At 69.6% G+C, this 112,238-nt stretch carries 97 protein-coding genes, 2 tRNA genes and 2 riboswitches (2 of these 101 running past the window's edge); of the genes, 45 read left to right on the top strand and 54 right to left on the bottom strand.

What is annotated here, in order from left to right:
- Window positions 1-251 carry the end of a class I SAM-dependent methyltransferase gene (locus ACYQ7X_RS02045; protein WP_459695151.1) on the top strand. Its footprint begins 508 nt before the window's first position, so the window shows 251 of its 759 coding nt (coding positions 509-759); its start codon lies off the left edge, out of view; it ends in the stop codon at window positions 249-251.
- A 43-nt stretch (window positions 252-294) separates the two neighbouring features.
- Here the strand turns inward: ACYQ7X_RS02045 and ACYQ7X_RS02040 are convergent, their stop codons facing one another.
- Complete coding sequence (locus tag ACYQ7X_RS02040; RefSeq protein ID WP_459695150.1) at window positions 295-1,032, bottom strand: metallophosphoesterase family protein; 738 nt, start codon at window positions 1,030-1,032, stop codon at window positions 295-297.
- A 135-nt stretch (window positions 1,033-1,167) separates the two neighbouring features.
- On the opposite strand from ACYQ7X_RS02040, the gene ACYQ7X_RS02035 reads away from it, so the two are divergent.
- From ACYQ7X_RS02035 to ACYQ7X_RS02020, 4 genes are all read left to right on the top strand, one after another.
- Window positions 1,168-1,917: an ABC transporter ATP-binding protein gene (locus ACYQ7X_RS02035; protein WP_459695149.1), complete on the top strand. Its 750-nt coding sequence runs from the start codon at window positions 1,168-1,170 to the stop codon at window positions 1,915-1,917.
- The gene (locus ACYQ7X_RS02030; protein WP_459695148.1) at window positions 1,917-2,756 is read left to right on the top strand and encodes an ABC transporter permease; all 840 of its coding nucleotides are present in this window, start codon (window positions 1,917-1,919) and stop codon (window positions 2,754-2,756) included. Before ACYQ7X_RS02035 ends, ACYQ7X_RS02030 begins: the two co-directional genes overlap by 1 nt.
- A 28-nt stretch (window positions 2,757-2,784) precedes the next feature.
- Window positions 2,785-3,420 (top strand): histidine phosphatase family protein, encoded by a 636-nt coding sequence (locus tag ACYQ7X_RS02025; RefSeq protein ID WP_459695147.1) that lies wholly within the window; start codon window positions 2,785-2,787, stop codon window positions 3,418-3,420.
- Window positions 3,421-3,612: 192 nt separating this feature from the next.
- Entirely contained in the window at window positions 3,613-4,302 is a 690-nt protein-coding gene (locus tag ACYQ7X_RS02020; RefSeq protein WP_459695146.1) for a lipid-binding SYLF domain-containing protein, read from the top strand.
- Here the strand turns inward: ACYQ7X_RS02020 and ACYQ7X_RS02015 are convergent.
- The 5 genes from ACYQ7X_RS02015 to ACYQ7X_RS01995 all read right to left on the bottom strand — a co-directional run bounded on the left by ACYQ7X_RS02015 (window position 4,283) and on the right by ACYQ7X_RS01995 (window position 9,551).
- On the bottom strand, window positions 4,283-5,761 hold the full coding sequence (locus tag ACYQ7X_RS02015) for a sodium:solute symporter family protein (protein WP_459695145.1): 1,479 nt from the start codon (window positions 5,759-5,761) through the stop codon (window positions 4,283-4,285). The two genes, ACYQ7X_RS02020 and ACYQ7X_RS02015, sit on opposite strands and share 20 nt — an antisense overlap.
- A complete protein-coding gene (locus ACYQ7X_RS02010; RefSeq protein WP_459695144.1) occupies window positions 5,758-5,949 on the bottom strand; it encodes a DUF3311 domain-containing protein in 192 nt (63 codons plus the stop codon). The genes ACYQ7X_RS02015 and ACYQ7X_RS02010 overlap by 4 nt, the downstream gene beginning before the upstream one ends.
- Before the next feature lie 134 nt (window positions 5,950-6,083).
- Entirely contained in the window at window positions 6,084-6,866 is a 783-nt protein-coding gene (locus tag ACYQ7X_RS02005; protein WP_459695143.1) for a glycosyltransferase family 32 protein, read from the bottom strand.
- 58 nt (window positions 6,867-6,924) lie between these two features.
- The gene (locus ACYQ7X_RS02000; protein ID WP_459695142.1) at window positions 6,925-8,214 is read right to left on the bottom strand and encodes an NAD(P)/FAD-dependent oxidoreductase; all 1,290 of its coding nucleotides are present in this window, start codon (window positions 8,212-8,214) and stop codon (window positions 6,925-6,927) included.
- On the bottom strand, window positions 8,211-9,551 hold the full coding sequence (locus ACYQ7X_RS01995) for a glutamine synthetase family protein (protein WP_459695141.1): 1,341 nt from the start codon (window positions 9,549-9,551) through the stop codon (window positions 8,211-8,213). Before ACYQ7X_RS01995 ends, ACYQ7X_RS02000 begins: the two co-directional genes overlap by 4 nt.
- Before the next feature lie 326 nt (window positions 9,552-9,877).
- On the opposite strand from ACYQ7X_RS01995, the gene ACYQ7X_RS01990 reads away from it, so the two are divergent.
- Entirely contained in the window at window positions 9,878-10,780 is a 903-nt protein-coding gene (locus ACYQ7X_RS01990) for an aldose 1-epimerase family protein (RefSeq protein ID WP_459695140.1), read from the top strand.
- Window positions 10,781-10,904: 124 nt separating this feature from the next.
- Window positions 10,905-11,342 carry a DoxX family protein gene (locus tag ACYQ7X_RS01985; protein ID WP_459695139.1) on the top strand — a complete coding sequence of 146 codons (438 nt, stop codon included), beginning with the start codon at window positions 10,905-10,907 and terminating at the stop codon, window positions 11,340-11,342.
- A gap of 87 nt (window positions 11,343-11,429) precedes the next feature.
- Here ACYQ7X_RS01985 and ACYQ7X_RS01980 read toward each other — a convergent pair whose 3' ends face one another.
- Window positions 11,430-12,332, bottom strand: a complete 903-nt coding sequence (locus ACYQ7X_RS01980; RefSeq protein ID WP_459695138.1) for an EcsC family protein — start codon at window positions 12,330-12,332, stop codon at window positions 11,430-11,432.
- Window positions 12,333-12,472: 140 nt separating this feature from the next.
- Between ACYQ7X_RS01980 and ACYQ7X_RS01975 the strand changes: the two genes are divergently transcribed.
- On the top strand, window positions 12,473-13,876 hold the full coding sequence (locus ACYQ7X_RS01975; RefSeq protein ID WP_459695137.1) for an aspartate aminotransferase family protein: 1,404 nt from the start codon (window positions 12,473-12,475) through the stop codon (window positions 13,874-13,876).
- Window positions 13,877-14,021: 145 nt separating this feature from the next.
- Window positions 14,022-15,035: an aldo/keto reductase gene (locus ACYQ7X_RS01970; protein WP_459695136.1), complete on the top strand. Its 1,014-nt coding sequence runs from the start codon at window positions 14,022-14,024 to the stop codon at window positions 15,033-15,035.
- 84 nt (window positions 15,036-15,119) lie between these two features.
- On the opposite strand, the gene ACYQ7X_RS01965 is transcribed toward ACYQ7X_RS01970, so the two are convergent.
- Window positions 15,120-15,551 carry a GNAT family N-acetyltransferase gene (locus ACYQ7X_RS01965; protein ID WP_459695135.1) on the bottom strand — a complete coding sequence of 144 codons (432 nt, stop codon included), beginning with the start codon at window positions 15,549-15,551 and terminating at the stop codon, window positions 15,120-15,122.
- A gap of 188 nt (window positions 15,552-15,739) precedes the next feature.
- On the opposite strand from ACYQ7X_RS01965, the gene ACYQ7X_RS01960 reads away from it, so the two are divergent.
- Window positions 15,740-16,729: a lysozyme inhibitor LprI family protein gene (locus tag ACYQ7X_RS01960; RefSeq protein WP_459695134.1), complete on the top strand. Its 990-nt coding sequence runs from the start codon at window positions 15,740-15,742 to the stop codon at window positions 16,727-16,729.
- A 27-nt stretch (window positions 16,730-16,756) separates the two neighbouring features.
- On the opposite strand, the gene ACYQ7X_RS01955 is transcribed toward ACYQ7X_RS01960, so the two are convergent.
- From ACYQ7X_RS01955 to ACYQ7X_RS01945, 3 genes are all read right to left on the bottom strand, one after another.
- Window positions 16,757-18,073: an LLM class flavin-dependent oxidoreductase gene (locus ACYQ7X_RS01955; protein ID WP_459695133.1), complete on the bottom strand. Its 1,317-nt coding sequence runs from the start codon at window positions 18,071-18,073 to the stop codon at window positions 16,757-16,759.
- Between the two features lie 76 nt (window positions 18,074-18,149).
- On the bottom strand, window positions 18,150-20,429 hold the full coding sequence (locus tag ACYQ7X_RS01950) for an NADP-dependent malic enzyme (RefSeq protein ID WP_459695132.1): 2,280 nt from the start codon (window positions 20,427-20,429) through the stop codon (window positions 18,150-18,152).
- Between the two features lie 115 nt (window positions 20,430-20,544).
- Window positions 20,545-21,777, bottom strand: coding sequence for a YbfB/YjiJ family MFS transporter (locus ACYQ7X_RS01945; RefSeq protein WP_459695131.1), 1,233 nt, complete (start codon window positions 21,775-21,777; stop codon window positions 20,545-20,547).
- A 105-nt stretch (window positions 21,778-21,882) separates the two neighbouring features.
- Between ACYQ7X_RS01945 and ACYQ7X_RS01940 the strand changes: the two genes are divergently transcribed.
- The gene (locus ACYQ7X_RS01940) at window positions 21,883-22,773 is read left to right on the top strand and encodes a LysR family transcriptional regulator (RefSeq protein WP_459695130.1); all 891 of its coding nucleotides are present in this window, start codon (window positions 21,883-21,885) and stop codon (window positions 22,771-22,773) included.
- Here the strand turns inward: ACYQ7X_RS01940 and ACYQ7X_RS01935 are convergent.
- From ACYQ7X_RS01935 to ACYQ7X_RS01920, 4 genes are all read right to left on the bottom strand, one after another.
- Window positions 22,753-23,229, bottom strand: coding sequence for a nuclear transport factor 2 family protein (locus ACYQ7X_RS01935; protein WP_459695129.1), 477 nt, complete (start codon window positions 23,227-23,229; stop codon window positions 22,753-22,755). The genes ACYQ7X_RS01940 and ACYQ7X_RS01935 overlap by 21 nt on opposite strands.
- 2 nt (window positions 23,230-23,231) lie before the next feature.
- Window positions 23,232-23,453, bottom strand: coding sequence for a tautomerase family protein (locus tag ACYQ7X_RS01930; protein WP_459695128.1), 222 nt, complete (start codon window positions 23,451-23,453; stop codon window positions 23,232-23,234).
- Window positions 23,454-23,517: 64 nt separating this feature from the next.
- Window positions 23,518-23,913, bottom strand: coding sequence for a (R)-mandelonitrile lyase (locus ACYQ7X_RS01925; RefSeq protein WP_459695127.1), 396 nt, complete (start codon window positions 23,911-23,913; stop codon window positions 23,518-23,520).
- Between the two features lie 88 nt (window positions 23,914-24,001).
- Entirely contained in the window at window positions 24,002-24,460 is a 459-nt protein-coding gene (locus tag ACYQ7X_RS01920) for a surface-adhesin E family protein (RefSeq protein WP_459695126.1), read from the bottom strand.
- Window positions 24,461-24,691: 231 nt separating this feature from the next.
- Here ACYQ7X_RS01920 and ACYQ7X_RS01915 point away from each other — a divergent pair, with 231 nt between their 5' ends.
- The 3 genes from ACYQ7X_RS01915 to ACYQ7X_RS01905 all read left to right on the top strand — a co-directional run bounded on the left by ACYQ7X_RS01915 (window position 24,692) and on the right by ACYQ7X_RS01905 (window position 28,780).
- Window positions 24,692-25,441, top strand: coding sequence for a hypothetical protein (locus ACYQ7X_RS01915; protein ID WP_459695125.1), 750 nt, complete (start codon window positions 24,692-24,694; stop codon window positions 25,439-25,441).
- Between the two features lie 161 nt (window positions 25,442-25,602).
- The gene (gene murJ, locus ACYQ7X_RS01910) at window positions 25,603-27,153 is read left to right on the top strand and encodes a murein biosynthesis integral membrane protein MurJ (RefSeq protein WP_459695124.1); all 1,551 of its coding nucleotides are present in this window, start codon (window positions 25,603-25,605) and stop codon (window positions 27,151-27,153) included.
- Between the two features lie 211 nt (window positions 27,154-27,364).
- Window positions 27,365-28,780: an extracellular catalytic domain type 1 short-chain-length polyhydroxyalkanoate depolymerase gene (locus ACYQ7X_RS01905; protein ID WP_459695123.1), complete on the top strand. Its 1,416-nt coding sequence runs from the start codon at window positions 27,365-27,367 to the stop codon at window positions 28,778-28,780.
- On the opposite strand, the gene ACYQ7X_RS01900 is transcribed toward ACYQ7X_RS01905, so the two are convergent.
- Both ACYQ7X_RS01900 and ACYQ7X_RS01895 read right to left on the bottom strand, forming a co-directional pair.
- Window positions 28,681-30,249, bottom strand: a complete 1,569-nt coding sequence (locus tag ACYQ7X_RS01900; protein WP_459695122.1) for a sensor domain-containing diguanylate cyclase — start codon at window positions 30,247-30,249, stop codon at window positions 28,681-28,683. The genes ACYQ7X_RS01905 and ACYQ7X_RS01900 overlap by 100 nt on opposite strands.
- A complete protein-coding gene (locus ACYQ7X_RS01895) occupies window positions 30,249-30,752 on the bottom strand; it encodes a hypothetical protein (protein ID WP_459695121.1) in 504 nt (167 codons plus the stop codon). The genes ACYQ7X_RS01900 and ACYQ7X_RS01895 overlap by 1 nt, the downstream gene beginning before the upstream one ends.
- Window positions 30,753-31,066: 314 nt before the next feature.
- Here ACYQ7X_RS01895 and ACYQ7X_RS01890 point away from each other — a divergent pair, with 314 nt between their 5' ends.
- Both ACYQ7X_RS01890 and ACYQ7X_RS01885 read left to right on the top strand, forming a co-directional pair.
- Window positions 31,067-31,897, top strand: coding sequence for a hypothetical protein (locus ACYQ7X_RS01890; protein WP_459695120.1), 831 nt, complete (start codon window positions 31,067-31,069; stop codon window positions 31,895-31,897).
- Between the two features lie 24 nt (window positions 31,898-31,921).
- Window positions 31,922-33,649: an HAD family hydrolase gene (locus ACYQ7X_RS01885; RefSeq protein ID WP_459695119.1), complete on the top strand. Its 1,728-nt coding sequence runs from the start codon at window positions 31,922-31,924 to the stop codon at window positions 33,647-33,649.
- 15 nt (window positions 33,650-33,664) lie between these two features.
- Here ACYQ7X_RS01885 and ACYQ7X_RS01880 read toward each other — a convergent pair whose 3' ends face one another.
- From ACYQ7X_RS01880 to scpB, 7 genes are all read right to left on the bottom strand, one after another.
- Complete coding sequence (locus ACYQ7X_RS01880; RefSeq protein ID WP_459695118.1) at window positions 33,665-34,129, bottom strand: CBS domain-containing protein; 465 nt, start codon at window positions 34,127-34,129, stop codon at window positions 33,665-33,667.
- Between the two features lie 71 nt (window positions 34,130-34,200).
- On the bottom strand, window positions 34,201-35,796 hold the full coding sequence (locus ACYQ7X_RS01875) for a bifunctional aminoglycoside phosphotransferase/ATP-binding protein (protein ID WP_459695117.1): 1,596 nt from the start codon (window positions 35,794-35,796) through the stop codon (window positions 34,201-34,203).
- 69 nt (window positions 35,797-35,865) lie between these two features.
- A complete protein-coding gene (locus ACYQ7X_RS01870; RefSeq protein WP_459695116.1) occupies window positions 35,866-36,864 on the bottom strand; it encodes an SDR family oxidoreductase in 999 nt (332 codons plus the stop codon).
- Window positions 36,865-37,009: 145 nt separating this feature from the next.
- A complete protein-coding gene (gene serS / locus ACYQ7X_RS01865; RefSeq protein WP_459695115.1) occupies window positions 37,010-38,284 on the bottom strand; it encodes a serine--tRNA ligase in 1,275 nt (424 codons plus the stop codon).
- Window positions 38,285-38,344: 60 nt separating this feature from the next.
- Complete coding sequence (gene tatC / locus ACYQ7X_RS01860) at window positions 38,345-39,094, bottom strand: twin-arginine translocase subunit TatC (protein WP_459695209.1); 750 nt, start codon at window positions 39,092-39,094, stop codon at window positions 38,345-38,347.
- An 86-nt stretch (window positions 39,095-39,180) separates the two neighbouring features.
- Entirely contained in the window at window positions 39,181-39,693 is a 513-nt protein-coding gene (locus ACYQ7X_RS01855; protein ID WP_459695114.1) for a Sec-independent protein translocase family protein, read from the bottom strand.
- 59 nt (window positions 39,694-39,752) lie between these two features.
- Window positions 39,753-40,430, bottom strand: a complete 678-nt coding sequence (scpB, locus tag ACYQ7X_RS01850; RefSeq protein WP_459695113.1) for an SMC-Scp complex subunit ScpB — start codon at window positions 40,428-40,430, stop codon at window positions 39,753-39,755.
- Window positions 40,431-40,643: 213 nt separating this feature from the next.
- Between scpB and ACYQ7X_RS01845 the strand changes: the two genes are divergently transcribed.
- The 6 genes from ACYQ7X_RS01845 (at window position 40,644) to ACYQ7X_RS01820 (ending at window position 47,150) form a co-directional block, all read left to right on the top strand.
- A complete protein-coding gene (locus tag ACYQ7X_RS01845; protein ID WP_459695112.1) occupies window positions 40,644-41,687 on the top strand; it encodes a rod shape-determining protein in 1,044 nt (347 codons plus the stop codon).
- Between the two features lie 200 nt (window positions 41,688-41,887).
- Entirely contained in the window at window positions 41,888-42,781 is an 894-nt protein-coding gene (mreC, locus tag ACYQ7X_RS01840; protein ID WP_459695111.1) for a rod shape-determining protein MreC, read from the top strand.
- A 3-nt stretch (window positions 42,782-42,784) separates the two neighbouring features.
- Window positions 42,785-43,330, top strand: coding sequence for a rod shape-determining protein MreD (locus ACYQ7X_RS01835; protein ID WP_459695110.1), 546 nt, complete (start codon window positions 42,785-42,787; stop codon window positions 43,328-43,330).
- 77 nt (window positions 43,331-43,407) lie between these two features.
- A complete protein-coding gene (gene mrdA, locus ACYQ7X_RS01830) occupies window positions 43,408-45,282 on the top strand; it encodes a penicillin-binding protein 2 (RefSeq protein WP_459695109.1) in 1,875 nt (624 codons plus the stop codon).
- Window positions 45,283-45,292: 10 nt separating this feature from the next.
- Window positions 45,293-46,432, top strand: a complete 1,140-nt coding sequence (rodA, locus tag ACYQ7X_RS01825; protein WP_459695108.1) for a rod shape-determining protein RodA — start codon at window positions 45,293-45,295, stop codon at window positions 46,430-46,432.
- A gap of 58 nt (window positions 46,433-46,490) precedes the next feature.
- Window positions 46,491-47,150, top strand: a complete 660-nt coding sequence (locus ACYQ7X_RS01820; protein WP_459695107.1) for an HD domain-containing protein — start codon at window positions 46,491-46,493, stop codon at window positions 47,148-47,150.
- Window positions 47,151-47,218: 68 nt separating this feature from the next.
- On the opposite strand, the gene hrpB is transcribed toward ACYQ7X_RS01820, so the two are convergent.
- Window positions 47,219-49,663, bottom strand: coding sequence for an ATP-dependent helicase HrpB (gene hrpB, locus ACYQ7X_RS01815; RefSeq protein ID WP_459695106.1), 2,445 nt, complete (start codon window positions 49,661-49,663; stop codon window positions 47,219-47,221).
- Window positions 49,664-49,742: 79 nt separating this feature from the next.
- On the opposite strand from hrpB, the gene ACYQ7X_RS01810 reads away from it, so the two are divergent.
- Window positions 49,743-51,908, top strand: a complete 2,166-nt coding sequence (locus tag ACYQ7X_RS01810; protein ID WP_459695105.1) for a protein-disulfide reductase DsbD family protein — start codon at window positions 49,743-49,745, stop codon at window positions 51,906-51,908.
- 30 nt (window positions 51,909-51,938) lie between these two features.
- On the opposite strand, the gene ACYQ7X_RS01805 is transcribed toward ACYQ7X_RS01810, so the two are convergent.
- The gene (locus ACYQ7X_RS01805) at window positions 51,939-53,012 is read right to left on the bottom strand and encodes a LacI family DNA-binding transcriptional regulator (protein ID WP_459695104.1); all 1,074 of its coding nucleotides are present in this window, start codon (window positions 53,010-53,012) and stop codon (window positions 51,939-51,941) included.
- 144 nt (window positions 53,013-53,156) lie between these two features.
- Here ACYQ7X_RS01805 and ACYQ7X_RS01800 point away from each other — a divergent pair, with 144 nt between their 5' ends.
- The 5 genes from ACYQ7X_RS01800 to ACYQ7X_RS01780 all read left to right on the top strand — a co-directional run bounded on the left by ACYQ7X_RS01800 (window position 53,157) and on the right by ACYQ7X_RS01780 (window position 58,127).
- Entirely contained in the window at window positions 53,157-54,179 is a 1,023-nt protein-coding gene (locus ACYQ7X_RS01800) for a Gfo/Idh/MocA family protein (RefSeq protein ID WP_459695103.1), read from the top strand.
- An 11-nt stretch (window positions 54,180-54,190) separates the two neighbouring features.
- Window positions 54,191-55,084, top strand: coding sequence for a sugar phosphate isomerase/epimerase family protein (locus ACYQ7X_RS01795; protein ID WP_459695102.1), 894 nt, complete (start codon window positions 54,191-54,193; stop codon window positions 55,082-55,084).
- 84 nt (window positions 55,085-55,168) lie between these two features.
- A complete protein-coding gene (locus ACYQ7X_RS01790; RefSeq protein ID WP_459695101.1) occupies window positions 55,169-56,377 on the top strand; it encodes an ABC transporter substrate-binding protein in 1,209 nt (402 codons plus the stop codon).
- Window positions 56,378-56,406: 29 nt separating this feature from the next.
- Window positions 56,407-57,309 (top strand): carbohydrate ABC transporter permease, encoded by a 903-nt coding sequence (locus ACYQ7X_RS01785; RefSeq protein ID WP_459695100.1) that lies wholly within the window; start codon window positions 56,407-56,409, stop codon window positions 57,307-57,309.
- Complete coding sequence (locus ACYQ7X_RS01780) at window positions 57,309-58,127, top strand: carbohydrate ABC transporter permease (protein WP_459695099.1); 819 nt, start codon at window positions 57,309-57,311, stop codon at window positions 58,125-58,127. Before ACYQ7X_RS01785 ends, ACYQ7X_RS01780 begins: the two co-directional genes overlap by 1 nt.
- 16 nt (window positions 58,128-58,143) lie before the next feature.
- Here ACYQ7X_RS01780 and ACYQ7X_RS01775 read toward each other — a convergent pair whose 3' ends face one another.
- Window positions 58,144-58,629: a DUF2147 domain-containing protein gene (locus tag ACYQ7X_RS01775; protein ID WP_459695098.1), complete on the bottom strand. Its 486-nt coding sequence runs from the start codon at window positions 58,627-58,629 to the stop codon at window positions 58,144-58,146.
- A 52-nt stretch (window positions 58,630-58,681) separates the two neighbouring features.
- On the bottom strand, window positions 58,682-59,518 hold the full coding sequence (locus ACYQ7X_RS01770) for a hypothetical protein (protein WP_459695097.1): 837 nt from the start codon (window positions 59,516-59,518) through the stop codon (window positions 58,682-58,684).
- A gap of 311 nt (window positions 59,519-59,829) precedes the next feature.
- Between ACYQ7X_RS01770 and ACYQ7X_RS01765 the strand changes: the two genes are divergently transcribed.
- A complete protein-coding gene (locus ACYQ7X_RS01765; RefSeq protein ID WP_459695096.1) occupies window positions 59,830-61,491 on the top strand; it encodes a hypothetical protein in 1,662 nt (553 codons plus the stop codon).
- Between the two features lie 28 nt (window positions 61,492-61,519).
- Here ACYQ7X_RS01765 and ACYQ7X_RS01760 read toward each other — a convergent pair.
- Window positions 61,520-61,593, bottom strand: a tRNA-Gly gene (locus tag ACYQ7X_RS01760).
- A gap of 163 nt (window positions 61,594-61,756) precedes the next feature.
- Window positions 61,757-61,836, top strand: a riboswitch (SAM riboswitch).
- Window positions 61,837-61,895: 59 nt separating this feature from the next.
- Between ACYQ7X_RS01760 and metZ the strand changes: the two genes are divergently transcribed.
- Together metZ and ACYQ7X_RS01750 are read left to right on the top strand one after the other, a co-directional pair.
- On the top strand, window positions 61,896-63,086 hold the full coding sequence (metZ, locus tag ACYQ7X_RS01755) for an O-succinylhomoserine sulfhydrylase (protein ID WP_459695095.1): 1,191 nt from the start codon (window positions 61,896-61,898) through the stop codon (window positions 63,084-63,086).
- The gene (locus tag ACYQ7X_RS01750; protein ID WP_459695094.1) at window positions 63,086-63,580 is read left to right on the top strand and encodes an N-acetyltransferase family protein; all 495 of its coding nucleotides are present in this window, start codon (window positions 63,086-63,088) and stop codon (window positions 63,578-63,580) included. Before metZ ends, ACYQ7X_RS01750 begins: the two co-directional genes overlap by 1 nt.
- Before the next feature lie 27 nt (window positions 63,581-63,607).
- On the opposite strand, the gene ACYQ7X_RS01745 is transcribed toward ACYQ7X_RS01750, so the two are convergent.
- Window positions 63,608-64,507: an AraC family transcriptional regulator gene (locus ACYQ7X_RS01745; protein ID WP_459695093.1), complete on the bottom strand. Its 900-nt coding sequence runs from the start codon at window positions 64,505-64,507 to the stop codon at window positions 63,608-63,610.
- Between the two features lie 171 nt (window positions 64,508-64,678).
- Between ACYQ7X_RS01745 and ACYQ7X_RS01740 the strand changes: the two genes are divergently transcribed.
- Window positions 64,679-65,638 (top strand): aldo/keto reductase, encoded by a 960-nt coding sequence (locus tag ACYQ7X_RS01740; protein ID WP_459695092.1) that lies wholly within the window; start codon window positions 64,679-64,681, stop codon window positions 65,636-65,638.
- An 84-nt stretch (window positions 65,639-65,722) separates the two neighbouring features.
- Here ACYQ7X_RS01740 and ACYQ7X_RS01735 read toward each other — a convergent pair whose 3' ends face one another.
- Entirely contained in the window at window positions 65,723-66,421 is a 699-nt protein-coding gene (locus ACYQ7X_RS01735; protein WP_459695091.1) for an RlmE family RNA methyltransferase, read from the bottom strand.
- A gap of 15 nt (window positions 66,422-66,436) precedes the next feature.
- Entirely contained in the window at window positions 66,437-67,522 is a 1,086-nt protein-coding gene (locus tag ACYQ7X_RS01730) for a Ppx/GppA phosphatase family protein (protein ID WP_459695090.1), read from the bottom strand.
- Between the two features lie 72 nt (window positions 67,523-67,594).
- Here ACYQ7X_RS01730 and ACYQ7X_RS01725 point away from each other — a divergent pair, with 72 nt between their 5' ends.
- Both ACYQ7X_RS01725 and ACYQ7X_RS01720 read left to right on the top strand, forming a co-directional pair.
- Window positions 67,595-68,536, top strand: coding sequence for a glycosyltransferase family 9 protein (locus tag ACYQ7X_RS01725; RefSeq protein ID WP_459695089.1), 942 nt, complete (start codon window positions 67,595-67,597; stop codon window positions 68,534-68,536).
- A complete protein-coding gene (locus ACYQ7X_RS01720) occupies window positions 68,533-69,858 on the top strand; it encodes a dihydroorotase (RefSeq protein ID WP_459695088.1) in 1,326 nt (441 codons plus the stop codon). Before ACYQ7X_RS01725 ends, ACYQ7X_RS01720 begins: the two co-directional genes overlap by 4 nt.
- A gap of 73 nt (window positions 69,859-69,931) precedes the next feature.
- Here the strand turns inward: ACYQ7X_RS01720 and ACYQ7X_RS01715 are convergent, their stop codons facing one another.
- On the bottom strand, window positions 69,932-71,326 hold the full coding sequence (locus ACYQ7X_RS01715; RefSeq protein WP_459695087.1) for a PQQ-binding-like beta-propeller repeat protein: 1,395 nt from the start codon (window positions 71,324-71,326) through the stop codon (window positions 69,932-69,934).
- A gap of 57 nt (window positions 71,327-71,383) precedes the next feature.
- Window positions 71,384-72,067: a tetratricopeptide repeat protein gene (locus ACYQ7X_RS01710; protein WP_459695086.1), complete on the bottom strand. Its 684-nt coding sequence runs from the start codon at window positions 72,065-72,067 to the stop codon at window positions 71,384-71,386.
- 150 nt (window positions 72,068-72,217) lie between these two features.
- Here ACYQ7X_RS01710 and ACYQ7X_RS01705 point away from each other — a divergent pair, with 150 nt between their 5' ends.
- The gene (locus tag ACYQ7X_RS01705; RefSeq protein ID WP_459695085.1) at window positions 72,218-72,721 is read left to right on the top strand and encodes a glutathione peroxidase; all 504 of its coding nucleotides are present in this window, start codon (window positions 72,218-72,220) and stop codon (window positions 72,719-72,721) included.
- Here ACYQ7X_RS01705 and rpe read toward each other — a convergent pair.
- Complete coding sequence (gene rpe, locus ACYQ7X_RS01700; protein WP_459695084.1) at window positions 72,698-73,387, bottom strand: ribulose-phosphate 3-epimerase; 690 nt, start codon at window positions 73,385-73,387, stop codon at window positions 72,698-72,700. The two genes, ACYQ7X_RS01705 and rpe, sit on opposite strands and share 24 nt — an antisense overlap.
- Before the next feature lie 203 nt (window positions 73,388-73,590).
- On the opposite strand from rpe, the gene ACYQ7X_RS01695 reads away from it, so the two are divergent.
- From ACYQ7X_RS01695 to ACYQ7X_RS01675, 5 genes are read left to right on the top strand one after another with little or no spacing between them, the layout of a single operon-like run.
- The gene (locus ACYQ7X_RS01695; RefSeq protein ID WP_459695083.1) at window positions 73,591-74,391 is read left to right on the top strand and encodes an ABC transporter ATP-binding protein; all 801 of its coding nucleotides are present in this window, start codon (window positions 73,591-73,593) and stop codon (window positions 74,389-74,391) included.
- Window positions 74,388-75,236 carry an ABC transporter permease gene (locus ACYQ7X_RS01690; RefSeq protein ID WP_459695082.1) on the top strand — a complete coding sequence of 283 codons (849 nt, stop codon included), beginning with the start codon at window positions 74,388-74,390 and terminating at the stop codon, window positions 75,234-75,236. Before ACYQ7X_RS01695 ends, ACYQ7X_RS01690 begins: the two co-directional genes overlap by 4 nt.
- 1 nt (window position 75,237) lies before the next feature.
- On the top strand, window positions 75,238-76,239 hold the full coding sequence (locus ACYQ7X_RS01685; RefSeq protein ID WP_459695081.1) for an ABC transporter substrate-binding protein: 1,002 nt from the start codon (window positions 75,238-75,240) through the stop codon (window positions 76,237-76,239).
- Between the two features lie 39 nt (window positions 76,240-76,278).
- The gene (locus ACYQ7X_RS01680) at window positions 76,279-77,199 is read left to right on the top strand and encodes a nucleoside hydrolase (RefSeq protein WP_459695080.1); all 921 of its coding nucleotides are present in this window, start codon (window positions 76,279-76,281) and stop codon (window positions 77,197-77,199) included.
- A gap of 53 nt (window positions 77,200-77,252) precedes the next feature.
- Window positions 77,253-77,543, top strand: coding sequence for a hypothetical protein (locus tag ACYQ7X_RS01675; protein ID WP_459695079.1), 291 nt, complete (start codon window positions 77,253-77,255; stop codon window positions 77,541-77,543).
- 150 nt (window positions 77,544-77,693) lie between these two features.
- Here ACYQ7X_RS01675 and ACYQ7X_RS01670 read toward each other — a convergent pair whose 3' ends face one another.
- From ACYQ7X_RS01670 to katG, 4 genes are all read right to left on the bottom strand, one after another.
- Window positions 77,694-78,437 carry a hypothetical protein gene (locus ACYQ7X_RS01670; protein WP_459695078.1) on the bottom strand — a complete coding sequence of 248 codons (744 nt, stop codon included), beginning with the start codon at window positions 78,435-78,437 and terminating at the stop codon, window positions 77,694-77,696.
- Window positions 78,438-78,575: 138 nt separating this feature from the next.
- Window positions 78,576-79,256 carry a hypothetical protein gene (locus ACYQ7X_RS01665; RefSeq protein WP_459695076.1) on the bottom strand — a complete coding sequence of 227 codons (681 nt, stop codon included), beginning with the start codon at window positions 79,254-79,256 and terminating at the stop codon, window positions 78,576-78,578.
- Window positions 79,257-79,363: 107 nt separating this feature from the next.
- Window positions 79,364-81,676 (bottom strand): AsmA family protein, encoded by a 2,313-nt coding sequence (locus tag ACYQ7X_RS01660; protein WP_459695075.1) that lies wholly within the window; start codon window positions 81,674-81,676, stop codon window positions 79,364-79,366.
- Between the two features lie 266 nt (window positions 81,677-81,942).
- Window positions 81,943-84,153 carry a catalase/peroxidase HPI gene (katG, locus tag ACYQ7X_RS01655; RefSeq protein WP_459695074.1) on the bottom strand — a complete coding sequence of 737 codons (2,211 nt, stop codon included), beginning with the start codon at window positions 84,151-84,153 and terminating at the stop codon, window positions 81,943-81,945.
- A 502-nt stretch (window positions 84,154-84,655) separates the two neighbouring features.
- On the opposite strand from katG, the gene ACYQ7X_RS01650 reads away from it, so the two are divergent.
- The gene (locus ACYQ7X_RS01650) at window positions 84,656-85,561 is read left to right on the top strand and encodes a hydrogen peroxide-inducible genes activator (protein ID WP_459695073.1); all 906 of its coding nucleotides are present in this window, start codon (window positions 84,656-84,658) and stop codon (window positions 85,559-85,561) included.
- A 21-nt stretch (window positions 85,562-85,582) separates the two neighbouring features.
- Here the strand turns inward: ACYQ7X_RS01650 and ACYQ7X_RS01645 are convergent, their stop codons facing one another.
- The 8 genes from ACYQ7X_RS01645 to ACYQ7X_RS01610 all read right to left on the bottom strand — a co-directional run bounded on the left by ACYQ7X_RS01645 (window position 85,583) and on the right by ACYQ7X_RS01610 (window position 95,008).
- The gene (locus ACYQ7X_RS01645) at window positions 85,583-86,314 is read right to left on the bottom strand and encodes an anti-sigma factor (protein WP_459695072.1); all 732 of its coding nucleotides are present in this window, start codon (window positions 86,312-86,314) and stop codon (window positions 85,583-85,585) included.
- Entirely contained in the window at window positions 86,311-86,847 is a 537-nt protein-coding gene (locus ACYQ7X_RS01640) for a sigma-70 family RNA polymerase sigma factor (protein WP_459695071.1), read from the bottom strand. Before ACYQ7X_RS01640 ends, ACYQ7X_RS01645 begins: the two co-directional genes overlap by 4 nt.
- A gap of 198 nt (window positions 86,848-87,045) precedes the next feature.
- Window positions 87,046-88,524 (bottom strand): cobyric acid synthase, encoded by a 1,479-nt coding sequence (locus ACYQ7X_RS01635; protein ID WP_459695070.1) that lies wholly within the window; start codon window positions 88,522-88,524, stop codon window positions 87,046-87,048.
- A gap of 47 nt (window positions 88,525-88,571) precedes the next feature.
- Window positions 88,572-90,797: a DNA topoisomerase IV subunit A gene (gene parC, locus ACYQ7X_RS01630; protein WP_459695069.1), complete on the bottom strand. Its 2,226-nt coding sequence runs from the start codon at window positions 90,795-90,797 to the stop codon at window positions 88,572-88,574.
- The gene (gene recO / locus ACYQ7X_RS01625) at window positions 90,790-91,578 is read right to left on the bottom strand and encodes a DNA repair protein RecO (protein WP_459695068.1); all 789 of its coding nucleotides are present in this window, start codon (window positions 91,576-91,578) and stop codon (window positions 90,790-90,792) included. The genes parC and recO overlap by 8 nt, the downstream gene beginning before the upstream one ends.
- 6 nt (window positions 91,579-91,584) lie before the next feature.
- Complete coding sequence (gene moaB / locus ACYQ7X_RS01620) at window positions 91,585-92,109, bottom strand: molybdenum cofactor biosynthesis protein B (protein ID WP_459695067.1); 525 nt, start codon at window positions 92,107-92,109, stop codon at window positions 91,585-91,587.
- Window positions 92,110-92,119: 10 nt separating this feature from the next.
- A complete protein-coding gene (locus ACYQ7X_RS01615; RefSeq protein WP_459695066.1) occupies window positions 92,120-93,973 on the bottom strand; it encodes a lytic transglycosylase domain-containing protein in 1,854 nt (617 codons plus the stop codon).
- Window positions 93,974-94,102: 129 nt separating this feature from the next.
- On the bottom strand, window positions 94,103-95,008 hold the full coding sequence (locus ACYQ7X_RS01610; RefSeq protein WP_459695065.1) for a uracil-DNA glycosylase: 906 nt from the start codon (window positions 95,006-95,008) through the stop codon (window positions 94,103-94,105).
- 154 nt (window positions 95,009-95,162) lie between these two features.
- Here ACYQ7X_RS01610 and ACYQ7X_RS01605 point away from each other — a divergent pair, with 154 nt between their 5' ends.
- From ACYQ7X_RS01605 to ACYQ7X_RS01595, 3 genes are all read left to right on the top strand, one after another.
- On the top strand, window positions 95,163-96,884 hold the full coding sequence (locus tag ACYQ7X_RS01605; protein ID WP_459695064.1) for a tetratricopeptide repeat protein: 1,722 nt from the start codon (window positions 95,163-95,165) through the stop codon (window positions 96,882-96,884).
- Between the two features lie 17 nt (window positions 96,885-96,901).
- Complete coding sequence (locus tag ACYQ7X_RS01600; RefSeq protein WP_459695063.1) at window positions 96,902-97,843, top strand: 4-(cytidine 5'-diphospho)-2-C-methyl-D-erythritol kinase; 942 nt, start codon at window positions 96,902-96,904, stop codon at window positions 97,841-97,843.
- Window positions 97,834-97,908, top strand: a tRNA-Gln gene (locus tag ACYQ7X_RS01595). Before ACYQ7X_RS01600 ends, ACYQ7X_RS01595 begins: the two co-directional genes overlap by 10 nt.
- Window positions 97,909-97,954: 46 nt before the next feature.
- Here the strand turns inward: ACYQ7X_RS01595 and ACYQ7X_RS01590 are convergent.
- Window positions 97,955-99,232 (bottom strand): DUF1501 domain-containing protein, encoded by a 1,278-nt coding sequence (locus ACYQ7X_RS01590; protein WP_459695062.1) that lies wholly within the window; start codon window positions 99,230-99,232, stop codon window positions 97,955-97,957.
- On the bottom strand, window positions 99,229-100,632 hold the full coding sequence (locus ACYQ7X_RS01585) for a DUF1800 domain-containing protein (protein WP_459695208.1): 1,404 nt from the start codon (window positions 100,630-100,632) through the stop codon (window positions 99,229-99,231). The genes ACYQ7X_RS01590 and ACYQ7X_RS01585 overlap by 4 nt, the downstream gene beginning before the upstream one ends.
- Window positions 100,633-100,820: 188 nt before the next feature.
- On the opposite strand from ACYQ7X_RS01585, the gene ACYQ7X_RS01580 reads away from it, so the two are divergent.
- Window positions 100,821-103,220: a DUF6600 domain-containing protein gene (locus ACYQ7X_RS01580; RefSeq protein WP_459695061.1), complete on the top strand. Its 2,400-nt coding sequence runs from the start codon at window positions 100,821-100,823 to the stop codon at window positions 103,218-103,220.
- A gap of 101 nt (window positions 103,221-103,321) precedes the next feature.
- Here the strand turns inward: ACYQ7X_RS01580 and thiC are convergent, their stop codons facing one another.
- The 5 genes from thiC to ACYQ7X_RS01555 all read right to left on the bottom strand — a co-directional run.
- Complete coding sequence (gene thiC / locus ACYQ7X_RS01575; RefSeq protein WP_459695060.1) at window positions 103,322-105,208, bottom strand: phosphomethylpyrimidine synthase ThiC; 1,887 nt, start codon at window positions 105,206-105,208, stop codon at window positions 103,322-103,324.
- A gap of 46 nt (window positions 105,209-105,254) precedes the next feature.
- A riboswitch (TPP riboswitch) is annotated at window positions 105,255-105,378 on the bottom strand.
- Between the two features lie 158 nt (window positions 105,379-105,536).
- Window positions 105,537-107,234 (bottom strand): urocanate hydratase, encoded by a 1,698-nt coding sequence (gene hutU, locus ACYQ7X_RS01570; protein ID WP_459695059.1) that lies wholly within the window; start codon window positions 107,232-107,234, stop codon window positions 105,537-105,539.
- Window positions 107,231-108,781: a histidine ammonia-lyase gene (gene hutH, locus ACYQ7X_RS01565; RefSeq protein ID WP_459695058.1), complete on the bottom strand. Its 1,551-nt coding sequence runs from the start codon at window positions 108,779-108,781 to the stop codon at window positions 107,231-107,233. The genes hutU and hutH overlap by 4 nt, the downstream gene beginning before the upstream one ends.
- Window positions 108,771-109,967 (bottom strand): imidazolonepropionase, encoded by a 1,197-nt coding sequence (gene hutI / locus ACYQ7X_RS01560; protein WP_459695057.1) that lies wholly within the window; start codon window positions 109,965-109,967, stop codon window positions 108,771-108,773. Before hutI ends, hutH begins: the two co-directional genes overlap by 11 nt.
- 126 nt (window positions 109,968-110,093) lie before the next feature.
- Window positions 110,094-112,238, bottom strand: the 3' portion of a protein-coding gene (locus ACYQ7X_RS01555) for a PAS domain-containing protein (protein WP_459695056.1). The gene runs 321 nt beyond the window's last position; the window shows 2,145 of its 2,466 coding nt (coding positions 322-2,466); the start codon falls outside the window, past its right edge; it ends in the stop codon at window positions 110,094-110,096.

The following is a 112,238-nucleotide window of genomic DNA, read 5'->3' as shown; positions in this document are numbered from 1 at the left end:
GCCGTTACGGGGCGCTGATCGGCGAGCCGGAATGGGCGGCGATCGAGGCCGGCTGCGCCGCGACCGGCTGGGGCTATGCGAGCTATGGCGGGCCGGAAGATTACGGCGTCTCGCTCTGCACCGCCTCCGCCGTGCTCGCCATGGCCGGGCGCATCCCCGGCGTGCGGGTGATCGGTTATGGCGAGCGCGCCTGGGCCGGCAATCATGACGTGCTGACGCTCTCAGCCTATGACCGTATGGAAGCCTGGTAGCCCAGGCCTCGCAGCCGGGCCCGACCGGCGCCGCGCGCGCCGCCTATTTGCGCGCGCGCTTCAGCCCCGCCACCTGGATCAGCGCCATCCGGTCCTCCTCCAGCACCAGCGCGGTGAGCTTGCCGCCATAGACCGCGCCGGTATCGATGCCGATGCGGTTCTTGCGGAGCGCGGGCTTCACCTTCGGCGTATGGCCATGCACCACCACGGCTTCGTGCATCTTCGAGGATGAGAGGAAGGGCTCGCGGATCCAGACGAGATCATGCGGATCCTGCTCCATCAGCGGCACGCCGGGGCGGATGCCGGCATGGGCGAAGAAATAGCCGCCCCGGCGGTAGCAGACGCGCTGGTGGCGGAGCACGGCGAGCTGTTCGGGCGGGATATAGAGTTCCCATTCGCGCGGCGGCGTCTTTTTCGGCACGCCCCAGTTTTCCAGGCAGGCATCGCCGCCGTTCCGCTTCCAGAGCGCCGCGGTATCCTTCCCTTCATCGAACGCGGTGAGGAACAAATCCTCGTGATTGCCGCGCAGATTGATCATCTCCCCGGCGATCGGGGAGCCGCGGGCGATGCGCGCCAGCACCCCCGCGCTGCTCGGCCCCCGGTCAATCAGATCGCCGAGATGGATCACCACCGCCTCGGCCACCGGCCGCGCCGCATGGTCCTCGGCGATGCGTGCGAGAATCGTCGCATGTGCCTGGTCGCAGCCATGCACATCGCCGATCGCATAGATCCGCAGATCCGGGGGAAGGAGGCCGGGCGCCGGCTTGAAGGTCAGCTTCATGGATGGATCAAGCAGGCTCTCTCGGTCAGGCGTGCGAAACGATGGGCTCGGTCGTGCGGCCCGCCGGCAGGGCGGCACCCGCCTCGCCCGCTCCGGGGCTCGACAGGGCGGCGCGCCCAGGGCAGAGGAAGCCGCATGCAGTCTGTCAGCGTCGAAGCGCTTAGCAAGCGTTACGCCACTACCCTGGCGGTGGACAATATCAGCTTTGCCGTGGCGCCGGGCCAGACGGTCGGGCTGCTCGGCGGCAATGGCGCCGGCAAGACCACGACGATCGCCATGCTCCTCGGCATCCTTCTGCCGACCAGCGGGCGGATCGAGATCCTTGGGCATGACATGGCAAAGGACCGGTTCCGCGCCCTCGCCCGGATGAATTTTTCATCGCCCTATATCGCGCTCCCCGGGCGCGTCACGGTGCGGGAAAACCTCACCGTCTATGGCCATCTCTATAACGTCAGGAACACGGCGCGGCGAATCGGCGAGCTTTCGGCGGAACTCGATCTCGGCGGTTTTCTCGACCGCCGGGCGGGGGAGCTTTCGGCGGGGCAGAAAACCCGGGTCGCCCTCGCCAAAGCCCTGATCAACCGGCCGGATGTGCTGCTGCTGGACGAGCCGACGGCGAGCCTCGACCCCGATACGGGTGATCTGGTGCGCTCCTGGCTCGAAGCCTATCGGCGGCAGAGCGGCTGTTCCATGCTGCTCGCCTCCCACAACATGGCCGAGGTCGAGCGGCTCTGCGATCATGTGCTGATGCTGCAGCGCGGACGCATCGTGGACGAGGGCAGCCCCGCAGCGCTGCTTGCGCGCTATGGGCGGGCATCGCTGGAAGACGTCTTTCTCGACATCGCCCGCAACCGCCGCCCGGGCGGCATGACGGAGACCCCCTGATGCTCGCCGCGCTCCGCCGGATCTGGGGGCTCATGTTCCGCCACCTCTGCCTCTATCGCCGGTCTTGGCCGCGGCTGCTCGAACTCGCCTATTGGCCGATCCTGCAAATGTGCATCTGGGGCTTCACGGCGCGCTTCATCACGAGCGGCGGCTTCGGCGGCATGACGGGCGGCATGGGTAGCGGCCTTGCCGGGCACGGGCTGGTCCTCGCCGGCTCCACGCTGCTCGCCGGCGTGCTCCTCTGGGAAGTCACCATCCGGAGCCAGATGGGGGTCGCCATCAGCTTTCTGGAGGAGATCTGGTCGCGCAATCTCGGCCACGTCTTCATCAGCCCGCTGCGCCCGGTGGAGCTGGTGCTCGCGCTCATCGGGGTCGCGATCGCCCGGGTGATCGCGGGGCTGCTGCCGGCCATCCTCATCGCCTGGGCGCTCTATGCCTTCAATCTCTTCACGCTCGGCCCGGTGCTCATCCTCTTCTTCGCCAATCTCATGCTGATGGGCTGGGCCTTCGCCCTTGGCATCATCGCGCTGATCCTGCGCCACGGGGCGGGCGCCGAGGCGCTCGCCTGGTCCTTCCTCTTCGGCCTCACCCCGCTCGCCGCGGTCTATTACCCGGTCTCCGTGCTGCCAGCCTGGCTGCAGCCGGTGGCGCTCGCCATCCCGGCGAGCCATGTCTTCGAAGGCATGCGCGCGGCCTTGCTGCATGGCGATGTCGCGGGCGGCGAGATGCTGGCCGCGATCGGCCTCAACCTGCTCTGGCTGGCGGCCGGGGCGGCGCTCTTCGCGAGCCAGTTCCAGGCGGCGCGGCGGCGGGGCGCGCTTGTCAGTATCGGCGAATGACCCGCGCCCCGAGGTTCAGGAGACCCGCATGCCCCTCACCCGCTTCTGGCTGATCCGCCACGCCCTGGTGGTGGAGGAGGCGCGCCGCACGCTCTATGGCGACCAGGATGTGGCGCTCTGCGCCCGGACGATGCAGGAGCAGGCGGAAGCCTACCAGGCCTTGGCGGGCCGCCTGCCGCGCCCGGCGCGCTGGTTCGTCACCCCGCTTTCCCGCACGCGGCTGACGGCGGAGGCGATCTTCGCCGCCGGCTACCCGGCCGAGCGGGCCGGCGTGCTGCCCGGCATGATCGAGCAGTCCTTCGGCGGCCTGCAAGGCTTGGCCAATACCGCGCTGGCCGAGCGGCTCGCTTTGCCGAAGCATGATTTCTGGCCGACGGCGGCGGATGAGCGGCCGGAGGGCGGCGAAAGCTTCGTCGATGTCCTCGGCCGCGTGGCCGACGAGATGGAGCGGCTGGCCACGGCGCATGGGGGCGAGGATCTGGTGATCGTCTGCCATGGCGGCGTCATTCGCGCCGCCATCGCCCATGCCATGGGCGGCATCGGCGGGGATGCCGCGCTTCGCATCTCGATCGGCAATATTTCACTGACCCGACTCGAAAAGCGGGACCATGCTTGGCGGCTGGTCTCGGCGAACGAGACGATGGCGGGCGTGCCGGCCTATTGACGGTCACGAGTTTGACACGCTTGTCCTCTAGAGCGGATGCCGGTCAGATCAGCGCATCCGACCGCTGAAGATACGTGCCGAACAATGGGTTAGAGCGGCGATCGCACGTAGTCTGCGAGCCGGCGGCCCTCTGGGCGGCGCGGGGCGGCAGACCGCGAAAGGCTGCGAGAGAAGAGAAGAGGAGACCGCTTGATGCGCGTGAGACACCTGGCCTTCGGCGCCCTGCTGGCAGCGATGGCACCGCTCATGAGCGCCTGCGCCACGGGCTCCGGGCCGCAGGCGCAGCAGGAGATCGTCGATCGCTCGACGCTCGCGCTGCAAGACATCATCAACAGCACGCAATCGAGCAGCGTGATCGACAGCCTGCGCAGCGCGCGCGCCGTGGTCATCTGCCCGCAGGTGTTCAAGGCCGGCTTCATCCTGGGCGGTTCCGGCGGCTCCTGCGTGCTGGTGGCGCGCGCGGCCGGCGGCTCCTGGTCCGACCCGGCCTTCTATTCCATCGGCAGCGGCAGCCTCGGCGCCCAGATCGGCATCCAGGACGCCGAACTCGTCATCATGATCATGAACGAGCGCGCGCTCAACGCGGTCATGCGCAACCACTTCAAGTTCGGCGGCGATGCCTCCCTCGCCTTCGCTACCGTGGGCGCCGGCATCGGCGGCGGCACGACGACGGCGCTGCGCGCCGATTTCGTAACCTTCGCGCGCACGCGCGGGCTCTTCGCGGGCGTCTCGCTCGAAGGCTCGCTGCTGTCGAGCGATTCGACCTCGGATCTCTCCTATTACGGCCAGGCCTTCAACACGCCGCAGATCGTGGTGCAGATGATGGCCAACAATCCGGCGGCCGATCCGCTCCGCGCCACCCTCAGCCGCTACGGCGGCTGAGGGCAAGGCGCCGTTCGCCCGGCGCCGTCACCGCGCTGACGCAGAGCGCGGCGGCGACGTTGAGGATGAGCGAGACCGCGCCGATATTGAGATCGCGCAGCACCTCCGGCCCCTCGGGCCAGAGCTTGCCGAGCGTCATCCCCGTCATCGTGAAATAGATCACCGCGACGACGCCAGCCAGGATGCCGGCGATCGCCCCCTGGCGGGTGAGCGGATTGCGCGGCGAGAGGCTGAGGATCATGGCCGGGAAAAGCTGCGTCACGAAGGCATAGCCCATGAGCAGCAGCGAGACGATGGTGGCGCTGCCGGAAATCGCGAAATAGGCGCCGACGAGGGCCACCACCGGCACCAGCACCTTGGCGATCAGCGCCACGCGCTCGGGCTCGGCGGCGGCCGGCACCAGCGCACCCGCGATATTGCGCGCGAGCAGCGTCGCTGCCGTGACCAGAATGAGCGAGCCCGGCACCAGCGCGGTCAGCACGCCGGTCGCGCCGACGATACCGACGAACCAGGGCGGGAAGCTCGCGATCACCATCTTGAGCAGCGCCATATTGGTCGCCGCGCCGCGGAGCCCGGGAACCACCAGGGCGGCCGAGAAGCCGACGAAGAAGATGAAGAGCAGCACGAGCTGGTAGAGCGGCAGGACGATCGCGTTCTTGCGAAACACGTTCTCGTCCCGCGCGGCGAAACAGGCGCCGAAGCTGTGCGGCCACATGAAGAAGCCGAGCGCGGTGAGGAGCACGGTGGAGACGAACCAGGCGACGCTCTGGCCGCTCGCGGCGAAGGAGAGGAAACCCGGCTTGGCATGCTCGATCGCGGTGAACATGGCGCCGAGCCCGCCCTGGTAGTGATAGGGCAGGTAGAGGCCGAGGAAGATGGCGACGAGGATGATCAGGCCGTCCTTGACGAAGGAGGTCCAGGCCGAGCCGCGGATGCCCGAGGCGATGACGTAGATCGAGACGACGGCGGCGCCGATCAGCACGGAGACGCTCTTCGGCACCGCCCCGAAGCTCGCCGCCTGCACGATCACCGCCAGGCCGGTGAACTGCAGCACCAGATAGGGGATGAGCGCCACGATGCCGACGAGCGCGACCAGCACGCCAAGCGCCGGGCTCGCATATTTGGCGGCGAAGAAATCGGGCTGGGAGACCAGCCGATGCGCCCGGGCGAAGCGCCAGACCGGCGGGAGCATGAAATAGGACATGGCATAGGCGATCGAGCCATAGGCCAGGATGTAATAGGCCGGCGCGCCGAAGCCGTAGGCCCAGCCGGCGGCGCCGAGGAAGGTGAAGGTGGTGTAGATCTCGCCTGCCAGCAGGATGAAGACGAGCACGGCGCCGAAGCCGCGATTGCCCACCGTCCAGCCTTCCAGCCGCATGTCATGCCCGAAGCGGGCGGCGAGGCCGAGGCCGAGGGCGAGCAGCGCGCCGAGCGCGATGATGAGGAGGGCGATGTTCATGGCCGGCCTCGCGCCGGGTCGAGGCGATAGATCACCGCCATGCAGACCGAGATGAGCACCACCCAGACCACGATCCAGCCGAGGATGAAGGGCATGCCGAGGATGAAGGGCCGCGCGCTGTTATGCAGGATCGGGCCGAGCAGCATGCCGATCACCGGGAGGCAGGCGAGATAACCGATATGCTTCATCCTTGCCTCATCATGCTCTGGCTCCTGGCTATGGGCGGAGAGCCGGGCGACGCACCGCACCGCGCCTGTCTCTGCGGCCGGAAGACTGGAAGCGGCGCAAGCACGATGCAAGGGAATAATGCGAGGCAGACCTGTCAAAGCACCAGGGGTGTGGACTGCCGCAGATAGCTTTCTGCCCCGAAAACACGCAGGTGATTACGCCTCGGGCAATAGCGCAGCCCCGCTGCCTCGGCATCGAAGAAACGATGATCATGCACGGTGAGCAACGGATGGATCGCCAGCGTATAGGCGATCGGCCCGGTGGTGCGGAGCACGGCCATGCGGCCGACGCCGTCACGCGGTTCGTCATACCCCGCGAGATTGCCGAGCACCCGCTCGATCACCCGTTCGAGGAACGGATGGCCGGCGGCGGCGATGATGAACCATTGCTGGAACTCGCCCCCTGCCACGCCGGCAAGCTCCGGGTGCTGCCCCCAGCCGGGATAGCGCCCGCCCGCCGCGTTCCGCCATTGCGACAGCAGATAGGTATCCTCGGCTTGGATGATCCGGTCGAGATCCGCGCTGCCGCCGGATTTGATGTCGAGATAGACGCCGCCGCAGTGATAGAGGCAGAGGTAGCGGAAGAGATCGGCCCGCGCCGCGCCGTAGCGGGGATTGATCCGCAGATAGAGGCGCAGGATCTCCCAGCCATAGGCGCCGTAGATGAAGTCGTGCACCTCCTTGTCGGACCAGTAGCGGTAGCGCCAGCCGCTATTGATCGCCCGCAATTGGGCGACAGCAGGGGCGAAGGCCTGGGGCACCGCGTCCGTGCTGTAGGTCTGGTGGATGATGCGGGCAATCCGCAGGCGGCGCGGCGCGCGCGCCACGGCCGGCGGCGGCGGCATGACTTTGGGCTTCGTGAGGCTGAACAGCCGCATCCTTCGCCATCCGCTGCGCAGTTCATTCCGAATTCGGAATTAGCACAGTGCGGGCCGGTCAGAGAAGGTCGCGCAGGCGAAAATAGGTGGTGGCCAGCAGCAGGCCCGGCACGCGCAAGGCCCGCCCGCCGGGGAAGCGCGCCTGGGGGATGCGGGCGAAAACATCGAACCGCCCCGCCTGGCCCGCCGCGGCCTCCGCCATCACCCGCCCGGCGAGCCCCGCGAGCGCCACGCCATGGCCGGAAAACCCGTGCGCGATGAGGATATTGGGCGCGATGCGGGCGAAATGCGGGGCGCGGTGGCGGGTGATGTCAACCAGCCCGCCCCAGGTGAATTCGGCCCGCGCATCGGCAAGCTGCGGGAAGACCCGCCGCAAGCGCGCGAGCAGGCTTTGCGCGAGCCGCGGCGGCGGCACCGCGGAATAGGAGACCCGGCCGCCGAAGAGCAGGCGGTCATCAGCCGAGCGGCGAAAATAGTCGAGCACGAAGTTGAGATCGGCGACCGCCTCGTTCCGCGGCAGAAGGGCCGCGAGATCGCCTCGCTGCTCGGTCGCGATGACATAGGTGCCGGCGGGCATGGTGTAGCCCGCCATCTCGGGCCGCAGCCGGCCGAGATAGGCGCCGCCTGCGAGCAGCAGGAGGCTGGTCGTCACCGTCGCCTTGGGCGTGCGAAGGCGGATGAGCTTGCCCTCCCGCACCGCGCGCACCGGCGTGCGGGGATGGATGCGCGCCCCTGCCTGCTGCGCCGCCTGGGCGAGGCCGAGGGTATAGTTCAAGGGGTGCAGATGGGCGGCGAGCGGGTCCGTCATCACCGCCCGGTAGCGGGGGCTTGCGATATGCTCGGCCATCGCCGCGCCCCGCAGCACCTGCACTCCGGCATGGCCGAGGCGGGCAAGCGCGGCCGCCTCCTCTTCCAGCTCCCGCTCCTGCCGCGGCTTCACGGCAGCATGCAGGTAGCCGCGCCGGTAATCCGCCGGGATGGCGTGCGCCGCGACCCGCGCGGCCACCATGCCCGTTGCCTCGACCGACATTTCCCAGAGCCGCCGGGCATCCTCGGCCCCCACCAGCTTTTCGAGCGCCGCCTGGCCGCAGGCATAGCCCGGCAGCACCTGGCCGCCATTCCGCCCCGAGGCGCCCCAGCCGATGTCGCGGGCTTCGAGCAGCGCGACCCGCACCCCCCGCTCGGCGAGTTCGAGCGCCGCCATGCAGCCGGTGATGCCACCACCGATGATCGCGACCTCGACGGCGAGATCCTGCACCAGCGGCATCGCATGGAAGGCGAGCGCGCGCGTCGCCTCGTAATAGCTCGGTGCCGGCGCCTCCGCCCGGCTCGCGACCTCCGCGCTCATACGTTGAGCAGGAGATGCTCCCGTTCCCAGGAGCTGATGACGTGCAGATAGGTATCGTATTCCAGCCGCTTCACGGCGGCCAGAACCTCGATCATCTTGGCCCCGAGCACGTCGCGGATGGGCTCGCACTGCTCCATGATGTCGAGCGCGTGGCTCAATTCGCGCGGCAGCGCATAGGGCCGGGAATAGGCCGAGCCCTCATAGGGGGCGGTCGGCTCCAACTCCTCCACCATGCCGAGATAGCCGCAGGCGAGGGTGGCGGCGAAGGCGAGATAGGGGTTGGCATCGGCGCCGGGCACGCGGTTTTCAACCCGCATCGCGGCCGGCGAGCCGAAGGGCACGCGCAGGCCGCAGGTGCGGTTGTCGTACCCCCATTCGAGGTTGATCGGGGCGGCCGAGAAGCGCGAGAGGCGGCGGTAGGAGTTCACGTTCGGCGCCAGGATAGGCATCACCGCCGGGGTATATTTCTGCAAGCCGCCGACATAGTGGCGAAAGAGCTGGCTCGCCTTGCCATCATCGCCCGCGAAGAGGTTCTGCTTCGTCTCCGGGTCCACAATGCTCTGATGCACATGCATCGCGCTTCCCGGCTCGTGGCTCATCGGCTTGGCCATGAAGGTGGCGTAGATATCGTGCCGCAGCGCCACCTCCCGCACCGTGCGCTTGAAGAGGAACACCTGGTCGGCGCGGGTCAGCGGCTCGCCATGCAGGAAGTTGATCTCCACCTGCCCTGCCCCTTCCTCATGGATGAGGGTGTCGAGGTCGAGTTCCTGCGCCTCGCAGAAATCGTACATCTCCTCGAAGAGCGGATCGAATTCATTGACCGCATCGATCGAATAGGATTGCCGCCCGGTCTCCTTCCGGCCGGAGCGGCCAACGGGCGGCGTCAGCGGATAATCGGGGTCCGAATTGCGGGCGACGAGGTAGAATTCCAGCTCCGGCGCCAGCACGGGCTCCCACCCCTTATCGGCGTAGAGCTTCAGCACCCGCTGCAGCACCTGGCGAGGGGCCATCGGCACCGGCTCGCCGTTCTTGTAATGGCAGTCGTGGATGATCTGCGCCGTCGGCTCCCGCGCCCAGGGCACCAGGCGCACCGTGCTCGCATCGGCGCGCAGCGTGATATCGATGATCGCCGGGTCGGTCAGCCGGTCTTCCTCGTCGGGCGGATATTCGCCGGTGACGGACTGGATGAAGATCGCCTCCGGCAGGCGAAGCGCGCCGCCATCGAGGAATTTCTGCGCCGGGGTGATCTTGCCGCGCGGAATGCCGGTGAGATCGGGCACCAGGCACTCCACCTCCGTCACGTGGTGTTCGGCGAACCATTCGCGCAGATCGATCATCTCGGCCTCTCTTCTCGCCTCGCCGCAGGGCGGCATTGGCCCCGCCGCGCGTGGCGGCAGGGCGCCTCATCCTCATCGCCGGTCGTCAGAAATCGGGCGGCGGAGCCTCCGACAGGCGCAGCACCGGGGCGCCAGAACGGCCGCGGGGCGCGGAGGACAGGAAGGGGCTGTCTGGGCGAGCCAAGGGGAAACTCTCCTGTGCGGCCAGACAATCGCATGTGGCCCCCGGGGCGCGTCAAGCGCGTTCGTGAGGCGGCAGATGCTTCCCCGCCGCTTGCGCCGCCTCTATTCTCCCCCGCAATCAGCCGAGGGGAGAGCCTGCCGCCATGACCGAGGATGCCGCCGACGCCCATGTGCTCAGCCGCAACGGGATGAGCGCGACCATCCTGGCGCAGGGGGCGGAACTCTGCTCGCTCAAAGGCTCTGATGGCGCCGAATATATGTGGCAGGCCGGCCCCGCCTGGCCGCGCCATTCGCCGGTGCTCTTCCCGATCGTCGGCCGCCTCGCCGGGGATCGCTATAGCCATGCGGGGCAGAGCTACCACCTCGGCCAGCACGGCTTCGCGCGCGATCGGCGCTTCACCTGGCATGCCCGTGGCGCGGCAGACTGCACCTTGGTGCTGGAGGATGATGCCGAGAGCCGCGCGCTCTACCCCTTCGCCTTCCGCCTCGAACTCGCCTATGCGCTGAGCGGCACCACCCTCACCCTGCGCTATACGCTCGCCAATCGCGGCGCCGAGGTGATGCCGGCGGCTCTCGGCGGCCATCCGGCCTTCGCCTGGCCCATCCGCCCCGGGGTCGCCAAGGAAGCGCACGAACTGCGCTTCGCGCGGGATGAGCCGGCACCGATCCAGGGCGTCGCCGGGGGGCTCCTCACGCAAGCGACCCATCCCTCCCCGGTGCATGACCGGGTGCTCGCCCTCCGGCCGGAGCTTTTCGACCATGACGCCCTGGTTTTCACCGCGCTCGAAAGCCGGTCGGTGCGGTTTTCCGCCCCCGGCACGCCGGTGCTCGAAGTCAGCTGGGAAGGCTTCGAGCAATTGGGCGTCTGGACCAAGCCGGCCGGCGAGGGTGATTTCCTCTGCATCGAGCCGTGGCACGGCTATGCGAGCCCAGAGGGCTTCACCGGCGGGTTGATGGAAAAGCCCGGCATGATGCTGATCCCGCCGGGCAGCGAGCGGGCGCTGGAATGGCGCGTTACCGTTCTACCGGCGGAAGAAGGGGTGTAGGGGCTTACTGGTGCCCCGCGCCCGGCGGAAAGGATGCGTTGCCATAATTTCCATTTTGTTATGACCGGAAAAGTCCGATCCTGGCGGAAGGATTGACGCCACCCCTTTGGAAAGGACCGAACCGATGACAACGCCGCGCCTCACCCCCTATGGTGATGAGACCATCCTGCTCAGCCGCATCCTGCTCTCGCTGCTCTTCATCATCTTCGGCTGGGACAAGCTGACCGGCTTTGGCGGCACCGTCGCCTACATGGGACATATCGGCGTGCCGGTGCCTTGGCTCGCCACGCTCATCGCCGTTATCGCCGAGGTCTTCGGCGGGCTCGCCATCCTGCTCGGCATCGCGACGCGGCCGATCGCGCTGTTGATGGCGCTTTACACGCTGGCGACCGCGCTCCTCGGCCACCATTTCTGGACGATGAGCGGCATGCCCCGCTACGAAGCCGCCATCAATTTCTACAAGAACCTCGGCATCATGGGCGGCTTCTTCCTACTCTACGTGACGGGTCCGGGCCGCTACGCGCTCGAAGCACGCTCCGCCCGCCTCAGCGTCTGGCCCTGAAGCACGATATCCGGCGCCACTGACGCTCCGCTCTTCCCGGTCAGGCGATCCTGCCTGACCGGGCCTGAGCAGCCCCCGGGGCGTGTCTCAGGCGACTTCCACCGGCACCGGCGGCAATCGTGGCAAAGCTTGCGCGGGCGCCGCCGGGCGCGGGCTTGGGCGGCGGCGGGCGCGCTCCTGCTCCACCAGCCGATCCATGCAGGCGCTGACCTGTCCGCGATCGTAGCTCCGCTCCATCCGGCGCAGGATGAAGTGCATGCGGGCCATCTTCTGGTAATAGTCCATGAAGGTGTAGTTGAGCGTGCCGCCGGCCGCCGCGCCGACCATGGGAACGAGCCGCGCGAGGAAGCGTTGCGTGAAAGCGACGCCGAGCGTGCCCGCCACCTGGCGCAGCAACGCCTCGACCCCGAAGCGGCTGAGCGCGGCGCGCGCCGCCCAATAGCCCGCCTGCCCCTCGAACCCATCCCGATGCTCGGAAAGCGCGAAGACCTCCAGGCAGGCCCGCCTCCCTTCCTCGGTCATCGGGTCTTCGCCGAGGCTCCGGGCGATCCCGGCGATCGAGCGCAGCATGAGGCCGGTGGTGAGCGGGATATCCACCACCATGCCAGGCAGGCCCATGAAGCCGGTCGCGACCCCGCTCATCGTGCTCACGAGCTTGTGACGGCGCCCGGCCGATGTCGCGGCCAGTTCCTCGGCGAGCGCCACCGTATCCATCCCGCGCGTTGCCGCGTCATACAGCCGTTCAAGGCTCATCTCGACGATCTTGCGGGCGCTGAAGGCGCTGCTGTTGAGCAGGAAGCGGCCGGCCGCATTCACCACCCCCTCGGTCTGATCGCCAAGAAAACTGCCGAGGCGGAAGGCGATCCCCTTTTCGGCGATGAGGATGCGGGCGGCTTCGCGCATCAGCGCCAGATCCTCCGGCAGGATCGCGGCACAGGCATTGCCCAGCTCGGGGCCTCGGCTCTCGTCGGCGGCGGTCTCTGCGGTCATCGTCGGATCTCCCTCCAGCCCCGCTGATATTGGGGCGCCGGCGCGGAAAAGCGAGAGGGCAGCCCGCCGCTGCCTCCCCTTCCCCTCAGCCGGCCGCCGGCTCACAATATGCCCGAACAGCCAGCCGGAGCATTGTCGCCATGAACGCCCCCGCCCGCCTCAACTCGCTCGCCGCGCGCGATGTCGCCAGCGTCTTTCATCCCTATACCGACCAGATGGCCCATGCCGAGAACGGGCCGGTGGTGATCGGGCGCGGCGATGGCGTGCGGGTGGTGGACGATCAGGGACGCGCTTATATCGATGTCGTCGCCGGGCTCTGGTGCGCCTCCTTGGGCTTCTCCAACGAGCGGCTGGTACAGGCGGCAACCCGGCAGATGCGGGCGCTGCCCTTCTACCACGCCTTCGCCTCCAAATCGCATGAGCCGATGATCGAGCTCTCCGAGATGCTGCTCGCCCGCGCGCCGGTGCCGATGCACCGGGTGTTCTTCTGCAATTCGGGCTCGGAAGCGAACGATACCGCGATCAAGATGATCTGGTACTACAACAACGCCCGCGGCCTGCCACAGAAGAAGAAGATCATCAGCCGCATCAAGGCCTATCACGGCGTCACCGTCGCCGCCGCCTCGCTCACCGGCCTGCCCTACAACCACAAATCCTTCGATCTGCCGATCGCTGGCATCCTGCATACGATGACGCCGCATTTCTACCACGGCGCCGAACCCGGCGAGACGGAGGAAGCCTTCGCCACCCGCTGCGCCGAGGAGCTCGAAAAGCTCATCCTCGCCGAAGGGCCGGAGACGATCGCCGCGATGTTCGCCGAGCCGATCATGGGCGCGGGCGGCGTGATCATCCCGCCTGCCGGCTATTTCCCGAAGATCCAGGCCGTTCTGCGCAAATACGATATCCTGCTGGTGGCCGACGAGGTGATCTGCGGCTTCGGCCGCACCGGCGCCTATTGGGGCAGCCAGGCGCTCTCTGTCTCCCCCGATATCCTCACCTGCGCCAAGGCGCTTTCGGCGGCCTATTTGCCGATCAGCGCGGTTCTGGTGAACGAGACGGTCTATCAGGCGCTCGCCACCGAGAGCCACAAATACGGCACCTTCGGCCATGGCTATACCTATTCCGGCCATCCGGTTCCGGCGGCCGTCGCCGTCGAAACGCTCAAGATCTATGACGAGGAGAATATCCTCGGCCATGTCGCCGAAGTGGGCCCCTATCTGCAGGCGGAACTCCGCCGCCGCTTCGCGGACCATCCGCTGGTGGGCGAGGTGCGCGGCATGGGGCTCATCGCCGCCATCGAACTGGTGGAGAACAAGCGGGAGCGGCGGAACTTCGACCCCGCCCGCCGCATCGGCGCCCGCACCGCCAAGCATCTCGAAAGCTTCGGCGTCATTGGCCGGCCGCTGCCGGGTGACGGGCTTGCCTTCAGCCCGCCCCTCATCATCAGCCGCGGCGAGATCGACGAGGTGATGCAGGCGGTGGAAAAGGCGCTGGCGGCGACGCTGCAGGATTTGCACGGCGAAGGCTTCCAGCCGGAGGGTTGACCCTCTAAACCCCGGGGGCTCGCAGAGCCCGGCGCCGCACGGCGCCGGGTTTTCCCATGTCTTTCAACCGTTCATCCCTCAACCGTTCCTTGCAAGGAAGAAACCTGTGGCGGAATACCGCTTGCTGGGCCGCACGGATTTGCGCGTGTCTGCCCTTTGCCTCGGCACCATGACCTGGGGCCAGCAGAATACCGAAGCCGAGGGCCATGCCCAGATGGACATGGCGCTCGACCACGGCATCAACTTCTTCGACACCGCCGAGCTTTATTCCATCCCGCCGCGGCGGGAGACAAGCGGCTCGACCGAGCGGATCATCGGCTCCTGGTTCGCCGCGCGGCGCAACCGCGACAAGATCATTCTCGCCTCGAAAGTAGCCGGGCGCGGCAATACCTCCTGCATCCGCCCGGACGATCAGCCGGCGCGGCTCAACCGCACCCATATCACCTTCGCGGTCGAGGAATCGCTCAAGCGGCTCCGCACCGATTATATCGACCTCTACCAGCTGCACTGGCCGGACCGGCAGGTGCAGACCTTCGGCTCCGGCGGCAATGCCTTCAAGCCCCAGGATGACGCGGATGAGGTGCCGATCGAGGAAACGCTCGGCGTGCTCGGCGATCTGGTGCGCGCCGGCAAGATCCGCCACATCGGGCTTTCCAACGAAACCGCCTGGGGCACCATGCGCTTCGTCGGTGCGGCCGAAGCTGGCGTGGGGCCGCGCGTCGTCTCCATCCAGAACGCCTACAACCTCGTCAACCGCACCTTCGAGACGGGGCTTGCCGAAATCGCGATGCGCGAGCAGGTGGGGCTGCTGGCCTATTCCCCGCTCGGCCAAGGCTATCTCACCGGCAAATACTTGGGCGGCGCGCGGCCGCCCGGCGCCCGCACGACGCTGTTCGAGCGCGGGCAGCGCTACGAGAAGCCGGGCTGCGAGGAAGCGATCCGCGCCTACGTGGCCTTGGCAAAGGAATTCGGGCTCGACCCGGCGGCCTTCGCCCTCGCCTTCGTCACCTCCCGCCCCTTCGTCACCTCCAACATCATTGGGGCGACGACGATCGAGCAGCTGAGGGTCGCACTCGATTCCGAAGCTGTGGCCTTCACGCCGGAGATGGAGGAGCGCGTCAACGCCCTGTTCCAGATCCACGGCAGCCCGGCGCCCTGAGCGGCGCGCAGAGAGCTAAGGTGGCGGCATGGGCGATGCGCGGCGGATTACCCCACGCATCGCCCGCGCCAGACCTGCCTGCCCTCAGCGCGTGTAGATATCCGGCCGCAGCACTTCCATGAAGCGCCAGGCATTGCCGATTTCGGTAAAGCCGAACTGGCGATAGAGTTCATGCGCATCGGAGGTCAGCAGCAGCAGCCTGCGCAAGCCCTGCAGCTCAGGATGCCCGACCACCGCCTGCATCAGCCATTTCGATAGCCCTTTGCCACGATGCCCTTCCAGCACGAAGACATCGGCCAGGAGCGCGAAGGTCGCGTAGTCGGACACGACGCGCGCGAAGCCGACCTGCGCGGCGCCCTGGTAAATCCCGAAGCAGAGGGAATGGGCGATCGCCTTTTCGACGATCGGCCGCGGAATTCCCTTGGCCCAGTAGCTCTCCTCGCTAAGGAAGCCATGGATCACGTCAAGGTCCAACCGCGCGGGATCAACCGAAAGCTCATAGCCAGGCACGGACATCTTGCGTATCACCTCTTCGAACGAGGAGGGCAGCGTGTCACGCGCTGCCTTCCCGTGGCAAGGCCCCAGCGCCGCCCTCGCGGCACGACGCCGGTTGGCGATATGTTTTGGCGAAAGAACCGCTTTTCACTGTCTCGGCAATGGCTTAGGTCTCGGGGGAGACGAAATTCCTTGCAGAGGCTGATGCCATGACCGCACGTGCCGTCGCTGCTCTGGCCTTCCTTGCCGCTGGCCTGTCGCTCGCGCGGCCGGCTTTCGCGCTCGATTGCGCGCGGGCCACAGCGCGGCCGGATAAGCTGATCTGCGCCGATCCGGCGCTGGAGAAGGCTGATGGCGCCATGGCGGCGGCCTATCGCCGCCTCCGCGACACTCTGCCGAAGGAGGAGCAGCCCGGGTTGCTCGCCAACCAGCGACGATGGCTGGCAGACCGCGCCGCCTGCGCCATGGATGGCGATGGCAAGCCGGTGGCAGATGCGCAGGCAGTCTCCTGCATGATCGCCAGCACCAAGGCACGGGCACAGTTCCTGGGTGGCGTGAGCGCGGATGCCGCACCCGGCGCACCGCAAATTCTGCCGCGCTTCGTCTATCGTCCCGGCGGGCGGGATCGCTATGCGGTGGAGATCGCCTATCCCGTGATCCAGGGTGCGGACACACCAGCGCTCAAGGCCGCCAACAAGCTGCTGCGCGAGAACCTCGTCGGGCAGTGGGATCAGCCGCAACAAGGCGAGGGAGACAGCCTCGCGCATCAGGCGGATTACCAGGTTACCCGGATAAGTTCCGGCTTCCTGAGCATTGCGGCTGCAACATACGACAACAACAATGCGGCCTACCCGCTTTCGGGCGGCGCCAGCCTCAATGTCGATCTCACAACCGGCAAGCTGCTGCCTCTATCTGCGCTTTTGCAACCGGGTTCTGCGGCGCAGGCTGCGAAGATCTGCACGGCGGCGCTCAGCAGCTACTACAGCAAGGTGATGGGCGAGCCCTGGGCGCCGGACGCCGCGGCGGTGGCAGAGACGGCGCGCGATATCGGCAACTGGTCATTCTACCCGGATCATGCGGTGCTCGCCTTCCGCGAGGGCAGCATCGGCCCGCATGCCATGGGCGCCTATGATTGCCGGATCGACCGAGGGTCGTTCGCGGGGATGATCAACCCCCGCGGTCCGCTCGCCGCTCACTGAGCCGCCCGCGCCGCCGCCGCTCCCGCGTCAGAAGAAGCGGTTGGCGGGTCGCGCGAGACCGAGATGATCGCGCAAGGTCGTGCCCTCGTACCGCTCGCGGAAGATGCCTCGCCGTTGCAGTTCCGGCACCACGAGGTCCACGAAATCGTCGAGCCCCTCGGGCACGGTGTGGAACATGATGTTGAAGCCGTCCGAGGCTTGCGTCTCCAGCCATGCCTGCATCTGATCGGCGATCGTCTGGGCCGTGCCCACCATCTGCAAGCCGCCATAACCGCCGACGAGCTGCGCCAACTGGCGCACGGTGAGGTTGTCGCGCCGGGCAAGCTCCACCAGGGCTGCGCGGCTGCTCTGCCCGGCATTGGTCTCGGGGATTTCGGGCAACGGCGCATCGAGATCGAAGCCGCTGGCATCGACGCCGAGCCGCATGGAGAGGTTGGGCAGCCCGCTTTCGGGGTGGACGAGGCTATCGAGCAGGCGGCGCTTCTCCTCCGCCTCCGCCATCGTGCGGCCGGCGATGACGAGCGCGCCGGGCAGGATCTTGAGGCTTGCGGGATCGCGCCCCGCCGCCGCCATCCGCGCCTTCACATCCGCGTAGAACCGCTGACCCTCCGCCATGCTGCGGGAGGAGCCGAAGATGACCTCCGCCGTCTCGGCCGCCAGCTGCCGCCCGGCGTCCGAGGCACCGGCCTGCACGATGACCGGCCAACCCTGCGGCGGCCGCGCGATGTTCAGCGGGCCTCGCACGGAGAGATGTTCGCCCTTGTGGTTCAGCACATGCATCTTTGCGGGGTCGAAGAAGATGCCGCTCTCCTTATCCCTCAACCAGGCATCATCCGCCCAGGAATCCCATAGTCCCGTCACCACATCGTAGAATTCGCGCGCCCGCAGATAGCGCGCGTCATGCTCCATCATGTCGTCCCGCCCGAAATTGAGCGCGGCATCCGGGTTCGCCGTCGTCACGATGTTCCACCCCGCGCGGCCGCCGCTGATATGGTCGAGCGAGGCAAAGCGGCGGGCGATATGATAGGGCTCGTCGAAGGTGGTGGAGGCGGTGGCGACGAGGCCGATCCGCTCCGTCACCATGGCGAGCGCCGAGAGCAGGGTGAAGGGCTCGAAGGAGGTCGCCGTCGCGCTCCGCTTCAGCGCCGCCATGCTCATGTTCAAGACCGCGAGATGGTCGGCCATGAAGAAGGCGTCGAAGCAGCCGCGCTCCAACGTCTGGATGAAGCGGACGAGATGCTTCAGGTTGAAGTTCCCATCGGCGTAGGCCGAAGGGTAGCGCCACCAGGCGGTATGGATGCCGACGGGGCGCATGAAGGCGCCGAGGTGAAGCTGCTTTGCCATGAGGGGATCTCCACAATCCCGCCGAGCTTCACCCGCAGCCTGCCCTCCGCGCAAGCCGGGCGCGGAGGGATAACATTTATTCCATCGAGGCGGCAGCGGCGAGGCAGGCGAAGATCACGAGGTCCGACACCTTGGCATCCATCGGCACCACCTGCACCGGCCGGGCGAGGCCGGTCAGTACCGGGCCGATGACCCGCGCCTCGCCCAGCCGGGCAACCATCTGGGTGGCGATCTGCGCCGCATCCAGCCCCGGCATGACGAGGACATTGGCGTTGTCGGTGAGCCGCGCGAAGGGATAGCGGGCGCGGAGGTTGGGGTCGAGCGCCACTTCCGCTGTCATCTCCCCCTCATATTCGAAATCCGCGCCCTCCGCGTCGAGGAGCCGCACCGCCTCCGCCATGCGGAGCCCCGCCCCCTCCTGCGGCTGGCCGAAGGTCGAGGAGGCGCAGAAGGCGATGCGCGGCGCCTGCCCCAGCGCCCGCATGCGGTGCGCCGCGGCGCGCGCGATCATGGCCAGCTCCACCGCCGAGGGCTTCATGTTGATGAGCGTATCGGCGACCAGCAACGTCTGATGCGGCGAGACGACCATCGAGAGGCCGAAGGGGATGCGCCCGGGCCGTGGGTCGATCGCGAGGCGGATGGCGTCCAACGCCTGCGCCGGCGCGCGGGTCAGCCCCGTCACCATGCCGTCGGCATCGCCGAGGGCGACCGCGCAGGCGGCGAAGACGTTGCGATCCTGGTTGACCATGCGCTGCACGTCGCGCAGCAGATAGCCGCGGCGCTGCAGGCGGCCATAGAGAAATTCCGAGTAGCGCTCGTTCTTCTTGTGATCCTCGATCGCGGCGAGCCGGGCGTTGCGGATCTCCACCCCCTCGACGGGCAGTTCCAGCCGCGCGAAGGCCGCCCGCACGCGCTCCTCATTGCCGATCAGCAGCGGCGTGCCGAAGCCCTCCTTATGATACTGGGCGGCGGCGCGCACCATCGTCTCGTTCTCACCCTCGGCGAAGACGATGCGCTTCGGCTGGCCGCGCACGCCTTCGGTGATGAGATCGAGGATATTGACCGCCGTATCGAGCCGCGCGGCGAGCGCCCGGCGATAGAGCTTGACCTCCGGCAGCGGCCGCCGCGCGACGCCGCTCGCGACCGCCGCCTGCGCGACCGCGAGCGGCACGCGGGTGATGAGCCGCGGATCGAAGGCATTGGGGATGATATATTCGGGGCCGAAGCGCAATTGGCGGGCCGCCGCGCGATGCACCTCGTCCGGCACGTCCTCGCGCGCGAGTTCGGCGAGCGCGTGCGCGGCTGCCGCCTTCATCGCCTCGTTGATGGTGCGCGCCCGCACATCCAGCGCACCGCGGAAGATATAGGGAAAGCCGAGAACATTGTTGACCTGGTTCGGATAGTCCGACCGGCCGGTGGCGATGATCGCATCCGGCGAGGCAGCGCGCGCCTCCTCGGGCGTAATCTCGGGGTCCGGATTGGCGAGCGCCAGGATGATCGGGCGCGGCGCCATGCTCCGCACCATCTCCTGGCTCAGCGCGCCTTTTGCGGAAAGGCCGAGGAAGACATCGGCACCCCGCACCGCCTCTTCCAGCGTGCGCAGATCGGTCTCCACCGCATGGGCGGATTTCCACTGGTTGAGATCGCTCCGCCCGCGATGGATGACGCCCTTGGTATCGCAGGCGAGGATATTCTCCCGCCGCATGCCGAGCGTCAGCAGAAGGTCGATGCAGGCGATGCCGGCCGCCCCCGCACCGTTGACGACGAGACGGACATCCCCCAGATCCCGCTTGGTGAGATGGCAGGCGTTGATCAGCGCCGCCGCGGCCACGATCGCGGTGCCGTGCTGGTCGTCATGAAAGACCGGAATGTCCATCGCCTCGCGCAGACGGCTTTCGATCACGAAGCATTCCGGCGCCTTAATATCTTCGAGGTTGATGCCACCGAAGGAAGCGCCGAGCAGCCGCACGCAGGCGACGAATTCCTCCACGTCTTCAGTGGACACCTCAAGATCGATGCCATCGACATCGGCGAAGCGCTTGAAGAGCGCGACCTTGCCCTCCATCACCGGCTTCGATGCCAGCGCGCCGATATTGCCCAGGCCCAGCACGGCGGTGCCGTTGGAGATGACGGCGACCATGTTGCCGCGCGTCGTATAGGTATAGGCAAGCTCCGGCTCTTCCGCGATCTTGAGGCAAGGGGCGGCGACGCCGGGGGAATAGGCAAGGCTGAGATCCCGCGCGGTCGCAAGGGATTTGGAGATCCGCGTTTCGAGCTTGCCGGGCCGGGCGCTCGCATGCAGTTCGAGCGCGCTTTTCGCGAGTTGCGCCTGGGCCGCCGTCGGCTGGTCCGCCATGTCCGTTCCATCCCATCTTCTGCCGGTGGCGCGCTGCGGCGCCTTACGGAGAGAAGGTTAACCCGTGCTTTCGCGGCAAGGCTAGGCAGATCGGCGGGAAACGCCGCGCCGAAGATCAGCGATGCGCGGGCGGCGCGGCTGCCTCGGCCGCAACCGGCCGCTGCACGGCAATATCGATGACGAGGGCTGCCAGCATCGCGCCGGCACCGATGAGGAAGAGCAGGCCGTAATCCCCGTCCGTCCGCGCGAAGAGGAAGGAGAAGCCATAGGCCGCCGCCGCCTGTAGCAGCGCGAAGCTGACGGTCGCTTGGGCCCAGGCCTGCCGCTGCCGCAGGGCGTGCCCGGGTAGCAATTCGTGAATGCGGCCGAGGGTGAGGGAGACCGTGCCGGTCACGAAAGCGCCGACGATGAGGCTGGACGGGATGAGCGCCCAAGGGTGGGTGCTCACGCGCGGCAGCAGGATCGCGCCGATTTCGATGACGAAGGCGCCGCGCATGGCGATGCGGAAGCCGATCCGGTCCCCGATATGGCCGACGAGGATGGGGCCCGCCATGGCGCCGATCCCGAACAGCACCCAATAGGCCGCACCCGCCGCTTCGCCACGGCCGAGGCCCCGCGCGACGAAGTCCACCAGGAAGAGCATATGCGGCACCCAGCCGACCGCGTTCAGCGCGTATTCGGCATAGAGCGCGCGGAGGCGCAGGCCCGGATGCGCGGCGTGATGCGCCTGATGCGGCAGCGTCGTCCGCGCTTCCTCCGGCCAGCCGCCCCAGGCGAGCAGCGTGAGCAGAAGGGAGAGCCCGCCAAGGCCCAGCCAGGCGGCGCGCAAGCCCTCGCCCAGCAGCAGCGGCACGAGGCTGCCCGAGAGGACGACGCCCAAGCCCACCCCCATGAAGATGAGCCCGGCGATGAGGCCCCGCCGTGCGGGCGGCACATGCGGCAGCACGGCGGGCGCGGCGAGCACGATCAGCGCCCCGCCGGCAAGCCCGGAAAGGAAGCGCCAGGCGAAGAACCAGGCGAAGCTGATCGGCACCGCGCTCGCGAAGAAGCAGAGCGTCGCCGCCGCCATCATCGTCTGCAGCACCCGCGGCCCGCCGAACCGCCCGGCAAGCCAACGCGCCAGGAGCGCGCCCACCACATAGCCCGCGAGATTGGCGGCCCCCAGATAGGCAGCGGCGGCGGGCGGGAACCAATGCGCCTCGATGATCGCCGGCAGGATCGGCGTATAGGCGAAACGCGACAGCCCGATGCCGATGACGGCGGCGGCGAAGGCCGCGAAGACGGCGCGGGCGAGCGCCCCTCGGCCGAGCGTCTGATGGCTGTGCGAGAGCGTCGATCCATGCGCCATACCAAGGTCTCCTCGCCGCCTCCATGCGCCCTTTGGCAATCTCCAAAAACTGAATTATCCTGATATGGCTATCTGACCGAGTGATACCCCACAGAGAGAGGCGTCATGGACATCGCCGACCTCAAGTTTGTCGAAGCCGTCGCCCGGCTCGGCAGCATGAACCGCGCGGCGGCCGAGCTGCACACCGTGCAATCCAACGTCACGGCCCGCATCCGCGCACTGGAGGAGGAGCTGGGGGTCAGCCTCTTCCGCCGCCACGCGCGGGGGGTGACGCCGACGGAAGCCACCGAGCGCTTGCTGCCCTTCGCGCCCCGCCTCGCCAAGCTGATGGCCGATGCCCGCGCCGCCGCGGTGGATGACGGCGAGCCCGCGGGGCTTTTGCAGATCGGCAGCCTGGAGACGACGGCGGCGCTCCGGCTCTCCCCCCTCCTCAGCCGCTTCACCCGGCGCTACCCGGCCGTGCGGCTGGTGCTGACGACGGGGACGACGGCGCAGCTGCTCGATAGCGTGGTCGCGGGCCAGGTGGATGGCGCCTTCGTCGCGGGGCCCGTGGCGCACCCCGACCTCGTGCAGGAGACGGTATTTCGCGAGGAGCTGGTGCTCGTCACCGAAGCCGGGATCGGCCGGATCGAGCAGCTTGCGGAGAAGCCCGATCTCGCCATCATCGTCTTCCAGCTCGGCTGCAGCTATCGCCAGCGGCTGGAAGCAATGCTCGCCGCCCGTGGCATCCTGCGGGCCAAGCCGCTGGCCTTTGGCTCGCTCGAAACCATCCTGAGCTGTGTGGCCGCCGGCGTCGGCGTCACCCTCCTGCCCCGCGCCCTCGTCTCTCGCATGGCGGCAGCCGGAGAGGTCGCGATGCACCGCCTGCCGCCCGAGGATGCCGCGGCCGAGACGCTTTTTATCCGCAGGCGAGACGGCTATGCGGCGAGTGCGATGACCGCCTTTCTCGCGCTGGCCCGCGAGGCAAGCGCGCCGCTACAGGCCGAGGTCGCTTAAAGACGGGTGTTCATCCGGCCGGCGGCCGAGCGGCCAGTGGAACAGCCGATCCTCGGGCCGGATCGGCAGATCGTTGATGCTGGCGATCCGCCGGCGCATCAGCCCGGCCTCGTCGAACTCCCAATTCTCATTGCCGTAGGAGCGGAACCAGGAGCCGCTATCGTCCCGCCATTCATAGGCGAAGCGGACGGCGATGCGGTTCTCGCAAAAAGCCCAGACCTCCTTGATGAGCCGATAGTCCAGCTCGCGCGCCCATTTGCGGGTGAGGAAAGCCTCGATCGCCGGGCGCCCGGTGAGGAACTCGGCGCGGTTCCGCCACACGCTATCGGGTGTGTAGGCGAGCGCCACGCGGGCCGGGTCTCGGCTGTTCCAGGCGTCTTCGGCAAGCCGCGCCTTGGCGGCGGCATCCTCCAGCCGCTCGAAAGGCGGCAGCGGCGGGCGCGCGGTCTCCGCCATCCTCAGTACCCCGGCTTCTTGTAGATGGTATCGAGCTTGGCCGTGATCTCGGGCTCATAGACGGTGGGCTTCCAGTCCTCCGCCGTCACCTCTTCGACGCCGACCGAGACGAGATGCTCGCCGATCCCGAGCTTGTCGGCGATCGCGGCCGATACGGCATCTGCCATCGCCTGCTTCTGCGCCTCGCTGCGGCCGGGTGTGAGCTTGATGACGGCGTGCGGCATGGATTTTCCCCCGATGAGCGAAGGATGATCGGACGCCGCGGGCACGGAAGCAAGAGGCGCCTGGTTAGCCGCCGTACTCCGCGTCGGACACCTGTTCCAGCCAATCGACGGGGCTGCCGTCCTGCTTTTCCTGGATGGCGATATGGCTCATGCCGGTCGTCGCCGTCGCGCCATGCCAGTGCTTCTCGCCGGGCGCGAACCACACCACGTCACCCGGCCGGATCTCCTCGCGCGGCCCGCCTTCCCGCTGCGCCCAGCCACAGCCTTGCGTCACGATCAGCGTCTGCCCGAGGGGATGGGTGTGCCAGGCGGTCCGCGCCCCGGGCTCGAAGGTAACATGGGCGGCCGCGACGCGCGCCGGCTCCGGCGGGCTTGCCAGGGGGTCGATCCGCACCGCACCGGTGAAATACGCGGCCGGTCCGAGGCCCGAGGGTGTGCTGCCCGCGCGCTTGATCTCCATGGCGAAACCTCCCTGTTGCGGCTCTCTCTGCGCGGTACGAGAGGTTAGGCGCCGAAGAGGTGCGGCGGAAGTCCTCGCCGCGCGCGGCTCAGGGCGCGGAGGCGAGCACCGCCGGCTGCGGCGCTTGCGAACAGGCGAGGCGGAAGCCGCCCGCGGCGGCCGGCACCTGCCGCCAGCCGCCTTCGTCATAGCTGAGATCGACCAGCCGGCCCGTCGCCATCGCGCCCGCATACATCTCGGCATAGACCGCCCGACTTTCGCGCGCCGCGCAATTATACTCGACCTGCGTCTTCATCGAGCGATAGGTCTTGCCGCCTACCGCGCGGGCATCGGCAAAGTTCTGCAGATGCCAGATGACCGCGTAGGAATCCTTGCGCAGGATGGGCTGCGCCGCCACGTAGCCGGCCCCCGCCTGCCCGGTATGGACCTGCACCCAGGCCTCCGGCCCCGATGCCGCGCCTAGGGATGTCGTTCCCTGGGCGTAGGCCGCAGCGGCACAGATCCCCGAAAAGACCGTGGCGAAGAATGCGCCTTGCGCGAATTTCATAGCAGCCTCCACTAAGCGAGCGAGTTAGGCCCGATATAAAGGGCAACTTGCCGCCCGCCAGAGTTTCGCCCCATGTCTCGCAGCCTTGTGACAGGCGGGGCAGCGGGAGCGACGAGCGAGGCGCGGCGCGGCGCCGCCCTTCGGGGCCGCTCGATTGCGCGGCCGCGCTGCCTATGTCAGCGACAGCGCTGGGAAGCGCCCCGCAAGACCCCCTGCCAGGAGAGCCTGCGTTTGACCGAAGACGATCCGCTTTACGACGACGATGTCGCCCACTTCGCTGGCGACGAGGATGGCGGGGACGGCGATGCCGACCCCTGGTCCGACCGCATCGGCACGGATGACGAGCTCGACCAGCTCTGGTCCCGCCTGCTTGCCGCGCTAGGGGATGCGCCGCCGGCCGATCTCGCGCCCCGCATCGCGGCCCATTTCGCGACCCTCGGCGCCCGCTCCCGCCGCACCACGGAGGGGCTCATCCTCGCCCTCACCGCCGCCACCGCCGCCGAGACGGGCGGCGCCTGGGAGGATTGGCGCGTCATCCTGCACCGGCACTTCGTGCGTGACGAGCGGATGGACGTTCAGGTCGCCGCGGCGATCCTCGCGGAATGGCAGAAGGAGAGCATCCCGCCGGACTGGCACAGAGACCCCGATGGGGTGACGGGCCGGGTGCTGCGCTCCTATGGGCGGGATATCGAGGCGGCACTCGCCGCGCTGGAAACGGCGGAGGAGGCGGCCGAAGCCGCGTCCGACCTCGCCCAATATGCGAGCGAGGTGTTCGACTTCGCCTCGGCCCTGTCGCCGGAAGCGCAACAGGCGCTGCGCGACAGCCCCGAGGCAGGCAAGCTGCTCGCCGATCTGCGCGCCCGCATCGCCGCGGCCGAGCCTGCCCAGCCGCGCCCCATCGCCGCCGCTCTCGCCCGCGCCGCGGGGCTTCTGGAGGTGACGGCCCGCGCGCTTGAGCTTCAGGGCCCGGTGGTGCATTAGAACGCGGCGTGGCCGGATGGGCTGATCCGATCCGGCCGCGTGGCGATTGCTGCCGACACGACTACCCCGGAGCGGTGATCGCGCGCCCCCGAGGCGGGAGCCGCCCTCGCCCGGTGTGGGCCGGGCGGCGGCCCGCCCTTCCCGCTTAGCGAAAGACCGTCATGGCCCTCCTCCGCCGGGTCGCCACCGTCGGCGGCTATACCATGATCAGCCGCATCCTCGGCTTCGTGCGCGAGATCCTGACCGCCTCGGCGCTCGGCGCCGGCGCGATGAGCGATGCCTTCTTCGTCGCCCTCCGCCTGCCCAACCTCTTCCGCACCCTCTTCGCCGAAGGCGCCTTCTCCGCCGCCTTCGTGCCGCTGTTTTCCGGCATGGTCGCCAAAGACGGGCAGGAGCGTGCCATGCGCTTCGCCCAGGATACCTTCTCCGGCCTGCTTCTGGCCCTCACCCTCTTCGTCATCCTCGGCGAAATCTTCACCCCCGCCATCCTGCACGTGGTCGCCCCCGGCTTCGATAGCGACCCCGCGCATTTCCGGCTGACGGTCGAGCTTACCCGCATCACCTTCCCCTATCTCGCCTTCATCTCGCTCGCCTCCTTCCAGGGCGGGCTGCTGAACGCGACCGATCGTTTCGCAGCGACCGCGGCGACCTCCATCCTGCTCAACGTTTTTCTCATCCTCGCGCTGCTGCACCGGCCGGTGATGGGGCAGACGCTGGCCGCCGCCGTCACCCTCTCCGGCATCGCGCAATGCCTCTGGCTCGCCTGGTGCTGCCGGCGGGCGGGCTTGCGCCTCGGCTGGCCGCGCCTGCATGTCTCGCCCGAACTCCGGCGGCTGATGCGGATCATGCTGCCGGGCGTGTTCGGCGCCGGGGCGACGCAGCTCAACCTCCTCGTCTCCACCGCCATCGCCTCCCTCGCCCCCACGGGCTCCGTCTCCTACCTCTCCTATGCCGACCGGCTGAACCAATTGCCGCTCGGCGTCGTCGGCATCGCGGTCGCGACCGCGATCCTGCCGACGCTCTCGCGCCACATCCGCCGGGGTGAGGAAAGTGCCGCGCGGCATACGCAGAATCGCGGCCTCGAACTCGCGCTGCTGCTGACGCTGCCGGCGGCGGTCGCCCTCATGCTGGAAAGCCACCCGATCCTGCATGTGCTCTTCGAACGCGGGAAATTCGGGCCGCATCAGGTGGCGGAAGTCGCGCCGACCTTGACGGCCTATGCGCTCGGCCTGCCCGCCTTCGTGCTCATCAAGGTGGTGGTCACGGATTTTCTCGCCCGGTCGGACACGCTGACCCCGGTGAAGGTCGCGGCCAGCGCCATGGCGCTCAATATCGTGCTGACCATCACGCTCGGCCTCTATTCCGGCCTCGCCCATGTCGGCATCGCGCTCGCCACCTCGATTGCGGGCTGGGTGAATGCGCTGGCGCTGATGGCGCTCTCCTCGCGCCGGGGGCAATTCTCCCTCGATGCCCGTTGCCGCCGCAGCCTGCCGCGCATCCTGCTCGCAGCCATCGGGATGGGCGGGGAATTGCTGCTTGTCCACCCTCTCCTGCATGGCGCGCTCGATGCGCCGCATCTCGGGCTAAGGCTGGCGGCGCTTGCCGCCCTCGTCGGCAGCGGCATGGTGACCTTCGGCATCCTCGCCCTGCTCTTCGGCGTCGCCCATCCGCGCGAACTCAAACGCATGCTGGCGCGACGCAGCAGGGCTTAGGCCGTCGATCGAGGATTTGCCCCGCCCACCGGCCGGCTGAAGCCGCCGGCGGCGGCGCGGCGGTGGATCACCGGCTCTTGACCCGATGCCGGGCAGGGCTGCCTCCCGCCGGGAGGCTTGCGCATTATTGTGCAGCGCACCATGTTCGTTGTAGCGAATAGGAAACTCCGCTTCCCCTTCGCTCAGCATGATCGCAGAGGTCTCTCCGAAGATGACGACGCCTTTCAGCCCGGAAGGGTTTTTCGACCAGTGGTTGCGCTTTTTCCCGCAAGGCGAGGCGGGACCGGGCGCGGGGAGGCCGGCGGCAGGCGACGAGGTTTCGCACTCCCCGCTTCGCAGCATTGCGGATTTCGGGCCCAATCCGGGCAATCTCCGCCTGCGCGCCTACCTGCCGGAGAGCCTCGGCGCGGGGGCGCCGCTCGTCGTGGTGCTGCATGGCTGCCGGCAGGGCGCGGCCGAATACCTCGAGGGCTCCGGCTGGGGGGAGCTTGCCGCGCGGCACGGCTTCGCCCTGGCTCTGCCGGAGCAGCAGCCGATGAACAACCCCAACCTATGCTTCAACTGGTTCGAGCCCACCGACATCGCGCGGGGCACAGGAGAGGTCGCCTCGATCGCCGCGATGATCCGCTTTCTCGTCGGCCGCCACGGGCTCGACCCGGCGCGGGTCTATATCACCGGTCTCTCGGCCGGTGGCGCGATGGCGGGTGCCATGCTCGCGACCTATCCGGAACTCTTTGCCGGCGCCGCGATCATCGCCGGCCTGCCCTTCGGGGCCGCGGCCTCCGCGCATGAGGCCTTCGGCGTCATGGGCCAGGGCCGCATCCGCCCGGCCGAGGAACTGGCCGAGCGGGTGCGCCTGGCCTCCGCCCATGCCGGCCCCTGGCCGCCGGTCTCCCTCTGGCAGGGCGAGGCGGACCATGTGGTCAATCCCGTCAACGCCCAGGAACTCGCCAAGCAATGGACGGCGGTGATGGGCCTCTCCGAGGAAAGCCCGGAGCAGGACGAGATCGCGGGGGCGACGCGCGTCACCTGGCGGGACGCCACGGGCAAGGCGCGCCTCACCCTCTACAGTATTCCGGCGCTTGGCCATGCGGCGCCGATCACGCCTGAGGCGGCGGAGCCGGCGGCGCGCATCGGCGATCCGGCCGCCAGCCGCTTCATCCTGCCGGGGCCGATCTCTTCCACCTGGCAGATCGCCGAGGATTGGGGATTGACGGGAGCACCGGCCGCGCCGGGCGCCGCCGCTGGCGGCCAGGCGCGGGCCGCAACGCGCCCGCAGCCGCGGCCGGCCCCCGCCCCTGCCCTGCCGCTGTTGCAAAAACTGCTGCCAACGAGCGAGCGGATCGAGGCGCTGGCACGCGAGGTCGCCTGCGAGGTGGCCGGAGAGGGCACACCGCTCGGTCGGCTGCTGCGCGCCGGCGGCATCACCCCGCCGGGGAGGCCCGTGGGCGCCCCACCGGCCGGCCCCTCCCCAACCCAATCGCCCGGCCGTGGCCTCGCCAGAGATAGGCGTCGCCCGCCTCTCGCCTATGGCAGCGTGCCGCCCGCCACCGCCTCGCTCCCGCGCCCCAGTTCCCCCGGTCCAGGCGGGGCGGTCCCGTCCATCGCCAGGCCGGCATCGAGGTAATAGGCCTTCTTCGCCTCGTACATCGCGCGATCGGCCTGCCGGATGACCGGTTCCAGCCGGGCGCCGTGATGGGCGGTGGCGCGCCCCATCGCCGCGACGATCGGCGTGCCGTAATACTGGTTGTTGATCACCAGCAGTTCGGTGAGATGGTCGATCATCGCGGCCGCGCCCACCTCATCCACATCCGGCATGATGATGGCGAATTCATCCCCGCCAATGCGGCAGGCATATTGCCCGCCCACCGTCGCCTTCCCCAGCACCTCGCCCAGCCGCCGCAGCAGCGCATCCCCCGCCTGATGGCCAAGCTCATCATTGACAGCCTTGAGGCCGTTGAGGTCGATCATGATGACGGAAATCGGGTAGCGGCCGCGCCGCTCCAGCCGGTTGATCTCGCTCGCGTAGAAGGAGCGGTTGTAGAGCTTGGTCAGCTCATCGTGCTTGCCGAGGAATTCCAGATAGGCTTCGGCCTTCTTGCGGGCGGTGATATCCGTGAGCGCGATCAGAACGCGCGACCAGCTGCCCTCATGGCCGGGCATCACGGTCGATTGCAGATGCAGATGCAACTCCTCCCCGATCAGCGAGTAGTTCAGCACCTCCCGCTGCTGCTGCACCTTGCCGTCCCAGAATTCGAGCAGCTGCTCCTTGAAGGGCACCACCATCTTGTCGCGGAAGATCTCGGCGGTGCGGGCGAGAAGGGTCTTCATATCCGGCGCGCGGAACAGGCGCAGGGTGTAATCATTGACCTCCAGCACATGGATCTCACGCATGCAGCGCAGCACGAAATCCTCATGCACGTCGAGGAAGGTGCGGAAATCGGTGATGCCGCATCCGCGCACCTCCTCCAGCATGCGGCGGATGGTGGAGAAATCCTCGACCCAGAGGGAGACCGGCGAGAATTCGAAGAGCGCGCGGGCATAGCGCTCGCTCGTCGCCAGGCTGGCGAGCGCCGTCTCGCGCGCCGTCACATCCTGCACGGAGACCAGCACGCGCCCCATATCGCCCTCGAAGCCGGGCAGGACATGGCCCGTCACCTCGACATCGAGGCGCCGGCCGCCGAGCGTGTAGTTCACCGTGCGGCTCTGAAACCGCGTCTTGCCTTCCCAGAGCTGGGCGAGTTCCAGCGCGTGGCTGGCGAGCGATTCCTCGCCGAAGACCCGGTCGAGATTGCCGACGATATCCGCGAGCGTGCGTGCCTCGTAGAGTTCGAGCGTGCGGCGGTTCACCTTGAGAACCCGCAGGCAGGCCGCGCAGGCGGAGACCCGCGCCGGATCGGGCGCGAAATATTCAGCGAGCGAGCTGATGCCGGCGGCGCGCAACTCCGCGAAATGCCGATGCAGGGCGGAATAGTCCTCGAGCCAGAGCGAGACCGGGGCGAGATCGAAAGCCTGGGCCTCCAGCTCGGCGTCGGAGAGGCCGCCGGCATGGTGCAGCACGGCCGCCGCCCCGCCCTCGCGCAGTTCGCCATCCATCAGGAAACGGCTCCGATGCACGCGGATTGCAGCGCCCCCCAGGCCGCCCGCGGCAGCGGCTGCAGCGCGAAGCCGGTGCAGCCGGGGCCGAGCACCCGGCCCGCGAGGCCGCCGCCCGCGATCTCCTGGCCGACGAGCGCGACGCTCACGTAATTCGGCGGCTGCAGCCGCCAGGCGCCGGGCAGCAGGGTGAAGCGGCCGGCAGCGTCGATCCGGCCCTTGAGTTCGAAGCAACCCTGCGGCACATCCGGATTCTGCTTCACCGCGTGGAAATCGAAAAGCCCATGGGCGGAGCCATCCGGCTCCGTCGTCAGCAGAAGCCGCAAGCCGGTGGGGCCCTGCGCGCAATCATAGGCGCCGGACCAGGCGCGCGTTACAGGCGCGGCGGCGGCCGCGGAGACCGGGTTCAGAGCGGGCGAGGCGAGAAGGGCAGCGAGCAGGAAGGCGAGCCGAGCACGGCGCGCGCGAAGCTTCAGCCGAAGAAGGCTTGTCGGACCAGGCATATCATTCCTCACAGACGGCGCGCTTCCTGCGCTCTATGGGCGCCCCGCCGCCAGGGCCGTGGGGCGCCGCCCGCCCACGCTCGGGCACTTCTTTTAGGAGCAGACGATGCCGCCGTTGCAAGCATTTAGAGAGTGCGCGCCGCAGGTTTGATCGGGGCGCCGGGCTTTCCGCCCGGCCTGGCGCCCCTGCCACGCCGCCTCATATTGATCGCGATCAATGCACGGGGCGGGCGAGCCGCGCATTGATCGCGCGCATGGCGGCGAAGCCAATCCTGCGCCATCCGCACGGCGCCTGCCTGCCCAGGAGAGATGCCATGGCCCTTGTCACCCTGCTCGTGAACCTCACCCCTGGCGGGGACAATCGCCCCCTGCTGGCCGCCGCTGCCGGCCTCGCAGCCCGCTTCGGCGCCCATGTCGAAGGGATCGCCCTCTATCAGCCGCCCCCGATGACGACCGGACCGATCTTCCTCGCAGCCGAAGGATTGGCCGCCGACCGCGCCGAGCGCGGGGCTGACCTCGCCGCGGCCGAAGCTGCTTTCCGCAGCGCGCTGCGCGGCCAGGCGGCAAGCCTCGGCTGGTTCGCCGGGCTGACGGAGGCGCCGCTCGCCGCCGCCGTCGCGGCCTGTACCCGCGTGGCCGATCTCGTCCTCGTCGCCGCCGACCCGCCGCACAGCCTCGGCCGGGTACCGAGCGGTCTCTCGCTCGGCGATCTCGTCACCGAAGCCGGGCGCCCGGTGCTCATCGTGCCGGCGGACGGCGCGCCACTGACGCTCGATCACGCGCTGATCGGCTGGAAGGACGGCAGGGCCGCCCGCCGCGCGCTCGCCGATAGCCTGCCGCTTCTGCGCAAATGTCGCCGCATCACGCTCTGCGAAATCGCCCCCGCCGCGGATCTGGCGGCAGCCGGGGAGCGGCTCGCCGCCGTCGCCGCCTGGCTCGCTCGCCACAAGATCCAGGCCGAGAGGCGGCCGCTCGCAGCGATCGGGGAGGACGGGCCGCAGCTGCTGGCAACCGCCCGCACCGAGCAGGCGGATCTCGTCATCGCCGGGGCCTATGCGCATGACCGCCTGCGGGAATGGATCTTCGGCGGGGTCACGCGCAGCCTGCTCGGCCAGCACGAGCGCTGCGTGCTGCTGTCTCATTAAGCGGGTAGCGGGCGCCACCGGCCGATGTATTTCCTCGCCCTCGCGACCGATTTCGATGGCACCCTGGCGCATGACGGGGCGATCGACCCGGCCGCCCTCTCAGCGCTTGCCCGCTTTCGCAAGGCCGGAGGCCGCGTCCTCCTCGTCACCGGGCGGGAACTGGCCGATCTCGGCCACGTGGTGCCCGATCTCGCCGCCTTCGATACGATCGTAGCCGAGAACGGGGCGGTTCTCTACGATCCCGCAACCGGGGAGGAGCGGCCGCTCGCACCGCCGCCGCCGGCCCATCTGGTGGCCGAGCTGCGCCATCGCGGGGTGCGCCCGCTTGCCGTCGGCCGTGCCATCATCGCCACCTGGGAACCGCATGAGGCGACCTGCCTTGCGGTGATCCGCGAACTCGGCCTCGACATGCAGATCGCCTTCAACAAGGGCGCGGTGATGATCCTGCCAAGCGGGATCTCGAAATCTTCGGGCCTCGCTCAGGCCCTCGCCGCGCACGGGGTCTCGGCCAAGAACGTGGTGGGCGTGGGCGATGCCGAGAACGATCACTCCTTCCTGGCCCAATGCGGCCTTTCCGCCGCTGTCGCCAACGCGACGCCGGCGCTGAAAGCCAGCGTCGATCTCGTCCTCGCCGGGCGGAACGGCGCCGGGGTGGTGGAGCTGATCGACCGGATCATGGGCGAGGATGCGCGCCTCGCGCCGCTCGCGCATCATGGTCTGCTCCTTGGCCATGACAGCGCCGGCGGGCCCGACTATCTCAGCCCCTCTGACGGGCCGGCACTCATCCTCGGCCCCTCGCGCTGCGGCAAATCAACCCTCGCGACCAGCCTGACCGAGCGCATGGCCGAGCAGGGCCTCAGCTTCTGCGTGCTCGATCCCGAAGGGGATTACGTGGGGCTGCGCCATGCGCTGACGCTCGGCGGCAGCGCCACCCCGCCGCATCTGGCCGACGGGCTCGCCATGCTGCGTGAAGGTGGCACCAGCCTCGTCATCAACGCCCAGGCGCTGACGCTGGACGGGCGGCGGCGCAGCTTCGCGCAGTTGCTGGCCGAGGCGACCCAACTGCGCGAGCGGAGCGGCCGGCCCCACTGGCTCGTTATCGACGAGGCGCATGAGGTGATCCCACCGGGCCAGAGCGGGCCCGCGCCGGCGCTGCCGAAAGGGGCGCCCGGGCTCATCTTCATCTCGCTCGAAGCCGCCATGCTGGCGCCTGCCGTCCTGCGCGCGGCGGGGACGATCCTGGCCCTCGGCCCCCGCCCGCGGGAGATCCTGGCCGAGGTCAGCGCGCTATCCGGCCATCCCCTGCCCGCCGCTGTCCCGGCCGCCGAGCATGGCGCCATGCTCTGCTGGCGGATCGGCGATGAGGGCTCCGTCCGGGTCTTGCGCCCGATCCCACCCCACCAGCCGCACCATCGCCATATCGGCAAATACGCGGCGGGCGATCTCGGCCCCTGGCACAGCTTCTATTTTCGCGGGCCGGAGCAGCGCATCAACCAGCCGGCGCGTAACCTCTACGCCTTCATCGACCTCGCCGGCCGGGTAAGCGCCGAGATCTGGCTGCATCATCTGCGGGCGGGCGACTATGCCGCCTGGTTCCGCGACGTGATCCGCGACGAGGGGCTGGCGCAGGAAGCGGAGGCGATCGCGGCGGTGAGCGGAAGCGATGCGGAGGAAAGCCGCCGCCGGATCAGCCGCGCCATCTGGCGGCGCTATGCGGCCCCTTGCGGCGGCAGCCTGGGCGGCGGGCCGTGAGGCCGCCGCCGGCGCTCAGAGCCCGTGACCGCCGGCCAGGCTGCGGATGATATCGGCGCGGCTGACGATGCCCACGATCTTGCCCTGGCGCAGGATCGGCACCCGCTTGATCTGATGCTTCACCATGAGCTCGGCGATATCGGCGACCGCGGTGCCCTCCTCGGCGCTGATCACCGGGCTGCTCATCAGATCGCGCGCACGGCGGCCGTCCGCCGCCAGGTAATCCTCGAACTCCGGCGCGAGGGAATGCCCTTCGGCCAGCATTTCCAGCCACCAGGCGCGCTTGAGCATCCGCTCGGTGGTGAAGGGGCGCAGGATATCGCCCTCGCTCACCATGCCGAGCACCTCGCCCCCAGGCCCGCAGACCGGCACCGCGCTGATCCCACGATCGAGCATGCGCCGGGCGATGAGCCGCACCGGATCGTCCGGCCCGGCAGTAACGACATCGCGCGTCATGATCGCTGCTGCTTCTGCCGCCATGGCAACCTCCCCCTCTTTATGCGGACGAGAGCCTAGCGCCCGGGCAGGGCAGCGCATTGATCTTTCGCAAGTCAGACGCCGGATGCGCGGCCCGCGCCGGCGCCGACCGCTGCCAGGGCGATCGCCCGGAGATGGACGAAATCGCCACCGCTTTCCAGCCGCTGCCAATGGATCGGCCCGGTATCCCGCGCCGCCTGGGCGATGACCACCGCTTCCGTCGCATCCGAGGCATCACCCATCCGGGCGGCGACCCGGGCGGCGAGCACGCCGGGCGGCGCTTCCAGCCACAGGCCGGTGAAAGGAACCCCCTCCGCGGCCGCGAGCGCGGCGGCGGCGGCGCGCTCCGCTTCCGCCAGATGCGTCGCGTCGAGAATGACGCTTTGCCTGGCGCGCAAGCCAGCCCGGGCGCGCGCGGCCATACGGCGATAGACCTCGGCCGAGACCGCCGGCGCATAGGCCGCCGCCTCCAGCCGCGTCTGCTCCGGCACGCCGAAATAATCCTTCCGGATCACGTCGCTGCGGAGATGCAGCGCGCCGGGGGCACGGCCCAGCACCGGGGCGAGCGCCGCGGCGAGGCGCGTCTTGCCGGTGCCGGACAGCCCGCCGATCGCGACGAGGCGCGGCGGCGCAGGGGCCAGGAAGCGCTCAGCCAAGGAGAGGTAGCGGGCGGCGCGCGTGCCGGGCACGCCCGCCGCATCGGGGGGCGCGAGCCGGGCGAGCGCGGCCAGCACCTTGGCACGGATGGCGGCGCGCAATGCGAGGAACAGCGGCAGCGCGGCGAGGCCCGGGATCATCGCTTCCGGCTCCTCCGCGCCCGCGAGATAGCGGTTGAACAGGCGGTTGGCATCGGCCTCGTAGCCCCGTTCCCACAGATCCATGAGCAGGAAGGCGAGGTCGTAGAGGAGATCGCAGGTCGCGATCCGGTCATCGAACTCGATCGCGTCGAACAATACCGGCGCGCCCTCGATCAGCACGATATTGCCGAGGTGCAGATCGCCATGGCAGCGGCGGAGGAACCCCGCCGCCGCCCGGCCGAGCAGCAGCGGCTCCACCTCCTCGAAAGCGGCGCCGAGGGAAGCTGCCACGGCGCGGACCTCGCCGCCGGGCAGAATGGCGCCCGCGGCCCGCAGATCGGCCAGGGTATCTGCGAGGATGACGCGCATGTGCAGCGCCATGCCGAGATCGTCGCAGCGCGGCGCGCGGGCATGGGCGGCGAGGATGACGGCCGCCAGGGCATCCGATAGCGCCGGCCCGAGCGGCGCGCCGGCAGCCAGCCGGTCGAGTGTCGCGCCGTCGTCGAACCGGCGGAGATGCACCGCCCATTCCACCACCTTGCCCGTGCCGCCAAGCGAGAGCCGGCCATCCGCCGCCTCGCACACCGGGACGACGCCGAGGTAGAGCGCGGGCGCATTGCCGGCATTGATGGCGATTTCTGCCCGGCAGGCAGCCTCCCGCCGGTCAAGCGTCGAGAAATCGAGAAAGGGATAGGTGACGGCGCGCTTGACCTTGTAGGCGTCTGGCCCGGCGAGAAAGACGACGGCGGCATGGGTATCGATCCGGCGGACAGGCTCCTTCAGCCCGTGCGTCTCGGCATCGCCGAGCCAGGCAAAGACCCGCGCCTGCAACGCCGCCGCGTTATCCTCCGCCGCCTTGCCTCTGGCCGCCATCGCCGCCTCCCACGCCCCGCGTGCCGGGGAGAGTTGAGCACCGATGAGGCGCGGCAGCCTTGCGCCAGGTCAAGCCCCGCGGCGGCGGAAGCCCCAGCCGCTGACCGCGACCGCGAGGAGCACGCCCGCGGCGCAGAGGGCGAAGCTGCGATGCCGGTCGGTAAAGGTTTCCAGGCTGAAATTCCGCGCCTCGTCGCCGAAGCTGCCATGCGCGGCGAAACGGCCCGGCACCGGCGCGAAGAGATTGCCCTGGGGGTCGCGTGTCACCGGCTCCTGGCGCATCTGGCCCTGATAGGCGGTCTTGGCCAAATACCAGTCGAGCAGGCCGGGGGCGATGCGGTTGCCGAGGATCGCCTTGATCGTCGAAGTGCCGACCCAGACTTCCCGCCGGCTATGGGTCGCGGCGAAGTAGATCGCGCGTGCCGGCACCTCGGGCTGATAGACGGGCGCCACCGGCCGCGCCTTCCGCCCGGTCTTGTTCGCCGCCCAGTCGAATTGCGGAGTGTTGACGGCGGGCAGATCCACGACGGTCAGTTCCACTGCCAGCTTATCGTGGATGATCTCCGAGCGCAGACTGTCCATGAAGCCGCGGATGGCCGCCTTGGCGCCGCAATAGACCGCCTGCAAGGGCACTGACCGATAGGCGAGCGCGGAGCCGACATTGACGATCTTGCCGCGGTTGCGCCTGCGCATCCGGGCCAGCGCCGCCATCGTGCCATAGACCTGGCCGAGATAAGTGACGGCGGTGCCCCGCAGAATCTCCTCGGGCTCCAGCTCCGCCACCGGCGCAAAGACGGTCGCCATGGCGACATTCACCCAGGTGTCGATCGGGCCGAGCTCCGCCTCCGCCCGGTCGGCCGCCGCCTCCACGGCGCGGGCATCGGCGACATCGGTGGGCAGCGCCAGAGCCCGCACGCCGTAGCGGCTGCGAAGTTCCTGAGCGGCCGCTTCCAGCCGCTCCGGCTCACGCGCGATGAGGCCGACATCATAGCCGTGCCGGGCGAATTCCCGGGCCGTCGCGCGGCCGACGCCGGCGCTCGCCCCCGTGATGACGACGATCTTTCCCATTCGCTCTCCCCTCCCGATCCAGCCTCAACGCCGTTGATCTGCGCTTGAGGTGGGCGAGGCCGGGGAAGGAGCCACTCACAAGGCCGCGACGGCGCGCCGAGGGTGCCCCCGGCAGGCTCAGCCCGCCAGGCTCAGGCTGGCAGGTTTAGGCCGGCGCGATGCGCTCACGCCCGCCCATGTAGGGCCGCAGCGCTTCGGGCAGCAGGATCGAGCCATCCGCCTGCTGGCCGTTTTCCATCACCGCGATAAGCGCGCGGCCGACGGCCACACCCGAGCCGTTGAGCGTGTGGAGGAAGCCCGCGACCTTGCCATCCTCGCCGCGCAGCCGCGCATTCATCCGCCGCGCCTGGAAGGCTCGGGTGTTGGAGCAGGAGCTGATCTCCCGCCAAGCCCCCTGCCCCGGCAGCCAGACTTCAAGATCATAGGTCTTGGCGGCGCCGAAGCCGGTATCGCCGGCGCAGAGCACGATCCGCCGATAGGGCAGGCCGAGCCGCTCCAGCACCGTCTCGGCCGAGCGTGTCATGCGCTCATGCTCGGCGTCGCTCTCCTCGGGGCGGGTGATGGAGACCATCTCCACTTTCCGGAACTGATGCTGGCGGAGCATGCCGCGCGTATCCCGCCCGGCCGATCCCGCCTCGCTGCGATAGCAATCGGTGAGCGCCGTGAGGCGCCAGGGCAGCGCGGCGGCGGGCACGATCTCACCCGCCGCCATATTGGTGAGCGGCACTTCCGCCGTCGGGATCAGCCAGCGCCCATCCGTCGTGCGGAACAGGTCTTCGGCGAATTTCGGCAGCTGCCCGGTGCCATAGACGGTGGCATCATTCACGAGGCTCGGCACCACCATCTCCTCATAGCCATGCTCGGTGGTGTGCAGGTCGATCATGAACTGGCCGAGCGCGCGTTCGAGCCGCGCCAGCGCGCCGCGCAGCACGGTGAAACGGGCCCCGGCGAGCTTGGCGGCGGAGGCGAAATCCATCAGCCCCAGCGCCTCGCCCAGTTCGAAATGCTGGCGCGGCGTGAAGGGGAATTCCGGCACCTCGCCCCAATGCTTGAGGACGACATTGGCACTCTCGTCCGCGCCTTCCGGCACGTCCGGGTCGAGGATATTGGGGAGACTTTCGAGCCAGCCCTTGGTCTCGGCTTCCGCCGCATCGGCCCGCGCCTGGAGGCCCTCCATCGCGCTGCGCAGCGCGACCGCCTCCGCCTCCAGCGCCGCGGTATCCTCACCGGCGCGCTTGGCCTGGCCGATGGCACGAGCTCGCTCGTTGCGCTCTGCCTGCCGCTCCTGCAATTCGGCGAGCGCCGTGCGGCGGGTGGCATCGAGCGCGAGGATCTGCTCCGCCTGGGGGGCGATGCCGCGGCGGGCGAGCGCCGCGTCGAAAGCCTCCGGCTCGGCGCGGATGGCGCGAATATCATGCATGGGTCAGGCTTTCCGTCTCAAATCGGTCCGGCATCGGTTCGGCGCGCGGGGCTCGGCGCGCTATTCCTCGTCGAGCTTCGGCTGCACCAGTCGCACGCAGAAGACCGAGATCTCGTAAAGCAGGATCAGCGGCACGGCGAGGCCGGTCTGCGTCAGCACATCCGGCGGCGTCAGCACAGCGGCGATGACGAAGCAGCCGACATAGGCGTAGCGGCGATAGCGCTTGAGGGTCTTGGCGCGCACGAGCCCGACCTTGCCCATCAGCGTCAGCGCCACGGGCAGTTCGAAGGCGATGCCGAAAGCCAGCACCAGCTTCATGACAAGGCCAAGATATTCCGAGACGCGCGCCATCAGCTGGATCTGCATGCCATCCGGGGCCGGGTGGCTCACCGGCGTCTGGAAGCTCAGGAAGAAGCCGAAGGCGATGGGGAAGATGAAGTAGTAGGCGAGCGCGGCACCCGCCAGGAACAGCACCGGGGTGGCGAGGATAAAGGGCAGCAGCGCCCGCTTCTCGCTCCGGTAGAGGCCCGGAGCGATGAACAGCCAGACCTGGGAGGAGATCAGCGGGAAGGAGACGAAGAAGGCCGCGTAGGCGGCAACCTTGATGTAGGTGAAAAAGGCTTCGTAGAGCTGGGTGTAGATCAGCCGCGGCTCCTGCCCGCGCGCCTTCAGCACTTCCACCAGCGGGTGGGCGATGAAGGAATAGATGCGGAAGGAGAAGTGGTAGCAGATCAGGAAGGCGATGATGAAGCCAACGCCCGACCACAGCAGGCGGCGGCGCAGTTCCGACAGATGCTCCAAGAGGGGCATCGGCTTGTCGTCGATCACATCGTTGTCGTCGCGCGCCACGTCCGGCTCTGCCTCGGTCTTTGTCTGTGTTTCGCGGTCCGCCGCCGTCAGCGGCGGATGCCTGGCGGGATGAAGGCTGGCCGCCCGCCCGTCAAGCTCAGCTGCGGCGGAATGAAGACCGGGCGCCACCCGCCCCCGGACCCGCCGCCTGCCAAGGGCTCCAGATCGTCGGGGCGGTCAATCGTATATTCCGGGAAGGCGCCGATTTCATGCGTCTCGACCGCCCCGGCCTCGGCGAGCGAGGTGCCGGCCGGCCGCTGCTCGGCCATCGGATCCTCGAAGGCGGAGCGGATGGTGCGGTCCGGGTCGATGATCCGGCCGAGCTGCTCGCGCACGTTCAGCCCGCCGCGCAGCTCGTTGATGCTGTCCCGCACCTCGTGGAGATTGGCCTCGCGGACGACATCATCCATCTGGCTCTGGAACTCGCCCGCCATCTTGCGGGCTTTCTTGAGCATGGAGGTGATGGAGCGGATCGCCACCGGCATGTCTTTCGGGCCGATGAAGATCAGCGCCGCCGCCGCGATGACGGCGACATGCGCCCAGGACAGGAAATCGAACATATCGCCTCAATGCTCCCTGACGGACAGCTAGCAGGGAATGGCGGCCGGGGAAACCGCCCTCAGCCGCCGGGGGCTTCGCCCGGCGCCGGCCCGGGGGGCGGCGGCGCTCCGCCGCTGCCATCCGCCTCGCGCGCCGGCGACATGGTCTCGCTCGTCGCCGCACCGTCGGGCGCCTCGGCCGCTGCCTCCCCCTCCGGCGCGCGCGCCACGCCCGGGGAGACCTGCGCCTCGTTGATGAGATCCTCGCGCCGCGGCAGGTCGGACAGCGCCTTGAGGCCGAATCGCGCCAGGAAGGTCGGCGTCGTGCCCCAGAGCGTCGGCCGCCCGGGGCTGTCCTTCCGGCCGCAGGGGGCGATCAGCTCGGCTTCCAGCAGCGCGTCGAGCGTGTTCTGCGAAAGGGCAGTGCCGCGCACCTCCTCGATCTCGCCCCGCGTTACCGGCTGGCGATAGGCGATGATGGCGAGCGTCTCCATCGCCACGCGCGGCAGGCGGCGCGGCACCTCGATCACCCGGGTGAGGCGGGGGGCGAGATCGGGCGCTGTGCGGAATTGCAGCCCGCCGGCGACCTCCGCCACCTCCACCCCGCGCCCGGCATAGCGCGCGCGCAAGCCCGCCAGCACGGCCTCGACCGCGACATCCTCGGGCAGCAGGGCTTCGAGGCTGCGCAGCGGCACCGGGGTCGCGGAGGCGAAGATCAGCGCCTCGGCGAGGCGCAGGGTTTCGTCTGGCACGCTCATGCTCGTCGTCCGTCCTGGCGCCAGGCCGGCCGCGGAAGGCAGGCGGCCCGGCGAAAGGGGCTTGCTAGCCCATCGGCCGCGGCGGGCGCCAGCCCCGCCGATGCGGCAAATGCGCCCGCGCACCCGCGCCCTGCCCAATCCCCCTCTTGTGAAGCAGGAACCCTGCGGGTAAGCCCCGCCCTCGTTGCCCCGCGCGTGGAAGGTTGCCCTCTGATGTTCTCTCGCATTCTCGGAATGATGTCGGCCGATATGGCGATCGACCTCGGCACGGCCAATACGCTCGTCTATGTCAAAGGCCGAGGCATCGTGCTGAACGAGCCCTCGGTCGTCGCCATCGCCGATGTCCGCGGCAAGAAGCAGGTGCTCGCGGTGGGCGAGGAAGCGAAGAGCATGCTCGGCCGGACGCCCGGCAATATCTCCGCCATCCGCCCGATGCGGGACGGCGTGATCGCCGATTTCGAGATCGCCGAAGAGATGATCAAGCACTTCATCCGCAAGGTGCATCATCGCCGGGGCTTCGCGAGCCCGCTCATCATCGTCTGCGTGCCCTCGGGCTCGACCGCGGTGGAGCGCCGCGCCATCCAGGAAAGCGCCGAAAGCGCAGGCGCCCGGAAGGTGTTGCTGATCGAGGAGCCGATGGCGGCGGCGATCGGCGCCGGCCTGCCGGTGACGGAACCCTCGGGCAGCATGGTCGTCGATATCGGCGGCGGCACCACCGAGGTCGCCGTCATCTCGCTCGGCGGCATCGTCTATGCCCGCAGCGTGCGCACCGGCGGGGACAAGCTCGACGAGGCGATCATCAGCTATATCCGCCGCAACCATAACCTGCTGATCGGCGAGAGCACCGCCGAGCGGATCAAGATGGATGTCGGCGCGGCGATGCCCGAAGCGCCAGGGATCGATGGGCCCTGGCGCGAAGTGAAGGGGCGCGATCTCATGCACGGTGTGCCCCGCGAGGTGATGGTAAGCCAGCGGCAGATCGCCGAGAGCCTGGCCGAACCGGTCAGCGCCATCGTCGAAGCGGTCAAGGTCGCGCTGGAAAACACCCCGCCCGAGCTTGCCGCCGATATCGTGGACAAGGGCATCGTGCTGACCGGCGGCGGCGCGCTGCTGCACCGCCTCGATCAGGTGCTGCGGGATGAGACGGGGCTGCCCGTGGTGGTGGCGGAGGAGCCGCTGCAATGCGTGGCTCTCGGCACCGGCCGGGCGCTGGAGGAGATGAAGCGCCTGCAGAACGTGCTGACCTCGATGTATTGAGGCGATGCCCTGAAGCGCGGCGGCGGCACGCCTCACCCTGAAGCCCGGCGGCGACATGCCGCCGGGGCCGCACGCCCCGCGACGGAGCGCCCCGCGCGCATTCAGCCCGGCACGCATGCGACATTAGGATTCGCTTCTCCGGGCCGGCTTTTGTATAGCGCCCATCTTCGCACAAGGCTTCGATCGGAGATCCGGGGACGGTGATCAGGCTTTCCATACCCGTCAGGCAGGCTCTGGAAAAACTTTCGCTGCCGGTGCTGATCGCGGCGGCCTTCGGCCTTATGCTCATCGGCAAGGCCGATGCGGTGCTCGCCGTCGAAGTGCGGGTGGCGCTCGCCGATCTGCTCTCGCCGATCTATGCCGCCATGGCGCCGCCGCTCGCCACCATCCGCGGCGCTGGCCGGGATATCGTGCAGATCTGGGATATCGAGGCGGAGAACGCCCGGCTGCGGGCCGAAAACGAGCAGCTGCGCCGCTGGCAGGCGGCGGCCCTCGCGCTCGAAGCGCAGAACGAGCAGTTCAAGGCGGAACTCAATTGGATGCCGCCTGCCGCCCCGGCCTTCACCACCGCCCCGGTGGTCGCCGATGCCGGGGGGATCTACGCCCGCTCCGTCCTCCTCGCCGTCACCCCGCCGCATCATATCGTGACCGGCGAAATCGCCATGGATGAGCGGGGCGTCGTCGGCCGCGTCACCGAAGTCGGGAGCCGCAGCGCGCGGGTGCTCCTCATCACCGATATCAACAGCCGCATTCCGGTGACGCTGGAACAAAGCGGCGGCCACGCCATCCTCGAAGGCACCAACGGCGCCCTGCCGGTGCTGCGCTACTGGCCGGAGGGCAAGCCGCCAGTGGAGGGCGAGCGGGTGGTGACGAGCGCCGCGGCAGACGCCTTCCCCGCCGGCCTGCCACTCGGCACCGTCCACTACAATGCCGATCATGTGCCCGAGGTCTTTCCCGAGGCCGATCTCAACCATCTCGCGATGGTCCGGCTGTTCGACTATGCCGATACCGGCGTCGCCGCGCCCGACGCGCCGCCCGGCCGCAAGGTCATGACACAGGCGCCGGCCGTCAAACTGCCGCCCAGGGCCAGATAAAGCGTGGAGAAGACGCCAGGCATCCGGCCGCGGCGGGGCTGGGGCCAGAGGCTGGACAAAGCAGGCCGCCAGGCTTTCCCGGCCGCCACCACCCTCGCCGGGATGATCCTGCTATCGGCGCCCCTTGGCATCCCCGGGCAATCCCAACTGATGCCGGCCTTCACCCTGGCCTCGGTCTTTTTCTGGACGCTGTTTCGCCCCGCCGCCCTGCCGCCGCCGCTTGTTTTTCTTATCGGCATCTTCGCCGACCTGCTGGGCGAGATGCCGCTCGGCAGCGACGTGCTCGTCTTTCTGCTCACCCAGCTTCTCGTGGTGCGCAGCCGCCGCAGCCTGCCGCAAAAGGGCTTCCTCGTGGTCTGGCTGGTCTTCATCTCGGTCTCCGGCGTCGCGGCGATCCTGCAATGGGGCCTCGCCTCGCTGATGAGCTGGGTGCTCTACCCGCCGATCGCGCCGATGACCCAGTTCCTGCTGACGGCCGGCCTCTACCCGCTGCTCGCGACCGTCTTCACCCGCGCCCATCGCTCGATCGCGGCGCCGGAGCGGATATGAAGCAGCGTCAGGTCCGGCTTGCGCGGGATTACGAAAGAAAAAGGTGCGATGGCGCCACAGGCTGTTAAGACGCGCGCATGAAGAAGGAAGTCACCCGCAGCGGTCTTTTCGCCCGCCGAGCGCTGCTCGTCGGCGCCGGCCAGGTGACGGTTTTCGGCCTTCTCGGCGCCAAGCTCTACCAAATGCAGGTGGTGGAGGGCGCGAAATACACCGCCATGGCGCGCGGCAATTCGGTGAGCGTGCGGCTGCTGCCGGCCTCGCGCGGGCGGATCTTCGACCGTTTCGGCGCCGCCCTTGCCACCAACCGGCAGAACTGGCGCGCGCTCCTCATGGTGGAGCAGACGAACGACCCGCATTCCGTGCTGGACGCCTTCTCCAAACTCATTCCGCTTTCGGATAGCGAGCGCGCCCGCATCCTGCGCGAACTGCGCACCCATCAGCGCTACGTGCCGGTGATGCTGCAGGATTTCCTCACCTGGGAGCAGATGGCGCTCATCGAGGTCAATGCTCCCAACCTGCCCGGCGTGCTGATCGATGTCGGCTCGACCCGGCTCTATCCGACGGGCGAGCTGCTCGCCCATGTCGTGGGCTATGTCGGCCCGCCGCGCGATGCGGATGTGAAGGCGGACCCGACGCTCGCCATGCCCGGCATGCGCGTCGGCCGCGCCGGGGTGGAGGCCTATAACGATCTCGCGCTGCGCGGCCGCCCGGGGGCGGAGCAGCTCGAAGTCAACGCCGTCGGCCGGGTGATCCGCGAGCTTGACCGGCAGGAAGGCACGCCCGGCACCGATATCGGGCTCAGCATCGATACCGCGCTCCAGCAGGCCGCGGCCGCGCATCTCGCGGGACTGAGCGCGAGCGCGGTGGTGATGGACCCGCGCAACGGCGAGGTGCTCGCCATGGTGAGCCAGCCGAGCTTCGACCCGAGCCTCTTCGATTCCGGCGTCAGCAACGCGCAGTGGCATGCCTGGATGACCGATCCGCGCAAGCCGCTGCTCAACAAGGCCGCGGCCGGCCTCTACCCGCCCGGCTCGACCTTCAAGCCGGTCACCGCCATGGCGGGGCTGACAAGCGGCGCGCTGAGGCCGGACGAGCTGCTCAACTGCCCCGGCTATTTCGACCTCGGCAATGCCCGCTTCTACTGCTGGCGGAAATGGGGCCACGGCATGCAGGACGTGCGGGCGGGGCTGAAGAACAGCTGCGACGTGTTCTTCTACCAGGTGGCTTTGCGCACCGGCATCGATCCGCTCGCCGCCATGGCACGGCGTTTCGGCATCGGTGTCGATACCGGGATGGATATCCCGAACGTCGCCAACGGCTTCATGCCGACGAGCCAGTGGCGCACTCGCCAGCACAAATCCTGGCCGCTCGGCGATACCGTGGTGGCGGGCATCGGCCAGGGCTACACGCTGGCGACGCCGCTGGCGCTCGCCACGCTCTGCGCCCGGGTCGCCACCGGGCGGGCGGTGGGCCCGCATGTCGCCCGCCATCGCGGCGGCGTGCTGCAAACCGGGGCCGCCGCCACCGACTGGCCGACCATGAATCTTTCCTCCCATTACCTCGATCTCGTGCGCCAGGGGATGTGGGAGGTGGTGAACGCGCCGGACGGCACCGCCAAGAACTGCCAGCTGCCGCTGCCGGGGGTGCAGATGGCCGGCAAGACCGGCAGCGCCCAGGTGGTGCGGGTCAGCCGGGCGCAGCGCGAGCGCGGCTTCAACTCCATGTCCCTGCCCTGGGCGCTGCGCCCGCAGGCGCTCTTCATCGGCTTCGCCCCCTTCGACGCGCCGCGCTATGCGGTGGCGGTGGTGGTGGAGCATGGCAATGCCGGCGCCGATGTGGCCGGGCCGCTGGCGCGCGATATCATGGTCGATGCGCTGACGCTCGACCCCGCCGGGCGGGACCAGCCGCTCAAGCCGCCGGCGCCGCCCAGCCCGCCCCTGCAAAGCTCATGAGGGCGCGGCCATGATGGAACGCAGGCTGTGGCGGGAAGGCTCGCTCGGCGTCGCCGGCAAAGTGTGGCAGACCAACTGGCTGCTGGTGCTGCTCATCTGCTGCCTCGCCGGCGTCGGCTACCTCGCCCTCTATGCCGCGGCGGGCGGCTCGCCCGAACCCTATGCGCAGAAGCAGCTGATCCGCTTCGTCGCCGGCCTGCTGCTGATGTTCGGCATCGCGATGATCGATATCCGCGTCATCGCCCGCTGGTCCTGGTGGGGCTATGCGCTCGGGGTCATCCTGCTGCTCGTGGTCGCCAAATTCGGCCATGTCGGCAAGGGGGCGCAGCGCTGGATCGCCGTCGGCGGCCTTCAGATCCAGCCGAGCGAACTGATGAAGATCGGCCTCGCCCTCGGCCTCGCCCGCTGGTTCCAGGATGCGAGCTACGAGCAGGTGGGGCGGCTGCGCTTCCTCATCGTGCCGGTGCTCGCCATTCTCCTGCCGGTGGGGCTCATCCTCAAGGAGCCCAATCTCGGCACGGCGGTCATCACCGGGGCGATCGGCGCGGCCATCCTTCTCGCCGCCGGGGTGCGCTGGTGGAAGTTCGCGATCGTGCTCATCGCCATCGGCGCCGCGCTGCCCGTCGTCTATCACCACCTGCACGACTATCAGCGCCAGCGCATCCTCACCTTCCTGCATCCCGAACGCGATCCGCTCGGCACCGGCTACAACATCCTGCAATCGAAGATCGCCCTCGGCTCTGGCGGCATGTGGGGGCGCGGCTTCCTGCACGGCACGCAGAGTAATCTCGATTTTCTGCCCGAGAAGCAGACGGACTTCATCTTCGACGTGATCGCCGAGCAGTTCGGCTTTGTCGGCAGCGCCTGCGTGCTCGCCCTGCTGCTGCTCATCGTCGTCAGCGGCATGTTGATCGCCTTCCGCTGCAGCCACCAGTTCGGGCGATTGCTGGCGCTTGGCATCAGCGTCGATCTCTTCCTCTACGTCTTCGTCAATATCGCCATGGTGATGGGGGCGATTCCGGTCGGCGGGGTGCCCTTGCCGCTGATCTCCTATGGCGGCTCGGTGCTCATCGCGGCGATGATCGCCTTCGGTCTGCTGATGTCGATCCATGTCCATCGGGATGTGGAATTCCCGCCGCCGCGGCTATAAGCGAGCCGGCGCCCTCGGCACGGCCGGCGGCAGAAACGCCTTGCAAGGAGACCGCCGCTTGAAATCTTCCGCCTGGCTGGATCGGATCGAGGGGCGGCTCTCGGCCCAACTGCGCTTCCTTCTGGAGGCGGACCGCCTCAAGGGGATCATCCGCCTCAACCACATCGCCGATGGCTCCCGCCGGGAGAACACTGCCGAACATTCCTGGCACCTCGCCCTCTTCGCCATGGTGCTCTCCGAATATGCCGTGGCGCCCATCGACCTCTGGCGGGTGGTGCAGATGCTCATCCTGCACGATCTGGTGGAGATCGAGGCGGGTGACACGCCGCTGCATCTGACGCTCGGCGATACCGACCAGGCGGCGCGCGAGGCGGCGGCGGCCGACATCCTCTTCGGCATGCTGCCCGCTGACCAGGGGCCCGGCCTGCGCGCGCTCTGGGAAGAGTTCGAAGCGGCGGAGAGCGCCGATGCCCGTTTCGCCAAGGCGTGTGACCGGTTGCAGCCGATCCTGCTCAACCATGTGGTGGGCGGCGGCACCTGGCAGGCCCGGCCGGATTTCAACATCGACATGGAACGGCAGTTGACGCGGCGGATCGAGCAGGGCTCCCCCACCCTCTGGGCCGCGGCCGAAATCGTCTTCGCCGAGGCCGTCGCCTGCGGCTGGCTCAAGCCCGCGCCCGGCCCCGCCCCGGCTGACGAGGAAGAGGGCGGCGCCTGAACAGCGGCGGCACGGGGCGGCAGCAGGGGCGGATAGGCACGCAGTTTTCCGTCTTCGCAGCGCCCAGGCTATGGCGCGAGCGGATCTTCCGGCCAGTTGTGCTTCGGGTAGCGGCCGCGCATGTCCCGCCGCGCATCGGCCCAGGCCCCCTTCCAGAAGCCCGCGATATCCGCCGTCAGCGCGATCGGGCGCCCCGCCGGCGATAGCAGCGCGAGGCGCAGCGGCACCCGCCCGCCGGCGAGCTTCGGCGTCTCGCCAAGCCCATAGAAATGCTGCGCGCGGGCCGCGGCGATCGGCACCGGCGCGGTATAATCCACCGCCGCCCGACCCCCGGGCAAGGCGAGATGGGTCGGCAATTCCCGGTCAAGCCGCGCCCGCAGCGGCCAATCCAGCCGATCGAGCAGGATCGCCACGAGATCGAGCCCCGCCAGATCCTGCAAGCGGTTGAGCCCGTGCAGATGCGGGCCGAGCCACGCGCCGAGGCTCGCCAACAGCGCCGCATCATCCGAGGCCGGCCAGAGATCGGGTTCCAGCCCGTGCATCAGCATGAGGCGGGACTGGAGGTTGCGGGCAGCCTCCGTCCAGGGCAGGCGGGCGGGATCGCGCGCCACCGCATCGAGCAAGGCAGAGGCCGCCTCCTCGGCATCCGGCGGGCCGGAGCGGTCGTCCAGCACCAGCGCGCCGAGGCGCCGGCGGCGCCGCGCCAGGATGCTGCCGGAGACCGGATCGAGGCTGGTCTCCACCGTCTCGCGCACGCGCGCCGCGAGCACCGGCGGCAAGGCCGCAGGGTCAAGCGGGGCGGCAAGGCGGATGAGCGGCGCGGTCTTCATCTCGAGCGCCGCGACGGCGAGGAGATTGGCGCGGGCGAGCGGGTCGGTCGCCGGCAGCTTCGCGCCGCCGCCGCCCGAGAGGCGGAAGCTGCCCGGCTCGCTTCGCCGCTGGGCGAGCCGATCGGGGAAGGCGGCAGCGATCAGCGGCCCTGGCTCTCCCGCCGCCCGCACCTCCCCGCGCAGGCCGAGGCGGCCGCGATACTGCCGCGCCGCCTGGCGGATGCGGCTGAGCGCGCCGCGATCGGCGCCGAGCGCCGCGGCCGCCGTGGGTTCGGCCAGCGCTTCCAGCCGCATCGCGATATCGGCCGGTGCCTCGCGCCCGGCACGCAGCGGATCGCGCTCCTCCAACAATGCCGCAATATCGCAGGCGAGCGCCTGCGCGCCCGCGCTCTCGGCGGCCAGCATCATCGCGGCAAGGCGCGGATGCGCGCCGAGCGCGCTCATCCGCCGGCCGAGCGGCGTGATGCCGGCGGCCTCATCCAACGCGCCGAGATCGACGAGCAGCGCATGGGCCGCGGCGAGAGCCCCTTCCGGCGGCGGATCGGGGAAGGCGAGCTGCCCCGGCGGCGTGCCCCAGGCGGCGCAATCGAGCACGAGGCCGGAAAGCTCCGCCTCCATGATCTCCGGCCGGTCATAGGGGCGGAGGCCGCGATGGGCAGCCGCGGTCCAGAGCCGGATGGCGAGGCCCGGGCCCTCCCGCCCCGCCCGGCCGGAGCGCTGTTCGGCCGCGGCGCGGCTGATCCGCTCGGTGGTGAGCCGGGTGAGGCCGCTTGCGCTGTCGAGTCGCGGTGTGCGCCGATAGCCGCCATCAATGACGATGCGCACCCCCGGCACGGTGAGCGAGGTTTCGGCGATGGCGGTGGCGAGCACGACGCGGCGCCCCTCGGCCGCGGGGCGGAGGGCAAGATCCTGCGCCGCCGGCGGCAGATCGCCATGCAGCGGCAGCACGAGCGCGCCGACGCCCGCGAGCGCGGCCTCGGTGCGGCGGATCTCGCCCATGCCCGGCAGGAAGGCAAGGATATCCCCCGGCGCTTCGGCCAACGCCGCGCGGATGGCGCGCGCCATCGCCTCCGGCAGATCGCGCGGGGCGGCGATATCTCGCGCCGCATGGCGGATTTCGACCGGGTGGATGCGGCCGGCGCTTTCCACCACCGTCGCCCCCATCAGGGCGGCCAGCCGCGCGCCATCAAGCGTTGCGGACATGGCGAGCAGCCTGAGATCGGGCCGCAGCAACTTCTGCGCATCGAGGCAGAGGGCGAGTGCCAGATCGGCTTCCAGCGAGCGTTCGTGGATCTCGTCGAGAATGACCGCGCCGACACCCTCGAGCCCCGGATCGCCGAGCAGGCGGCGGATGAGCAGCCCGGTGGTGACGACCTCGATGCGGGTCGCACCCGAGACCGCGCTTTCCAGCCGTGTGCGGAACCCGACCGTCTGGCCGACAGGCTCGCCGATCAGGCTCGCCATGCGGGCGGCGGCGGCGCGGGCGGCGAGCCTGCGGGGTTCGAGCATGAGGATGCGCCCGGCGCCGATCGGCGCCGCATCGCGGAGTGCGAGCGGCACGCTCGTCGTCTTGCCGGCGCCGGGGGGCGCCACCAGCACGGCATTGGGGGCAGCGGCGAGGGCCGCCAGCAGGCGCGGCAGCGCTTCCGCCACCGGCAGATCGGAAAAGGGGGAAGCGGCCAAAGGTTACATCCGGTCTCGCGCAGGGCGCCGCGCCGATCGCTCACTGGAGCGTCGCCGCGGCAACGGCTAAAGATGCTGCATGACACAACCCGCCCCGATGGCGAAACTCCTCCCCGCATGGCGGCGCCTGCCGGCCCTCGCCCGCGCCCTGCTGCTACCGCTGGCGCTGGTGTTGGCGCTGGCGCTGGTCTGCGGGCCGCGCCCGGCGGCCGCGGCGGCGAGCCAGGTGAGCAGCACGCTGAACAACCAGGTCTCGCTGCTCTCGGATGTCGATCAGGTGGCGCCCGGCCAGCCCTTCCATATCGGGCTGTTCTTCACGCTCGGCCAGAAATGGCACATCTACTGGACCAATCCCGGCGATGCCGGGGCGGCGCCGACGATGAGCCTCGGCCTACCGCAGGGCGGCACCGCCGGGCCGATCCAATGGCCGGTGCCGAAGCTGATCAGTGACGGGCCGGTGACGAGCTACGGCTACACTCGCAAGATGGCCCCGGTGCTGCTGCCGCTCACCATCACCCCGCCCAAGACGCTGTCCGGGCCGGACTATACCGTCACGGTCGCGGCCACCTGGCTCGTCTGCAAGACGATCTGCGTGCCAGGGAGTGCGACCTTCAGCCTCACCCTGCCGGTGGCGGCAGCAAGCCGCCCGGCACCCGAGGCAGCGGTCTTCGCAGCGGCCGAGGCGCATCAGCCCAAGCGGCAGCCGTGGCAGGCCTGGATCGCGCCCAGCGGCAAGCTCAGCGTGCAAGGGGCCGGCATCGATCCGCAGAGCATCGCGGGCGCGCAGTTCTTCCCGCTCGATCCTGGCCAGATCAACCCCGACTATGCCCAGCGGCTACGGCTGCGGGCCGGGCGCCTCAGCCTCGATCTCACCTTCGTCCCGGGCTTCAAGCCGAACCAGAGGGTCAGCGGCCTGCTGGTGCTCACCGGCCAGGATGGGGAGAAGACCGCCGGCATCATCCACGCCACGCCCGGCCTGCCGCCGCCGCTGCCGCCTTCGGAGACGCTGCTCGGCAGCCTCCTCGCCGCGGTGACCTCGCTCCGCTATCTCAGCCTCGTGGGTGCCGCCTTGCTCGGCGGGCTGATCCTCAACCTCATGCCCTGCGTCTTTCCCGTGCTGGCGATGAAGGCGGCGCATCTCGCCCGCATGCAGTCCCTGCCCCGCGGCCGCCTGCGGCGGCTCGGCTTCGCCTATGGCGCGGGCGTCGTGCTGAGCTTCCTGGGCGTCGGCGCCCTCCTGCTCGCGCTGCGGGCGGGGGGCGCGGCCGCCGGCTGGGGCTTTCAGTTCCAATCCCCGGCCTTCGTGCTGGCGATGATATGGCTGCTCTTCGCGGTCGGGCTGCTCTTTTCCGGCGCCCTGCAGATCGGCGGCCGCTGGATGGGCCTGGGCCAGAGCCTCACCCTCGGTAGCGGGCTTTCGGGCAGCTTCTGCACCGGCGTGCTTGCCGCCGTGGTCGCCACCCCCTGCACCGCGCCCTTCATGGGGGCGGCGGTGGCCGCCGCCCTCGCCGGGCCGCCGCTGCCGGGGCTGCTGGTCTTCGCCGCCCTCGGCCTCGGCCTCGCGCTGCCGATGATGCTGCTCGGCGCCCTGCCCGGCTTCGGCCGGCTGCTGCCGAAGCCCGGGCGCTGGATGGGCATCCTCGGCCAGGCGCTGGCCTTTCCGATCTATGCGACGGTGCTCTGGCTGATCTGGGTGGCGAGCCAGCAGGGTGGCCCCTCCCTGGTGCTGGCGGCGGGTGCCGGCCTCATCCTCATCGCCTTCGCCGCCTGGGCCGGGCGCCTCGGCGGGCGGGTGGCGCAAGCGCTCGCCCTTATCGCGGCGCTCGGCCTCGTCCCCATCCTCTGGGAAGCGCATGCGGCGCCCGCCGCCCGGCCGGGCGGCCTCGCGCTCACCGCCGGGGCCGAGCCCTTCAGCACCGCGCGCCTCGCAGCGCTGCGGGCAGCCGGCCGCCCGGCCTTCGTGAACCTGACGGCGGCCTGGTGCCTCACCTGCCTGGTGAACGACCGCGTGGCGCTGGACAGGCCGGCCGTGCGCGAAGGCTTCCGGGCCGAGAAGGTCGCCTATCTGGTAGGGGACTGGACGGAGGGCGACCCCGCCATCACCGCCTTCCTCAAGGCGCATGGCCGGGCGGGCGTGCCGCTCTATCTCTACTACCCGCCCGATGGCCGCCCGCCGGTGGTCCTGCCGCAGATCCTCACGCCGCGCCTCGTGATCTCGACGATCATGGCGGGCCGGCCGGGCTGAGGCGGCGCCCCGGCACCACGCCGGGGGCCCTCAGCCAGCCCAGGCATCGCTCTGCCGGGCAAGGAAATCGAGCGGCCAGAGTTCGGTGCCGCCGGCAGGCGCTCCCCCCTCCAGCCTTTCCAGCAGAACGGCCGCGAGCCGCCGCCCGAGCGCCGCGGTATCGAGGGTGAAGCAGCTCAGCGCCGGGACCAGGAATTCGGTAACCGGCGTATCATGCACCCCGCCGATCACCGCGACATCCCGGCCGGCCTGCAGGCCGAGTTCCGCCAGCCGCCGGTAGAGGCCGACCGCCATGCTGCTGTCGATGAGCAGGATGGCGGTGGGGCGCGGCGATCGCTCCAGCAGTCGGCAGGCGATGGCATAGCCGCCCGCTGCCGTTACCGCCCCTTCGGCGATCGCCCCGTCGGGGAGGGCGAGGCCGGCGGCCGCCAGCCCCTGGCGGAAGCCCGCGAGGAAGAAGCGCTTCTGCATCAGCGCCTCCTCCGGCAAGCCGATGCCGATATGCTGATGTCCCGCCGCGGCGAAGCGCCCGGCCGCCGCTTCGCCCGCGCGTTCGAAATCGAGGTCGATCGCCGGATGCGCGCCGCCCGAAAGGCTGCGGCCGAGGGCGACGAAGGGCAGCCGCGTCTCGGCGAGGTAATCGAGCCGGGAATCGCGCGCCCGCGTCCAGGGCAGGATGAGGGCGTCCACCTCGCGCCGCTGCACGATGCGGCGTAGCCGCGCCAGCGGATCATCATCCGCGCCCGGCTGATCGAGCATGACGACGAGATCGTAGCCCCGCTTGCCCAGCACCGCCTGGGTGCCGCCGAAGAGCGAGAGGAAGAAGGGCTCGCCATAAGCCTCCCGCCCGCTCGGGATTTCCCACAACAGGCCGATGCGATGGGTGATGCCCTTGCGCAGGCTGCGGCCGGATTGCTGCGGCGTGTAGCCGAGCTTTTCCGCCGCCGCGATGACGCGGGCGCGCGTCTCGGGATTGACATCGGGGCGGTTGTTGAGCGCGCGCGAGATGGTGCCGATCGAAATGCCGAGATGCGCCGCGAGATCGCGGATGCCGGCGGCCTGCGGCTCGGCCGCGGGCGGGGAGCCGGCTTTGACGGTTTTCATTGCACACACCCCGACAGCTTAGCTTTGTCTTGACTTGTTCACCATGCGCAACCTAACGTCGTAAACGTTTACGAACCAGCCTCCGCCATTATGGCAGAAGGGGCGGAAGCGGGCCCGGCCCGCATGGGAAAGGAGACGGCCACCATGCCCCTGCGCGCGGTGCTTGCCGGTTGCGGTGCGATGAGCCAGGGCTGGATGACGGCCGCCCGGCAATTGCCCGAGGTTGATCTCGTGGGCTTCGCCGACCCCGATCTGCCGCGCGCCGAAGCGGCCGCCGCCGCCTGGGGCGGCACGGCCTGCGCCGGTGCGGACCCGATCGCGCTGCTCGATCAACTCCGGCCCGATATCCTCTTCGACGTCGCGGTGCCGACTGCCCGCCACGCCCTCGTCTCCCACGCCCTCGCCCGCGGCTGCCATGTGCTGACCGAAAAGCCGATGGCCGAAACGATGGCGCAGGCGAGCGATCTCGTGGCCCGGGCGGAAGCCGCCGGCCGGGTGCATGCGGTGATCCAGAACCGCCGCTACATCGCGCCCATCCGCCGCATCCGCCGCCTGCTTGCCGCGGGCGATATCGGCCGGGTGACGAGCCTGCATTGCGACTTCTTCCTTGGCCCGCATTTCGGCGGCTTTCGCGAAACCATGCGGCATGTGCTGCTACTTGATATGGCAATCCACACTTTCGATGCCGCGCGCTGCCTCTCTGGCCAGGATGCGCGCGCGGTCTATGCGCATGAGTGGAACCCGCCCGGCTCCTGGTTCGCGCATGATTCCTCCGCCGCCGCCATCTTCGAGCTTTCCGACGGCGCCCTCTTCACCTATCGCGGCAGCTGGGTCGCCCCAGGATTGCCGACGAGTTGGGAAAGCAGTTGGCGCATCATCGGCGAGCGCGGCAGCCTGGTGTGGGACGGGCATGACGATATCCGCGCCGAGATCGTGGGGCCGCCGCGCGCCCATCTCTTCGATACGCCGGCCAGCCTCGCCATCCCCCCTGCCCTCGCGGAAGACGGCGTCGGCGGCCATCTCGGCGTGATGCGGGATTTTCTCCGCGCCGTCTCCGGCGGGCCGCCGCCCGAAACGCGCGGGGCAGACAATATCAAGAGCTTTGCCATGGTGATGGCGGCGATCGCGAGCGCCGAGAGCGGCCAGCGCGTCACCCTCCCCGCGTGAAAGGACCGGCGATGATCAACACTCCCCGCATCGGCACGATGGTCAAATGCAACACAGGCAATGTCGGCGCCTATGTGCGCCAGATCCTGCCCCATGGCTTCGAAAGCCTGCAGCCCTTCTTCTGGCAGACGCTCGGCGGCGTCGATCTTCATCGCCTCGCCGGGGAATTGCGCGAGGCGATCGGCGATCGGGACGTGACGATCCCGACGCTTGGCATGTTCGGCAATCCGCTCGAAGATCAGCCGCTGGACAGGGAGACGCTGAGCGGTTGGGAGAGCTTGATTGATCATGCGCATCTCTTCGGCGCCAAGACCATCGCGGGCTTCACCGGGCGCATCCGTGGCCGCCCGATCGAGGAGAGCCTGCCGCGTTACCGCGCCGTCTGGGGGGAGCTTGCCCGCCGCGCCGCCGATCGCGGCATCCGCATCGCCTTCGAGAATTGCGCGATGGACGGCAACTGGGCTGCGGGGGACTGGAACATCGCCCACAACCCCGATGCCTGGGAGATGATGTTCGACACGCTGCCCGACGAGACCATCGGCCTCGAATGGGAGCCCTGCCACCAGCTCGTCTATCTCATCGATCCGCTGCCGCAGATCCGGAAATGGGGCAGCCGGATCTTCCACGTCCACGGCAAGGACGCAACGGTGCGCTGGCCGGTGATCCGCGAGCATGGCATCTTCGGCAAGCATCCCTTCGTCTTCATGCGCACGCCGGGCTTCGGCGATTCGAACTGGACGGATGTCATCTCCGAACTCCGGCTTGCCGGCTACCAGGGCTCGATCGATATCGAAGGCTGGCACGATCCCGTCTATCGCGACGCGCTGGAGATGACCGGCCAGGTCGCCGCGCTGCGCTATCTCCAGCGTTGCCGCGGCGGCGAGCTGATCGCCAATCCATCCTGATGCCGCCGGGCCCCGGGCCCGCGCGGACTGCCTTACCATATAAAAAAAATCCTCGGAGGAAGGCTGATGTTTCGCAGAGCTTTGATGACCGCCGCGGCTTTCACCACCCTCGCCCTCGGCCTTGCCGCGAGCGGCGGGGCGAAGGCAGCGACCGTGACGCTCAATGTCTGGACGATCGACAATCCCGGCCAGTACATGTTTCCGCTGGCCAAGAAGTTCGAGGCGCTGCACCCCGGCATCGTCATTCACGTCAAGCACGTCCAGTTCCAGGACATGAACAACGATCTCGCCCGCGCGGCGGTAACGGGCGGGCTGCCGGACATCAGCTATATCGACAATCCCGATGTCGATCTCTTCCGCTCCCGCGGTCTGCTCCTCAACCTCGCGCCGATGATCGCGCATTCCTCGGTGATCGATCTCGCCAAATTCTATCCGGCGCCGCTGTCCGCGGTGAAATACGGCAATGCCGTCTTCGGTATTCCACGCGGCGCGAATACGCTGGCGCTCTACTACAATGCCGATCTCTTCAAGGCCGCCGGCCTCGACCCCGACAAGCCGCCGCAGACCTGGGATGCCCTGTATCAGGATGCGAAGAAGCTGACGGACCCGGCCAAGCACGTCTATGGCCTCGCTTTCTCGGCGGTCGCCACCGAAGAGGGCACCTTTCAGTTCCTGCCGTGGATTCAGATGGCAGGCGGTGATTACAACCGGCTGAACACGCCGGGCGATGTCAAGGCGCTCGAATTCTGGCAGAAGCTGATCGACGAGAAGCTCGCCTCGCCCGATACCTTGGTGCGCGGCCAATATGATTCGACCGCGACCTTCAATGCCGGCGATGCCGCGATGGCGATTTCCGGCCCATGGGAATTGCCGCGCATGGCGACCGACGCGAAGTTCCATTGGCGGGTGGCGCTGCTGCCGACGATGACGGCCGGCAGCCCGCATGTCTCGGCACTCGGCGAAGGCGACAACGTGATCTTCAAGAAGTCGAAGCATCCCAAGGAAGCTTTCGAGTTTCTCGAATATCTGGTGACGCAGATGCCCGATGTCTGGAACGATTGGGGCTTCCTGCCGGTGGAGAAGGTCACAGTCGCCAAGCCGAAATGGCCTGCCGCCTACGCAACCTTCCTGCAGGCTCTGCAAACCGCGCGGGTGCGCGGCCCGAGCCCGGAATGGCCGCAGATCTCCCAGGCGATCCAAACCGCCATCCAATCCGCGCTCACCCATCAGCAGAGCGCGCAACAGGCGCTCGATACCGCGCAGAAGACGGTGGACGGCATCCTCAAGCAATAGAAGCGCGACAGGGGGCCGAGGGCGACGCCATGCAGCGCATCGCAAGCCGCATCAAGGATGGCGCGGGGTTCGACGGGGCGCTGATGCTCGCCGCCCTCGCCTATCTCTGCCTCTTCGCCGCCCTGCCGATGCTCTATACCATCCTCATGTCCTTCCAGAAGGTGGACATGTTCACCCTCGGCACGCTTGCCCGCCCGCTCGTCGGCTTGCGCAACTACATCCGCGTGCTCGGCATGCCGGAAGCCTCGGAGATTGCGCGCAATACCGCGATCTTCGTGGCACTCTCGGTCTTCTTCCAGCTGACCATCGGCCTCGCGCTCGCGATCTTCTTCCGCCAGGATTTTCCGGGGGCTGCCACCATGCGCGGCCTCTTCCTCGCCGGCTGGGTGATGCCGGGGCTCGTCGTCGGCGCCATCTGGCGCTGGCTGCTCGCCGGGGATTTCGGCGCGATCAACTACATCCTCGCCTCCCTCGGCATCATCCACAGCCATATCTTCTGGATTTCAGATGTGCATATGGCGCTCTATGCGCTCGTTATCGCCAATGTCTGGCTCGGCATCCCCTTCAACATGCTGCTGCTCTCCGTCGGCCTCGCGGCGATCCCGGGCGAACTCTACGAAGCGGCCGCACTCGACGGGGCGGGCCCGGTGCAGCGCTTCATCCGCATCACGCTGCCGATGATGCGGGCGAGCCTCGGCGCGGTGCTGGCGCTCGGCATCATCTTCACCTTGCAGCAATACGATCTCGTCGCGGCCCTCACCCAGGGCGGGCCGTCCAACGCCTCCAACCTCGCGCAATACTTGTCCTGGCAGCTCTCCTTCGAAAGCTACGATATCGCAGGCGGCAGCGTCGTCGCGGTGCTGATGATCGTGGTCGTCATCCTCGTCGCCATGGTCTATGTCCGCGCGACCCGCATGGAGGAGGCGGCCTGATGCGCCTGCGCCGCTCCGCCCTGTTCCTCTGCGGCCTGGCACTCACCGCAATCTATCTCTTTCCGCTCTACTGGATGTATCTGAGCGCGCTGGAGCCGGGGCGGGATCTCTTCGCCTATCCTCCGCATTTCCTGCCGCATCATATCGTCTGGAGCGTGCCGCGCATCTTCGCGCAGCACAATATGGCGACCTATCTCGGCAATTCGCTGATCATCGCAAGCGGCGCGACGCTCATCGCGATCGTCTTCGGCACGGGTGCGGCGCGGGTGCTCGCGCGCTATCGCTCCCGTCTGCTCGATCTCGCGCTCTTCGCCATTCTGATGATGCAGGTTCTGCCCTCCTCGCTGATGGTAACGCCGCTCTTCGTCGCCTTCAGCGCCCTCGGCCTGCTTGAAACGCCGCGCCTCGCCGTCATCCTCGCCCAGGCCGCCAAGGTCATGCCCTTCTATATCGTGCTGCTCCGCGCGAGCCTCAGCCAGATTCCCGCCGAGTTGGAGCAGGCGGCGATGGTGGATGGCGCCTCGCGCATCGGCGCCTTCCTCCGCGTCATCCTGCCGCTCGCCCGCAACGGCATCCTCGTCGCCGGCACGCTGGTCTTCCTGCAAAGCTTCGGCGAATACGTCTATGCCCGCTCGATGATCTCGCAAGACGATCTGCAGACAGCGACGGTGGGGCTCGCCGGCTTCATCGGCCAGAATACCAGCGACTGGAACGGCATGATGACCTATGCCGCGATCTATGTGACGCCGATCCTCATCCTCTTCGTCGTGCTGCAGCGGCGGATCGTGAGCGGGTTGACGGCAGGCGCGCTGAAATAGCCGCCGCGCGCCGGGCTCAGCCGAGCGAATGCGGCGGCATGCGGCAATCCGCGCCCGGCAGCGGCCCCTCGTAGCGCTTCCAGTAGCGCGTGGCGCCCAGGATCGGCAGCAGCAGATAGCCGCGCAGCCAGAGTTCCTGCGGCGAGAGCAGCCGGATCTTCACATCATAGCTGCGCCCGCTCTGCGGATCGGTGATGCTGCCCTTCCAGGCGCGGGTGCGCGGATGCAGCCCCTGGATGAAGACGTAGCGGCATTGCGAGAGCTTGTTCCAGGTTTTCGGCACCGGGTCGCTCGGATGGTCGAGCGGGAAGCCCACCAAGGCGCCGCACAGTGTGTTCGGGCCGCAGGAATAGATCTGCACAAGGCCCTGGTTGGGTCCGGTGATCCAATAGCCGGTCGGGTCCGCCGGCGCCGCCCGCGCGCCCTGCGGCAAGGCGAGGCTCCCCGCCATCGCGAAAGCCAGAACCAGAAGGCCGCCGAGGGTGGAATGAAGCGCGCGCATGGCGCGATGTTACCACGTCCTTACGGGCTCTCGTCCAGCCCGCGGCGACGCGTCATGCAGTGCCGAACACCTCGCCCACCACCTCTGCCTGGATCGCGCATAGATGCAGAAAAACCAGCCGCATCACCGCCCGCAGCGCCGCGGTGCCGCGATAGGCGCCACCCGCCGCTTCCCGCTCGACCAGGCCATGGCTCATCGCCTCGCGCATGATGACGAGGGCATGGGTGCGCGAGATCGCGAAGAAGCGGGACAGTTCGCTGATGCGGAAGCTCTGGCCCTTGGCCTCGCCGCAGAGGAGGAGGCAGAGCAGGGTGAAGCCGGCATCCCGTTCGACGAAGCCTTCGAGCGTCGGGCAGCAGGCGGCGATGCCGCCGGCCGCGCGCCAGCGGCCGAGGAAGGCGCGGTCCATCTCGGCGAGCTTCTCATCCTGGTCGAGCGCCGCGAGCCCGGCCGCGGCGAGGTCCGGATGCAGGATCACCGTGCCCGCCATCAGCGCCGCCATGCGCCGGCGGTGCAGATCCAGCAAGGCCTTGGTGGGGGCGAGCTTGCGCTTGCGCGCATCGAGCCCGGGGATGAGCGCGAGATAGCCGCTCGCCCGCAACAGGCCGGCGAAGGCCGTCATGCGGTTGGGGCTCGCCACCCCGTCCCGCTGCGCCTCAGCGCGCAGTTCGGCGACGGTGAAGCCCTGGCAGCCGCGCCCGAAATGCAGATCGAGCATCATCATCGCGCCGATGACCCGGCCCTGATCGTTGGCGATGCGGTTGAGCACCCAGTTGCCACGATAGAGGCCGACGAGGGCAGCGGCCGCGGCCAGCATCGCCTCGTCCAGCCGCGGATGGCGGGCGGCAGGCGGCGTGCCCTCGCCGCGAAGCGCCTGCAGCGCGCTCATGAGCGATGCCTCAGCCAGCGGCATGCCCGCCGAACCTGCTTCGTTTCTGCTGCTCATCGCGCTGGACATCGCACCCCTCAACCGCGGCGGCCCGGCCGGCTGGTCGGCGGCAGGGCCTGATCATGCCCTCCGCTCCTAAAGTCCATCGGGGTATCGGACATTGATCTCGGTCAATCCCGCGCGATCTCTCGGCAGTGCCCGGGCTCTGTTTCCCGGCGTCACCGGGGTGCGGCATTTTCGCCGCAATGCGCGGGTCAGTGAGCGGGATGAGGCAGTTGAAGGGGGGCGAGGCATTGGGGAGGAGAGACCGCGTGGCATCGGGTGAGGCCCCGCGCCTCTGGGCGCGGCTTGCGGGCCACCGTCTCTGGGCAAAGCTTCCGCCAGGGCCGCTGCTGCCCGCGCTCGCCATCTTCGCCATCGCGCTCGCCGCCCGGCTGCATGGGCTGGCCGCCATGCCCTTCTGGCTGGACGAGGTGACGACGGTGCGCCGCCTGCGCCTCGGCTTCGGCGGCATGGCGGTGGATAGCCTGCACGCCCATCACCTGCCGGCCTATTTCTGGCTCCTCGCGCTGCTGCATGGCAGCGCGTTCGACGAGGCCAGCCTGCGCCTGCCATCGGCCGTCTTCGGCGCGGCCGCGGCTGCCATTCTCGCCGCCATCGCCTGGCGCCTGGCCGGCAGGGCAGCGGGCTTCGCCGCCGGGCTGCTGATGGCGCTCTCCCCCATCCACGTCCAATACGGGCAGGAGGCGCGCTCCTATACGCTCGTCATCCTGATGATGACGGTCGCGCTCGCCGGCTTCGTCGAACTGGCGCGCGATCCGGCGGCCGCCGGCCGCCCCCGCGCGGCGGGCGGCAGGCTCTGGCCCTGGCTCGCCTACGGGTGCGGCAGTGCGGCCGGGCTCCTGGTGCTCAGCATCGCCTTCTGGTGGCTGATCGCGGCCAATCTCGCGGCCATTCCGCTGGTCCGCGCGCTCGGCGCCGAACGGCGGCTCTTCCTCCGCCGCTGGCTGCTGACGCAGGGGCTGGTGCTGGCAGCGACCCTCCCCTGGTTCGCCGCCATGGCCTGGGCGACCGAGGGGCGGATGGGCAGCGGCACCGAATGGGTGCCCCCCCTCACCTGGCACAGTTTCACCGCGACGCTCGGCGTGCTCTACGGCCTCGCCATCTCGCGGCTGATCAGCTTCCACCTCTTTCCCGCGCCCCTGCCCGGCCTTGGCCTCGGCTTGCTTTGCCTCGCGTGCCTCGGGCTCAGGCGCCTGCGGCAGAGGCTGGGCCAGGGCCCTGCGGCGGCGCTGCTGCCCGCGCTCGTCATTCTGGCGGCGGCCCCGCCGCTCCTCGTGCTCGCCATCTCCCTGGCCAAGCCGCTCTGGATGCCGCGCTACATCATCTGGGGCTCGGTGCCCTTCTTCCTGATCGTCTCGCTCGGCTGCGGCCTGCTGGCGGCCCCCAGGCGGCGGCACGGCGCGACCCTCGCCCTCGGGCTGGTCGCCGCCGTCAACCTCCTCCCCTATTACCGGGCGGAGACCAAGCCGCGCTGGGATCTGGCGGGGGCAGCCATGGCGGCCAGGCTCAAGCCCGGCGATCTTCTGCTGGTGCCCGATCGGGGGCCGATCGCGATGATGGATTTCTTCCTCGCCCGGCGCGGCCAGGCCATCCCGTCCACGGCCTGGACGCGGGATGTCTTCGCCGCCGCGCGGCATCTGGACGAGGGCGGACGTGTCTGGGTGGTGGCCGGCAAGGTCGGCCAGGCGGACCCGACGACGCGCAAAGCCTTCGCCCGCATCACCGCCCCGCTCGGCAGCCCGGCGGCGCGGATGGCCGCGGGCGATCTCATCAGCATCACGCTCTACGACCATGCCCCGGGCGGAGACCGCCTGGCCGACATCGGCGACGGCCAGGTGCCGCGGGACATGGTGGCTGGTGACCAGAGGGACAGGGCGGGCAGCCCTCGGGCGGGCCCGAAGCGGCTCTGAAATTCTGAGGAAAGTGTCGCGCATGGGGTGGAGCGGGTAGCGGGAATCGAACCCGCGCATTCAGCTTGGGAAGCTGACAGGCTACCATTACATCATACCCGCATGGCCGGCCCTGGTGCTGCTTCATAGCGGCCCGCGCGGCATTTGAAAAGCTCCCCGCCGGGCGCGCGGCTGCGGCGCCTGCTTTGCGCCCCTCGCGCCCGCCCGGCGGCCCTGGGGGGCGTTGACGGCACGCCGACCCGCCGCCTAAGAAGGTGGCACGGCCCATCGGCCGCCTCGTGATTTGTCCGGCCGGATTGCGGCGAGGTGAAAGAAGCGCGCTAAAGAGGCCTGCTTCCCGCGGTGTGCTTTGCCTCGGGGGGCGCGCATCCACGGCCGGGTTCTCGAAGCGAGGCCTGACGCCCATGCCAAAACCGCCTTCATCCCTGCGCCCCGCCAGCCTTCTGGTGCATGGCGGGACCATGCGGAGCAATTTCGGCGAGACCTCGGAAGCGCTCTTCCTCACCTCCGGCTTCGTCTATGACAGCGCCGAGCAGGCCGAGCGGACCTTCCTCGGCGAGGTCGAGCATTTCCAGTATTCCCGCTTCGGCAACCCGACCGTGCAAATGCTGGAAAGCCGCCTCGCCCTGCTCGAAGGCGCCGAGGCCTGCCGGGTAACCGCCACGGGCATGGCCGCCGTCTCCGCTGCCCTGCTGAGCCATCTGCGGGCGGGGGATCGCGTGGTCGCCGCCCGCGCGCTCTTCGGCTCCTGTCACTGGATCGTCTCCACCCTGCTGCCGCGCTACGGCATCACCACCGAATTCGTCGATGGCGGCGATCTCGCCGCCTGGCAGACGGCGCTCGCCCAGCCGACGCAGCTCGTGCTGCTGGAAACCCCCTCCAATCCGATGCTCGATATCGTCGATCTGCGGGCGGTCGCGGATCTCGCCCATGCCGCCGGCGCCATCGTCGTGGTCGATAACGTCTTCGCGACGCCGCTGCTGCAAAAGCCGCTCGAATTCGGCGCCGATGTCGTCGTCTATTCCTGCACGAAGCATATCGACGGGCAGGGCCGGGTGCTGGGCGGCGCGGTCCTCGGCGCGCGCCCCTGGATCGAGGAGGTGTTGCAGCCCTTCACCCGCAATACCGGCCCTGCCCTTTCGCCCTTCAACGCATGGACGCTGCTCAAGGGCCTCGAAACCCTCACCCTGCGGGTCGAGGCGGCCTGCCGCTCCGCCGAGACGGTGGCGCACTTCCTCGAAAGCCAGCCGCAGGTCCGCCGCGTCTGGTATCCGACGCTGGCGAGCCACCCGCAGCGCGACCTCGCCTTGCGGCAGATGAGCGCGGGCGGCACCCTCGTCACCTTCGATCTCGGGAGCAAGGAGGCGGCCTTCGCGGTGCTCAACCGGCTCGGGCTGATCGCCATCTCCAACAATCTCGGAGATTCGAAGTCGCTCATCACCCATCCGGCGACGACGACGCATATGCGCGTGGGCGCGGAGGAGCGTGCCCGCCTCGGCATCGGGCCGGGCGTGGTGCGCCTCTCGATCGGGCTCGAAGATGCGGCGGACCTCACCGAGGATCTCGCCCAGGCGCTCGCGCTCCTCGGGCGCTGATGCCGGCGCTCGACATACGCCCGGCCGCCGCGCCGGACCGGCCGGCCATCTGGTCGATCATCGGGCCGATCATCGCGGCGGGGGAGGCCTATGCCCTGCCGCGGAGCTGGGGCGAGGCCGAGGCGCTCGCCCATTGGTTCGCGCCGCCGCATGCGGTCTTCGTGGCCGAGGATGCGGATGGCGCGATCCTCGGCACCTGCTACATCCAGCCGAACCAGCTCGGCGGTGGCGCGCATATCGCCCATGCCGGCTTCGCGACCGCGCAGGCGGCGCGGGGCCGCGGCATCGCGCGCGCCATGGGCCATTTCGCGCTGGCCGAGGCCAAGGCGCGCGGCTTCCGGGCGATGCAGTTCAACTTCGTGGTCAGCAGCAATGCCGCCGCCGTGCATCTCTGGCAGAGCCTCGGCTTCGAGACGCTCGGCCGCCTGCCGGGAGCTTTCGCCCATCCGGTGGAAGGCTTCGTCGATGCGCTGATCATGTTCCGCCGGCTTTAGGCCAAGCCCCCAACCCCAGCGCGACGCTCAGGCCATCATCGCGAGCGCCGGTGAGGCGCGGAGGCGGGCAATGTCACGCGCCGGCGGTTCGCCGAAGTGGCGGCGATAGTCCCGGCTGAACTGCGACGGGCTTTCGTACCCCACGCGCAGCGCGGCCGTCACCACGTCGATATCCTCGACCAGCATCAGGCTGCGCGCGTCCTGCAGCCTGAGCTGCTTCTGGAATTGCACCGGCGTCATCGCCGTTACCGCCCGGAAATGCGCGTGCAGGCCCGAGGGGCTCATGCCAGCCGCGGCGGCCAGTTGCTCGATGCTGAACCGCTCCCGGAAATGCGCGCCGATCCAGGCGATGGCACGGCCGACCCGCGCCATTCGCCCCTGGCCGGCGGTAATGTGGCGCATCCGCGCGCCATCCGGGCCGGCCAGCAGGCGGTAGAGGATTTCCTGCTCGGCGAGCGGCCCGAGCACGGGTAGCGCCGCCGGATCGTCGAGCAGGCGCAGCAGGCGGAGCGTGGCGTCGAGCAGGTCAGCGCCCGCATCCGAGACCGTCTTGCCGATGGGCGGCGATGGCGCGCCCGCCGGCGGCGGCACCCGCAGCGCGAGCTCGCCCAGCATGACCGCATCGAAATCGAGATAGAGGCAGAGGTACGGCCGATCCGGCGTCGCCGCGACGACGCGGCCCGTCGCCGGCAGATCGTAGGTGATCAGGCCGTAGCGCCCCGGGCCGTAGTGAAAGACACGGTCGCCCAGCGAAACCTCCTTGCGCCCTTGCGCGACGAGGCAGAGTTGCGGCCGATAGACGGTCGGCATCGGCATCGTCACCGTGGAGGATCGCACAAGGGTCAGGCGCTCGATCGCGGTGGGGTGGAAGCCATCTTGGGTGACGTTCCGGGCGATGATCGCGGCGATTTCAGCAAGGGTGTTCATGCCGCGGAGCATCGCATGCGCCAGGATGGGGCGGCAACGCGCAGGGATAGTTCTGGAGGATCGGGCAGTCATCGCGGCGGATCGGGCTCACGCTGCGACGGCACCTCGCGCCACTCTGCACGCGCCGCCTGGGCCAGGCCGAACCTGGCCGCTGAACGAGATGGAGCGAAGATGACGCGCGAGAGGCTGAACACCCCGAAGATCGCCCTGGGAAGCTGGGCCTGGGGCGATAGCGGTGAAGCCGGGGACGGCTATTTCGGCAGCAGCCTGGAACGGGCGGGCCTCGAAGCCCTCGCCGCCAAAGCGCAGGCGGCCGGCTTCACCTTGTGGGATACCGCCATGGTCTATGGCATGGGCCGCTCGGAAAGCCTGCTGGGTGAGATCCTCAAGCGCTATCCGCGCGACGCCTATCAGCTTTCGACGAAGTTCACCCCCCAGGCGGCGGGCAGCGGCGAGAATGCGATGGCGGAGATGCTGGCAGGGAGCCTGGCGCGCCTCGGCACCGACGCGATCGACCTCTACTGGATCCACAATCCGGCCGATGTCGCGCGGTGGACCCCGCAGCTCATTCCGCTACTGAAGAGCGGCCAGGTCAAGCATGTCGGCGTCTCCAACCACAACCTGCGCGAAATCAGCCAGGCGGAGGCGATTCTCCGCGAGGCCGGGTTCCCGCTGGCGGCCGTGCAGAACCATTACAGCCTGCTCTACCCGAGCTCCGAGCGAGCCGGCATCCTGGAATACTGCCGCAGCCGAGACATCCCGTTCTTCGCCTATATGGTGCTGGAACAAGGCGCTTTGACCGGCAAGTACAGCCCTGAGAACCCGCTGCCCAGCGGCAGCAAGCGGGCCGAGACCTATAACGCGATACTGCCGCAACTGCGCGCGCTGACGGAGAAGCTCGCCGCGATCGGACAAGGCCAGGGCGCGGCGGCTGCCGATGTCGCGATCGCCTGGGCCATCGCCAAGGGTGCCGTGCCGCTCATCGGCGTCACCAAGCCGGAGCATGTCGATGCCGCGCTCCGCGCGACCGGCATCACCCTCGCCGAGGACGCCATCGCGGAGCTTGAGGCTCTGGCCGCGGCCGCTGGCGTCAATACCCGCGGCTGGTGGGAGAGGGAGATGCAGAGCTAGCGGGCGGCTGGAGAAAGCAGATGCCGAGAAAAGGGCGGGAGGCTTTTCCTTGGCCAGGGAGAGGGTCTGGCGGGGTCTGCCTGCCTACCCCTTGAAGCCCATGGCGACGACGTAAAGCTCGCTGCTTTCCTTGCGGCTGGCCGGGGGCTTGGCGTGCTTCACCATCTCGAACCGCTGCTTCATCGGCTCCAGCACATGCTTGTCGGCGCCGCCCTGGAACAGCTTGGCGACGAAATGCCCGCCCGGCGCCAGCAGGGTAAAGGCGAGATCGAGCGCCATCTCGGCCAGCAGCACGATGCGCAGATGGTCGGTCGAGGCATGGCCCGAGGTATTGGGCGCCATATCCGAGAGGAAGAGATCAGGCTTGCCGCCGAGCAGCTCGATCATGCGGGCGTGGTTCTCGGGCTCGGTCGCGTCGCCTTGCAGGAGATCGGCGCCGGCAATGGGCGGGATCGCGAGCAGATCGATGCCGACCACGCGGGATGCCCCGCGCTTGAGCGCCACCTGCGTCCAGCCGCCGGGCGCGGCGCCGAGGTCGAGCACCCGCATGCCCTTGCTGATGAGGTGGAAGCGGTCGTCCAGCTCGATGAGCTTATAGGCAGCGCGCGAGCGGTAGCCTTCGCGCTGCGCCGCCGCCACATAGGGGTCGTTCAACTGGCGTTGCAGCCAGCGCTGCTGGGCCACGCTCCGCCCCGCCGAGCGCTTGAGCTTGACGGTGAGGCCGCGCCCCGCCCCGGGGCCCTGGCCGATCCCGGCCCCATCTTTGCGCCCGCCTTGGGCCATTCTACATGCCTTCGTTCAGCTGATGAGCGCGGCGGCCATTGCCGCGCGGGGCGCCGGGGCGCAGCCGCGCCGCTTCTCCCGCCGACGTTCCTTGCGCATCTGCCGCAGAAGGATGCCCTCGCGCAAGCCACGATCGGCAACGCCGACCTCGGGCGTCGGCCAGACCGAGCGGATGGCGGCGAAGATCGCGCAGCCCGGCAGCACGAGGTCGGCCCGGTCCTCGCCGATGCAGGGATGGGCGGCGAGGCCGGCGCGGCCCATGGCGCGCAGCGAATCGACCGCCGCATCCGCCTCCTCACCCGGCAGCAGGATGCCATCCACCAGCGGGCGGCGGTAGCGCGGCAGCTTGAGCGCGACGCTCGCGACCGTGGTGATCGTGCCCGAGGTGCCGAGGAGGCGCACCCCATCGCGGTTGATCTCCCGCCCGATGCGGTGGATGTCCTCGAAATCCCAGAGCTTTTCCTCAACCGTTTCGACCATCGCGGCGAAACCGGCCTCCGTGAAACAGGAATGGGCGGTCGCCGCCCGCAGCGTCATCACCCCGAAAGGCAGCGAGATGAAGCTGATCAGCGTCGGCCCCCCGCCATCCAGCCGCACCCAGGCGATCTCGGTCGAGCCACCGCCGATATCGAAGACGAGCGCCCTGTTGCCGGCGCCGCGCAGCAGGGGCGAGCAGCTTTCGAGCGTCAGCTCCGCTTCCTCGCGGCCCGAGATGATGCGGATATCGAGCCCGGTCTGCTGGCGCACCCGGTCAAGGAAGGCGGCGCCATTGGCCGCCCGCCTGCATGCCTCCGTTGCAACCGCGGTAAGCCCGCTGAGCTGATAGCGGGAAAGCCGCGAGGCGCAGGAGCGCAGCGCCTCCATCGCGCGGTCCATCGCCGCATCGGCCAGTTGACCGGTTTCCGCCAATCCTTCACCCAGGCCCACCGAGCGGCTGAAGCTTTCGATCACCCGGAAGCCGTTGCTGCTCGGCACACCGAGCATGAGGCGGCAGTTGTTGGTTCCGAGATCGAGGGCGCCAAAAATCGGCGCGCCCCCCTTTCTCTCAAAAGGGCGGGACGCATCATCAGGCGCGTGGATGGCCGAGATGATGGGGTCCATGGCTCATAGTCACTGGGTCAAACGATCTACATCAAGTGTCAAATCTTTTAGATAAGCTGACAAGGGCGGATGATGACGGAGCAGAGATCGGTCCGGCGCATTCTTTTCATTACAGCGACACGCATCGGCGACGCGGTGATCAGCACCGCACTGCTGGATGATCTGCTGAACCGCTATCCGCATGCCCGCTTCACCATTGCCTGCGGCCCGGTGGCGGAGGGGGTGTTCACCGCCATGCCCCGGCTGGACCGCATCATCCTCATGCCAAAGATGAAGCGCGATGGGCACTGGTTCAAGCTTTGGGCGGAGGTTGTGCGCCGGCGCTGGGATCTGGTGGTGGATCTGCGCGGCTCCGGCACCGCCTTCTTCCTCTGGGCGCGGCAGCGGCGCATCCTGAAGGGTGGCCGCCGCCCCGGCTCGCGCCTGGGGCAGCTCGCCGCCAGCATGGGCCTCTCGCCGCCGCCGCTCCCCGTCGCCTGGACAGCGCCGGCAGACCGCGCCCTGGCCGCACGGCTTCTGCCGGCGGAAGGCCCGCTCATCGGCCTCGGCCCCACCGCCAACTGGGCCGGCAAGGTCTGGCCGGCGGAGCGCTTCGTCGCCCTCTACCAGAGCCTCGCCGAAAGCACTCTGCCCGGGGCGCGGCCGGTCATCTTCGCGGGGCCCGGTGAGGCGGAGGCGGCGCTCGCCGCCCCGGTGCTCGCCGCCCTGCCGCAGGCGATCGATCTGGCAGGCCGGCTCACCCTGCCCCAGGCCGCCGCCTGCCTCGCCCGCCTGGATCTCTTCGTCGGCAATGATTCGGGGCTGATGCACCTCGCCGCGGCGGCCGGCGCGCCGACGCTCGGGCTCTTCGGCCCCTCGCCGGTCGATGAATATGCCCCGGCCGGCAGGCGTGCGGGCGTGGCTGTCGCACCCGGGCCGCATGGCGCGGCGCCGATGGATGGGCTTACAGTGGAGGCCGCGCTCGCCGCCGCGCGCGCGCTTCTCGCCGCAGAACGGGAGCAGACCGCAGCATGAGCGCGCAGTACGATCTCATCATCCGGGGGGGTACCCTGGTCCTGCCCGCGGGGCTGGTGGAGGCGGATGTCGCCGTCCGCGCCGGGCGCATCGTCACCATCGCGCCCGAAGCCGGGGCGGCGGCCGCCGAGATCGTCGAGGCGCGGGGCCTGCACGTCCTCCCCGGGCTGATCGACGCGCATACCCATCTGCGCGACCCGGCGCAGGCGGCGGTGGAGAGCATCCCCTCCGGCACCCGTGCCGCCGTGCTCGGCGGCCTCGCCGCGGTTTTCGACATGCCGAACGGCAATCCCTCGATCACCACCGCCGCGCATCTGGCGGCCAAGAAGGATTTCGCCCGCGGCCGCGCCTGGTGCGATCTCGGCCTCTATATCGGCGCGGCGCGCGGCAATATCGCCGAGCTCGCAGCGCTCGAAACCGCCCCCGGCGTGCCGGCCATCAAGGTTTTCGCCGGCTCCTCCACCGGCGATCTGCTGATCGAGGATGATGAGACGCTGGAAGCCGTCATGCGGTCGGGCCGGCGGCGCATCGCCTATCATTCGGAGGATGAATACCGCCTGCGGGAGCGCCGCCACCTCTTCCATGAGGGCATGCCCTATGCCGCGCATATGGAGTGGCGGGATGTGGAAGCCGCCTTCCTCGGCACCCGCCGGCTCATGGCGCTCGCCCGCAAGACCGGGCGGCCCGCCCATATCCTGCATGTCTCGACCGCCGAGGAACTCGCCTATCTCGCCGACTACCGGGATATCGCGACCTGCGAGGTGCTGCTCAACCACCTCACGCAATGGGCGCCGGAGGCTTATGACCGGCTCGGCCCCTATGCGGTGATGAACCCGCCGATCCGGGACAAGCGGCATTGGGAGGCGGCCTGGGCGGCTGTGCGGGATGGCATGGTCGATGTCGTCGGCTCCGATCACGCGCCGCATGCCCGGGAAGCCAAGGAGAGGCCCTGGCCGCTCTGCGCCGCCGGGCTCACCGGCGTGCAGACCATCGTGCCGCTGATGCTCGATCACGTCTCGGCCGGGCGCCTCTCGCTCATGCGCCTCGCCGATCTCATGTGCGCCGGCCCCGCCCGCGTCTATGGCATCCTCGGCAAGGGCCGCATCGCCCGCGGCTATGATGCGGATTTCACCCTCGTCGATATGGGCGCGCGGCGGACCATCGAGGAAAGCTGGATCGCGAGCCCCTGCGGCTGGAGCCCCTTCGTCGGCACCACCGTCCAGGGCTGGCCGGTCGCCACCATCATCCGGGGCCGCATCGTCATGCGCGAGGATGAGGTGCTGGGCACGCCGGCCGGGGAATTGGTGCGCTTCGCCGGCTGAAAGGCCTCGGGTGGCGGCGGGCGGCGGCGTGGCGGCGGCCGGCCGGCCGGCCCCCGTCACCCGCGGCAGGCGATCAGCCGTAGGCGATGATATCGCCGCTCTTGAGCGTCACCAGCACCCGCCCTTCGGCGGCGATCGGCGCCACCGTGGCCGGTGCCGGCATCTTGATGATCCCGCCCGCCTTGCCGGTGATCGGATCGACGGTCGCGAGTTCGCCCTGGTTGCTGACGAGCACGAGGTTCGACCCCGCCAGCACCGGCCCCCACCAATAGATCGGGTTGCGCAGCTTCTTCATGTTCTTGAAGGGCTGCATCTGATGCACCCACTTCACCTGGCCGGTGCTCGCGGAGATGCAGCCGAGGCGCTGATCGGTCGCCAGCTGGAACAGCCAGTCCCCGGCGAGCGCGGTCGTCTGGTCGGTCGCGAAATCCCGCTCCCAGAGGCGCCGCCCGGTCGGCAGGTCGGCGGAGATGACGATACCGCCGAGGCTGCCGACGAAAATCCGCCCCTGGCTGATCACCGGCATGCCGACGATCGCCGAAAGCTGCGAAAGCCCGCTGCCGGTGGCGCCTAGATTGTCCGACCACAGCACCTCGCCGCTCTGCACGTTGAGCGCCAGGAGATCGCCCGAGCCGAAGCCCGCGACGACGATGGAGCCCGAAACGGCGGGCGCCGGCAGGCCGAGCACGGCGGTTTGCGGGCTGCGCGCCTGGTGGCGCCAGATGAGGCTGCCGCTCTTGGCGTCGAGCGCGGCGAGCGAACTGTCGAGCAGGCTGACGAAGAGCCGCCCGCCCGCGATGGTCGGCGCGCTGCGGGCCGGAAAATCGATCGGCGAACGCCAGAGGATCTTGCCGCTCTTGGCATCCAGCCGCAGCACCTCGCCGAAGCCGGTGGCGGCGAAGACCGCATCGCCATCCGAACTCACCCCGCCGCCGACATCGAAGCTGCGCGAATGCTTGGGCCGCACCGGCGTCTTCCACAGCGGCGCGCCGTCCTTGATGGCGAAGGCGCTGACCTCGCCCCGCGCGCTCATCGCATAGACGCGGCCGCCGGAGACCACGGGCGGGCAAGGAATGCGGTGCCGATAGGCGGTGCCTTCGCCGATATCGGCCATCCACTGGCGGGACAGGCTCGGCGGCGTTGCCGGGATGCCGGCATCATGGGTGGCGTTGCCGCCCTGCTGCGGCCAGTCAAGCCCGCTGACCGGCGGCGGCAGGGAGACGGGCGTGGTGAGGCTCGGATCCACTTCCAGTGCCGCCGAGGCACTCATGACATTGATGCGGGTGCCCGGCAGCGGCGGGCTGTTCTCCCCGCCAATCCAGCCGCAGCCGGCAAGGGCGAGCGGCAGGCCGAACAGAGCCCCGCCGAGAGCGGCGCGGCGGGTAAGCCCAGCCCCCTGCTCGGTGCGCGGCGCCGGGCTCGTCTGCGCCACCGGGGCGGATGCGAAGAGGTCAATCTTTCGGCTCATGCTCGGCCAATCTCTCAAGGGTCTTGCGGCAGTCGTCGTCGGGGCAGCGGCGGGCGGCTAATGCGCGGACGGGGGCGGCGGCGGCGGCGCGCCGAGGGCCTCCGCCATGGCATTGGCCATATTGCGCATATCGCGCGGTGTCGAGACGTCATCGGCGACCGACCGGAAAGTCTTGATCGCGCCCGCCTTGTCCCCCGTGCGCAGATCGAGCAGCGCGAGATATTGCAGCGCGATCGGCCGCCAGGCGTTGCCGTTCGCCGCCAGGGTTTCGAGCTTGGCCTGGATGAGCGAGGGCTCGGCGGTTTCGAGAACGTGGGACGCCCAGCCGAGGGTCGCGACATCGCGCAGCACCGGGCTGATCGCGCCGTCGTTCATCAGCGCGTTCCAGATGCCGACCGCCTCCGCCTGATGCCCCGAATCGGCGAGCAGGCTCGCCTCGTTGAGGCGGGCGAGCGTCGCGTAGCCCTGCGGCGCGCGGCGGGCGATGGCGGCGAATTGCGCGGCGATCTGGGTCCGCTCGGCGGCCGAGCCGCGCGCCCCGGCATGATCGAGGGCGGCGATGAAGGCGGTGGCGGCGCGGGCATTCTGCTGCCCGCGATGCCAGAGCCAGACCTGCCAACCGGCGACCGCGAGGACCACGAGCACCGCGAGAGCGATGAGCGCGGCACCGTAGCGCCGCACGAAGGCGCCCAGGCGCTCGGCGCGGAGGTCTTCATCCACTTCGTCGAAAATATCGACCACTCTTCCCTCCGGCATCCTTCAAGATGGTTTACGCCCCAAGCCTTGTGCAGATAAGACCAAGGGGCGCAAACGGCGGCGGACCATAGCGGCGGCGCGGGGCGAGAGCAAACCCGCCTCGCCGCGCCGCGCCGGGGCCGCGCGGGAGGGGTCATGAGCGGCTCGGTCTACGATTTCAGCCTGACGACGCTGGCGGGCGAGCCCTATCCGCTCGCGGCCCTCCGCGGCCGGCCGTTGCTCATCGTCAATACCGCCTCGCAATGCGGCTTCACCCCGCAATATGCCGGTCTGCAGGCGCTGCACGAACGCTGGGGCGAAAGCCCGGACGGGCTGGTGGTGATCGGCATCCCGAGCAATGATTTCGGCAATCAGGAGCCGGGCGAGGCCGAGACCATCGGCGCCTTCTGCACGCGCAACTTCGGCGTCACCTTTCCGATGATGCGCAAGGCGCATGTCAAAGGAAAGGAGGCCATTCCCCTGTTCCGCTGGCTGGCCGCGGAGGGCGGCTTCCTCGCCCGGCCGCGCTGGAATTTCTACAAATACCTGATCGACCGGCAGGGTGCGCTCGCCCAATGGTTCGCGAGCACGACGCCACCCACGGCGGAGCGGCTCAACCGCGCCATCGCCGCCGTGTCAGGCCCGGCTGGCCTGGGCTGAGCCCCGCGCCACCGCCGCCTTCAGCGCCGCCACATGGCCGGCATAGTCCGCCGCGCCCCCCTTGAAGACCGAGGAACCGGCGACGAAGACATTGGCCCCGGCGGCGGCGGCCTGCTCCGCCGTTTCGGCCGTGATGCCGCCATCCACCTCGATCTCGATCGGCCGCTCGCCGATCATCGCCCGCAGCCGGCGGATCTTGTCGAGCGTGAAGGCGAGGAAGCTCTGCCCGCCGAAGCCGGGGTTGACGGTCATCACCAGGATCATATCCGCCCAGTCGAGGCTGTAGCGCACGGCCTCCTCCGACGTCGCCGGGTTGATCGCGACGCCGCTCTTGCAGCTGAGCGCGCGGATCGCCTGCAGCGTGCGGTTGAGATGCGGGCAGGCTTCGGCATGCACCGTCATGCGCGTCGATCCGGCGCGGGCCATCATGTCGAGGTAGCGGTCAGGCGTCTCGATCATCAGATGCGTATCGATCGGCAGGGCGCTCACCCGGCGCACCGCCTCGATCACGCCCGGGCCGAAGCTGATATTCGGCACGAAGGCGCCATCCATGACATCAAGGTGCAGCCAGTCCGCCCCCGCCGCCTCGATCGCGCGGGTCTCCTCGGCGAAGCGGCCGAAATCGGCCGAGAGAATGGAAGGGGCGATGATCGGGGCGCGGGTCATGCGCTCTATCTAGCGCGTCCGCGCCAGGCAGGACAGGGGCGCGGGCAGCCCCCGGCTGCGATCGGTGGCGCGATCGGCGGCGGGGCGACCTGGCCGGCTGGCGCGAAAATTGCCTCCGCCAGCGCATCACCCCCTTGCCTCGCGCGGGTGCTCCCGTCACCGTGAAGGACGCCGCCCGCCGCGGCTGCCATAAGGACGCTCATTTGACGACAGAGACCAGGATCAAGCTTGCGATCCGCGACCTTCATCAGCAATTCGGGGGCCTCAAAGCCCTCGACGCCGTCTCGCTCGATATCGCGGAGGGGGAATTCGTCTGCATCCTCGGCGCCTCGGGCTGCGGCAAGAGCACGCTCTTCAACGCCGTCTCCGGCCTGCTGAAGCCGACCGCCGGGCAGATCCTGCTGGATGGGGCGGATATCATCGGCAAGCCCGGCCAGGTCGGCTATATGCTGCAGAAGGATCTCCTGCTGCCCTGGCGCACGGTGCTCGGCAATATCACCCTTGGCGCCTCGCTGACCCGCGGGGCGACCGCCGCGGACCGCGCCCATGCCGCCGAGCTTGCCCGCCATTACGGCCTCGGCGATTTCCTCCGCCATTATCCGCGCGCACTCTCGGGCGGAATGCGCCAGCGGGTGGCGCTGATGCGCACCATCGCCGCCGGGCGGGATCTCATGCTGCTGGACGAGCCCTTCGGCGCGCTCGACAGCCAGACCCGCATCGGCATGCAGCAATGGCTGCTGACGATCTGGAAGGAACTCCGCCGCACCGTGATGTTCGTGACGCATGATGTGGACGAGGCGATCTTCCTGGCCGATCGCGTCGTCGTCATGCTGCCGCGCCCGGGGCGAATCGGCTGGATCGAGACGATCGACATCCCCCGCCCGCGCACCATGGAATGCCTGACCTCGGAGAGTTTCGTGCGAACCAAGCGGCGGATCATGGAAATGCTCTATAGCGAGGCGACGTTGCAGGGCGTGCCCGGCGGCCGCGCGGTGCCGGCATGAGCGGGGAAGCCGCGCCGCTGCGCGAATACGGCCGCCATGTCGGGCTCTGGCTCCTCGCCATCGCTCTCATCTTCGTCGGCTGGAAGCTCGTCCTCGTCATCAGCGGCCTGCCGGCCTATGTGATCCCCACCCCGGGCGAGGCCTTCCGCGTCATCATCCAGAATGCCGGGCTGATGCGCGCGCTCGCCTGGCAGACGATCACCGAGACCTTCTACGGCTATGTCGCCGGGGCGCTGATCGGCGTGCTGCTGGCCGTGCTCATGGCGCAGATCCCGATCGTCCACCGCCTGCTCTACCCGGCGCTCGTCACCTCGCAAGCCGTGCCGATCGTCGCGATCGCGGCGCCGCTCGTCATCATCTTCGGCTTCGGGCTGACGCCGAAACTCATCATCGTCGCCTGGATCGTGTTCTTCCCCGTGGTCGTCAACGTGCTCGACGGGCTGGCCAGCGTCGATCCCGATCAGGTCAATCTCGCGCGCCTGCTCGGCGGCACGCGGCTGCGCACCTTTCTCATCGTGCGCCTGCCGGCGGCGATCGGGCCGCTCTTCTCCGGCCTCAAGATCGGCGCCTCCTATGCGGTCACCGGCGCGGTGATCGGCGAATGGACCGCCTCCGCCCATGTCGGCCTCGGCACCTATCTCCTCACCGCCAATGCCCAGATGAATACCGCCGGCGTCTACGGCGCCATGCTCCTGCTGACGGCGATCGGCATCGGCTCCTTCATCCTCGTCGTCGTCATCGAGCATTTCGCGACCCCCTGGCGCAGCCGCGCGACCGCCCCCGGCTATTTCGGCGCCAAGGTTCCACCCGCCTCTCCCGCCACCCCCGCACAACAGAAGGTCTGAGATGAAGCACCTCTCCCTCCTCGCCCGCCTGGCCGCCGGCACGGCCGCCGCCGGCGCCCTGCTCCTCGGCCTACCGCAGATCGCGCCGCCCGCGCAGGCGGCGGACCTCACCAAGGTCCGCTTCGTCTATGACTGGGTGACGCCCGATTTCGAACTGATCCCGACCGCGGTCGCCCAGGCCGAGGGCTTCTACAAGGCGGCGGGGCTGGATGTGACGACGCTCTTCCCGCCGAACAATTCCACCACCGTGCGCATGCTGGGCGCCGGCCAAGGCGATATCGGCTATGATCCGGTGACGGACGTGGTCTTCGCCGTGGCCCAGGGCATCCCCATCACCTCGGTCGCGGTCTATTCGCAGTCGAACAATTGCGGCCTCTTCGGCCCGCCGGGCACGACGATCGACCTCTCGAAGCTCAAGGGCAAGAAGATCGGCATCTATACCGACAGCTGGACCAAGGCGATGATGCCCTACATCCTCGAAAAGGCCGGCGTCACCGAGAACGACGTGCAGCAGATCATCGCGACCGATGACGACATTCCGATGATGCTGACCGGCAAGATCGACTATGCGAGCAACTGCTCCAACTACGCGCTCGCCGATGTCGTGCCGCAGCTCAAGAAGGAGCCGGCGCAGCTCGTCGGCAGCGCGGCCGGCCTGCCCGATGTTCCGGTCTGGGACTATACCGTGATGAAGCCCTATGCCGAAGCGCATGCGGCGGTGGTGAAGGGCTTTCTCGCCGCGACCGAGAAGGGCATGATCTGGGCGACCGAGCATCCGGACGCCGCGGTCGCCGATCTCCTCAAGCTCTACCCGAGCGCGGGGGACAAGGCCTACAACACGGTCGGCTGGAAGGCGACGATCCCCTATCTCAAGGGGCCGCAGGGCTATTTCGTGCAGACCGACGCGCAGTGGACGGCGATCCCCGAGGCGCTCGCCAAGACCAAGCAGATCGACAAGGTGCTGCCGCCGGCGAGCTACTACACCAATGCCTATCTGAAATAGGCCCGCGCCCGAAGCCCCGACGCGAAGGGAACGGCCGCCATGCCGCCACGCCGGATCATCCTCGATTGTGACCCCGGCGTGGACGATGCGCTGGCCATCCTGCTCGCCCTCGCCGCGCCCGAGGCGGTGCGGATCGAGGCGATCACCACGGTCGTCGGCAATGTCATGCTGCCGAGCACAACGGCGAATGCGCTGCGCGTGCTCGCCCTGGCCGGGCGGCCGGATATCCCGGTCTTCGCGGGCTGCCCGCGCCCGATCATGGCGCCCGTCGAACGGCGGGCTTCCGTGCATGGCGGCGACGGGCTCGGCGATATCGGCCTGCCGCCGCCCGCCCGGGCCGCCGAGGCCGAGCATGGGGTGGATGCCCTCATCCGCCTCATCCGGGCCAATCCGGGGGCGATCACCCTCTGCCCGATCGGGCCGATGACCAACCTTGCCGTCGCCCTGATCAAGGCACCCGATATCGCGCCGCTGATCCGCGAGATCGTCTGCATGGGCGGCGCCGCCTTCCGCCCCGGCAACGTGACGCCGAGTGCCGAGTTCAACTTCTGGATCGACCCGGAAGCGGCGCGGATCGTGCTCGCCGCCGGCGTGCCGCTCACCATGTTCGGGCTGGACGTGACGGGCGAGGCCCTCATCACCGAGGCCTGGATGGCGGAGACCGAGGCGCTGGGGGGCGCGGTCTCGCGCGCCGCCATCGCCATGCTGCGCAGCTATGGGCTGGGCGATCCCTGCCTGCATGATCCTTGCGTCATCGCCCATCTCATCGAGCCTAGGCTCTTCACCGGCGTCGATGCCTTCGTCACGGTCGAAACGGCGGGCCTCGCCCGCGGCCAGAGCATCGCGGCGATTGCCGAGCGCCATCGCGCCGGGCGGGCGGCCAATGCCCGAGTCGTCACCGGCCTCGATGCGCCGCGGCTCTTCGCCCTCATGCGCAAGCGGCTGCTCAGCCTGGATTGAAGACGCCGCCCGCTTCGTCGCGCTTGCACCGCCGCGAGAGGCACGCCAATCTCATGGCCATGGATGGTGTCGTCAGCCTTTCCAACATTCGCGAAGACCGGTTCTGGGCGGTGGTCGCCTCCGTCGGGCGCACCCGCCGCATCGCCGAGATCTTCTCCAGCCGCGATGCGGCGCTGGCGGACCGGGCTTGGCGCGAGGCGCAGGTGCGGGCCTATGCCGGCTTCCTGCGGACCAGCCGCCAGCCGCCGCCGAACTACTCGGTGGTGCCGATGAAGCGGTCCGAACTGCCGAAATCCTGGCGCCCACTGCCGGCACTCGGCTTCCTGCGCGGCCAATTCTTCTGATCGGCCGAGGCTTGTGCAGCACGAGGACGGCCTGCCCCTCGCGCGCCCCTCCATCCCCGGCGGGCTTGTTCGGGCGATACGGAAGATGAGGCCGTCAGCAGGCTTGGGCCGATCGGCCAAGACCGGCGAGGCCGGCGAGGCGCGGCGCGTTCAGCCCTCGCCGTCGGCCTCGTAAGGGGGCGGCTCCTCACCCTCCACCAACATGGCTTCGATCGCGGCGATCTGCGCTGCCCGACGCTTATGGGCCGGGCGCGGTGGCCGCTTGCGCTTGCGGCCGCCCTCGGCCGGGGCCGCGCCCTCAGCCTCGGCTGCCGTAGGCGTGCTTGCGGAAACGGGCATCGGTGAGAGCGGCAGCACCTCAGGCGAAGGTTCCGGCACCAGCTTGGCCGCCGGCGGCGCCGGGGCTTCGGGCGGCGCTGGCGGGCGGCCACGCGATGACCGGCGCGCCTTTGGGGTAGCAGGCTCGGGCGGCGGAGCAGGCATCGCCGCCTCCGCGGCTTCCGCCGCGGCAGCCTCGGGCAGGGCGTCCTCAGCCACCACCTCTTCGGCCTCCACCTCTTCGGTCACAACGCTCTCAACCGCAACCTCCTCGGCCATCATGTCGGGCGCTTCGGGAAGCGCTGAGCGCCGCGGCGCTGGCCGCTTCCTGCCCACGGCGACGGCTCCGCGCGGCTCCGCCACAGCGATCGCAGAGGCGCCCGCTATGGCCGCGTCAGGCTTCGCCATTCCCTGGCGTTGCAGCTCGGTCATCAAGGCGTCGATCTGGAGCGCGAGCCGCGCCGCCTCGACCGGGGTAAGGCGGTGATGCGCGAGATAGGCATCCAGAATTCGCCGCGCGGCCAGCGCCGCGGGAGACAGGGCGGAGGGAAGATCGGCGGAAAGGTGAGACGGCACGACAGGCGCTCCGGTCAGCAGGACGGACGGGGTAGCCCTTTTGCGGCAGTGCGGCGTAAAGAGCCACCCCCCTTTAGCCAAACCATCCCCGGCGAGGATGCAAGGCGGGATGCGCGGTTCGCCTCCCGCCCCCGGCCTTCAGGCGGCATCCATCTCCAGGCTCGCGAGGTCGAGCGGCTGGATCGAGAACCAGACCGGCTCGGCGCTGCCAGCCCCCGCCCGCAGGATGGGCTTGATCGCCGAGAGCAGATCATCGAGCGAGCGAAAGGGCGTCGTCGTTTCATCGCCATCCGGCATGCGCATCACCAGGCCGAAGCCGGGCTTGGCGCGGCTGGCGCCGATGCCCCGCTCGGCCATGGTGGGCAAGCGGGCGCCCCCGGCTGAGGCGCCCCCGGCTGAGGCGCCCTCGGCTGAGGCGCGGCCGGCTGAGGCACGGCCGGCCGCAGGCTCGGGGCGCGCGGTCGCACCGAACCGGAGGATCTGCGGCGCCGCCACTTCCGGTACCGCCGGCTCCGCTGGCGGCGCTACCGAGGCCGCGCATTCAAGCGCCGCTGGCAGAGACGTCTCCGGTTCCCCTGCGGCAGGCGCATCCTCGGCCGGCTGGGGCTCACTGCCAAGCAAAACGGGGCCGAGCGCGAGGGGCGCCTGGGCGGCGGCACGGGGCGCCGCGCCCTCCTGCTCGCGCCGCACGCGGCCAAGCAGGGCGTAGATCGCCGCCGGGGTCACGCCGAAGGCGGCCGCGATCTCTCGCACCGGGCGCCGCTCCTCCTCCACCATGGCCAGAATGCGCGGCTGATCCTCTTTCTTCAGGCGGGCCATCCTTCTCTCCTTTCCCGGCGCGGCGGGCATCTCGAACAGGAACATAACAAGAACACATCAGGCAGGGAGGGAGGCTCTGTCAAGCGGCATCTCGCCGCCCCGCCGCCTCAGCCGCCGCAGCCGCGCGGATGATCGCCGCCGAACAGCCCATCGAGCAGGAAGCCCACCTTCTGCAACAGCCCCGCGTCGAGCTTGCCGCTGACATCCCGGAAGGGCCCTGCCACCACCACCGGCACGGAAACCCTGGCACCCGCCACCTCGGCCTGCGGGTGCAGCCGCAGCGCCACCTGTTCCCGCCCGAAATCTACCTGCCCCGCGCCTTGGACATTAAGATAAGTGCTGTTGAGCGCGATCTGGCTGAACTCGCCGATACCCTTCTCGAACCGCCCGGCGAGCGACAGGCAGCGGATAGCCGCCTGCCCGCTGGCCGGCACCTGGATGCTGAGCGCCGAGAGCGCCGCCCCGGCGATCATCCTCAGCGCCGCATTGCTGATGCTGCCCGCGCCCATCCGGGCGGCGAGGCTGCCCGAAAGCGAGGCCGCGAGATCATGCGGGCTCTCCCCCGCCGCGCTCAGCTCGGCATTGACCGCGAGGCGCCCGGCAGCTGGGCCCGGCAGATGCAGGCGATAGATGACGAAGCCGAGCGGCAGGTCCGGCGCATGCAGGCTGAGATGCAGCTGCGGCACCCGCGCAGCGGCATTGGCCGTCAGCCCCATCTCCAGCGGGCCGCCCGGCAGGCCGATGCCCATCCGGTCGATCGCGAGGCGGCCATCCTTGAGATGGACGGAAAGCCCGACGTTCCGCCACGCCTGCCCCTGGAAGGTCATCGCCTGGATGGCGGCGGACACGGCGAGGACCGGCCCCCGCAGGCTCGCCCAAGGCAGGGCGGCGCGCGAGAAGACCGGCCCCCGCGCGCGGGCCGCGGCCGCCTTCGCCCGCGCGGCCGACGTCTCCCCCGCCGGCTGGCCGAGGCTGATGCCAAGGGCGCGCAGCAGCGCATCGAGATCGAGCCGCGTGGCGGTGAGCTTGGCGCTCACATCCACCCCGCCGCCGAGGCCGAAGCTCGCATCGCCGGCGATATCGGCCTCCCGCGCCGCGAGATGCCCGCCGGTGATGCTGAGGCGCTTCAGATCCGACGGGATCGAGACATGGCCCTCGAAGCCGGCATGGGTCAGCGCCGGCAGGCCGGGCGAGATGAGGCGGCGCAGGCGGGCGAGTTCCGGCGCCGAGAGGCTGACCGCGCCATCGAAGCCAGCGAAGGCGGTGGTATCGAGCGCGAGATCGCCGGAGAGCGCGAGGCGCGCCGGGTCGGTCGCCAGCGCGGTCGCCTTCAGGGTCACCGGCACGCGGTTCGGCCCGTCCAGATGCTGCGGCACGCCGATGGCACCGGCGAGCGTGAAGGGCGTCTTCTGATAGGCGCCGGCACCGTCGAAGCGCGCGGTGCCGCCGGGCTTGTCGAGCGTGACATGCACGGCGCCGAGCGTCAGCCCCGGGATCAGCCGGGTGAGATCGGCGCCGGTGAAGGCGAGCGCGGTCTTGCCGATCACGGGGATATCGCCGCGCTGCGGCCCGTTGCGGATCTCGGTCGCGAAGCTGAGGCCCTGGACGGGCGGCAGGCGCATCGGCGCGTAGAGCGCGTTCAGCCTGTCGAGCGCGGGAGCCGCGGCCCGCACACTGAGATCGAAATCCCCGCCCAGACTCACCTGCCCGGCGGCATGGGCGGTCGCCCCCTCGCCCGCGAAATCGAGCGTCGCGTTCCACGGGTCGCTCGGCCGGCCGGTCGGCGTCGCGGCGAAATTGAGGGTGAAGGGCGCGTAATCGCCATAGACCAGGGTGGAGGTGAGCCGCACCGGCCCGTGCTTCTGCGCCTGGCGGATATCGAGCTGACGAATGCCGATCACATTGGTGCGCGCGGGCAGGCGGAAGGTCACCATGCCGTTGGTGATGCGGACGGTATGGAGTGCCAGGGTAAAGCCGCGCGCGGCGGCCGGCGGCTTGGGGGCCGGCGCGGCGGGTGCCGCGCCCTCCGGCTTGAACAGCCAGTTCGGCCGGTGGTCCACCTCCTCGAACAGGATGTTCGGCCCGATGAGGGTGAGATCCGTAATATCGACCTGCCGCCACAGCAGCGCGAGGAGCGAGACGCGCGCCTTGAAGCCATCGAGGCGGATCATGTCCGGGCGGCTGCCGCCCGGCAGATTGCCGAGCGTCACCCCCGTCGCCTCAATCACCGGCCAGAGGGAGCGCGAGACATGGATGGGCCCGGCGATGATCAGCTGCCGCCCGGTGGCCTTCTGCACCACGGCTTCGATTTCGGGCTTCCAATCGTTCGGGTCAAAGAGCGTGACCGCGGTGCCGAGCAGCCCGAGCGGGAGCAGGATGAGAACGGCGACCGCCGCCAGAAGCCAAGCCCGTCGAGACAATCCCGCTCCCCTCACCCGCCGCGCCCGCGCGGAGGGCGGGGCCTGCCGGTTATGAGGGAGGGCGCGCGGATTGCGCAAGGATCGGCGCGTGCGGATAGCGAAAGGCCGGGCATGGCGGTACTCCGCCCTGCCCGGCCCGATGGCGCGGCGAGGCCGCACCCTTGCGCGCGGCCTCAGCCGCCGCCTGGCCGCCCGGTCAGGAGAGCGGGGGCCGCCCCGTCACGCGCGATAGGCGGGCAGCCTCCGGTCCCCGGGCTAGCCAAGGCTCAGGCGAGATCGAAGCGATCGAGGTTCATCACCTTCGTCCAGGCGGCGACGAAATCCTGGACGAATTTCGCCTCCGCATCACGCTCGGCATAAACCTCGGCCACCGCCCGCAGGATCGAGTTGGAGCCGAAGACGAGATCGGCCCGCGTGCCGCGCCACTTGGCCGCACCGCTCGCCCGGTCCCGCCCCTCATAGACGCCCTCTTCGCCTTCGACCGCCTTCCACTCGGTCCGCATGTCGAGCAGGTTCACGAAAAAGTCAGTCGTGAGCTGGCCGGGGCGATCGGTCAACACACCGGTGGAGGAGCGGTCATAGGTCGCGCCGAGGGCCCGCATGCCGCCGAGCAGTACCGTCATCTCGGGCGCCGTCAGCGTCAGCAGCTGCGCCTTGTCGAGCAGCACCTGCTCGGCATCGGCGCGATGCTCGTCGCGCACATAGTTGCGGAAGCCGTCGCCGATCGGCTCCAGCACGGCGAAGGATTCCGTGTCGGTCTGCTCCTGGCTCGCATCCGTGCGCCCAGGCGCGAAGGGCACGCTCACCGCATGGCCAGCATCGGCCGCCGCCTTCTCGATCGCGGCAGAACCCGCGAGCACGATGAGATCCGCGAGCGAAACTTTCTGGCCGCCCGGCACACGGGCGTTGAAATCCTTCTGGATGCCTTCAAGCACGCCGAGCACGCGGGCGAGTTCCGCCGGCTGGTTGACCGCCCAATCCTTCTGCGGGCTGAGGCGGATGCGCGCGCCGTTGGCGCCGCCGCGCTTATCCGATCCGCGGAAGGTCGAGGCGGAGGCCCAGGCGGTGAGCACGAGATCACGCACCGAAAGGCCCGAGGCGAGCACCCGCGCCTTGAGATCGGCAACCTCGGCCGCGCCCACCAGCGGATGATCGGCGGCCGGCACCGGATCCTGCCAGATGAGTTCCTCGGCCGGCACTTCGGGGCCGAGATAGCGGGCCCGCGGCCCCATGTCGCGATGCGTCAGCTTGAACCAGGCGCGGGCGAAGGCATCCGCGAACTGCTCCGGATTTTCGTAGAAGCGGCGCGAGATCTCGCGATAGGACGGGTCGGTGACGAGGGCGATATCGCTCGTCAGCATCGCCGGCGCATGGCGCTTGGCCGGATCATGGGCATCGGGCACCGTGCCTGCGCCCGCCTCGCCCTTCGGCTTCCATTGATGGGCGCCGGCCGGGCTCTTCGTCAGCTCCCATTCGTAGCTGAAGAGATGATGGAAGTAGTCGTTGCTCCACTGCGTCGGCTTCGTCGTCCAGGTCACTTCGAGGCCGCTGCTGATGGTATCGCCGCCATGGCCGGAGCCGTAGCTGCTGTGCCAGCCAAGGCCCATCGCTTCCAGTGGCGCCGCTTCCGGCTCGGGCCCGACGAGGCCGGCATCGCCCGCCCCATGGGTCTTGCCGAAGGTATGGCCGCCGGCGATCAGCGCCACCGTCTCCTCGTCATTCATCGCCATCCGCGCGAAGGTTTCGCGAATGTCGCGCGCCGAGGCCAGCGGATCGGGGTTGCCGTTGGGCCCTTCGGGATTGACGTAGATGAGGCCCATCTGCACCGCGGCCAGCGGGTTCTCAAGGTCGCGCTCGCCGCTGTAGCGCTTGTCGCCGAGCCAGGTGTCCTCGCTGCCCCAATAGACGTCCTGATCCGGCTCCCACACATCGGCGCGGCCCGCCGCGAAGCCGAAGGTCTTGAAGCCCATGGATTCGAGGGCGACATTGCCGGTGAGGATGAGAAGATCGCCCCAGGAGATCTGCTTGCCGTATTTCTGCTTGATCGGCCAGAGCAGGCGGCGCGCCTTATCGAGATTGACATTGTCGGGCCAGCTGTTGAGCGGCGCGAAACGCTGCTGGCCGGAGCCTGCGCCGCCGCGCCCGTCGCCCGTACGGTAAGTGCCGGCGCTGTGCCAGGCCATGCGGATGAAGAAGGGCCCGTAATGCCCGAAATCCGCCGGCCACCAGGGCTGGCTATCCGTCATCAGCGCGTGCAGATCACGCTTCAGCGCGGCGTAATCGAGCTTCTTGAACTCCTCGGCATAGTTGAACGCCTCGCCGAGCGGGTTCGAGAGCGGGCTGTGCTGATGCAGAAGGCCGACATTGAGCTGCTTCGGCCACCAATCCCGGTTGGAGCGCAGGCCGAACAATGCCGTCCGCACCGCACCGTGAACAACGGGGCACTGCCCCCCCGTCGGGCTACCTGTTCCGTCCATGTTTCCTCCTCAGCATTTCGCGCTCATGTCGCGCTTGCCGGGTCCGGCAGGCATCGGGCCGGCGCGGCAAGCTTGTCCGAACCGAAGCGTCAGAGCCTCCGGTTCGCTGGCTTGCGCAGGCTAGCAGAAGCACCGGAATGAAAGAAGCCTAAGAAATACAATCGTTCTGATAGACAACGCCTATACCGCGACGCAGCAAGGCCTCGCCGTAGAAGATATCATCACATCGTCACGCGCTTTCCTGGTCTGGCCCTGGGTCATTTTGTTTTTTTATCATAATGATCTGGCCGCGGGATCTTCTTAGCATCGGATCGTCCCGTTGGCAGATCACGACCGGTCGCGGCGCCCTTGGCGCGATGACGCGCAGATCAGATTACTGTTTCGGTGAGCGGGCATCACGCAGGCGCTTGCAATTAGCAGCCATTATGGGAAGCTCGGCGCCGGGCGCCTGCCTGCACGCGGCAAGACGGTTCAGAAAAATCGCAGGCGGCGGGAGACGGTGATGAACACCAGCACCTTGCGCTACCTTCTGGCGATCGTCGATACCGGCAGCTTCGGCCGCGCCGCCGCCCTCTGCCGCGTCAGCCAGCCGACGCTGTCCGTGCAGGTGCGCAAGCTCGAAGAGACGCTCGGCGTCACCCTGCTCGAACGCCATACCCGCATGGTGATCCCAACGCCCGCCTGCCACCGCATCCTCGGCCATATGCGCGCGGCGGTGGCGGCGGCGGACCGCATCCTGGCCGAAGCACAGCGCGAGCAAGACCCGCTGGCCGGCCGCCTCCGCCTCGGCATCATCCCGACGCTCGCTCCCTATCTTCTGCCGCTGGTCTTCGCGCCGCTGCGCGCGGCCTTCCCCGCCCTCGCCTTCGAGCCCTGGGAGGAGCAGACGGCCACGCTGCTTCGCCTGCTCCGCGCGCATGAGCTTGATGCCGCCCTCCTCGCAAGCGATGCGGAGGGGAGCGATCTTATCGCCCGCCCGCTCTTCACCGAGGGCTTTCTCGCAGCCCTGCCGCCCGGCCATCCGCTCGCCAGCCGCCCGCATGTCGCCGAAGAGGATCTCGCACCCGATATCCTGTTGCTCGCCGAAGGCCATTGCCTGCGCGAACAGGTGGTCGCCGCCTGCGGTGGGGAACGGGGAGCCGCCTCCGGCGCGCTCCGCGCGGCGAGCCTGCCGACGCTCCTCAACATGGTCGCCGCCGGCTACGGCACCACCTTGATCCCGGCGCTCGCGGCGCGGGCCGCGGAGGATATCGGCGTGATGCTGCGGCCGCTCGCCCGCCACACGCAGCGGCAGGTCTCGATCGTCTGGCGGACGCATTTTCCCCGTGAAGCGGCGATCGAGGGGCTCGGCCGGGTGATCAGCGGCCAGGTCGGCGCGGCGCTGGCCGCCCGCGCGCCGGCAGCCTGAGGGCCCGCGCCCGCGCCCCCTTCAGCCGCTGATCACGAAGGCCGGCAGATGCCCCTGCCAGAGCACCGGGCCCTTGGGCAGGCCGGTCGGCGAGCCGCCCTTCTGTTCGAGGCTGATCATCAGCTCCATCGGCCCGCGCGCGGCGGCCGGCAGGGTCACGCGGTCACCCGTCACCCGCAGCAGGCTGACCGGGCGTGGCACCTTCGCCCCATCCGGCAACATCCAGAGTTCGAGGCTCTGCGCATCCGAAACCGCGATATGCTGGAGCGGGCGGAGGGACAGCGTCTTGTCGCTTCCCGCGGCAACGAGCCAGGCAGGCGCGCCGCCGGCGGGCGGCACCATCACCGCGCTCGCCAGTGGCACCGGCGGCATCAGCGGCGCCGGCGGCCCGCGCAGGAGCACGATCACCGCCATCGCGGCGGCGAGCGCGAAGCCCGTGGCCGTCGCGCCGCGCCAGAAGCCAAGCCGGTCGAGCAGGCTCGGGCGGCGGGCGGCGCCGGCCCGCGGCTCCGCGAGCGGCACGGGGCTCAGCCCGCAGCTTTCCACGATGCGCGGCCAGAGGCTTTCCGGCGCCGGGCTTTCGGCGACGAGGCGGGCGAGCGGGCTCAGCCGCTGCTCCCAATCAGCGATCGCTGCCGCGAAGGCGGCATCCCGCTCGGAACGTGCGGCCGCGGCCGCACGTTCCGCCCCTTCCAGCACGCCGAGGGCGTATTCAGCCGCCAGCACATCATCCTCGTCCCCCGCGCCGCTCATGCTTCGAGGCACCGCTTGAGGCTCGCGAGCGAGCGCCGGATCCAGGATTTGACGGTGCCGAGCGGCGTGCCGGTCTTATCGGCAATTTCGCTATGGGAAAGACCGTCGGCATAGGCCTGCATGAGGAGGCGGCGCCGGTCCGGCTCCAACTCATCAAGGCAGCGGCGGAGGGCGGCGCCCTCATCGCTCGATTCGAGAAGGGCGAGCGCGCTCGGGCTCTCATCCTCCTGCTCCGGCGGCTCGTAGCCGCCCTGCTCGCGCGAGCGGCGGCGGGTGATGTCAAGCGCGCGATAGCGCAGGATGCTGATGAGCCAGGCGGCGGCGGCGCCTTTGGCGGGGTCGAAGCGCACCGCCTGGTTCCACACCTGCACGAAGGCATCATGCGTCGCATCCGCGGCAAGCGCCGGGTCGCGCGTGATGCGCAGCGCCAGGCCGTGCAGCCGGGAGGATTGCGAGTCGTAGAGGCTGCGGAATGCCGCCCGATCGCCCGAGGCGCAGCGAAGCAGAAGGGCGGTCAGATCCCCGTCCCTCAACTCCTGCGCGAGGCCTTGCCGTGTAGCCAGAGCCGGACCCCCCCCGATGCCGCGCGCAGGGCGCGCATAAGCCAAGGCCCGCATATTGCCTGGGCGGCGGCGGGTGGCAAGCCGGCTTCTCGCATCAAGGGCGAAGAATGCCATCGCGGGCATGTCCGATCCGTGGTTGCGGCGGACCGATTTCCGCCAGCATCCCCTTTACGCATCGGCGCCCCGGGCGGATGCCGCGAGGGCCAGCATGCCCGCGATGTCGCAATGCTGGGCGAGGTGATCGGCGAGGGTATCGAGGGCGGCCATCACCTCCGCCCGATGGCCGCGCGGCGCGTGGCCGAGCTGGAAGCGCGCGCGCCAGGCGGCGCGCTGCCGGTCGTCCTCGAACAGCCCATGCACGTAGCTGCCGAGCACCCGGCCATCGGCCGATGCCGCGCCATCGAGCCGCCCATCGCCGAGGCGCACCAGCGGGCGGCGGCAATCCGGCCCGAAGCTGCGGCCCATATGGATTTCATAGCCGGTGAAGGGCGCGCCATCGGCGATGGTCTCGCCCGCCACCTCGGCGAGGCGCTTCGGCCCTTCGAGCACAGTCTCGATATCGAGCAGGCCGAGGCCGGGAACGGCGCCGGGCGGCCCCTCGATGCCATCGGGGTCGGCGATGCGCCGGCCGAGCATCTGGTAGCCGCCGCAGAGGCCGAGGATGCGGCCGCCCCGCCGCGCATGGGCGAGGAGATCGGCCTCCCAGCCATAGGCCCGCAACGCGGCGAGATCGGCGATCGTGGTTTTGGAGCCGGGGAGGATGACGAGATCGGTCTCGGGCGGCAGCGGCGCGCCATCGCGCAGCAGGCGCAGCTCGATATCGGGCTCCGCGGCAAGCGGATCGAGATCGTCGAAATTGGCGATGCCGGGCAGCACCGGCACGGCGATGCGGAGCAGCGCCCCCGCCTTCGGCGGGAGGGTGGCGAGGTCGGCCGCATCCTCGGCCGGCAGCCGCGCGGCGGCGCCGAGATGCGGCACCAGGCCGAAGCTCGGCCAGCCGGTGCGCTCGGCGATGAAGCGCATGCCCTCGGCGAAGAGCGTCGCATCCCCGCGCATGCGGTTGACGATAAAGCCGCCGATGCGTGCGGCATCGGCGGCCGGCAGCACCGCCCGGGTGCCGACGAGGCTCGCGATGACGCCGCCGCGGTCGATATCGCCGACGAGGACGACCGGCACGCCCGCGGCTTCGGCGAAGCCCATATTGGCGATGTCATGGGCGCGGAGATTGACCTCGGAAGCGCTGCCCGCCCCTTCCACGAGCACGATATCGGCCTCGGCGCTGAGGCGCGCGAAGCTCTCCAGCACGCGGGGGAGCAGCTGCGGCTTGAGCCGCTGATACTCCGCCGCCCTTGCCTGGCGCCAGACCTGCCCCTGCACCACGATCTGCGCGCCGACCTCGCTTTGCGGCTTGAGCAGCACGGGGTTCATATGGACTGAGGGCGCGACGCCGGCGGCCAGCGCCTGGAGGGCCTGGGCGCGGCCGATCTCGCCGCCCTCGGCGGTCACGGCGGCGTTGTTGGACATGTTCTGCGGCTTGAAGGGCCGCACGCGCAGCCCCCGCCGGGCGAGCAGCCGGCAGAGCCCGGCGGTGAGCAGGGATTTGCCGACGCTCGACCCCGTGCCTTGCAGCATCAATGCGCGTGTCATGCCGCCCGCCTGTCGATCCGCCTCAAACGCGCGTCACCAGACCCGCCTCACCCCGCTCCGAAGCGGCCGGATTTCGGGAAGCCCACCGGCGGCTGGCGGCCGGTCTGCGCCCGGGTGCCGAGCCAGTCCCGCAGATTGGTCTCGGTCCGCGTCCGCTCGCCGGATTTCCAGGAAAGCCCGTCCGCCAGGCGGAAGACGCGGATATCGGCCACTCCACCGTCCTTGTACTTCTGCAACTGCACGCCCATGCCCCGCGCCATCTCGGGCACCTGATCGAGCGGGAAGATCAGCAGCTTGCGGTTCTCGCCGATGATCGCGAGATGGTCGGCCGCGCCCACCGGCTGGGCCAGCGCCAGCTCCTCCCCGGGCTTGACGGTCATCACCTGCTTGCCGGCGCGGCGCTCGGCCAGGAGATCCTCGGCGCTGACGATGAAGCCGCGGCCGGGCGAGGAGACGAGCAGGTATTTCGCCCCCGCCACATGGGTGAAGAGGGTGACGACCTCGTCCTCGTTGCCGAATTCGGCAATGAGGCGGATCGGCTGCCCATCGCCCCGGCCGCGCGGAATGTCATTCGCCTTCAGCGTATAGGCCCGCCCATTGGTCGCGAGCAAAGTGAGCTTGTCCACCGTCTCGCAGGCGAGCAGCAGGCGGAGCCCGTCCCCCTCCTTGAAGCGCAGTTCGGCATCGGGGGCGACGGCACCCTTCACCGCGCGGATCCAGCCTTTCTTGGAGAGGATCACGGTGATCGCCTCGCGTTCCACGAGCGCCGTCTCGTCGATGGTGACGGCGGCGGGCGGCGCGCCGATGAGGCTGCGGCGGCGCCCGAGCGGCCCATCCCCGAACCGGGTGCGGATGCCTTCCAGCTCGCTCACGATCCGGTCCCAGCGGCGCCCCTCATCGGCCAGCAACGCGCGCAGCTCCTTGCCTTCCTTGGAGAGGGATTTGTGCTCCTTGCGGATCTCCACCTCCTCCAGCCGCCGCAGCGAGCGGAGCCGCATGTTGAGGATCGCTTCCGCCTGAAGATCGGAGAGATCGAAGGCCGCCATCAGCGCGGGCTTCGGCTCATCCTCCTCGCGGATGATGCGGATGACCTCATCGAGATTGAGATAGACCGCGAGATAGCCATCGAGAATTTCGAGCCGCCGCTCGATCGCGGCGAGCCGGTGGCGGCTGCGGCGGGTCAAGACCTCGTGGCGATGATCGAGCCAGGCGCGCAGCACCTCCCGCAGCGGCATCACCCGCGGCGTGCGGCTGGCATCGAGGACGTTCATGTTGAGCGGAAAGCGGGTTTCGAGGGCAGAAACGCGGAACAGGCTTTCCATCAGCATCGCCGGCTCGATGCTGCGGGTCTTGGGTTCCAGCACGATGCGCACCTGCTCGGTGCTCTCGTCCCGAATATCGGCGAGGAGCGGCAGCTTCTTCTCCTCCATCGCCTGGGCGATCTGCTCGATGAGGCGGCTCTTCTGCACCTGGTAGGGGATTTCCGAGATGACGACGGACCAGGTGCCGTGCTTTCCCTGCTCCACCGTCCAGCGCGCACGGATGCGAAAGCCGCCGCGCCCGGTCTCGTAGGCCTGCAGCAGCGCCGCGCGGTCCTCGACGATCTCGCCGCCCGTCGGGAAATCCGGCCCCGGCATGAAATGCAGAAGCTCTTCCGTGCTGGCGTCCGGCTTGCGGATGAGCAGGATCGCCGCGGCGCAGACCTCGGCCGCGTTATGGGGGGGGATGGAGGTCGCCATGCCGACCGCGATGCCGGCCGCGCCATTGGCGAGCAGGTTCGGGAAGTTGCCGGGCAGCACCAGCGGCTCCTGCTCCTCGCCGTCATAGGTCGGGCGGAAATCGACCGCATCCTGGTCGATCCCTTCCAGCAGGGCCTGGGCCACCTCGGTGAGGCGCGCTTCGGTGTAGCGCATGGCGGCGGCGTTATCGCCGTCGATATTGCCGAAATTCCCCTGGCCCTCGATGAGTGGGTAGCGGACGGAGAAATCCTGCGCGAGGCGGACCATCGCCTCGTAGATCGAGGCGTCGCCATGCGGATGGAACTTACCCATCACGTCGCCCACCACGCGGGCGCATTTCTTGAAGCCCGAGCTCGGATCGAGCCTGAGCTGCTGCATGGCGTAGATCAGCCGGCGATGCACGGGCTTCAGCCCGTCCCGCACATCGGGCAGGCTGCGGGACATGATGGTGGAAAGCGCATAGGCGAGGTAGCGGTCGCTCAAGGCGCCGGCGAGCGGCGCTTCCTCGATATGGCCTGCGAGATCGTCAGGCATCTGGGTCTCCGGTCGTCATCCTCGGTGGCGCGGCCGGCGGCTCGGGAAGGCCGAGCCGCGCCTCGACCATCTGATAGAGATGCAGGCGGGCTTGGGGAAGCGGCCGGTGGTGATGGCCGAAGGCATCGCGCTCCAGGAAATGGCCGGTCAGGCGCAGCGCATCCCGCCAATCCTCCGCCCCCTCGGCCGGCCGGTTGGCGCCGGGGCAGAGAAAGGCGGGCAGCGGCAGCAGCCGCGGGCCCCAGCCACCCGCCGCCGTGGCCGTCACCGCGCGGCCGGTGCGCGGCGATACATAGGCGAGCCCCTGCCGCTCCCCCGTCACCGCGCAGGCGGAGAGATCGAGCCCGTAGCCGAGATCGGCGAGCAGCGTCAGCTCATAGGCGGCCAGATCGCCGGGGCTCGCGTGGTGCGTCGCGATACGGGGGAGGAGGTGCAGCAGCGCCGCGAAACTCGCGCCATGCGGCTCATGCTCGGGCAGCGCCCCGGCGGAGACCGCGCAGGCCGCGCGCAGCAGGGCGAGGGAAAGCCCCTCCTCCATCGCGCCGGGCGCGATCGCCTGCACCATCTCGCCCGACATCGTGCCGAGCTGATCGGCGAGCCGGCCGACCCAGCGGAGCGCCAGGAGATTGCCGCTCTGCCACAAGGCCGCCTGGCGGCGACCGGCGCCGCCGCGCACGAGGCCCTTATGCAGGCCGTGCGCGGCTGTGAACACCGAGACGATGAGATCGGCTTCCCCGAAGGCGCGGGCTTCCAGCAGGATGCCGGGCGCCTCCCATTCCATCCCGCCTCAGCGATGCTCCTGCAGGCGCGGCATGAGTTCGACGAGGTTGCAGGGCCGCGTGCGGATATCGAGCTGGGCGTTGAGGATATCGTCCCAGGCATCCTGCACGGCGCCGGTGCTGCCGGGCAGCGCAAAAAGATAGGTGCCGCCGGCGACCCCGCCGACCGCGCGGGACTGGATGGTGGACGCCCCGATCTTGGCGTAGCTCAGCATGCGGAAAAGCTCGCCGAAGCCGACGATCTCCTTTTCCAGCACCCGGGAGAAGGCTTCGGGCGTCACGTCCCGCCCGGTGATGCCGGTGCCGCCGGTGGTGATGACGACATCAACCTGCGGATCGGCGATCCAGGGGCGGAGGATGGCCTCGATCGCGTCCGCGTCATCGCGCACGATGCGGCGGGCGACGAGCCGGTGCTCCGCCACCTCGATCCGGGCGACGAGCGCATCGCCGGAACGGTCATCCTCCAGCCCCCGCGTATCGGAGACGGTGAGCAGCGCGATATTGACCGGCAGGAAAGGGCGGGAGAGGTCCATGCCGCCCAGTTTAGTGGATCGTGGCGGAACTGGCGAGAGCCGTGCCCTCGCCCGAGGGTCCGGTGAGGCGAGGGAAATCCCCCTCCGCCAGGGCCCGCAGGCTCGGGTTCGGCAGGCTCATCTGCGCGGCATAGGCCCAGGCATAGCGCAGCACGCTGAACACGAAATCGCGCGTCTCGCGGTTCGGGATCATCTCGATATAGAGCAGCGGATCATGCCCGGCGACGGAGGCGTTGGCCCAGTCGGCGGTGGCGGCAGGGCCGGCATTGTAGCTCGCCAGGATGCGGATGAGATCGCCATCGATCCCCGATTGATCGGCGAGATAGCGCAGATAGCGCTGGCCCATTTCGAGATTGTACTGCGGATCGGTGAGCCCGCCGGGGCCGCGGCGGATCGGCCGCGGCCCCCACTTGTTCATATAGGCGGCGGTCGCCGGCATGAGTTGCAGAAGCCCCCGCGCCCCGGCACCCGATACCGCCTTGGGATCGAAATTCGATTCCACCCGCACCAGCGCATAGAGCAGCGCCGGATCGACGTGCAGCCCATGCGCCGGATGCAGCGAGAGCGGTGGGATGACGACGCCGCCCGGCGGATGCCCTGGCTGCAGGGCGGCGATCTGGCTCGCGAGCGTCGCCATCCCCGCCTTCCAGGCGACGAGCATGACGGCGCGGCTCAGCCCTGCATCATGCGATACCTGGGGATAGAGCGCGCGCAGTTCCTGCTCGGCCAGATCGCTCCGCCCGACCTGCAGCAGGGCGAATGCCCGGGCGCCGGCGGGCGTGGCGGCCACCGCCTCGACATCGGCAAGGCCCAGCATCTGGTGGCTGAGATCGGCGCCGCCATCCTCGCCCAGCATCCGGCCGGCGAGCATGGCATAGAAACCGGTGCCGCTGCCGGCGCTCCGGCGCATCCATTTCAGATAGAGCAGTTGCTTGCCCTGGCGGAGCGCGGCCCGCGCGGCCCAGAAGCTCGCGGCGGATTTGAGATCGTCGGAAGCCTGCGGCGCGGTCGCCGCGGCGGTGAAATCGTCGAAGGCGATCGCCTTCTGGTCCTGCCAGGCGGCGAGGCCGGCGACGAAGGCCGGCAGGCCGATCTTCCCCTCCGCCTCCGCCATCCCGCTTTCGGCGAGGCTGGCGGCGAAGGCGTTATGGCCATTGGCGAAGGCGATCCGGGCGACATCGCCGCGCAGCTCGGCGCCGTAGAGCGGGTCGATCCGCGCCGCCGCGATCGCGGCTTCCGCCGCCGCGAGCTTGCCGGCATGCGCCAGGGCCAGCACCCGGGCATCGAGGCCGGGAAGGCGCGTGATGCCCTGATCGGGCGGCCCCATGTCGAGATCGGCGCTGCTCGGCGCGGCGGGCGGCGCGAGGAAGGGCGGCAAGGCCAAGGCCGGCAGGGCGTCCTTCTGGCCGCGCAGGCGAAGCGAGAGGATATGCAGGATGGCCGGCGCCTGCGGCTGGTCGCCGTAGCGCTTCAGCCAATCGCGCAGCTTCTGCGCGCTCGGCTTGGTGAAGGGGCTCTCGTAGCGCTCGGCGAGGATGGTGCCGAGCAGCATGCGGTTGGAGAGCTGCTTGGTCATGCTCTCGGCCGCCGCCATATCGCCCTTGGCCTGGAGCGCAAAAATCTGCCGCACGAGCGCCGCGTCGCTCGGGTTCAATGGTTGTGGAAAAGCTAACCCGTCACTGCCCTCAGGCTGTGCTCGCGGCACCGCATAGGCGGACTGGTCGCTGAGCTTGGTCTCCTTAGGTGTCTTTTCCTGCGCATCGGCATGCAGGCCAGGGGCGGCCGTTCCTGCCAGAATGGCAGCCCCGGCAATGATCGCCTTTGGGCTGAAAAGACGGGAGAACGAAACACCGATCCCTCGCATGATGGCGGTTGGCTACACCAGCCGGCAGCAGGGTTGCAACCTCGTGGTCATAATCGCTGCCCGCCGATTGACCAGACACGGGCAGATTCTGCCCAGAAACCGGGCGAATATGGCGCGATGAATTTTTTGTTAGCCCACCAAACGGGACCGCAAGAGCAACAAATCGGCCCAGGCCTCGCGCTTGGCGAGCGGCGTGCGCAGCAGATAGGCCGGGTGGTAGGTGGGCAGCGCCGGCACCGGCTGGGCGAGGCCGGGGATGGCGAGCGGCTGCCACCTGCCGCGCAGCCGGCGGATGCCCTCGGCGCTGCCGGTCAGCGCGCGCGCGGCGGTGGCGCCGAGCAGCACCAGCATCTCGGGCCCGACGAGCGCGATATGGCGGAGCAGGAAGGGCAGGCAGGAGGCGATCTCGCCCTCGGTCGGCGCGCGGTTGCCGGGCGGCCGCCAGGGCAGGATATTGGTGATCAGCACCTGGCCGCGATCGAGCCCGATCGAGCCGAGCATGCGGTCCAGCAACTGGCCGGAGGCGCCGACGAAGGGCAGGCCGGCGCGGTCCTCCTCCGCCCCCGGCGCCTCGCCGATCAGCATGATGCGGGCGGCGGGGTTGCCGTCGGCGAAGACCAGATTGGTGGCGGTATCGCGGAGCGCGCAGCCCTCGAAACGGGCGATGGCGGCGCGCAGCTCCTCGCGCGTGTGGGCTTCCGCGGCGAGGCTCGCGGCAAGCGCTGCCGCCGGCCGCGCGACCCCCGGCCGCGCCACGCCGGGCCGCGCGAGGGCAGGCTGGGCCGCGCCAGGCTGGGCTGGGCTGGGCTGTTCAATCCCAAGCTGGGCTGACTTGGGCGCGACAGCCGGCGAGCGCCCGGCTGCCACCGGCCGCACCGAGGCAGCGGCGACAGCGAGCGCCGCGGCAGGGGCGGCGAAATGATCGACCGGGTCGGGCGCGAGCCCCTCATCCGCCCCCCAGGCGAGCTGCAGGGCGAGAAGAGCCAGGGCTTCGCGCCGCGCCGCATCCGGTCCGGTCTCGAAAACGTCCGTCATCAGCGGGGGGCGGTCCGGCAAAAAGGCGCGCCACGCGGCGCGAGGGCTTCGTGCTGCATGGGCCATGACAAGCGCGTCATCGTCAAGCCGGCGCATGCGTCTTTCCCGCCTGCCCCGATGGCGCCCGCGCGCGCCGGCTGATAGCATCCGGGCCATGAGATACGCCCCCCTGCTCGGCCGCACCATCCTTCTCGCCCTCGCGCCTCTTTCCGCCTGTGCGGCCGCCGGTGCCCCGCTTTCCCCAGCCGGGGGCCGCGCTGGCGCCTACGGCAATTTCCTCATCGGCCAATATGCGGCGAGCCGCTTCGATTTCCCGGTCTCGGCCGATGCGATGCAGGCGACCCTCGCCAATGACCCGGCCTCCCGCCCGGTGCTCGCCGGGCGCACCTTCCTGATCGAGCTGCTCGCCGGCAATACCGATGCGGCCGGCAGGCTCGCCGCCGCCCTGCCCAAGGATGCGCTGGCCCAGCTCCTGCTCGCGGGCGAAGCGGCGCGGGCCGGGCATTGGCCGGACGCGCTGCGGCGCTATGAGACCCTGCCGGTGCAGGACGGGCTGACGAGCGTGCTGAAGCCGCTGCTCGTCGCCTGGGCGCAGCAGGGCGCGGGGCATACCCAGGCGGCGCTCGCCACCCTGCAAAGCCAGAAGAACCCCGCCTCGCGCGCCATCTTCGCGCTGCACACGGCGCTGATCGCAGATCAGGCCAAGCTGGTGACGATCGCGGCGCAGAATTACGGCATCGTGCAAGGCGCGCTCAACATCACCAATATGCGCCTCGCCCAGATCCTCGCGAGCTGGGATGTGCGGAGCGGCGACCCCGCCGCCGCCAACCAGATCCTCGATGGGCTCGCCCCCGATCTGGCCCTCGCGATGACCATCCCGGCGGTGAAGGCGACGCTGCAGACCATGCCGGTCGCGACCGCGACCCAGGGTTTGGCGGAGGTCTATGTCAATCTCGCCGCGGTGCTGGAGGATGAACTCGCCAACGGCCAGCCGAACCGCGGCAAGGTGCTGGCCGCGCAGCAGACGGTGATGACCCTGCTGCAGCTCGGCCTGCAGCTGGAGCCGGATCTCTCCGCCGCCCGCCTGCTGCTCTCCGAGGCGGTGGACCAGGGGGACAATACCGAGGTGGCGCTCGCCCCGCTCGAAAGCATTCCCGCAACCGACCCACTCTACCCGCTCGCCGTGCTTCGCCGCGCCGCACTACTCGCCCGCATGGGCCAGGGCAAGCAGGCGACCGGTCTGCTCGATACGCTCGCCACCCGCTTCCCGCACAGCCCCGAACCGCTGCTGGCCGAGGCCGATATCCTGCGTGGCGAGCGAAGCTGGCTGCCCGCGGCCGCGCTCTACACCAAGGCGCTCGCCCTGCTGCCCAAGGGCAGCCTCACCACCTGGCTCGTCTATTACGATCGCGCCATGTGCTACGACCAGGGCGGCGATTGGGCGAAGGCCGAGCCCGATCTGCAGGAGGCGCTCAAGCTTTCGCCCGGCCAGCCCTATGTCCTCAACTACCTCGCCTATAGCTGGGCGACCCGCAAGCAGCACCTCGCAGAAGCGCACAGCATGATCGCGCAGGCGCTGAAGCTGGTGCCGGATGACGGGGCGGTGATCGATAGCCTCGGCTATGTCGAGCTGCAGCAAGGCCAGGCGGCGCAGGCCGTGCGCACCCTGATGCGGGCGGTGCAGCTGGAGCCTGACGACCCGACGATCAACGCCCATCTCGGCGATGCCTATGCCGCGGCCGGCGAGCATCTGCAGGCGGTCTATCAGTGGCGGCGGGCAGTGCAGCTCGGTGCTGATGCGGGGCTCACGAAAGACCTGCTCGCCAAGCTCGATATGAAGCAGCCGACCGGCGCGCCCGCGCCTGCCAGCAACTGAGCGCGCGGGCGACGGCCATGCCGCCTGCCGATGCGGGCTTCGCGCCCGCCAAGATCAACCTCACGCTCCGCGTCGTCGGCCGCCGGCCGGATGGCTACCATCTGCTCGATAGCTTCGTGGTCTTCGCCGATATCGGGGACCGGCTGAGCGTCGCCCCGGCAGCCGGCCTGTCGCTCACCCTGCGCGGGCCCTTCGGGGAGGGTCTGGCCGGGCAGGGCGAGAACCTCGTACTGCGCGCCGCCCAGGCCCTCGCGGCGGCGGCGGGCATCACCCCGCATGGCGCGCTGACGCTCGAGAAGAACCTGCCGATCGCCTCCGGCATCGGCGGCGGCTCGGCCGATGCCGCGGCCGCGCTGCGGCTGCTCACCCGCTTCTGGGGCCTCGCCATGCCGCCCGCGGTGCTGGCGCGGATCGGCCTCTCGCTCGGCGCGGATGTGCCGGTCTGCCTTGGCCGCCAGGCGGCGCGCATGGCCGGGATCGGCGAGATCCTCTCGCCCTTGCCCGCGTTGCCGGCGGATCTCGGCCTGCTGCTGGTCAATCCCGGCCTCCCCTGCCCGACCGGCGCGATCTTTCGCGCCCGGGCGGAAAGCGGCGCGGGCTTTTCGCCGGCCGATGCGGTGCCGGAGGCGGCGGCGGAAAGCGCCGCTGGCCTTGCCGCCGCCCTCGCCGCCAGCGGCAATGATCTCGAAGCCCCGGCGATCGGCGTCACCCCGGCGATCGCTGCCGTGCTGGCGGCGATCCGCGCGGCACCGGGCTGCCTGCTCGCCCGCATGAGCGGATCGGGCGCCACCTGTTTCGGCCTCTTCCCCAGCCGCGCGGCGGCGGAAGCGGCGGCGGCTGGCCTGCGCCCGCCGGGATGGTGGCGCTGGGGCGGGGGCCTTTACGAGCCCGCCGCCCCGCTTTATGAGCAAGCCGCCGACGCCGGCAGGATGCCAACATCGGCGGGAATTGGGGCGTAGCCAAGCGGTAAGGCAGCGGATTTTGATTCCGCCATGCGGAGGTTCGAATCCTCCCGCCCCAGCCAGAATACGCGGCCTTTCAGAAATCTCGTCCCCGCCCCACAAGCCGCCTCACGCGGCGCGCAGGAGCCCGCCCATCGGCTGCACGCCAAGGCTCGCCGGGAAGATCCGCGCCAGCGCCCCATCCCCCAAGCCGAACTGCGCAGCGATCGCCCCTTTGGCGAGGGCGCGGATATCGGTGGTCGGCGCCAGATCGCGCGCCTCGAACAGCTGCCCCGGGGCGAGGCCAGGCCAGGTTCCCCGCACCGCTCCGCCCGCCACCCGCCCGCCCGCCAGGAAGGCGACGGTCGCGGTGCCATGGTCGGTGCCATGGGTGCCGTTCATCGCCGCCGTGCGGCCGAACTCCGTCGCCACCAGCACGACCGTGCTGCCCCAGGCCGGCCCCAGCGCCTGTTGCAGGCGGGCGAGCCCGGCATCGAGATTGATCAGCGCGCCATGCAGGCTGCTCACCTGGTTCGCATGGGTATCCCAGCCTTCGAGTTCGAAAGCGGCGATGCGGGGGCCTGCCGGCGCCGCCAGCAACTGCCCCGCCTTGGCGGCGAGGCCCGGGAAATCGTAGCGTGGCCGCTTGGCCTTCCGCCCCGCCATCATGCCATGGCCGCCGGGGTCGCCCGGCTCGTCCGACATCTCCTGCGCCTCGGCGGCTGCCACCTGCTGCTCGAACGCCATCTCCCGCACCCCCTGGCGGAGCGCGGGGCCGAGCAGCCGATCCGGCGCGTTGAGCGCCACCACCTTCTGGATGAGGGCGGGCGGCGCGGGGGCGAGCGCGATCGGCGCATAAGCGCCGACCGGCGCCGCACCTTCCAGCAGCAGCGGCATGGCGCGGCCGACGGCGAGGCCGCGAGCCACCGGCCCCTGGTTCTTCGGCAGTTCGAGCAGCAGGCGGTTGAGCCAGCCGGAGCTGATCGAGGGCGTCTCGGTGCCGAGCTGGAGCAGATCCTGCGCCTCGAAATGGCTGCGCGTGCGATAGGGCCCGGCCGCCGCATGCAGCACCAGCGCCTCACCCGCCTGATAGAGGCCGTGCAGATTGCTCAAGGCCGGATGCAGGCCATAGAAGCCGCCGAGATCGAGCATGCCCCCCGCCTGCCCGACCGGCGGGGGCAGCAGCGCCCCGCGTAACCCAGCGAGCCGCGCATCGCCATAGGGCGGCACCGCCGCCATGCCGTCGAGCGCGCCGCGCAGCAGCACGACGATGAAGCGCTGGTCGCCCGGCGCATCGGCGAGTGCGAGGCGCGTCCGCCCGACAGCGCCGATCGCAGTCAGGCCGAGCAGGGTCGCGCGGCGCGAAAGCGCAGCACCCGCCGGCACGGCATGGTGATCATCCATCATCGCCGCAGGAACTCCGGGCTCGAGAAAAGCATCGCCAGCGCCTCGCGCGGGGAGCCGGCGGCGGCAATCGCGCTGCGCGTCGCGGCGGATTGGAACGGCCCGAGCGCCGCCTCCGCCACCGCAGGCGCCGCCGCCTGCCGCGCCACGTCGCCGGCATAGGTGAAGCCAGCATCGACACGGGCGAGCAGCAGATCGGGGTCCGCCCAGGCGGTTGCCTGGTCAGGCCAGCCATTGGGCAGCGGCGCCGCCCAGAGCGGCTGGCCGAGCTGCGCGAGGAGGCCGAGCAGGCGCTGCGGCTCGGCCATCGCGGCGGTGGGCGCCGCGCGCAGCAGCGAGACGGTATAATCGAACGGCGTCTTGACCTTGCCGAGCGGCGGCGCCGCCATGCCGAGATCGATCAGAACCTCGTAGGCGGCGGTCAGCTGGCCGCCGCTCCGCGCCAGCGCCTGCGCGATACCCGCAACCGCCTCGGATGACGGGTCATCGCTCAAGAAATGCGTCGCCAACTGCCGGGCGATGCGGCGATAGGCGGTCGGGTAGGTCGCGAGGTAGCGCAGTGCCGCGATGCCGCCCGCCTCGCCCTCCGGGAAGTCCTGCCCCATCACCCGCTGCGGCCCCGGCTCATGCGCGAAGGGGCGAAACTTGAAGCCCGTCACCTCATCCCCGCCACCTTCCATCGTGGTGGCGGCGGACCAGCCGGTGAGCAGCTTCGCCATATTGGTCACATCCGCCTGGCTGTAGCCCGCTTCCAGCCCCACCGTATGCAGCTCCATGCATTCGCGGCCGAGGTTTTCGTTGAGTCCTCTCCCCGTGCGCTGGCCGGCGCGGCTGGCAGGCCCGATCGAGGTCTGATTGTCGAGATAGAAGAGCATCGCCGGATGCCGCTCCACCGCGAGCACGAGATCGGCGAAGCGGCCCGTCACATGCGGGCGGATCGCCTCGCGCAGGAAGGGGCCGACGAGGGCCGCGGTATCGCCCTGAAGAATGCTGACGCTGAAATGATTGGCCCAAAACCAGACGAGCCGCTCGCGAAACGGCGCCGCGGTGGTGGCGGCGAAGGCGAGCTGGGCTGCCGCGTCATCGGCATAAAGCTGGCGGGCCATCGGCTTGAAGCCGGCGAGCGGCGCATCCGCAGCCCCCTTCTTCTCCGCGAGGAAAGCCCGTCGGCGGATCGCGTCCTGCCGTGTCACGTCGAGCGCCGCCTGCCCCGTCGGCAGTTCGGCGAAAACGCCGGCGGCGAGGCCGGGATCGGGCCCGCGCAGCTGGCCGCGGAGCCAGGCCCGCGGCTCTCCGTCGAGCGTGGTGGAAGGCCCGGCGCCGAAGCCGAAACGCACCAGGGCGTGCATCGCCTGCTTGTCCATGCCCGCTGCGTACCACAGCCGCGCCGCCTGCTTTGTCACGAAAGGCAACGGCGCTTTCACGAATGTTTTCGCGCGTCCCGCCACGGGCCGATGCCGCGCGGCCGGTCTTCAACTTCTGGAGAGCGGGGCCGGCGCCACAGGCCGGTCATCATTTCGACCTCATATCTCCGCGAGGTTTGGCGATCCGTCAGACGTGCCGTTCCGTCTTGAACCCGAGGCCCCGCACCATGAGCTTTCGCGCCCGCTGGTCTCTGCTGCCGAGCGTCCTCGCCGGCATCAGCCTCGCCGCCAGCCCCTTCGCCGGCAACCCTGCCGCCTTCGCGCAGCAGGTGGCCGCGCCCCCTCCGCCGCCCGGCGCGGCGGCACCGGCGGCGGCCGATGCCGGCACGCCGCCGGCGCGCGTCGGCTGGCTCAGCAATATCGCGGGCGCCGTCTCCTTCCATAGCGCGGACCAGACCGAATGGACGGCCGCGACGCAGAACTATCCTTTCGCGACCGGCGACGCGCTCTGGACGCAGCCGCAGGCACAAGCCTCGATCTTTCTCGATTCCAGCCGCATCGCGCTCAACGGCGGCACAGAATTCACCGCCCAGGAGATCGACCAGGAAACGGCGGCGGCCGTTCTTTCCCAAGGCGAAATCTTCCTCAACCTCGTCGCGCTACAGAACGGGCAGAGCTTCACCATCCAGACGCCGCGCGGCACCGCCGAGATCGCCACCAGCGGGCAGTACGAGATCTACGCCGGCGATAGCACGACGCCGACCTATATCACCGTCGTCAGCGGCGCGCTGCAATTCACCCCCCTCGGGCAGAGCGCGCCGCAGACCGTCGGCCCGCAGCAGACGCTCGTGGTCTCCGGCACAGATCCGGTGCAGAGCCAGCTTGGCGCGATGCAGCAGGACCAGTTCCTCACCGCCATGCTGCGCCAGGTCGCGCCGCCGCCGCCCCCCGGGGCCGTGAGCGCGCCACCCGTCACCGCGGAGATGACCGGCACTTCGGTGCTGGCGCAATACGGCAGTTGGCAGGCGCAGCCGAGCGTCGGCGCCGTGTGGTTTCCGCAAGTGGCATCAAACTGGGTGCCCTATCGGGATGGGCGGTGGGCCTATATCCAGCCCTGGGGCTGGACCTGGGTTGACAACGATCCTTGGGGCTTCGCGCCCTTCCATTACGGCCGCTGGGCGGAATTCGGCGGCCGCTGGGGCTGGGTGCCGGCCCCGGCGATCGACCCCGGCTATCGCTATGCGAGCTACCAGCCGGTCTATGCGCCGGCGCTCGTCACCTTCCTCGGCATCGCGGCCGGCGCGGTAACGGCGGCGGCGCTGAGCTCCGGCTCCATCGGCTGGGCGCCGCTCGGCCTGCGCGAGCCCTACTACCCACCCTATGCGGTGCCGCCGCGCTATTTCAACGCCTATAACCGGCCGTACATGCCGGATTACAACCGCTTCTACCAGCAGAACATCACGGTGGTGAACAACCGCATCGACTATCGCAACGCGCAGATCATCAACAACCAGCAGAGCTTCAACATCGTCAACCGCCGGGGCGCGACCTTCGCGCCCGTGGCGGCCATGGTCGGCTCTCGGCCGATCGGGCCAGAGGCGCATGCCCTGCCGCCGGGGGCACGGCTCGCACCCTTCACCCCCGGCGCCCTGCCCCGCCAATTGCCGCGCCCGACCGCCGCCACCTGGGGGCTGACCCCGGCGCTCGCGGCGCGGGAGCATCTGCCGCCCGGCCCGCCGGGGGCGGCACCCCGCCCGCCGGCGCCGGGGCCCGCCATCCGCGCAGGTGCCTTCGCTCCGGGCCGACGCGGGCCGGCTCCGCAACTGGTACCGCATGCGGCGGTGGCGCCGCGCTTCGCGCCAGGCGTTCCGGGCGCGGTCGGCCATCCGCCGGGCCAGGGCTTGCCGGGCTTCGCCCCCGCCGCGGCGCCGTTGCATGCCGGCCTGCCGCCGGGCGCGCCGCACGCCGCTAGGCCCATGCCGGGCAACCAGCGCCCAGGCGGCCCCATGCCGGGCAGCCAGCACCCCTTCGCGCAGCACGCTCTGCCGCCCCTGCCGCAGGCGGGGGCCGCGCCGGGCGCCCCGCATCCCGCCTTCCGCCCCGCCGCACCCGGCGGCATGCCAAACCTTGCCGCGCCGGGAAACGGGGCGCATCCGCAAGCAGCTCGGCCGGCAGCACCTCAGCAGGAGGCACCTCGGCCGGGGGCACCTCGGCCGGCCGCGCCTCAGCCGGCCGCGCCTCAGCCGGCCGCGCCTCAGCCGGGAGGGCCGCGGCCGATGCCGCAGATGAACCATCAGCCGATGCCGGCGCCGAACGCGCCGCAGGCCCGCCCGGCCTTCACCCCAGCACCGCATATGGCGGCACCGCCTCGCCCCGCGCCCGCACCACGGATGGCAGCACCGCCGCGCCCGGCCCCGGCGCCGCAAATGGCCGCACCTCGCATGCCTGCGCCCGCGCCACGGATGGTGGCACCGCCTCGCCCCGCGCCCGCGCCACGGATGGCAGCACCACCGCGCCCGGCCCCCGCGCCGCGAATGGCCGCACCGCCTCGCCCGGCGCCGGCCCCGCACATGGCCGCGCCGCAGCCGGCGCCACATGGGCAGCCGCCGCGCCCACCAGGGCACTGAAGCAAGCGGTTCATGCCCGCTCAGGCTGTGTCAGACGCCGCTTGAAACGCCCCGACGCGTGGATGCCCGTGACGAGCACGGGCAAGACGCGTGCTTCCCTATCAGTCGGACTGGCTCTCAACCTCCGCGCCTGTCGCACCCGCTATCGCGCAGTCGCCGCCCTCATCGCCCTCATCGCCCTCCGGTAGCGCGGGGATATAGAGCGCCTGCCCGCTCTCCCGGAAGCTCGCGCTCATCTCGCGCAGCCCATCCTGGCGGCGCGCTTCCTCGCGGATATCGTGGCTGATCTTCATCGAACAGAATTTCGGCCCGCACATGGAACAGAAATGCGCCGTCTTGTGCGCCTCCTTGGGCAGCGTCGCGTCGTGAAAGGCCCGAGCGGTCTCAGGATCCAGCCCCAGGTTGAACTGATCCTCCCAGCGGAATTCGAACCGCGCGCGGGAGATCGCATCGTCGCGCAGCCTTGCCGCCGGATGCCCCTTGGCGAGGTCCGCCGCATGCGCCGCGAGCTTGTAGGTGATCACGCCGGTTTTCACATCTTCCCGCTCCGGCAGGCCAAGATGCTCCTTCGGCGTCACGTAGCAGAGCATCGCCGTGCCGTACCAGCCGATCATCGCGGCGCCGATCGCCGAGGTGATATGGTCGTAGCCCGGCGCGATATCCGTCGTCAGCGGGCCGAGGGTATAGAAGGGCGCCTCGCCGCAGGTCTCCAGCTGCTTCTCCATATTTGCCTTGATCTTGTGCATCGGCACATGGCCCGGCCCTTCGACCATGACCTGGCAACCCTTGCCCCAGGCGACGCGCGTCAGCTCGCCCAGCGTCTCGAGTTCGGCGAACTGCGCCGCATCGTTCGCATCGGCGTTCGAGCCGGGGCGCAGACCGTCGCCGAGCGAGAAGGAGACATCGTAGCGGCGCATGATGTCGCAAATATCGCCGAAGCGTTCGTAGAGGAAACTCTCGCGGTGATGGCTGAGGCACCACTGCGCCATGATCGAGCCGCCGCGTGAGACGATGCCCGTCACCCGCCGCGCGGTCAGCGGAATATGGGCGAGCCGCACGCCGGCATGGATGGTGAAGTAATCAACCCCCTGCTCCGCCTGCTCGATGAGGGTATCGCGGAATACCTCCCAGTCGAGCTTGGCCGCGTCGCCCCGCACCTTCTCAAGCGCCTGATAGATCGGCACGGTGCCGATCGGCACCGGGGAATTGCGCAGGATCCAGTCCCGGATATTGTGGATGTTGCGGCCGGTTGAGAGATCCATCACCGTATCCGCGCCCCAGCGGATCGCCCAGACGAGCTTCTCCACCTCCTCGGAGACGGAGGACGTGACTGCGGAATTGCCGATATTGGCGTTGATCTTGACGAGGAAATTACGCCCGATCACCATCGGCTCAAGCTCGGGGTGGTTGATGTTGGCGGGCAGGATGGCGCGGCCGGCGGCGATCTCGGCGCGCACGAACTCCGCCGTCACCATCTCGGGGATATGGGCGCCGAAGCTCTCGCCATCCTCGATGCGCGCGCCGGCGCCTTCGGCAGCCGCCACCCGGCCGAGATTTTCCCGATGCGCGGCGAAGATCATCTCCTCGGTGATGATGCCGGCGCGGGCGAATTCATACTGCGTCACCGGCCGCCCCGCCGCGCCGATGAGCACGCGGTGCGCCGCCGGGCAAGGCTGCACCAGCACATCGCCGCTCGCGAAGCCGTTATCCTCCGGCCGCACCGGACGCGCCTCGGCCGCGGCGAGGCCACGGCCGGCAAGCCAGGGCGCGCGCAGCCGGGGCAAGCCTTCATCGAGGGCGATGCGCGCCTGCGCATCGGTATAGGGGCCCGAGGTATCGTAGAGCATGAAGGCAGGCTCGCGCGCCGTCTCGTGCAGATCGACGGCGCGGAACGGCACCCGCACGCCGGCGAGGCCGGGCGGGGCGGAATAGACCTTGCGGGAGCCGGGAATGGCGCCCGTGGTGACATGCGCTGGTTTCGTCGTCATCATCGCAACCCCTTTCTGCCTCGAAGCTTCGGAGAAGGGGCGAATGATCTTCGCAATTGCCCGTCCCTCCGCCGGTGTTAACCGGATCAGGTTCAAAGGGTCCGCCCCGGTGGGCGCTTGGCCCATGGGAAACGTCTCAGCTCTCTCTCAGAGCACCCCTCGGTGCGGGCAAGGCACCATGAAGGCGGGCCGCCTGTCAAGCCGCAGCGGCCGAGGCCGCTGGCGGGCATGGGATTTGCCGGAAGAGGACGGGGCCGCGGCGTCAGCCCCCGCCTCCTGTGGGGAAATCGGCGGGTCAGGCCGCCCCGGCCGCCGGGCGGCGCGGGCGCTACAGCCTTAGGATGCGCGGCAGCCGGAGGCCATGTTCCTTTGCGCAGGCAATCGCATCCTCGTATCCGGCATCGGCATGGCGCCACACGCCCGATGCCGGGTCGTTCCACAGCACGCGTTCGAGCCGCGCCGCCGCCTCCGGGGTGCCATCGGCACAGATCACCACCCCGGCATGCTGGGAGAAGCCCATGCCGACGCCGCCGCCATGATGCAGCGAAACCCAGGTGGCGCCCGATGCCGTATTGACCAGCGCATTGAGCAAAGGCCAGTCGGAGACGGCGTCCGATCCGTCACGCATCGCCTCCGTCTCGCGATTGGGGGAGGCTACGGACCCGCTGTCGAGATGATCGCGGCCGATGACGATGGGGGCTTTCAGCTCCCCGCTCGCCACCATTTCGTTGAAGCGGAGGCCGGCGCGGTGCCGGTCCCCCAGCCCGATCCAGCAGATGCGCGCGGGCAGGCCCTGGAAGGCGATGCGGGCGCGCGCCATATCCAGCCAGCGGTGCAGATGCGCGTTCTCGGGGAACAGCTCCTTCATCGCCTGGTCGGTCTTGTAGATATCCTCGGCATCGCCCGAAAGCGCCACCCAGCGGAAGGGCCCGATGCCGCGGCAGAAGAGCGGGCGGATATAGGCGGGCACGAAGCCCGGAAAGGCGAAAGCCTCGGCGAGGCCCTCATCTTTTGCCACCTGGCGGATATTGTTGCCGTAATCGAGCGTCGGCACCCCCGCCTGCCAGAAGCCAACCATCGCTTCGACATGCGCACGCATCGAAGCGCGTGCCGCCGCCTCCACTTCCCGCGGCGTCGTCTCCTGCCGCGCGCGCCATTCGGCCAGGCTCCAGCCGAGCGGCAGGTAGCCGTGCAGCGGATCATGGGCGGAAGTTTGATCGGTCACAATGTCCGGCCGCCCGTTGGGCAGCGGCTCGCCCGCGCGCATGCGCCGCAGGATCTCGGGGAAGATCTCCGCCGCATTGCCGATGAGGGCGACGGATTTCGCCTCGCCCGCCGCGGTCCATTGCGCGATCATCGCCAGCGCCTCGTCCAGCGTCTGGGCCTTCGCATCGCAATAGCGCGTGCGGATGCGGAAATCGGCGCGCGTCTCGTCACATTCGACGGCGAGGCAGCAGGCGCCGGCCATCACGGCGGCGAGCGGCTGCGCGCCCCCCATGCCGCCCAAGCCCGCGGTGAGGATCCATTTGCCGGTGAGGCTGCCGCCGTAATGCTGGCGCCCGGCCTCGGCAAAGGTCTCGTAGGTGCCCTGCACGATGCCTTGCGTGCCGATATAGATCCAGGAACCCGCCGTCATCTGGCCGTACATCATGAGGCCGCGGCGGTCGAGCTCGTTGAAATGCTGCCAGTTCGCCCAGGCCGGCACGAGGTTCGAATTGGCGATCAGCACGCGCGGGGCATCGCGATGGGTGCGGATGATGGCGATCGGCTTGCCCGATTGCACCACCAGCGTCTCATCCGCTTCGAGCTCCTTGAGGCTCGCGCAGATGGCGTCGAAATCCTCCCAGCTGCGCGCGGCCCTGCCGATACCGCCATAGACCACGAGCTCGTGCGGGTTTTCCGCCACCTCCGGATGCAGGTTGTTCATCAGCATGCGCAAGGGCGCCTCGGTCTGCCAGCTCTTGGCGTTGAGCGTGGTGCCGGTGGGCGGAAAGACATCGCGGATATTGTGGCGCGAATTGGTCATGGCACGCTCCCTTCTGCAAAGACCGGCGGCAGCGCGATGCCGGCCGCCTCCACCAAAGCGCCGGAGGCGACGAGCGCGGAGGCCGCCGCGAGATCGGGCGCCATGTAGCGATCCTCCACCAGCTCCGCCACCTCCCGGCGCAGCCGGCCGATCGCCCGGCTGAGCGGCGGCGCGGTTTCCAGCGGGCGCCGCAGCGCGATTCCTTGCGCCCCCGTCATCGCCTCGATGCCGATGATGTCGAACAGGTTCTGCGTCATCGGCAGCAGCCGGCGGGCGCCGTGGCAGGCCATCGAGACGTGGTCTTCCTGATTGGCCGAGGTCGGCGTCGAATCGATCGAGGCCGGGTGCGCCAGCTGCTTGTTCTCGCTCATCAGCGCGGCCGAGGTCACTTCCGCAATCATCATGCCGGAATTGAGGCCGGGCTTCGGCGTCAGGAAGCCCGGCAGGCCGAAGCTCATCGCCGGGTCCACCAGCATGGCGATGCGGCGCTGGGCGATGGCGCCAATCTCGGCGACCGCGAGCGCGATCTGGTCGGCCGCGAGCGCCACCGGCTCGGCATGGAAATTCCCGCCCGAGACGACATCGCCGTTCGAGAGCACGAGCGGATTGTCGGTCGCCGCATTGGCCTCGATTTCGAGGGTGCGCGCCGCCTGGCGCAGCACGTCGAGGCAGGCGCCGCTGACCTGCGGGTGGCAGCGCAGGCAATAGGGGTCTTGCACCCGCTCGTCATTGTCGAGATGGCTTTGCCGGATGCCCGAACCCTCGAGCAGGGCGCAGAGCGCCGCCGCCACCTCGATCTGCCCGCGATGGCCGCGCAGCGCATGGATTTCCGGGGCGAAGGGCGCGGTCGATCCCATCGCCGCATCGGTGGAAAGCGCGCCCGTCACCAGCGAGGCGGCGAAAGCCCGCCCGGCGCGGAACAGGCCGGTGAGCGCCAGCGCGGTCGAGACCTGCGTGCCGTTGATGAGCGCGAGCCCTTCCTTGGCGGAGAGCGCGACGGGGCTGAGGCCGGCGCGCCGCAGCGCCTCCCCGCCGGGCAGCCGCACGCCCTGATAGGTCGCCTCGCCCTCGCCGATCATCACCGCCGTCATATGCGCAAGCGGCGCGAGATCGCCCGAAGCGCCGACCGATCCCTTCTCCGGGATCATCGGCAGCACGCCCTCCGCCAGCATCGCTTCCATGAGCGTGACGATCGCGAGCCGAACGCCCGAGGCGCCGCGCCCGAGCGAGAGGAGCTTGAGGATCATGACGAGCCGCGTCACCTCCGGGCTCAGCGGCTCGCCCACCCCGCAGCAATGCGACAGGATGAGGTTGCGTTGCAGCTGCGCCACGTCCGCCGCCTCGATGCGGATCGAGGCGAGCTTGCCGAAGCCCGTATTGATGCCATAGACCGCCGCCTCGCCGGCCGCGACCTCGGCAATCCGCGCCGCACTCCGCGCCATCGCCGCATGCGCCGCCGGCGCCAGCGCGACCGCCCCTTCCCGCCCGAAGAGGCGCGCGAGATCGGCGAGCGTCACCGCCCCGGGCGTCAGGATCTCAGGCGTCATCGGTCACTCCTTGAAAGACGCGCGCATGCAGCGGGTTGAGGCCGATGCGGCCGACCAGCTGGGCGATGCTCTCAGCCTCCCAGAGCGCGAAATCGGCCGAAAGCCCGGGCGCGATCCGCCCGGTCTCGCGCTCCAGGCCGAGGGCGCGGGCGGCGTTGATCGTGACACCCTCGAAACACTCGCGCACCGTCATGCGAAACAGCACGGCGGCCATGTTCATCGTCATCAGAAGCGAGGTCATGGGCGAGGTGCCGGGGTTGCAATCGGTCGCGAGTGCCATCGGCACGCCCGCCGCGCGCAGCGCCGCGAGCGGCGGCAGCTGGCTTTCCCGCAGCATGTAGAAAGCGCCGGGCAGCAGCGTCGCGACCGTGCCGGAGGCGGCGAGCGCCGCCACATCCTCGTCATTCGCATATTCGAGGTGATCGACCGAGAGCGCGCCGAAACGCGCGGCGAGCAGGGAGCCGCCGGCGCGCGTCAGCTGTTCAGCATGCAGCTTCACCGGCAGGCCGAGGCGGCGAGCGCAGTCGAAAAGCGGCGCGAGCTCCGCAGGCGAAAAGGCGATGCCTTCGCAAAACCCATCGACCGCATCGACGAGCCCTTCGCCATGGGCGCGGATGAGCCCCTGGATCGCGACGTCCTGGATGTACTCCGCCGCCCGGCCGGCATAATCGGGCGGCAGGGCGTGGGCGGCGAGCCAGGTGGTCACGATCCGCACCCGGCGCAAGGCGCCGAGCCGGCGGGCGGCGCGCAGCATGCGGATCTCGCTCTCGATATCGAGGCCGTAGCCGGATTTGATCTCGACGGTCGAGACGCCTTCAGCCAGCAGCGCGTCGAGCCGGGGCAGGCTGGCGGCCACCAGCCCCTCGACATCGAGCCCCCGCGTCGCCCGCATCGAAGCAGCGATGCCGCCGCCGGCGCGGGCGATCTCGGCATAGCTCACGCCCTCCAGCCGCCGCTCGAACTCGGCCGAACGATCCCCGCCATGGACGAGATGGGTGTGGCAATCGAGGAAGGCGGGGGTAACGAGCCGGCCCGCGCAGTCGATCACCCGGTCCCCGGTTCCGGCAAGGCCCTGGCCCAACGCCAGGATGCGGCCGCCCTGCACCAGGATATCCGCGGCCTCGGGCTCGGTGCCGGCGCCGCCCGCTACCACCCGGCCATTGATCCAGACCTGCCGCTCGGCCATCGCCGCCGCCTCCGGGAACCCGAAAAAAGGGGCGGCACGCCATGCGCCGCCGCGGAATAAGTATAGACAAATACCCGGCAAGGAAAGCCGTTTCGCGCCGGGCGCGGCGCAGGCCGGCCTGCGCAATCAGCCCTCGGCGCGGCCCGCCTTGCTCTCCTGCAGCATCCGCTCCACCCGGCGGACGAGATCGTCCACCCCGAAGGGCTTGGTCAGCACCTCCATCCCCGGCTCGATATGGCCATGGCTCAGCACCGCATTCTCGGCATAGCCGGTAATGAAGAGGATCGGGAGAGCGGGGCGGGAAACCCGCGCCGCATCGGCCAGCTGGCGGCCGTTCAGCCCGCCCGGCAAGCCGACATCGGTGATGAGCAGGTCGATCCGCGCGCCGCTTTCGAAGATGCGCAGCGCGGCCGGCGCGTCCTCCGCCTCGATACAGGCATAGCCGAGATCGCCCAGCGCATCGGCCACCAGTAGCCGCACCGTCGGCTCGTCATCCACCAGCAGCACGGCTTCGCCGCCCTGGCTTTGCCGCGCCGTCGGGCTCGCCTCCAGGGGATCGCGCTCCTCCGCCTCGCCCAGGTGGCGGGGCAGGTAGATGCTCACCGTCGTCCCCTGCCCCACTTCGGAGAAGAGGTGCACATGGCCGTGGGATTGGCGGGCGAAGCCATAGACCATGGAGAGGCCGAGGCCGGTCCCCTCGCCCATCGGCTTGGTGGTGAAGAAAGGATCGAACACCCGGTCGAGGATCGTCTTTTCGATCCCGGCCCCGGTATCCGTCACGCTGATCGTCACATACTGGCCGCGCAGCATGTTGCGCTCCCGCGCCATGCGCTCGTCGAGCCAGCGGTTCTCCGTCTCGATGATGATGCGCCCGCCATGCGGCATGGCGTCGCGCGCATTGATGCAGAGATTGATGATGGCGTTCTCCAGCTGGTTCGCATCGACCAGCGTGGTCCAGAGCCCGCCGGCGGCGACGGTTTCCACCGTAATCGCCGGGCCCACCGTGCGCTGCACCAGCTCCACGAGATCGCCGAGCAGCTTGTTGACGTTGATCGGCCTGGGCGAGAGCGTCTGCCGCCGCGCGAAGGCCAGCAGCCGGTGGGTCAGCGCCGCCGCGCGCCGCGCCGCGCCCTGGCCGGCGGCGAGGTATTTCTCGACCTCCTGGGCGCGGCCCTGGGCGATGCGAATGCCGATCATCTCGAAGGTGCCGGAGATCCCCGCCAGCAGATTGTTGAAATCATGCGCGAGCCCACCGGTGAGCTGCCCCACCGCCTCCATCTTCTGGGCCTGGCGCAGCGCTTCCTCGGCGAGGCGCAGCCGCTCCTGCTCGGCCAGCCGCTCGGTCACGTCATAGGCGAAGAGATAGGCGGCGATGACCGCCCCCGTCTCGTCGCGCAGCGCGTTGAAATGCTCCTCGTAGAAGCGCGCCGCGCCGCCGCCGCTCGCGGCGAATTCCTCGATGGTGACGTAATCCTCGCCCGCCAGCGCCCGTCCCCAGGCCTTGCTGAGGCGGGCGAGAAGCTCCGGCCGGTCGGCGAGCAGATCGTCCAGCCGCGCGCCCACCTGCGGGCGGACGCCGAAGATGCCCTCGAACTCGCGGATGGCGGCGGTGTTGAGGGCGAGGAAGCAGAGGCTGCGATCCACCACATGCACGAAGGCATTGGCCTTCTCCACGATCTCGGCGAGCAGGCTGCGTTCCGCCAGCGCCGCCTGCACCCGCGCCTCCAGCGTCTCGTTCACCCGGCGCAATTCCGCCTCGGCGCGCCTGCGGTCCGTCACATCCTTGAAGAGCACCGCCACCTGGCAGCGGCAGGGCGGCTCGATGCGGAAGGCCGACACGTCGAGCAGCCGGCCGGTCTTGACCAGCTCCTGCTCGAAATGAACGGGCACGCCAGTTTCGAGCACCGGGCGGTAGCGCGCGATCCAGCGATCGGCTTCCGCCGGAACCATCTCCCTCAGCGTCTGGCCGACGACATTCGGGATGCCGGCGTTCACCGCATAGGCCGGATTGGCCTCGATATGGATGTAGTCACTGAGTGGCCCGTGCGGCCCGTCGAAGAATTCGATGACGCAAAAACCCTCATCCATGCTTTCGAAGAGGGTGCGGTAATGCGCCGCTGTCTCGGCGAGGACTGCGGCCGCCTCGTCCGCCCGCTCGTCGGCCTCCACCTGCAGGATAAGGCCGCAGACGCTGCCCGCCTCCTCCCGCACCGGGGTAAGGCTGAGCGTGACACGGGCGAAGAGATTGCTGAACAGGCCGGCCAGCGGCGG

This window comes from Acidisoma sp. C75, assembly GCF_054665095.1.
The sequence above is the reverse complement of the archived record's forward strand: the minus strand, read 5'-3'. Positions and strand labels throughout refer to the sequence as shown.

What these genes read in the sequence shown, in the direction of transcription:
- ACYQ7X_RS02040 (WP_459695150.1), bottom strand. Translation starts at nt 1,032, where the DNA reads ATGAAGCTGACCTTCAAGCCGGCGCCCGGCCTCCTTCCCCCGGATCTG.
- ACYQ7X_RS02035 (WP_459695149.1), top strand. Translation starts at nt 1,168, where the DNA reads ATGCAGTCTGTCAGCGTCGAAGCGCTTAGCAAGCGTTACGCCACTACC.
- ACYQ7X_RS02030 (WP_459695148.1), top strand. Translation starts at nt 1,917, where the DNA reads ATGCTCGCCGCGCTCCGCCGGATCTGGGGGCTCATGTTCCGCCACCTC.
- ACYQ7X_RS02025 (WP_459695147.1), top strand. Translation starts at nt 2,785, where the DNA reads ATGCCCCTCACCCGCTTCTGGCTGATCCGCCACGCCCTGGTGGTGGAG.
- ACYQ7X_RS02020 (WP_459695146.1), top strand. Translation starts at nt 3,613, where the DNA reads ATGCGCGTGAGACACCTGGCCTTCGGCGCCCTGCTGGCAGCGATGGCA.
- ACYQ7X_RS02015 (WP_459695145.1), bottom strand. Translation starts at nt 5,761, where the DNA reads ATGAACATCGCCCTCCTCATCATCGCGCTCGGCGCGCTGCTCGCCCTC.
- ACYQ7X_RS02010 (WP_459695144.1), bottom strand. Translation starts at nt 5,949, where the DNA reads ATGAAGCATATCGGTTATCTCGCCTGCCTCCCGGTGATCGGCATGCTG.
- ACYQ7X_RS02005 (WP_459695143.1), bottom strand. Translation starts at nt 6,866, where the DNA reads ATGCGGCTGTTCAGCCTCACGAAGCCCAAAGTCATGCCGCCGCCGCCG.
- ACYQ7X_RS02000 (WP_459695142.1), bottom strand. Translation starts at nt 8,214, where the DNA reads ATGAGCGCGGAGGTCGCGAGCCGGGCGGAGGCGCCGGCACCGAGCTAT.
- ACYQ7X_RS01995 (WP_459695141.1), bottom strand. Translation starts at nt 9,551, where the DNA reads ATGATCGATCTGCGCGAATGGTTCGCCGAACACCACGTGACGGAGGTG.
- ACYQ7X_RS01990 (WP_459695140.1), top strand. Translation starts at nt 9,878, where the DNA reads ATGACCGAGGATGCCGCCGACGCCCATGTGCTCAGCCGCAACGGGATG.
- ACYQ7X_RS01985 (WP_459695139.1), top strand. Translation starts at nt 10,905, where the DNA reads ATGACAACGCCGCGCCTCACCCCCTATGGTGATGAGACCATCCTGCTC.
- ACYQ7X_RS01980 (WP_459695138.1), bottom strand. Translation starts at nt 12,332, where the DNA reads ATGACCGCAGAGACCGCCGCCGACGAGAGCCGAGGCCCCGAGCTGGGC.
- ACYQ7X_RS01975 (WP_459695137.1), top strand. Translation starts at nt 12,473, where the DNA reads ATGAACGCCCCCGCCCGCCTCAACTCGCTCGCCGCGCGCGATGTCGCC.
- ACYQ7X_RS01965 (WP_459695135.1), bottom strand. Translation starts at nt 15,551, where the DNA reads ATGTCCGTGCCTGGCTATGAGCTTTCGGTTGATCCCGCGCGGTTGGAC.
- ACYQ7X_RS01960 (WP_459695134.1), top strand. Translation starts at nt 15,740, where the DNA reads ATGACCGCACGTGCCGTCGCTGCTCTGGCCTTCCTTGCCGCTGGCCTG.
- ACYQ7X_RS01955 (WP_459695133.1), bottom strand. Translation starts at nt 18,073, where the DNA reads ATGGCAAAGCAGCTTCACCTCGGCGCCTTCATGCGCCCCGTCGGCATC.
- ACYQ7X_RS01950 (WP_459695132.1), bottom strand. Translation starts at nt 20,429, where the DNA reads ATGGCGGACCAGCCGACGGCGGCCCAGGCGCAACTCGCGAAAAGCGCG.
- ACYQ7X_RS01945 (WP_459695131.1), bottom strand. Translation starts at nt 21,777, where the DNA reads ATGGCGCATGGATCGACGCTCTCGCACAGCCATCAGACGCTCGGCCGA.
- ACYQ7X_RS01940 (WP_459695130.1), top strand. Translation starts at nt 21,883, where the DNA reads ATGGACATCGCCGACCTCAAGTTTGTCGAAGCCGTCGCCCGGCTCGGC.
- ACYQ7X_RS01935 (WP_459695129.1), bottom strand. Translation starts at nt 23,229, where the DNA reads ATGGCGGAGACCGCGCGCCCGCCGCTGCCGCCTTTCGAGCGGCTGGAG.
- ACYQ7X_RS01930 (WP_459695128.1), bottom strand. Translation starts at nt 23,453, where the DNA reads ATGCCGCACGCCGTCATCAAGCTCACACCCGGCCGCAGCGAGGCGCAG.
- ACYQ7X_RS01925 (WP_459695127.1), bottom strand. Translation starts at nt 23,913, where the DNA reads ATGGAGATCAAGCGCGCGGGCAGCACACCCTCGGGCCTCGGACCGGCC.
- ACYQ7X_RS01920 (WP_459695126.1), bottom strand. Translation starts at nt 24,460, where the DNA reads ATGAAATTCGCGCAAGGCGCATTCTTCGCCACGGTCTTTTCGGGGATC.
- murJ (WP_459695124.1), top strand. Translation starts at nt 25,603, where the DNA reads ATGGCCCTCCTCCGCCGGGTCGCCACCGTCGGCGGCTATACCATGATC.
- ACYQ7X_RS01905 (WP_459695123.1), top strand. Translation starts at nt 27,365, where the DNA reads ATGACGACGCCTTTCAGCCCGGAAGGGTTTTTCGACCAGTGGTTGCGC.
- ACYQ7X_RS01900 (WP_459695122.1), bottom strand. Translation starts at nt 30,249, where the DNA reads ATGGATGGCGAACTGCGCGAGGGCGGGGCGGCGGCCGTGCTGCACCAT.
- ACYQ7X_RS01895 (WP_459695121.1), bottom strand. Translation starts at nt 30,752, where the DNA reads ATGCCTGGTCCGACAAGCCTTCTTCGGCTGAAGCTTCGCGCGCGCCGT.
- ACYQ7X_RS01890 (WP_459695120.1), top strand. Translation starts at nt 31,067, where the DNA reads ATGGCCCTTGTCACCCTGCTCGTGAACCTCACCCCTGGCGGGGACAAT.
- ACYQ7X_RS01885 (WP_459695119.1), top strand. Translation starts at nt 31,922, where the DNA reads ATGTATTTCCTCGCCCTCGCGACCGATTTCGATGGCACCCTGGCGCAT.
- ACYQ7X_RS01880 (WP_459695118.1), bottom strand. Translation starts at nt 34,129, where the DNA reads ATGGCGGCAGAAGCAGCAGCGATCATGACGCGCGATGTCGTTACTGCC.
- ACYQ7X_RS01875 (WP_459695117.1), bottom strand. Translation starts at nt 35,796, where the DNA reads ATGGCGGCCAGAGGCAAGGCGGCGGAGGATAACGCGGCGGCGTTGCAG.
- ACYQ7X_RS01870 (WP_459695116.1), bottom strand. Translation starts at nt 36,864, where the DNA reads ATGGGAAAGATCGTCGTCATCACGGGGGCGAGCGCCGGCGTCGGCCGC.
- serS (WP_459695115.1), bottom strand. Translation starts at nt 38,284, where the DNA reads ATGCATGATATTCGCGCCATCCGCGCCGAGCCGGAGGCTTTCGACGCG.
- tatC (WP_459695209.1), bottom strand. Translation starts at nt 39,094, where the DNA reads ATGCCCCTCTTGGAGCATCTGTCGGAACTGCGCCGCCGCCTGCTGTGG.
- ACYQ7X_RS01855 (WP_459695114.1), bottom strand. Translation starts at nt 39,693, where the DNA reads ATGTTCGATTTCCTGTCCTGGGCGCATGTCGCCGTCATCGCGGCGGCG.
- scpB (WP_459695113.1), bottom strand. Translation starts at nt 40,430, where the DNA reads ATGAGCGTGCCAGACGAAACCCTGCGCCTCGCCGAGGCGCTGATCTTC.
- ACYQ7X_RS01845 (WP_459695112.1), top strand. Translation starts at nt 40,644, where the DNA reads ATGTTCTCTCGCATTCTCGGAATGATGTCGGCCGATATGGCGATCGAC.
- mrdA (WP_459695109.1), top strand. Translation starts at nt 43,408, where the DNA reads ATGAAGAAGGAAGTCACCCGCAGCGGTCTTTTCGCCCGCCGAGCGCTG.
- rodA (WP_459695108.1), top strand. Translation starts at nt 45,293, where the DNA reads ATGATGGAACGCAGGCTGTGGCGGGAAGGCTCGCTCGGCGTCGCCGGC.
- ACYQ7X_RS01810 (WP_459695105.1), top strand. Translation starts at nt 49,743, where the DNA reads ATGACACAACCCGCCCCGATGGCGAAACTCCTCCCCGCATGGCGGCGC.
- ACYQ7X_RS01805 (WP_459695104.1), bottom strand. Translation starts at nt 53,012, where the DNA reads ATGAAAACCGTCAAAGCCGGCTCCCCGCCCGCGGCCGAGCCGCAGGCC.
- ACYQ7X_RS01800 (WP_459695103.1), top strand. Translation starts at nt 53,157, where the DNA reads ATGCCCCTGCGCGCGGTGCTTGCCGGTTGCGGTGCGATGAGCCAGGGC.
- ACYQ7X_RS01795 (WP_459695102.1), top strand. Translation starts at nt 54,191, where the DNA reads ATGATCAACACTCCCCGCATCGGCACGATGGTCAAATGCAACACAGGC.
- ACYQ7X_RS01790 (WP_459695101.1), top strand. Translation starts at nt 55,169, where the DNA reads ATGACCGCCGCGGCTTTCACCACCCTCGCCCTCGGCCTTGCCGCGAGC.
- ACYQ7X_RS01785 (WP_459695100.1), top strand. Translation starts at nt 56,407, where the DNA reads ATGCAGCGCATCGCAAGCCGCATCAAGGATGGCGCGGGGTTCGACGGG.
- ACYQ7X_RS01780 (WP_459695099.1), top strand. Translation starts at nt 57,309, where the DNA reads ATGCGCCTGCGCCGCTCCGCCCTGTTCCTCTGCGGCCTGGCACTCACC.
- ACYQ7X_RS01775 (WP_459695098.1), bottom strand. Translation starts at nt 58,629, where the DNA reads ATGCGCGCGCTTCATTCCACCCTCGGCGGCCTTCTGGTTCTGGCTTTC.
- ACYQ7X_RS01770 (WP_459695097.1), bottom strand. Translation starts at nt 59,518, where the DNA reads ATGAGCGCGCTGCAGGCGCTTCGCGGCGAGGGCACGCCGCCTGCCGCC.
- metZ (WP_459695095.1), top strand. Translation starts at nt 61,896, where the DNA reads ATGCCAAAACCGCCTTCATCCCTGCGCCCCGCCAGCCTTCTGGTGCAT.
- ACYQ7X_RS01750 (WP_459695094.1), top strand. Translation starts at nt 63,086, where the DNA reads ATGCCGGCGCTCGACATACGCCCGGCCGCCGCGCCGGACCGGCCGGCC.
- ACYQ7X_RS01745 (WP_459695093.1), bottom strand. Translation starts at nt 64,507, where the DNA reads ATGAACACCCTTGCTGAAATCGCCGCGATCATCGCCCGGAACGTCACC.
- ACYQ7X_RS01740 (WP_459695092.1), top strand. Translation starts at nt 64,679, where the DNA reads ATGACGCGCGAGAGGCTGAACACCCCGAAGATCGCCCTGGGAAGCTGG.
- ACYQ7X_RS01735 (WP_459695091.1), bottom strand. Translation starts at nt 66,421, where the DNA reads ATGGCCCAAGGCGGGCGCAAAGATGGGGCCGGGATCGGCCAGGGCCCC.
- ACYQ7X_RS01730 (WP_459695090.1), bottom strand. Translation starts at nt 67,522, where the DNA reads ATGGACCCCATCATCTCGGCCATCCACGCGCCTGATGATGCGTCCCGC.
- ACYQ7X_RS01725 (WP_459695089.1), top strand. Translation starts at nt 67,595, where the DNA reads ATGACGGAGCAGAGATCGGTCCGGCGCATTCTTTTCATTACAGCGACA.
- ACYQ7X_RS01720 (WP_459695088.1), top strand. Translation starts at nt 68,533, where the DNA reads ATGAGCGCGCAGTACGATCTCATCATCCGGGGGGGTACCCTGGTCCTG.
- ACYQ7X_RS01715 (WP_459695087.1), bottom strand. Translation starts at nt 71,326, where the DNA reads ATGAGCCGAAAGATTGACCTCTTCGCATCCGCCCCGGTGGCGCAGACG.
- ACYQ7X_RS01705 (WP_459695085.1), top strand. Translation starts at nt 72,218, where the DNA reads ATGAGCGGCTCGGTCTACGATTTCAGCCTGACGACGCTGGCGGGCGAG.
- rpe (WP_459695084.1), bottom strand. Translation starts at nt 73,387, where the DNA reads ATGACCCGCGCCCCGATCATCGCCCCTTCCATTCTCTCGGCCGATTTC.
- ACYQ7X_RS01690 (WP_459695082.1), top strand. Translation starts at nt 74,388, where the DNA reads ATGAGCGGGGAAGCCGCGCCGCTGCGCGAATACGGCCGCCATGTCGGG.
- ACYQ7X_RS01685 (WP_459695081.1), top strand. Translation starts at nt 75,238, where the DNA reads ATGAAGCACCTCTCCCTCCTCGCCCGCCTGGCCGCCGGCACGGCCGCC.
- ACYQ7X_RS01680 (WP_459695080.1), top strand. Translation starts at nt 76,279, where the DNA reads ATGCCGCCACGCCGGATCATCCTCGATTGTGACCCCGGCGTGGACGAT.
- ACYQ7X_RS01675 (WP_459695079.1), top strand. Translation starts at nt 77,253, where the DNA reads ATGGCCATGGATGGTGTCGTCAGCCTTTCCAACATTCGCGAAGACCGG.
- ACYQ7X_RS01665 (WP_459695076.1), bottom strand. Translation starts at nt 79,256, where the DNA reads ATGGCCCGCCTGAAGAAAGAGGATCAGCCGCGCATTCTGGCCATGGTG.
- katG (WP_459695074.1), bottom strand. Translation starts at nt 84,153, where the DNA reads ATGGACGGAACAGGTAGCCCGACGGGGGGGCAGTGCCCCGTTGTTCAC.
- ACYQ7X_RS01650 (WP_459695073.1), top strand. Translation starts at nt 84,656, where the DNA reads ATGAACACCAGCACCTTGCGCTACCTTCTGGCGATCGTCGATACCGGC.
- ACYQ7X_RS01645 (WP_459695072.1), bottom strand. Translation starts at nt 86,314, where the DNA reads ATGAGCGGCGCGGGGGACGAGGATGATGTGCTGGCGGCTGAATACGCC.
- ACYQ7X_RS01635 (WP_459695070.1), bottom strand. Translation starts at nt 88,524, where the DNA reads ATGACACGCGCATTGATGCTGCAAGGCACGGGGTCGAGCGTCGGCAAA.
- parC (WP_459695069.1), bottom strand. Translation starts at nt 90,797, where the DNA reads ATGCCTGACGATCTCGCAGGCCATATCGAGGAAGCGCCGCTCGCCGGC.
- recO (WP_459695068.1), bottom strand. Translation starts at nt 91,578, where the DNA reads ATGGAATGGGAGGCGCCCGGCATCCTGCTGGAAGCCCGCGCCTTCGGG.
- moaB (WP_459695067.1), bottom strand. Translation starts at nt 92,109, where the DNA reads ATGGACCTCTCCCGCCCTTTCCTGCCGGTCAATATCGCGCTGCTCACC.
- ACYQ7X_RS01615 (WP_459695066.1), bottom strand. Translation starts at nt 93,973, where the DNA reads ATGCGAGGGATCGGTGTTTCGTTCTCCCGTCTTTTCAGCCCAAAGGCG.
- ACYQ7X_RS01610 (WP_459695065.1), bottom strand. Translation starts at nt 95,008, where the DNA reads ATGACGGACGTTTTCGAGACCGGACCGGATGCGGCGCGGCGCGAAGCC.
- ACYQ7X_RS01605 (WP_459695064.1), top strand. Translation starts at nt 95,163, where the DNA reads ATGAGATACGCCCCCCTGCTCGGCCGCACCATCCTTCTCGCCCTCGCG.
- ACYQ7X_RS01600 (WP_459695063.1), top strand. Translation starts at nt 96,902, where the DNA reads ATGCCGCCTGCCGATGCGGGCTTCGCGCCCGCCAAGATCAACCTCACG.
- ACYQ7X_RS01590 (WP_459695062.1), bottom strand. Translation starts at nt 99,232, where the DNA reads ATGATGGATGATCACCATGCCGTGCCGGCGGGTGCTGCGCTTTCGCGC.
- ACYQ7X_RS01580 (WP_459695061.1), top strand. Translation starts at nt 100,821, where the DNA reads ATGAGCTTTCGCGCCCGCTGGTCTCTGCTGCCGAGCGTCCTCGCCGGC.
- thiC (WP_459695060.1), bottom strand. Translation starts at nt 105,208, where the DNA reads ATGACGACGAAACCAGCGCATGTCACCACGGGCGCCATTCCCGGCTCC.
- hutU (WP_459695059.1), bottom strand. Translation starts at nt 107,234, where the DNA reads ATGACCAATTCGCGCCACAATATCCGCGATGTCTTTCCGCCCACCGGC.
- hutH (WP_459695058.1), bottom strand. Translation starts at nt 108,781, where the DNA reads ATGACGCCTGAGATCCTGACGCCCGGGGCGGTGACGCTCGCCGATCTC.
- hutI (WP_459695057.1), bottom strand. Translation starts at nt 109,967, where the DNA reads ATGGCCGAGCGGCAGGTCTGGATCAATGGCCGGGTGGTAGCGGGCGGC.